Source organism: Streptomyces sp. Ag109_O5-1 (assembly GCF_003814875.1).
GTDB lineage: Bacteria > Actinomycetota > Actinomycetes > Streptomycetales > Streptomycetaceae > Streptomyces > Streptomyces sasae.
On record NZ_RKQF01000001.1, the window covers coordinates 2,512,393 to 2,624,148 of the forward strand.

A 111,756-nucleotide genomic window follows, 5' to 3' on the forward strand; every position below is an offset into this window, starting at 1 on the left:
GCAGGAGTCTGCGCTCTGCTCGCCGCCCTGGCGTCCGGGATCGCGTTCCCCGGCCAAGCGGTCGCCGACGAGACCGACGACCAGGCCGCTCCCAAGGTGGAGCTCGTGCTGGACGTCAGCGGTTCCATGCGGACGGCGGACATTGACGGCGGGACGCGGATGGCCGCGGCCAAGCAGGCGTTCAACGAGGTGCTGGACGCGACACCCGAGGGGGTCCAGCTCGGCATCCGCACGCTCGGTGCCAACTACCACGGCAACGACCGCAAGGTGGGCTGCAAGGACACCGCGCAGCTCTACCCGGTCAGCACCCTGGACCGCACCGAGGCGAAGACCGCCGTCGCCACGCTCCAGCCGACCGGGTGGACCCCGATCGGCCCTGCGCTGCTGAAGGCGGCCGACGATCTCCAGGGCGGTGACGGGACCCGCCGTATCGTCCTGATCAGCGACGGCGAGGACACCTGCCAGCCGCTCGACCCGTGCGAGGTGGCCCGCGAGATCGCCGCCAAGGGCGTGGGGCTGACCATCGACACGCTCGGCCTGGTGCCGGACGCCAAGACCCGCGACCAGCTGAGCTGCATCGCGGACGCGACCGGAGGTACCTACACCTCCGTTCAGCACAAGGAGGAACTGACCGATCGTGTCGGCCAGTTGGTGCACCGTGCTGCGGACCCCGTGGTGACGCCGGTGGCGACCGAGGGCACGGACCAGTGCTCCTCGGCGCCCGCGCTCAAGTCCGGTCTGTACACCGACCGTGAGGAGTTCGGGCAGCAGCGCTGGTACAAGGTGGACGTCAACCCCGGCCAGGAGCTGCGCGCTTCGGTGAGTGTCGCCGCCGACCGGGCCGTCAACCCCGACTACGGCGTGCTGCTGCGCGCGGTGACGGCGACCGGACGCGAGATCGTACGCGGTGAGGCGTCCGGCACGGGCCGTACGGACGTCATCTCGACCGGCCTGCGGTACCCGAAGGCCGAGAGCGACGACGAGAACACCGCCGCCGAGACCGTCTGCGTCCAGGTGACCAACTCCTTCTCGGCCGCGTCCGGGGTGAAGACCAGTCCCGGTCTGCCCATCGAGCTGACGGTCGACGTGGTGGACGGGCCGTCGAAGGCGAGCGACGTCGCCTCCTTCGGTCTCGGCCGTGGCTGGTGGCTGCTCGGCGCGCTGGTGCTGACCGGCTTCCTCGCGGGTGTGTTGTGGGGCTGGCTGTCGCGCTGGCGGGTCGCGGTCTGGAGGACCAACTGATGAGAATCACGCATGTGCTGAGTGCCGCGCTGCTGGCGGTGGGTCTGGCCGCGGGTCCGGCGGCCGCCGACGACGCCTCGCCCTCGCCCAGCACCTCCGAGGACAGCGGCGCGCCCACCCAGGCGGGCACGTCCTTCCGTACGGCGACCGAGATCGACCAGGGCCAGCAGGCGACGGCCAGCGGATCGACGGGCGACTACCTGTACTGGTCGTTCCCCGCCGACGCCGGCCAGCGTCCCGACGTCAGGGCGACGGTGAAGCTGCCCGGCTCGCACGCGGCGCAGACCTGGCAGATCGACGTGTACGACGGGCTGCGGCGCCGGCAGGCCTGCCAGTACGGCGCACAGACCCGCACGGCCGCGCAGGGCGCCACGTCGGTGGAGCTGGCCTGTGTGATGCGTACGGTGCGGGCGTGGTCGGAGCCGTGGGCCGACGACCCGTTGCCGGGCACGTACTACATCCGGCTGACCGTGGTGAACCTGGGCTCGGCGGACCTCGGGCAGCCGATGAGCGCCGAGGTCCGGGTGGACTCCGAGGACATCGGCGGCTCGGCGGCGGTGGACGGTTCGCTGGCGAAGCCGCTGGTGCCGGGGATCGCGGTCAAGTCCGAGTCGGACGACAGCAGTTCCTCGTCCTCGAAGTCGGCCAAGTCGGCGGTGCTGTCCAGCATCGAGCCCGACGACGGGTGGTCCTCCGGCTGGTGGACCGACCGCTGGGTGTGGACCGGGATCGGCGGGGTACTGGCCGCGCTGGCGGGCATCGGCGGGTATGCGCTGACCCGGGGGACGGGGCGGCCGTCGCGGGTGCCGCCGGGCGCCTGACCCCGTTGCTCACCCACCCACCCGACTCGGTCACCTGAAAAGTCGAAGTCCGGGGTGGCGGCCAGTTGCCACGCCACCCCGGACTCGCCCGGCCGTCACACCTCCCGCAGCTCCTTGGCCAGGGACCCGTCCCCGGTCACCGTCACCCGCCCCGCCCGCACCACGTCCGACAGCGTCAGCTCGCCGCGGGCCAGGGCCGTACAGGTCTCCGTGTCGAGCAGCAGCCGCACGTCGGGCTCGGCGGGGGCCGGACCGTCGCCGTACACCGGGCCGTCCTCCGCGCCCACGTGGACATGGAAGTCCCCCTCCTCCAGCCGGACTTCGACCAGCCCCTCACCCTCCAGGGACCGCAGCAGCGGCAGCGCGAACCAGTGGGCGCGCACCGCGTCCGTGGGCCGGCGTTCGCCCAGTTCCGGCTCCCCCCACTTGCCCAGTGCCTGCAGCACCGGCAGCAACTCGCGCCCTCGCCCGGTGAGTTCGTAGACATACGCCGCGCCCGGCGGAGGCAGCCGCCGCCTGGTCGTGAGCCCGTCCCGCTCCATGTCCTTCAGCCGGGAGGCGAGGACGTCCGTGCTGACCCCGGGCAGATCCGCGTGCAGGTCCGTGTAGCGGCGGGGACCGGCGAGCAGTTCGCGGACGATCAGCAGGGTCCAGCGGTCGCCGACGACGTCGAGCGCGCGGGCTGCGGAACAGTACTGGTCGTAGCTTCGGCGAGGTGACATGCGACGCAGTCTAGACAAGATGTTGGACTTTCCAAGCTCCTACTTGGTAAAACCAAGCAACACGAGTTTCCGGAGGGGCGCATGGAGTTCCGGCAGTCCAACAAGCTCAGCGAGGTCTGTTACGAGATCCGCGGACCGGTGATCGAGCACGCCAACGCGCTGGAGGAGGCGGGCCACAGCGTGCTGCGCCTGAACACCGGCAACCCCGCGCTGTTCGGCTTCGAGGCGCCGGAGGAGATCCTCCAGGACATGATCCGGATGCTCCCGCAGGCGCACGGCTACACGGACTCGCGTGGCATCCTCTCCGCCCGCCGGGCCGTGGCGGGGCGCTACCAGACGCTGGGCCTGGAGGTCGGCGTCGACGACGTCTTCCTCGGCAACGGCGTCTCGGAGCTGGTCTCCATGGCCGTACAGGCGCTGGTGGAGGACGGGGACGAGATCCTGATCCCGGCCCCGGACTTCCCCCTCTGGACCGCCGTGACGACCCTCGCCGGCGGCAAGGCGGTGCACTACCTCTGCGACGAGCAGTCCGAGTGGTACCCGGACCTGGCCGACATGGAGTCGAAGATCACGGACCGCACCAAGGCCGTGGTCATCATCAACCCCAACAACCCGACCGGCGCCGTCTACCCGAAGGAGATCGTGGAGGGCATCCTCGACCTGGCCCGCCGGCACGGCCTGATGGTCTTCGCGGACGAGATCTACGACCAGATCCTGTACGACGACGCCGTCCACCACTCGACCGCCGCCCTCGCCCCCGACCTGGTCGTCCTCACCTTCTGCGGCCTGTCCAAGACCTACCGCGTGGCCGGCTTCCGCTCGGGCTGGCTGGTCGTCACCGGCCCGAAGCAGCACGCGAAGGACTACCTGGAGGGCCTCACCATGCTGGCCTCCATGCGGCTGTGCGCCAACGCGCCCGCCCAGTACGCGATCCAGGCCGCGCTCGGCGGCCGCCAGTCCATCCGCGAACTCACCGCCCCCGGCGGCCGGTTGTACGACCAGCGCACGGTGGCCTGGGAGAAGCTCAACGAGATCCCGGGCGTCTCCTGCGTCAAGCCGAAGGGCGCCCTCTACGCGTTCCCGCGCATCGACCCCAAGGTCCACCCGATCCACGACGACGAGAAGTTCGTCCTGGACCTGCTGCTGCAGGAGAAGATCCAGGTCGTCCAGGGCACCGGCTTCAACTGGCCCACCACCGACCACTTCCGGATCCTCACCCTCCCCCACGCGGAGGACCTGGAGACGGCGATCGGCCGGATCGGGCGGTTCCTGAGCGGCTATCGGCAGTAGCGGCCGGCTCCCCCGGCACGCATGCCCGGGCGTGAGGGCGCGGGCGGGGCCCGCGGGCAGGGCGGAGTTCGGGCGGGCGCCCTGGGATCACGGGACCGGGAGCGGGCCGAATGTGCCGTGCCAGGTGCGACGGCCCCGCTCCCCCGGGTAACCCGTCCCCATGACCCAGCGTCCGCTGCTCCTCCTCGACGTCGACGGCCCCCTCAACCCGTTCCGGGCCAGGTTCCTGTGGCACCGCGGGTATGTGACCCGCAGGCAGCACCCCGCCAACTGGTCCTCCCGTCAGAAGCCCGGCTCCCGGAAGCTGCGCAGGGGGCTGCGGGTGCGGCTGCACCCGGGGCACGGGGCCCGGCTGCTCGCGCTGCCGTACGAGCTCGCCTGGGCCACCACCTGGATGCATCAGGCCAACGAGATGATCGGGCCGGTCATCGGGCTGCCCGAACTGCCCGTCATCGAGTGGCCGGAGCTGTTCGCCGAAGACCCGGACGGGCTGTACTGGAAGACCCGGACCGTCGTGGAGTGGACGGCGGGACGGCCGTTCGTGTGGGTGGACGACATGGTCACCGGAAGCGATGTCCGTCATGTCGCCGAGCATCACGACGGCCCGGCACTGCTCCTTCCGGTCGATCCTCGGCACGGCCTACGGGCGCGGGAGTTCGCCGAACTGGAACACTGGGCTCTTAGCCTCTGAGCCATGGGTGATCTCTTTCTCGTCCGGCACGGTGAGACCGAGTGGTCGCGGTCCGGACGGCATACCAGCTGGACCGACGTGCCGCTCACCGAGCACGGGCGGGCGGAGGCGCAGCGGCTGGTGCCGTTGATCCGCTCGCACCGCATCGGCGCCGCCTTCGTCAGCCCGCTCCAGCGGGCCCGGGAGACCGCCGAGCTGATCGGGGTGCCCGACGCGCGCGTGGACTCCGATCTGCGGGAATGGGACTACGGCGGCTACGAGGGCGTGACCACCATGGAGATCCAGCGCACCCGGCCGGGCTGGTTCCTGTTCACGGACGGGGTGGCGCCCGGTCCGCCGGAGCATCCCGGGGAGACCCCGGAGCAGGTCGGGGAGCGCGCCGACCGGATGCTGGCCAAGGTCGACGCGGCCCTCGCGAACACGGAGGGCGTCGTGCTGCTGGTGGCCCACGGCCACTTCCTGCGCGTCCTGACCGCCCGCCGCCTCGGCCTGCCCCCGTCCCAGGGGGCCCTCTTCCAGCTGGCGACCGGGACGCTGAGCCGACTGGGCACGGAACACGCACGGCCGGTGATCGCGGGGTGGAACACCCGGCCCGGCACCTAGCGGGACCCCGCTGTCAGTCCCCGGTCGTAGCCTTCGGAGAAGGGATCAGTACCGCTCGGCACCGGGAAGGAGCACGCCGTGACCCGACCACCCACCGCCGCGCAACGGCGGGTCATCGACGCCGCCGACCCGGTCACCGGGCGGCTGCGGGGTACGGAGGCACAGCTGGCGGCGCTGGTGAGGCACGGCCTCGCCTTCCGGCACCCGCGGCCGCCGCACGACCACTTCCTGACGCCCGCGGGGCACCGGACACGGGACGCGGCTCCGCAACCCCAGGCGGCGGCCCGGCCGGAGCCAAACGGGGTGTTCGCCCCGCGCGTCGGCGGTGCGGAGACGGCCGACGACGGGCCCGCCCGCGCACGTGAGGTGCACAGCGCCTGGCAGGGGCTGCTGGAGCTGCGCCGGATGACCAATCCCGACGCCGCCGTGGACCGGCCGTGCGGCTGGGAGCGTGCGCATCTGGTGCGGGCCGCCGCGCTCGCCCTGGAGGCGGCCGGGCATCCGCCCGAGGGGCCGGACCGCGCCGGCTACCGGGTCCGGGCGACCCCGCAGCCGGAGGCGGTCGCCGTGTACGAAGCGGACGGCGAGCGGTTGCGGGCGTGCGAGGCCACGCTGGAGCGGGCCGGCTGGCAGACCGGCGAGTACACGGAGCCCCGGACCAGAACGCGCTATCTGCTGGCATCGCCGCGCCGGGTGTGACGGGCGTGCCAGGATGCAGACGGAAGATCAGTGCGCCGTACACGAGAAGGGGAAGTCGTGAGCGAACCGTATTCCGTCCGCGTCACGGTCCGTGGTTACGAGACCGATGTACAGGGCCATCTGAACCAGGCGGTGTACATCAACTACGCGGAGCACGCCCGCTGGTCGCTGCTGCAGGCGGCCGGGGTCAGCCAGGCCCGGCTGATAGGCCGGGGCGTGGGCCCGGTGGCACTGGAGACGACCATCCGGTACAAGCGGGAGCTGCTCGCCGGTGACGAGGTCGATGTGACCTGTGCGTTCGAGTGGAGCGGCGGCAAGACGTTCCGGATACGCCAGACGATGACCAAGGCGGACGGCACACCGGCCGCCGAGGTCGACGCGGTCGGCGGGCTGCTGGACCTGAAGGCCCGGAAGCTGGTGGCCGATCCGCGTGAGATCTTCAAGGAACTCACTTCGGACCCGGAGCTTTTCGGGCTCTAGAACCCCGCGAACTCCGTCTACGCGTCGAGCAGTTCGGGATTGTGCTCGGCGTCGTAGACCGCCCGCGCCTGTGCGATGTACCCGCGGTTGCGCTCGGCCCAGTCCGTCAGCCGCTGCAAGGTCTCGTGCAGCTCATAGGCCACCGGAGTGAGTTCGTACTCCACCTTCGGGGGCACCGTCGGATGGACGGTGCGGGTCACCAGTCCGTCGCGCTCCAGGTTGCGCAGCGTGAGGGTGAGCATCCGACGGCTGATGCCCTCGATACCGCGCTCCAGCTCGGTGAAGCGGATGGGGCCGTGTGAGGCCGCGACCAGGATCTGGACGCTCCATTTGCCGGCCACCCTGTCAAGAACCTCGCGGACCGGGCACGCGTGCGCGTTCACGACCTGCGACGTAACACCGGTGTTCCTCAGGGACATCGACCTGCCTCCTTACGCCGGCCTCCATGGTCACCCACGATGTACTCCGTTACAAGTCGTGCACCAAGACCCCGTCGGAAACCGGCGGTTCCCCTGGAGACTACGGAAAATCGGAGGCCACGCCGCCATGACGGCCCTCACCTCGTCACGGACACGAACGCCGCACCGAACATACTCCCGCTGGGCCTCTCTGGTCGTGCTGTGCGCGGGAGCCCTCATGACGATCCTGGACGGCACCATCGTGACCGTGGCGATGCCCGCGATGCAAACGGACCTGGGCTTCTCGGGGGCGGGGCTGGCCTGGGTGGTGAACGCCTATCTGATCCCGTTCGGCGGGCTTCTGCTGCTGGCCGGCCGGCTGGGTGACCTGCTGGGCCGGAAGCGGATGTTCACGGCCGGGATCGCCGTGTTCACCGTGGCCTCCGTGCTGTGCGGGCTGGCGACGAGCCGGGCACTGCTCGTCGCGGCGCGGGCCGTCCAGGGTGTGGGCGGGGCGATGGCGTCGGCGGTGGTGCTCGGCATGCTGGTGGCCCTCTTCCCGGAGCCGCGCGAACAGGCCCGCGCCATCGCGGTGTTCAGTGCGGTCGGGGCGGGCGGGGCCACGCTGGGCACGTTCCTCGGCGGGGCGCTCACCCAGGCGCTGAGCTGGCACTGGATCTTCCTGATCAATCTGCCGATCGGCGTCGTCGCCTGGCTGGCGGCGGTCCGGGTGCTGTCCCCGGAGCCCTCCCCGGAGCCCGGCCCCGGACTCCGCGACGGCGCCGACTACCCAGGGGCGGCACTGGTCACCGGTGCGCTGATGCTCACGGTGTACGTCATCGTCGGCTCCGGTGACCGCGGCAGGACCGCGACCCTGCTGCTGGCGGCGCTCGCCCTCACCCTCTTCGTGGCGTTCGCCGTCCGCCAGACGCGTACCGAACGCCCGCTGCTGCGCCCGAGACTGTTCCGTTCCCGGCTGCTGACCGGCGCGAACGCCGTGCAGATCCTGATGATCGCGACGATGTACGGCTTCCAGTTCATCGGCGCGCTCTACATCCAACGCGTCCTGGGCTTCGACGAGTTGACCACCGGCTTTGCCTTCCTGCCGGCGCCCCTGGTGATCGGGCTCCTGATGATGACCCTGTCCGCGCGGACGGTCGGCCGCTTCGGGGCGTATCCGGTGCTGCTGACCGGGCTGGTCCTGATCGCCGGCGGCATGGCGCTGCTCAGCCGGGCCCGCGCCGACGGTTCCTACGCGGCCGACGTGCTGCCGCCCATGCTGCTCCTCGCGGCCGGGTTCGCCGCCGCGATGCCCCCGCTGACCGGTCTGGCCATGTCCGGCGCCCCCGAGGAGGACGCCGGTCTGGCCTCAGGGCTCTTCAACACCACGCAGGTGGTGGGCGGTTCACTGGGGCTCGCGGCGCTGTCCACGCTGGCGGCGAGCCGTACGGACACCCTGCTGGCCCGGGGCACGGAGCTGGTCCCGGCCACGGCGGAGGGCTACCGGCTGGCGTTCCGGGTGGCGACCGGGATCGCGGTGACGGCCCTGGCGCTTGCCGGGGCGATGCTGCGGCCGCGGAACCGGTGAAACGGGGCGTGGCCGCGCACAGGAACAGCGGTGCCGGTGCGGCGGTGCCTCAGCCCACCTCGAAGAGCCCCTTGTTGTCCTCGGCCCAGGTCCGGAAGGACCGGGCCGGCCGGCCCAGCGCCTCGGACACGTCCTCGGTGACCACCGCGTTGCCTCCGGCGCGGACGAACGCCAGGCCGTTCAGGGCGCCATCGGCCTGGCGCGCGTCCATGCCCCACGCCGTGCGGAGGAAGTCCCGGGTCTCGTCCGGGGACAGGTCCCGGGTCGGGACCGGGCGGCCCAGGACCTCGGCGAGCACGCCGGCCTGGCCGGGGACGCTGATCGCCTCGGGACCGGTCAGCGTGTACGTCCGCCCCGCGTGCCCGGCGTCGAGCAGGGCCCGCACCGCCACTTCGGCGATGTCGCGCGGATCGATGACACCCGACGCCCCGTCCCCGGTCATATTGGGCACCGCCTCGCCCGCACGGAGCGCCGGGAGCCAGGTCAGCACGTTGGAGGCGAACGACGAAGGCCGCAGCACCGTCCAGGCGAGCCCGCTGTCCCGCACGGCCCGCTCCCCGTCCACGTGCCACATCGAGGAGGGACCGGCATCCGCATCGCCGGTGGCGATGGCGGAGAGCTTCACGAGCCGCTCGACGCCCGCGGCCCGGGCCGAGGCGACCAGCGCCGCGTCCTGTCCCTCGTCGGGGCCGGGCGGACGGAGCAGGAACACGGCCGTGGCACCGGCCAGCGCGGGATCCACGGACACCGGGTCCGTATAGTCCCCGCGCACCGCCTCCACCCCGGCGGGGATCTGCGCCCTGGCCGGATCCCGAGTGAGCGCGCGCACCTTGGCACCCCGCCCGGCCAGTTGCCGTACGACTTCACTTCCGATGGTGCCCGTGGCACCCGTCACCAGAATCATGCGATCCACGGTGAGGCGGCCGGGCCGCTCGGCTCTTGGAAATTCCGGCACGGCCGGCCCGCCCCGGCGGGGGTGCCGGGCGCTTACGGTGGAAGGGTGCCGATGACCATCGCCAAGCCGCTTCAGACCCTGCCCGAGGCACTGCGCCCGTGGATCGCCGAGGTGCGGACCATGTCCTTCACCGAGCCGCCCGAAGGGACGTTCGTGCATCTGCCCGACGCGGTGACCAAGGTGGTGCTGCGAGTGGCGGGGGACGGACGGCGGGACGTGCTGGCCGTCGGGCCGCGGGTACGGGCGAGCTACCACGAGGGCAAGGGCGACCTCGCCTGCGTGGAGCTGCGCCTCGCGCCGGGAACGGCCCGGCCCCTGCTGGGAGTTCCGGCCGACGGGCTGGTCGGCCAAGTGGTGCCGCTGGACCGGCTGCCCGGCGGGGTGGCCCGCCGGTTCGCGCGTGAGGTGCGCTGGCTGGACCCCGTGGAGGCGCTGCCGCGCATGACCGAGGTACTGCCCGAGCTGCTCTCGGAACAGCTGGATCCGGCCCGGACATCGCTGCTGCGGGCGGGCGTCGAGGCGTTGTCGGTGCGGATGGACCGGGCGCCCGCCCAGGTGCGGGACGTGGCCCGGGAACTGGCCGTCAGCGAACGCCAGTTGCGCAACCTGTTTGCCGACGGGGTCGGAGTCTCCCCGAAGCACTACGCCCGTATCGACCGCGTCCGCGCGGTCGCCACCCGGGCGGGCAGCGCCGGCTGGTCCGAACTGGCCGCGGCCACGGGCTACTTCGACCAATCGCACATGACGACGGACTTCCGCACCCTGATGGGTGTCCCGCCACGCTCGTACTTCACCGGCCGGCTCCCCGCGCTCAGCCCCTGCCAGGCGACCCGGCGCCCCTGAATTCGGATGCGCACCGAGGTCCCGGCTGCCAGGATCCGGCCATGTCCGCACGACGCGTCAGGCCAAGCTGCTACATCTCGGTCGACATCGAGGCCGACGGCCCGATCCCGGGGCCGTACTCCATGCTGAGCATCGGCGCGGCCGTCGCCGGCGCGCAGGACGCCGACGGGTTCACCCCGGCAGACCCGGAAGAGCGCACCTTCTACCGGGAACTACGTCCGATCAGCGAGGACTTCGTGCCCGAGGCGCTCGCGGTGAGCGGCCTGGACCGGGCCCGGCTGGCGGTGGAGGGCGCCGAACCGGCCCTGGCGCTCGCCGAGTTCAGCGACTGGGTCGGTGAGGTGAGCGCGGGTGCGCAGCCGGTGATGTGCGGGTACCCGGCGTCGTATGACTGGACGTTCCTGTACTGGTACCTGATCCGGTTCACCGGTTCGAGCCCCTTCGGGCACTCCGGCTGCCTGGACATGAAGACGCTGTACGCGACGAAGGCGGGCCTGCCGCTGCGGGCGGTGGCGAAGCGGACCATGCCCGCGCGTCTCCTCTCCGCCCGCCGGCACACCCACCATGCCCTCGACGACGCGATCGAGCAGGCGGACCTGCTCGTCAGTCTCATGGCGTGGCCGGGTCCCGGCGGGTCGGGACCGGTACCTGGTTGAAGCCGTAGTAGAGGGCGAGCAGGCCGTGCGCGGCCAGAGTGAGCGGTGCGGAGACGAAGGCCAGGCCGAGCGTGACCGGGTAGCCGAGTGAGCCGAGGGCGAAGCGGGCCCGGGTGCGGCGGGCCGCCTCGGCGTCGACGCGGGCGTCGAAGAGGTGGCCCGTGCGGGTGAGGTGCCACCACAGGGCCTGGAACGCGGCCGCCATCAGCACCATCACCAGGCTGTAGACGGCCGCCGCCGTGTGCGAGTCGGCGTCCTCGCGGAGGTATTCGGCGAGCATCGCCGTCGGCCAGGGCACCGCGGACACCACCATCAGCACCAGCAGGTTCAGGAACATCAGGGTCCGGTCGACCCGGGCGACATAGCTGAACACCTGGTGGTGGTTGACCCACATGATCCCGATGACCAGGAAGCTCACCACATAGGCGGCGTACGACGGCCACTGCTCGCCGAGCGCCTGCCAGAGGCTGTCGCCCGCTCCGGCCTTCGGCACCTTGATGTCCAGGACGAGCAGGGTGACGGCGATGGCGAAGACCCCGTCGCTGAAGGCCTCGACCCGGCCCGACTCGTTCATGTCGTACTCCCCCGTCTGCTCACAGTGACTTCCTACCGCCACCCCACCGCTTTCCCAAGTTGCCGCGCCAGTCTCAACATCCTTTGACAGCACCCTGCTTGGGAGAACCTGTGCCGATCCTGCACGCACGAGCCGCCCGTCGCACCCTGTTCGCCGCCGTGGGCGCCGCGCTGCTGACCTCGCAACTGCCCTCGGCCGAGGCCGCGGACGCCACCGGACTGGCGGACCCCGTCAAGAAGGACATCGCGATGCGGCTGGTGAGCAGCGCGGAGAACTCGTCCCTGAACTGGAAGGCGCAGTACAAGTACATCGAGGACATCGGCGACGGGCGCGGCTACACCGGCGGGATCATCGGTTTCTGCTCCGGTACGGGCGACATGCTGACGTTGGTCGAGCTGTACACGGAGTGGGACGCGGACAACCCCCTGGCGAAGTATCTGCCTGCGCTGCGGATGGTGAACGGCACCGACAGCCACGAGGGCCTCGACCCCGGCTTCCCGGCGGCCTGGCGGAAGGCGGCGAAGACGGCGGCCTTCCACAGGGCGCAGCGTCACGAACGGGACCGCGTCTACTTCACCCCCGCCGTGGCGCGCGCCAAGAAGGACGGTCTCGGCACGCTCGGCCAGTTCGTCTACTACGACGCGATGGTCATGCACGGCCCCGGCACGGACGCCGTCAGCTTCGGCGGCATCCGCAATCGCGCCCGCAGGCACGCGGCCACCCCGGCGGACGGCGGCGGGCAGCGGAAGTACCTCAACGCCTTCCTCGACGCCCGCGTGTGGGCGATGAAGCAGGAGGCCGCCCACCGGGACGTCAGCCGGGTCGAGACGGCCCAGCGGGTCTTCCTCAAGGCGGGCAACCTCGACCTGGACACCCCGCTCAAGTGGAAGGTGTACGGGGACAGTTACGAGATCGCATGAGGTGGCGGGAGGGGTACGGCGGCCTCCGCCGTACCCCTCGCGGCCGGGCGATGCCGGCCCAGGTGGTTGAAGACGAGGTTGAGGAGTACGGCCGTCACGCAGCCCGTCGAGATGCCCGAGTCGAGGACGATCCGGGCCGTCTCCGGGAAGGCGTGGTAGAAGTCCGGAGCGGTGATCGGGACGATGCCGACGGCGAGCGAGACGGCGACGACCAGGACGTTCTCGTCCTTCTCCAGCCCGGCCCTGACCAGGGTCTGGATGCCGCCGGCCGCCACCGAGCCGAACAGGACCACGCCCGCGCCGCCGAGCACCGGGCGGGGTACGACGGCGATCAGCGCGGCGGCCGTCGGGCACAGCCCCATCAGCACCAGGAACCCGCCGCCGACCGCGACCACGAACCGGCTGCGGATCCGGGTCATCGCGACCAGGCCGATGTTCTGGGCGAAGGCGCTGCACATGAACCCGTTGAACAGCGGGCTGATCGCCGAGCCGAGGGTGTCGGCGCGCAGCCCGGCCGCGATCGTCCGCTCGCCGGCGGGGCGTTCGACGATCTCACCCAGCGCCAGCATGTCCGCGGTCGACTCGGTCATCGAGACCACCATCACCACGCACATGGACAGGATCGCGGCGATCTGGAACTGCGGGACGCCGAAGTGGAAGGGGGTAGGGAAGCCGATGACGTCCGCGTCCGCGACCGGGCCGAAGTCCGTGATCCCGAACGGGACGGCGACGACCGTGCCCGCCACCAGGCCGATCAGCACGGCGATCTGCTTCACGAAGCCGCGGGTGAAGCGGCGAACGAGCAGGACGACGAGGAGCGTTGCGGCGGCCAGGCCCAGGCACTTCGCCGAACCGTAGTCGTCGGCCGTGGGGTCGGGGCCCTGGGCCCAGCCGAAGGCGACCGGGAGCAGCGAGACCCCGATGAGGGTGATGACCGTGCCGGTGACGACGGGCGGGAAGAAGCGGACCGCCTTGCCGAAGAACGGGGCGGCGAGGAAGCCGAGAAGGCCGGCGACGATCACCGCGCCGAAGATGACCGGCAGGGCGTCCGACCTGTCGTGGGTGGAGGCGGCTATCGCGGTCATCGGGGCGACCCCGGCGAAGGTGACGCCGTTGACGAAGGGCAGCCGGGCGCCGATCTTCCAGACGCCGAGGGTCTGCAGGAAGGTGGCGAGGCCCGCGGTGAAGAGGCAGGCCCCGGTGAGGAAGGTCAGTTCGGTGCCGGGCAGGCCGATGGCCGCGCCGACGATCAGGGGTGGGGCGACCACCCCGGCGTACATGGCGGCCACGTGCTGAAGGCCCGTGGCCGCCATTTTCAGGGGCGGAAGCTTCTCGTCGACGGGATGCACTTGGTGCGCGGACACGGCGGCTCTCCTCCGGTCGGTTACACGTCGGCTCTGACGCGGGGTTCAGGGAGGTGGTGCGTGCGATCCAGGTCGTGCGGGACCCGAGGGGAGGACGGTGACCGTTCCTGGGCGCGCACGACCGTTCGCGCGCGCCCAGGTGACGGCCGCCGTGGACCCATCCCGGGGTCCACGGCTGCCGGCCGGGAGCCGTCCCTCCCGACCGGAGTTCATGTGCCGCACGGAGCAGCGGTGTTACTGGGGGGTGATACGGGCCAGTCGTTGGGCCTCGGCCCGGGTGGAGCGGGCGATCGCGTCCTCGTCGACGTGCAACAGACGGTTGTCCTCGACGATCTGACGGCCATTCACGAAGGAGGCGGTGACCGGGGCGGCCGCGCCGAAGACGAGGGCGGTCACCGGGTCGGCGATGGAGGCGTGGGCGAGGGTATCCAGCTTCCAGAGCACCAGGTCGGCGAGCTTGCCGGGTTCGAGGGAGCCGATCTGGCCTGCCCGGCCCAGGACTTGGGCGCCGCCGTAGGTGCCCAGGCGCAGCGCCTGGCGGGCGTTCAGGGCGGCTTCCCGGTGCGCGCCGAGGCGGTTGATCAGCAGCGCGTTGCGCAGTTCGGTGTGGAGTTCGCCGGATTCGTTGGACGCGGTGCCGTCGACGCCGAGGCCGACCGGGACACCGGCGGCGAGCATGTCGGGGACGCGGGCGATCCCGGCCGCGAGCCGGGCGTTGGACGACGGGCAGTGCGCCACACCGGTCCTGGTCCGGGCGAAGGCGGCGATGTCCGAGTCGTTCATATGGACGCAGTGCGCCATCCACACGTCCTCGCCGAGCCAGCCGGTGGACTCGAAGTAGTCGGTCGGGCCCATGCCGAACAGCTCGTGGCAGAACTTCTCCTCCTCGACCGTCTCCGAGCCGTGCGTGTGCAGCCGTACCCCGAGGCGGCGGGCCAACTCCGCGCCCTCGCGGAGGAGTTCGGTGGAGACGGAGAAGGGCGAGCAGGGGGCCACGGCCACCTGGGTCATCGCGTCGAAGGAGGCGTCGTGGTGTTCCTTGACGGTCGCCTCGGTGGCGGTGAGGGCGCCTTCGAGGGTCTCGACGGCGAAGTCCGGGGGCAGGCCGCCGTCCTTCTCGCTGCGGTCCATGGAACCGCGGGCGAGGGTGAAGCGGACGCCCGTCTCGCGGGCGGCGCGGATGATCGCGCCGGAGAGGTCGCCGGAGTCCTTCGGGTAGACGTAGTGGTGGTCCATCGCGGTGGTGACCCCGCCGCGGGCCATCATGGCAAGGGAGCCCTGAGCGGCCGCGTACACCATCGGCTCGTCGATGCGCGCCCAGGTCGGGTACAGCGCGACCAGCCAGTTGAAGAGGTTGTGGTCGGTGGCCAGGCCCCGGGTGATCCACTGGTAGTAGTGGTGGTGGGTGTTGACCAGGCCGGGGGTCACGAGGTGGCCGGTGGCGTCGATACGGCGCTCGATGTTCTCCAGGCCCTCGGGGGCCCCGCCCTCGCCGACCGACTCGATGCGGTTGCCGGCGATGACGACGTACCCGTTCGCGTACTCGGTGTCGTGGGCGTCGACGGTCGCGATCGAACAGTTCTCGATGACGATGCGCCGGTCTGCTGCCATGAATTCGTCCTTTTCGCTCAGTGGACTTGTGGTGAGGGCACGGCAGGACCCCGGGGATTTGAGTGCCCCGGCCGGGAGGACGGGCTCCGCGGCCGAGGGTGCCGAAAAGGTGTCGGTCAGAGGTTGGAGAGGTCGACCGGGATCTTCGCCTCGCAGCCGTCCCGGAGGACGGTCGCCTCGATCAGGCCGTAGGGCCGGTCGGCGGCGTAGTACACGGCACCGTCTTCGGTGGCGTTCTTCAGCCCGAACGGCTCCAGATCGACCAGGAAGTGGTGCTTGTTCGGGAGGGAGAAGCGGACCTCGTCGATCTCGGCGCGATTGTCGATGATGCGCGCGCCCATCTGGTAGAGCGTCTGCTGGAGCGAGAGGGAGTAGGTCTCGGCGAAGGCCTGGAGCATGTGCGTCTTCGTCTGCTCGTAGGACCTCTCCCAGTCGGGCATCTCCTGCGCGTCATCGGTCCAGTTGAACCGCCAGCGGCCGGAGACCTGGGTGGCCAGGATGCGGTCGTACGCCTCGGGAAGCGTCGTGTACTTGTCCTTGACGTAGCCCCAGAACTCGGAGTTGGTCGAGTTCATCACGACCAGGTCCTTCAGACCCGAGACGACCTCCCACGACTCACCGTCGTAGGTGATCTGGGTGAGCCGGGTCTCCTGACCCTTGCGCACGAAGGAGTGCTTGGCCTCGTCCGCGCCGCTGCGTCCGGAGTTCGCGTCGGAGGCCTCGATGCGCTCCCAAGCGTACTCCTCGATGCGGATCCGGGCCCGGTGGATCGGCTCCTGCGAGGTCACGAAGTGGCGGGCGAGGTGGATGCCGAACTGCTCGGCGGACTCGATGCCGTGCTCCTTGGCGAACGCGTACACCGTGTTCTTGGTGGTGTCGGTCGGCAGCACGTTGGCGTTGGAGCCGGAGTAGTGGACCTCTTCCATGTCGCCGGAGAGCGACACGGACACGTTGAGGTCCTTGATGTGGTGGGTGGCACCGCCCCGCGTGATCTTCACGACCCGGTTCTCGGCCTTGCCGTACTGGTTCTGTCCAAGAATCACAGGGCGGCCAGGGCGGGAATTGTCTGCCATGTAGCTAGCTCCCTCGGTAAACGGAGTAGCCGAACGGGTTGAGCAGCAGCGGCACGTGGTAGTGCTCCCCGGGGTGCACGGCGAAGGTGATCGCCACCTCCGGGAAGAACACGGATCCGCTGTCCCGATTCGCGGGGGCGTCCTGCTGCGCATCGGCTTGCTTCTTCACGGACTTCTCGAAATACGGCTCCACCGCGAAGTCGAGCCGTACATGGGTGGTTCCCTCCGGCAGCGCCGGCAGGTCCTTGCACCGGCCGTCGGCGTCGGTCGCGCTGCCGCCGAGCGCCTGCCAGTCCGCTTCCCGGCCGCTGCGGGCGGAGAGCCGGACGGCGACATCCGTGGCGGGGCGGCCGATGCTGGTGTCCAGGATGTGGGTGGACACGGAGGCGGTGGTGCTGGTGCTCATGGTGTCAGGCGTCCTCTTCGGTCTGCTTCGACTTCAGTCTGCTTCGACGAGCCGGGCCAGCCGGATACGGTTGATCTTTCCCAGCTCGGTGCGGACGATCTCGCGCTCCTGTCCGGGCGCGTTGCCGATCCGCTCCTTGACCGCGTCGCGCATCTCCTCGCCGGTCCGGCCGGTGGCGCAGATCAGGAAGACATGGCCGAACTTCTCCTGGTAGGCCAGGTTGAGTTCGAGCATTTCCGCCTTGAGCCCTTCGGCGGCGCCGGCCATACCCGACTGCTCCCGGGCCGAGGTCGGATCGCCCGGCCTGGGGCGGCCGATCGGCGGGTGCCCGGCCATGGCCTCCTCCAGGTCCGCCCCGGTCAGGTCGGCCATGGCGGCGTCACTGGCCAGGTAGAGGGACTCGGGGGTGGCGTAGGGGCGGGCGGCGAGCAGGCGCCGGGCCCATGCCGTGGAGGCACACGCCTCGTGGAGGGCGGCGAAGGCCGCGTGCTCCTCCAGATCATTGAACCGGGCCAGGCCCGGGGGCGTGGAAGTCGACGTCACGGGAGCCTCCGTGGCCGCGAGCGGCCTTCGTGCTGAACGGACTGCCGTCAGCTAACGCCCTCCGGGACCCAACGTCAACACTTTGTTGAAAATTCCGCGTAACAACCCCCGCTCGGAGGCGCCGACCGGCTCTCGCTGAGAGGCCACCGGCCTTCCGTCCCCGCGAAGCCTCCGGCCGGGCTCGCCGCGTGAGGCCCTCCGGCCCGGCCTCCCGCCGGGCTCGCCCCACCGAAGCGGTCCGGCGGGACTCTCCCCGTGAAGCCTCCGGTCAGCTCTCCTTGTCGCGGTTCAGGTAGTTGTAGACGGTGAAGCGGCTCACCCCGAGCGCGCTCGCCACAGTCTCCACACCATGGCGCACGGAGAAGGCGCCCCGCGCCTCCAGCACGCGCACGACCTCCTGCTTCGCCTTGCGGTCCAGGTCGGCCAGCGGCTTGCCCTGCTTGCGCTCCATGGCGGCCAGGATGTGGTCGAGGGAGTCGGCGAGCTGCGGCAGCCGTACGGCGACGGCGTCGACGCCCTCCCAGGCGAGGATCACATCGTCAGGGCCGGCCTCATCGGGCGGGAGCAGCTCCCCGCCCATGGCGTCGACCAGTGGCTTCACGGCCGTGATGAAGGGCTCGTCCCCGTTGCCGGTCACTTGTCGCCGCCCTCTCCCACCACGTTGACCTGGAGCGAGATCCGAGTGGCCCCGGCCTCCAGGGCCCGGCGCAGCAGCGCGTCCACGGCGGTGAGCACGGCGTCGGCGCCGCCCTCCGCGGTGTTCCCGAACGGCCCGACGTCCACCGCGTCCAGCCGCGCCCCCTCGATGACCTCACGGGCGACCAGCGCGTGTGCGGGGGCCTCGTCGAGGTCGAAGGGCTCGGTCGTGAACTCCACTTTCAATCGCATTGCATCCCCAAACACCCTCTGACCTGCACATTCACCCCGGCTCGACGGAGCCTGTCCATCCGTCACGAGGCGACCATAACCGAACGGGCCATGCCCGCGCCCGGCTCATTCCCCAGGACCTGTCGGCAACTGCCGGGCTCGCCCGGAGGGTGCGCGACGTCCCCGGCGCGAGAAGCGGCTCGGCCGGCCGGCCGGGATGAGAGCATCCGTCTCATGGATGACGCAGAGGGCCGCGCGGCCAGGTGGTGGGCCGCGCTGCGCAGGACACCGGTGGCCGTCTGGAACGACGACGTCACGGACTGGGCGGCCGCGCTGACCTATTACGCGGTCCTGGCCCTGTTCCCCGTGCTGCTGGTGATCCTCTCGATCCTGGGGCTGACCATCCCCACGGCCAAACCCGAGGTCATCGACCACATGGCGCAGGCCGCCCCGGAGGAGTCCCGCGCCCTGCTGCGCAGCACCCTGCGGCAGATGGCGGACCAGTCGTCGACGGCCTGGACCCTGATCTTCCTGGGCGGGGCCGCGGCCCTGTGGTCGGGCAGCAGCTATCTGAGCGTCTTCCGCCGGGCGCTGCACGCCATGCACCGGGTCAGTTCGCACCGGCCGGTCTGGCGCACCGCTCCGCGCATCATCGCGACGGCCCTCGTCCTGATCGCCGTCCTCCTCACCTCCACCCTCGCGTTCTTCCTGACCGGCGACCTCACCCGGCGTCTGGGCGCGGCGCTGAACCTGGGGGCCGGGCCGCAGGAGGCCTGGGGCACCCTCCGCTGGCCGGTGGTGGCCGCGGTCGCCGTCGTCCTGGTGCTCGTGCTCTACCGTTCGGGCCCCGCGCCCTCCCGTCCGGTCCGGAAGATGGCACCGGGAGGCACCCTGGCGGTCGTACTCCTGGTGGCCGTCACCGTCGGATTCGCCGTGTACACCGCTCATGCCGGCACCTATCACCGTCTGTACGGATCGCTGGCGGGCGTTGTGGTCTTCCTGATCTGGCTGTGGCTGTCCAATCTGGCCCTGCTGATCGGCGCCCAGTTCAACGCCGAGTTGGCGAAGCCCGCTCAGAGGCACTGAGCTCCCGGTCAGCGCGCGATGCGGTGGTGCCGTCCGCGACGGCTCAAGCGGAACCCACCGAGCACGAGGTCGGCGACCAGCACCAGGGCACCGATTATCAGCAGGTAGAACAGTCCGTGGGCGGCGAAACCGATGATGCCCAGGACAAGTGCCACCAGGATCAGCAGCAGAAACAGACTCATGGGTTCTCCCTACGCTTCGATGGCTCACCGCCGGGCGAGCCGGCGCTCGCCGCCGGTGCCCGGGGCGTAGTCGAGGTCGTAGTGCGCAAAGACCGCGGGTTCCCGGGAGGCCGGGAGCTCGCCGTCCGTGTCGATCGCGGGAGCCTTCCTCACCACGCCCTTGTCGAAGGCGACCCTCAGACAGCCGGGACCGACGGTCGCATTCACAAGCGGGACGAACACCAGCCGCCGACGGGTGGGCAGCCCTACCGTGACGGTGGCATACAGGGGCTTGTCGGTCGCGGTGTCGACATAGACCGATTCCAGGACGCCGATCTTGTGACCGGTCGCGTCCACCACATCGTGACCGCGCCATTCGCGGATGTCGCCGGCTTCGAGCATCACCTACCTCCGCGTATCCAGGTACCCCTGATCGGACGGTTGACGCGACGGTCGGGCCCGGTTCACCGGCCCTTGCGCAGGAAGCCGCGCAACCGCCGCTCCGGCCAGGTGTTGATCACGTCGTCCGCGGTGAGCCAGCCGCGCTGGGCGGTTCCGATGCCGTAGCGCATGTTGGCCAGGTGCGGGACGGCGTGGGCGTCGCTGTCGACGGCGAACCGCACACCGTACCGCCGGGCCCGCAGGATGTCCTCGTCGCGCAGGTCGAGCCGGTGCGGGTGGGCGTTGATCTCCAGGGCGGTGCCGGTGCGGGCGCAGGCCTCGAAGACGGCGTCCAGGTCGGCGTCGATGCCGGGCCGCTTGCCCATGAGGCGGGTGGTGGGGTGGCCGATGATGTTGACGTACGGGTTCTCGCAGGCCCGCACCAGCCGCCGGGTCAGCGCCTCGCGGCCCTGGTTGAAGTGCGAGTGGACCGAGGCCACGCACAGGTCGAACCCGGCGAGGAAGTCGTCCGGCCAGTCCACCTCACCCTCCGGGCCGATGTTCAGCTCGGTGCCGTGCAGCAGCCGCAGCCCGCCGCGCCGGCCGCGGGTGGGGTACGTGCCGTCCAGCTCGCGCGCCCGTTCCCGCTGGGCCAGCATCCGCTCGTCGGTCATGCGCTGCATGGCCAGGTCGGGCGCGTGGTCGGTGATCGCGTAGTAGGCGTAGCCGCGCGCGGCGGCGGCCTCGGCCATCTCCTCCAGCGGGGCGAGCCCGTCCGTGAGGTCGGTGTGGGTGTGCAGGTCGCCGCGGAGGTCGGACTCGGCGACCAGGTCGGGCAGTTCGTCCCGCAGCCCGGCCTCGATCTCCCCGCGGTCCTCGCGCAGCGGCGGCGGGATCCACGGCAGGCCGAGCCGGGCGTACACCTCCTCCTCGGTCCCGGAGACGATCTTGTCGCCGCTCTCTGCGTCGAAGAGCCCGTACTCGGAGAGCTTCAGCTTCTGGTGCACGGCCCGTTCGCGGGTGCGGATGTTGTGGGCCTTGGAGCCGGTGAAGTACTGGAGGGCCGCACCCCAGGAGTCCGGCGGTACGACGCGCAGGTCGACGTTGAGACCCTTGCCGGTGCGTACGGAGGTCTTCGTCTCGCCCTGCCCGATGACCTCGGTGACGTACGGCAGCCCGGTGAACGCCTTCATGATCGGCGCCGACTTCTCCGCGGCCGCGAGGATGTCGATGTCGCCGATGGTCTCCCGCATCCTGCGCAGTGAACCGGCGTACGCGCACCGCTCGCAGCCGGTCACCCCGAAGAGTGCGCCGACGATGTCCTCGGCCAGCTCCATGGCCACGTCGATCTGCACCCGCCCGCCGGCGGACCGGAGCAGTTCGATGCCGTGCAGGATGTTCTCCTCGGTCTTCGGCCCGAAGCCCCTGAGGTCGCGCAGCCGCTCGCTGCGGATGGCGTCGGCGAGTTCCTCGACCGAGGAGACGCCCAGTTCCTCGTAGACCGCCATGGCCTTCTTCGGGCCGAGGGTGGGGATGGCCGTCAGCCGCCGCACCCCGTCCGGGATCTTCGCGCGCAGCTCCTCGACGGCGGCCACGCTGCCGCTGTCGAAGTACTCACGGACCTTCTGGGCGATGGACTTCCCGACGTTCGGGATCTCCTGGAGCCCCTTGAGGTCGAGGGTGGAGACGTCGGCGTGATGGCCGCCCACCGCGCGTGCGGCCTTCTCGTAGACGCGCGCCTTGAACGCGTCTCCGCCGGTGATCGAGATGAGGTCGGCGTACTCCTGGAGCAGCGCGGCGACCTCGTCGTTGGACCGGGCCACCCCCTCAGAGTACTTGACAGCCTTCCCTCACCACGGGCAGTCTTCCGTTAAGCAGAAACAAACTTCCGCAATACGGAATCACTGGAAACGGAAGGGAGCGCCGGCCCCCATGGGATTCGCAGAGCAGCGCTTCAACGTCAACCTGTCGATCCTCTTCACGGAACTCCCGCTCCTGGAACGCCCCGCGGCCGCCGCCGCGGCCGGCTTCGGCGCGGTCGAGCTGTGGTGGCCCTGGGTCGGCTCCCCCACCCCCGAGCGGTCCGAGCTCGACGCGCTGAAGAGGGCGATCGAGGACGCGGGCGTCCGGTTGAACGGCCTGAACTTCTACGCCGGACGGCTGCCCGGCCCCGACCGGGGCGCCCTGTCGGTCCCGGGCGAGGAGTCGGAGAGGTTCCGCGCCAACATCGACGTGGCCGCCGACTTCGCCGGATCGCTCGGCTGCGGGGCCCTCAACGCCCTGTACGGCAACCGTGTCGACGGCGTGGATCCGGCCGAGCAGGACGCCCTGGCGCTGCAGAACCTGGTCCTCGCGGCGCGGGCGGCCCACCGGATCGGCGCGGTGCTGCTGATCGAGGCACTGAACAAACCGGAGTCACCGCTGTATCCGCTGGTGTCGGCGCCGGCCGCGGTCGGGATCGTCGACAGGGTGAACGAGGCGACGGGACTCGGCAACGCGCGCTTCCTCATGGACCTCTACCACCTGTCGATGAACGGCGAGGACCTGCCGTCGGTGATCGAGCGGTACGCGTCGAGGACCGGCCATGTGCAGATCGCCGACAGCCCGGGCCGCGGCGCCCCTGGCACGGGCTCGCTCCCGCTGGAGGAGCTCCTCGACCTGCTGAGGAAGGCCGGTTACGACGGCTGGGTGGGCCTGGAGTACAAGCCCGGCGACCGGCCCAGCTCCGAGTCCTTCGAGTGGCTCCCGCGCGCAGCGCGCTGAACTCCCCGACCCTGCCGAGCAGTCAGAGAGGCACCCCCGACATGAGCAACCTCGCAGATTCCTCCCGCCCGGCCCGCCCGGCGATCGCCTGGATAGGCCTCGGCATCATGGGCTCCCCCATGTCCGAGAACCTGCTCAAGGCGGGTTACGACGTCACCGGGTTCACCCTGGAGCGGGACAAGCTGGACCGGCTGACCGCCGCCGGCGGCACCGCCGCCTCCTCGATCGCCGAGGCGGTCCGGGACGCCGACGTGATCATCACGATGGTGCCCGCGTCACCCCAGGTCGAGGCCGTCGCGTACGGTCCCGACGGCATCCTCGACAACGCCCGGTCCGGCGCGCTCCTCATCGACATGTCGTCCATCACCCCGCAGACCTCGGTCGACCTGGCGAAGGCGGCGGCGGCCAGGGGCATCCGCGTCCTGGACGCGCCCGTGTCCGGCGGTGAGGCCGGCGCCGTCGAGGCCGTGCTCTCCATCATGGTCGGCGGCGGGAAGGCCGACTTCGACGCCGCGAAGCCGGTCTTCGAGGCGCTGGGCAGGACCATCGTGCTGTGCGGTCCGCACGGCTCCGGCCAGACCGTGAAGGCCGCCAACCAGCTGATCGTCGCCGTGAACATCCAGGCGTGCGCCGAGGCCGTGGTCTTCCTGGAGAAGTCCGGCGTGGACCTGACGGCCGCGCTGGACGTCCTGGGCGGCGGCCTGGCCGGTTCGACCGTGCTGGCGCGGAAGAAGGACAACTTCCTCAGCCGGGACTTCAAGCCGGGCTTCCGGATCGACCTGCACCACAAGGACATGGGCATCGTGACCGACGCGGCCCGCAACGTCGGCGCCGCACTGCCCGTCGGTGCCGTGGTGGCGCAGCTGGTCGCGTCCCTGCGCGCGCAGGGCGACGGCGGCCTGGACCACTCCGCGCTGCTGCGCGCGGTCGAGCGCCTGTCCGGCGCCCGGGTCTGACCCGGCGAACCCCCCGCGCTTCCGGGCGGCGCCGCCGCCGACAACTGTCCTGTCGCGCCCAGGCGTCGGCGCCGCCCGGAAACCACTTCGACAGACCGCCGAGAGGAACAACCCAGCCGGTTTCCACGCCGCCGGCCGGGAGTACGGCGAACGCGTGGAGGAATCGGTCCGCGCCCTGGGCGCGGACCGACCCGAACGGCCCGCGCGCCGACGGACGGCCCGAATGAGGGGTGGCCGGCCGGATGTGCGCGGGCGCGGCAAGGACCGCGGCGGTGTGCGAGCCAGTGCGGTGGTGGAGGAACGGTGCGCCCGTCTCGACGAGAGGGACGGACGCCCCGGCTCCGTCGCACCCGCCGCGGTCCCAGCCGTCCCTCTCCCCCGGAACCCCGTCCGGCGGCGCGAACGACCTGTCGCGCCCAGCCTCGCGCCGTCGGACGGCCACCACCGAGGAGAGCCCCATGGATGCCCCGAGCGCCGGATGCGGAAACCGTCCGCATCCGGCGCTTCGGCGTGCACATCCGCCCTCGCCGCAGGAGGCTGAAGGCATGACAGCACACCCACCGACAGAGTTCCCCCGCATCGTCGTGCACGCACCGGCCCTGGACGGCTCCCGGCGGGTCACCGAGGGGGACGTGACCCTGGGGATCGCCTCACACCTCGACGACGTGGTCGAGATCCTGCGGATGGCGGATCTGGACCGCATCGAGGTCGAGGAGAGCGACCTCATCGAGTGGCAGGGCGGCGGGCCGGACGACTGGCCCGGGCTGAGCGAGCATCTTGAGAGCTGACCGAAAGCCGACGAACCGGAGCGAAGGGGGTGGCGAAACCTCAAATAAAGCTCTGAACGGTGTTCAGGATGCTTCAACCGCCCCAGCCAGGGGGCATATTCACGGCACACGGTGCCTGCCGGCACGGGGGCGGCGGGCACCGTGTCATCCACAGCGCGAAGCGGGCGGCCCGTCCCCCGGGACGGGCCGCCCGCTCTCGTCCGCGCCGGCTCAGACCTTCAGCGTCCTGATCGACGTCGGCGCATGGCCGGGCTCGGTCGCGATCTCCTCGAACTCCACGACGTTCGAGATGTCGTTGGTGGTCGACATGGAGATGTTCGTGACCCGCTCCAGGATCGCCTCGACGACCACCGGCACCCGGTGCTCCGCCGCCAGCTTCTTGGCCTGCTCGAAGGCCGCGCCCAGCTCCGCCGGGTCGGTCACCCGGATCGCCTTGCAGCCCAGCCCCTCGGCCACCTTGACGTGGTCGACGCCGTAGACGCCCAGCTCGGGCGAGTTGATGTTCTCGAACTCCAGCTTGACCTGGAAGTCGATGTCGAACGCCCGCTGCGCCTGACGGATCAGGCCCAGGTAGGAGTTGTTGACGAGGACATGGACGTACGGGATCTTGTGCTGCGCGCCGACGGCCAGCTCCTCGATCATGAACTGGAAGTCGTAGTCACCGGAGAGCGCGACCACGGACGCCTCCGGGTCGGCCTTCGCCACGCCCAGCGCGGCCGGGACCGTCCAGCCGAGGGGACCCGCCTGGCCGCAGTTGATCCAGTGCCGGGGCTTGAAGACATGCAGCATCTGGGCGCCGGCGATCTGCGAGAGGCCGATGGTGGAGACGTACCGGGTCTCCGGACCGAAGACCTTGTTCATCTCCTCATAGACGCGCTGCGGCTTGATGGGGACGTCATCGAAGTGCGTACGGCGCTGGAGCGTCGCCCTCTTCTCCTGAGCCGCGACCGCCCACCGCGAGCGGTCGGGGAGGCCGCCCTCGGCCTTCAACTCCCTTGCCGCTTGCACGAACAGCTCCAGAGCCGCCTTCGCGTCGGATGCGATGCCGTAGTCCGGGGCGAAGATCCGGCCGATCTGGGTCGGCTCGATGTCGACGTGGACGAACGTCCGGCCCGCCGTGTAGACGTCCAGCCTGCCGGTGTGCCGGTTGGCCCAGCGGTTGCCGATGCCGAGCACGAAGTCGGACTCCAGGAAGGTCGCGTTGCCGTAGCGGTGCGAGGTCTGCAGGCCCACCAGGCCGGCGTTCAGTTCGTGGTCGTCGGGGAGGACGCCCCAGCCCATCAGCGTCGGGACGACCGGAACACCCGTCAACTCGGCGAACTCGGCCAGGAGTTCGGCAGCGTCCGCGTTGATGACCCCGCCGCCCGCGACGATCAGCGGGCGCTCGGACGCGTTCAGCATCCCGATCGCCTTCTCGATCTGGGCGCGGGTCGCGACGGGCTTGTAGACCGGGAGCGGCTCGTAGGTCTCCGGGTCGAACTCGATCTCGGTGAGCTGGACGTCGATCGGCAGGTCGATCAGGACGGGGCCGGGCCGGCCGGAGCGCATCAGATGGAAGGCCTGCTGGAAGACGCCCGGGACCTGGGCGGCCTCCAGCACGGTGACCGCCATCTTCGTCACCGGCTTGGCGATGGCGGCGATGTCGACGGCCTGGAAGTCCTCCTTGTGGATCACCGCGGTCGGGGCCTGGCCGGTGATGCAGAGGATCGGGACGGAGTCGCCGGTGGCCGAGTACAGGCCGGTGATCATGTCGGTGCCTGCGGGGCCGGACGTGCCGATACAGACGCCGATGTTGCCGGGGTGGGTACGGGTGTATCCCTCGGCCATGTGGGAGGCACCCTCGACATGGCGGGCGAGGGTGTGGTGGATGCCGCCGGAGGCCTTGAGCGCCGCGTAGAAGGGGTTGATCGCCGCGCCGGGCACACCGAACGCGTCGGTGACGCCCTCGCGCTTGAGGATCTCAACTGCCGCGCGGGCAGCGGTCATTCGAGCCATCGAGAACTCCTGCTTTCGACTGTCGGATGCCTGCTCCCGGCGCGCCCCGCGGTGAGCACGATTCCGTATTGATTCAGTTACTTATTCCGTATTGCGGAAACTAACTTCTACGATCTGAAATCAATGTAGGTGTGGGGGCGAACGTCGTCAAGGGACGGACAACCGGGGCGCGGCAGGAGCACGATGGGACCGCCGAACCGTCGCGACGCCTGAGGTGGCCATGTCCGAGAGCGTGCCGGTGCACTGTCCGGCCTGCCGGCGCGAGCACGTCTACTCCGCGCCGTCGTATCCCTGCGCCTGCGGCGCCCCGGTCACCCCGTGCCTCGACGACGCGGCCGAGCCGACCCCGGTGGCGCACCGCGCCTGGGACGAGGACTGGGTGACCGTGAGCTGCGGCGCCTGCGGTCGCCGGGACCAGTGGCCGCAACCGGAACTGGGCTGCCCGTGCGGGGCGGTGCTACGCGTCCCGGTCGCCGGCACCGGGTCCGCGCCCCCGTCGGACCCCGAGCCGCGGCCCGCCTTCCGTCCCGTCACGATCCGTACCGCCCGGGACGCAGTCACCGCGGCCGCGCTCTATCTGCGCTGGCTCGGCTACCGGGACATCCGCCGCGCGGGCGAGCGGCCGCCGTCCGGCATCGGCCTGGCCGCGCGCGGGCTGGTGGCCCACGTGGACCCGACCGTGCGGCCGGCCTCGCGGCGGGACGTGGAGTGCCTGTGGCTGACGGCGATGACGGAGGACTCCGGTTGTGTGTACTTCTCCCTTGCGGGGTACGCCGAGGACGCCCGCGAGTGCGCTGAAGCGCTGGGGATACCGCTGTTCGTGCTGGACCTCACGGGGGCGCCGCAGGCGGTGAACCCCCTTGCCGATGAAATGGACGCCGAGGGCGCGTGAGCAACTGCGGGCCGGTGGGGGCCGGTCGCGCCCACGCGGCGGTAGCCGCATATCGAATACAGCCCCGCGCCCCTTACGGGGCGCTGTACGCCTCCCTCAGCTCGATCTTCCGTACCTTCCCCGACACCGTCATCGGGAAGTCCTCCAGGATCTGGATCCTGCTCGGCACCTTGTAGTGCGCCAGTCGGCCCTCGCAGAACGCCCGCAGTTCCTCCAGGGTGAGCGGGTCGGCCGGGTCGTGCGGGATGACGCAGGCCAGGACCTCCTCGCCGTACCTCTCGTGCGGCACGCCGACCACCTGGACGTCACGGATCTTGGGGTGGGCGTAGAGGAACTCCTCGATCTCGCGCGGGTAGATGTTCTCGCCACCCCGGATGATCATGTCCTTGATCCGGCCGACGATCTCGACGTACCCGTCCTCGCGCATCGTCGCGAGGTCACCGGTGTGCATCCAGCGCCCGGGGTCGACCGCCTCCGCGGTCTTCTCGGGCTCGTTCCAGTAGCCGAGCATCACGCTGTAGCCCCGGGTGCACAACTCGCCTGCCGTGCCGCAGGGTTGGGTCACCCCGGTGGCCGGGTCGACGACCTTGACCTCCAGGTGCGGGAGCACCCGGCCGACCGTGCCCGTGCGGTGCTCCAGGTCGTCGTCGACCCGGGTCTGGAGCGAGACCGGGCTCGTCTCGGTCATGCCGTAGCAGATGGAGACCTCCGCCATGTGCATCTCGGCGACCACCCGCTTCATCACCTCGACCGGACAGGGCGAGCCCGCCATGATCCCGGTGCGCAGCGACGAGAGGTCGTACGACGCGAAGTCGGGGAGGTTCAGCTCCGCGATGAACATGGTCGGGACGCCGTACAGCGAGGTGCACCGCTCCTGCTGGACGGCCTCCAGGGTGGCCCGCGGTTCGAAGGACGGGGCCGGGATCACCATGCAGGCGCCGTGCGAAGTGGCGGCGAGATTCCCCATCACCATGCCGAAGCAGTGGTAGAAGGGCACCGGGATGCAGATCCGGTCCTGCTCCGTGTAAGAGATCAACTCCCCGACGAAGTAGCCGTTGTTGAGGATGTTGTGGTGGGAGAGGGTGGCACCCTTCGGGAAGCCGGTCGTTCCCGAGGTGTACTGGATGTTGATGGGGTCGTCGCAGGACAGCTCGCTCTTGCGGACCCAGAACTCCTCGTACAGGTCGGGCGTCCCGCGCCGGAGCAGCACGTCCCAGCTCGGGTCGCCGATGTACACGGTCTCCCGCAACTCCGGGCAGTTGCCCCGCACTTCCTCAACCATCGCCTGGTAGTCGCTGCTCTTGTGGCTGAGGGAGGCGAACAGCAGGGAGATCCCGGCCTGGTTCAGGACGTACTCGACCTCGTGGGTGCGGTAGGCGGGGTTGATGTTGACCATGATCGCGCCGATCCGGGCGGTGGCGTACTGCACCAGCACCCACTCGGCGCAGTTGACCGCCCAGATGCCCACCCGGTCGCCCTTGGCGACCCCGCTGGCGAGCAGCGCGTACGCCAACCGGTCCACGTCGGCCGAGAATTCGGCGTAGGTCCAGCGCCGCCCGGAGGGCACGTCCACGAGCGCCTCGCGGTCCGGCCAGGCCGCGACGGCCCGGTCCAGGTTGGCGCCGATCGTGTCACCGAGCAGGACGGTGCCGCTGGTGCCGTGTGTGTACGAGAGTTCGGCGGTCACCGGAAGTCCTCCTCGCGGTACTCCTCGGCCGAGCCCGCCGCCGTGGCCTCGCGCAGCTCGATCCGCCGGATCTTGCCGGACACGGTCTTCGGCAGCGGGGCGAACTCCAGGCGCCGGACCCGCTTGTAGGGCGCGAGGACCTGGCGGGAGTGCTCGAACAGCACCTTCGCCGTGTCCGGGCCCGGCTCCCAGCCCGCCGCAAGGACGACGTACGCCTTGGGCACGGCCAGCCGCAGCTCGTCGGGCGCCGGTACGACGGCCGCCTCGGCCACCGCCTCGTGCTCCAGGAGCGCGCTCTCCAGCTCGAACGGGCTGATCTTGTAGTCAGACGCCTTGAACACGTCGTCGGCCCTGCCCACGTAGGTGATGTAGCCGTCCTCGTCCCGCGAACCGATGTCCCCGGTGCGGTAGTAGCCGCCGGCCATCGCCTCCGCCGTACGGTCCGCGTCCCCGTGGTAGCCGGTCATCAGGCCCACCGGCCGCGCCGACAGGTCGAGGGCGATCTCGCCCTCCTCGGCCCCCGGCGCGCCCGACACCGGGTCGAGCAGCTCCACGCGGTAGCCCGGGCTCGGGCGGCCCATGGAACCCGTCTTCAGCGTCTGCCCCGGGCTGTTGGAGACCTGCACGGCCGTCTCGGTCTGCCCGAACCCGTCCCGGATGGTCACGCCCCAGGCCCGCCGCACCTGCTCGATCACCTCGGGGTTGAGCGGCTCGCCCGCCGCCACCACCTCACGGGGCGGGGTCCCCAACTGGCCCAGATCGGCCTGGATGAGCATCCGCCACACCGTCGGCGGGGCGCAGAAGGAGGTCACCCCGTGCCGGTCCATCTCGGCCATCAGGCGGGCCGCGTCGAAGCGCGTGTAGTTGTGGATGAAGACGGTCGCCTCGGCGTTCCACGGGGCGAACAGGTTCGACCAGGCGTGCTTGGCCCAGCCCGGCGAGGAGATGTTGAGGTGCACGTCACCGGGCTGGAGGCCGATCCAGTACATGGTGGCCAGATGCCCGATCGGGTACGAGGTGTGGGTGTGCTCGACCAGCTTGGGGCGGGCGGTGGTGCCCGAGGTGAAGTAGAGCATCAGCGGGTCGTCGGCCAGCGTGGGCCCGTCCGGCACGAAGCCGGCCGAGGCGGCGTACCCGTCCTCGTACGCCTCCCAGCCCGCCACCGGCACCCCGCCCACCGCGATCCGGGTGTACGTCCCCGGCACGTCGTCGAACTTGGCGGTGTCCTCGGCGCGCACGAGCACGTGCTTCACCCGGCCCCGGTCGACGCGGTCGCGCAGGTCGGCCGGGCCGAGCAGCGGGGTGGCCGGGATGACGACGGCGCGCAGCTTCATCGCGGCCAGCGCGGTCTCCCACAGTTCGGCCTGGTTGCCGAGCATGACGAGGATGCGGTCCTCGGGCTCGACGCCCCGCGCGCGCAGATGGTTCGCGACCCGGTCGGAGCGCTCGGACAGCTCCGCGAAGGACAGCTTCGTCTCGGTACCGTCCTCCTCGACGATGTGCAGGGCGGTACGGTCGTTGCCCTCGGCGATGACGTCGAACCAGTCGAGCGCCCAGTTGAAGTGGTCCGGACGCGGCCACTCGAAGCCCTCGTAGGCGGTGGCGTAGTCCGCGCGGTGTTCCAGCAGGAAGTCCCGTGCCCTGCGGAAGTCCTCCGTCGCCCTTGTCATCAGCGTCCTCCTCAGTACCGGACCATTGCCGGGCGGCTCTCTGGCATCGTGTAATCCGTGATGCAGGTCTCACTACCCCCGAACGGGGGTGTGGACAGCACAGGGCCGGGGTCGAAGGGGCAATACAGGTGGCAGCAGAGGTCGCGGGGGCGGTGGAGATACGCGGTGCGCTGGCCAGACTCCGGCGCACCACCGGGCTCCCCATCGCGTTCGGCGGGCTGGTCGAGGCGGGCCGGCCGCAGATGCGGATCAGCGAACTCAGCGGCACCAACACGATGTCTCTGCGCTCGCTCGCGGTGACCTCGGGGAACGGGCTGGGCGGCAAGGCGGTCGCGCTGGCCCGCCCGTGCGCGGTCACCGACTACTCCGTCTCCCGGCAGATCAGCCACGAGTACGACATCCCGGTGGCGGTCGAGGGCATCCGCTCGGTCCTCGCGGTGCCGGTGGTGGTACGGCGCCGGGTGCGGGGCGTGCTGTACGGCGCGCTGCGCACCGCCCAGCCGCTGGGCGACCGCACGCTGGGCGCGGCGGTGGCGGCGGCCCGGGACGTGGAGCAGGCGCTGGTCGTGCAGGACGAGGCGCGGGGGCTGCTGGTGGCGGCCCGGCCGGAGCCCGCCGTCGTACCGGATCCGGGAGCCGCCTGGGAGCAGGTGCGGGAGGCGCATGCCGCGCTGCGGGCGCTGGCGCCGCGGCTCGCCGACCCCGGGCTGCGGGCCGAACTGCTCGCCGCCTGCGGGCTGTTGACCGCGCCGGTCCCGGCGGCCGAGACGGTCCTGGCACCGCGTGAACTGGACGTTCTGTCCTGGGTGGCGGCCGGTGCGACCAACGCGGCGGTGGCCGAGCGGCTGGGGCTGCGGCCCGAGACGGTCAAGGGCTATCTGCGCTCGGCGATGCGGAAGCTGGGCGCCCACACCCGGGGGGAGGCGGTGTCGGCGGCTCGTCGGACGGGACTGTTGCCGTAGCTCGGACGGGGGTTGTTGCCGTAGCGGAGGGGACCCATTCCATTCATGCGGACACGCTTTGAATTTCCGGCTGCCGAGGCGCTGTTATTTCCCTCACCACGCCGTTCGGCCGAATTTCAGGGTTCATTGCCTAGAATTTGGCTGGGACACGACACACGAGGGGAGCGGTGACCGTGCGACGGGACTTCCAGGAGCCTGCCAGATGCCGCCCCGATCTGGTCATCGGCCGGACGGAGCTGGTCGCGGCGGCCCGGGAACAGCTCGCCTCGGGCGGCAGCGTGCTCCTGCACGGGCCCGCCGGAATAGGTAAATCGACCGTCCTGCGGGCACTGGAGACGGAATACGCCGGCGCCGCCCGTACGGTGTTGCGCTGCTCCGCCACCGAGTCCGAATCCCACCTTCCCTTCCTCGCGCTCGCCGACCTCTTCGGGCTCGTCCTCGACGAGGTCGCGCCCCACCTGCCCGGCGCCCAGCGCACCGCCCTGGAGTCGGCGCTCACCGGCCGCGGCGAGTCCACCCTCCAGCGCGACGGCCTCGCCCTGCGTCTCGCCGTGCTCTCCGCACTGCGCGCGCTGGCCGCCGAAGGCCCGGTACTGATCGTCGCCGACGACCTGCAGTGGCTGGATCCGGCCAGCGCCGAACTCCTCGGCTTCGCCGCCCGCCGGCTCGGCGGCACCCCGGTCCAACTGCTGTGCGCGGTCCGCACGGAGGGCCAGGAGTACGACCGTCACCTGCGCGCATCGCCGCCGGACACCGTCGCCGTACGCCTCGGCCCGCTCAACCGCAAGCAGGTCTCCGAACTGCTCGACCACCGCGGGCACGCCGGGCTGACCCGTTCCACCGTCCGGGAGATCCACCGCACCAGCGGCGGCAACCCGCTGTTCGCCCTGGAACTCGGCCGCGCCCTCGCCGAGAACGCGACCCCGCCCCGCCCCGGCGAGCCCCTGCCGGTGCCGACCTCGCTGCGCGCCCTGGTGCTCACCCGCCTCGACATGCTCTCCGTAGAGGCCCGCCGCACCCTCCTCGTGGCCAGCGCCGGGGCGAGACCCACCCAGGCGCTGCTGCACGCGGCAGGCCGGGAGAACGCCGAGGCGGAGTGCGCCCAGGCGGCCGAACTCGGGCTGCTGGCCACCGAGCCGGAGGGCCCGGCCGTACGCTTCGCGCATCCCCTCATCTCCGCCGCGCTGTACGCCGAGGCGCCCGCCCAGGAGCGCCGGGCCGCGCACGCGGCGCTGTCGACGGCCGCCTCCGACCCGATCGAGCGGGCCCGCCATCTGGCCCTGGCCACCACCGGCACCGACCCCGAGGTCGCCGCGCGGCTCGCCGAGGCGGCGACCCAGGCCCGGGACCGGGGCGCGCCCTCGGTGGCCGCGCAGATCGGGCTGCTCGCCGCCCGGCACACCCCCGGCGACAACGTGCCCGGCCCGGACGAGCGCCGGCTGCAGGCGGCCGAGGACGCGACCAGCGCGGGCGAGGTCGACCTCGCCCAGGACATCGCCCGCGAGGTGCTCAACCACGCCACCCGTCCGGCGGACCGGGTACGGGCCTGGATCCTCGTGATCGACTCGGCCGGCCACACCATGACCGAGGTCGACGCGGCCTTCCCGCACGCCCTCGCCGACGCCGGCGACGACCCCCGGCTGCTCGGCCTGGTCCACTACCAGCTGGCCTGGCGGTCGCTGATCGTGGAGGGCGACTTCACCGAGGCCCGGCAGGCGGCCGCGCACTCCGCCGACCTCGCGGCGCGCGGCGACGACCGGCGCACCGAGCTCCTCGCGCTGTCCCTGCAGGCCCAGGTCGAGACCCTGATGGGCCATCCGGCCGCACCCGCCACCATCAAGCGGGCGCTGAAGGAGCCCCAGGACCCGAACGTGTCGTGCCATCACAACGGGGCGGGCAGCGCCCGGTTCCGCTGGCTGGTGATGGGCGACCAGCTGGCCGAGGCGCGGGCCACGGTCACCGCGCTGCTGCGCGAGGTGCGCCGGCGCGGCCAGGTGGAGAGCGAGGTCCACTTCCTGCGCGGGCTCGCCGAGACCGAACTGCGCTCCGGGCACTGCGGACGGGCCCTCGACCTGGCCCGGGAGGGCCTGCGCCTGGCCCATGACTGCGGGATCGGCGAGACCGCCTCCGCGATGCTCACCTCACTGGCCGAGGCCTCCGGCGGAGACGTGGACCGGGGCCTGGCCCTGGCCCGGGAGGCGGTGGAGCACGCCGAGCAGGACGGCGACACCGTGTACCTCTCACGGGCCCTGGGCGCACTCGGATACGCCCAGTTGGTGGCCGGCGACCCGGCGGGCACCGTCCGCTCGCTGCGCCGGGTGCGGGAGCTGGAGCAGAGCCTCGGCATCACCGACCCGGCCCGCGGCCGCTGGCAGGGCGACCTGGCGGAGGCACTCGTCCGGGTGGGTGAGACCGCCGAGGCGCAGGACGTCATCGACGTCACCCGGGAGCACGCGCTCAGACTCGGCCGGGAGAGTGTGCTCGCCGTGCTCGACCGGGCGGAGGCGCTCGTCCGGGCGGCGCGCGGGGAGCACGACGCGGCCGTGGCCCAGCTGACCTCGGCCCAGGACCGGTTCGCCAAACTGGGCTACGGCCTGGAGGAGGCACGGGCCGCGTTCGCGCTGGCCTCGCTGCGCGACCGGCGCTCCCCCACCGCGTTCGACGAGGCCACCCGGCTGTTCCGGCGCTGCCGGGCGCTGCCCTGGCTGCGCCAGGTGGACGAGGCCGTCTCGGCACCCGAACCCGCCGTCGAGGCGCCGGCCGAGCCGGCCGTCCTGGAGGGGCTGGCCGCGATGGAGCGTCAGGTCGCCGCGCTGGTCATGGAGGGCGCCACCAACCGGGAGATCGCCGCTCGCCTGTTCATCAGCGTCAAGACGGTGGAGGCGACGCTCACCCGCGTCTACCGCAAGCTGGGCATCCGATCGCGCGTGGACATAGTCCGTTTGGCGGCGGGGCGACGCGCGAAGTGAGAGCGCTCCCGGTTAAGTGAGGGGGACCGAGGGTTTTCCCTCCCCCATCCCCCTAGGGGGTTCCCTCATTGGGAGGGTGGGGTTCCGGGTCCTAGCTTATGGATGTGCCGCTCGCCCGGGCATACGGGGGTCGGTCCCGCGACCCCCGTGCTGCACCCCCCACACCCGCGCGACCCCCACCGGCAACCCCCACTGAGGAGACTCATGTTCGGGCCAAACCGCGCAAGAAAGACCGCCGCCACGCTCGTGGCGACGGCCGCCGCCGCAGCGACGGCGCTGATCGCGTCCCCCACCGCGTCAGCCGCCCCCCAGCCGATCGTCGGCGGCACCACGACCACCACCACCGCGTACCCGTTCATGATGCAGATCACGGACGCCTCGGGCAGCCAGTTCTGCGGCGGCACCCTGGTGTCGGCGACGAAGGTGGTGACCGCCGCGCACTGTATGGAGGGCGAGTCCACCAGCAGTGTCCGAGTGGTCGGCGGCCGCACGTACCTGAACGGCACCAACGGCACGGTCAGCAAGGTCAGCAAGATCTGGATCAACCCGGACTACACGGACGCCACCAACGGCGACGACGTGGCCGTCCTGACCCTGGCGACGTCGATGTCGTACACCCCGGCGTCGTACGTCTCCGCCTCGGACACGAGCGTGTACGCGGCCGGCACCACGGCCCGCATCCTCGGCTGGGGCACCACCTCGGAGAACGGCAGCTCCTCCAACCAGCTGCGGACCGCGACCGTCCCGATCGTGTCCGACTCGAGCTGCAAGAGCTCCTACGGTTCGGACTTCGTCCAGACCGACATGGTTTGCGCCGGATACACGTCCGGCGGCACAGACACCTGCCAGGGCGACAGCGGCGGTCCCCTGCTCATCGGGGGCGTCCTGGCAGGGATCACTTCCTGGGGAGAGGGGTGCGCGGAGGCCGGTTACCCGGGTGTCTACACCCGGCTGACCACCTTCTCGGACCTGGTGACCACGCAGGTCAACTCGTGACCCAGAAGATCTCCTGAGTACAGCTCAGGTGAGAAACCGGGGGGCGTTGCGGGCTTCCACGAGCAGCCCGCAGCGCCCCCTATCCATGCGTGCGCCTACTTGTCGGCGGTGAGCGTCCCGGCGGCGCCCCAACTGTCCGCCGGGACCTCGTGGATCCAGACCTGAACGGTCTCGGCCGGGATCTTGTACGCGTCGACGAAGGCGTCGGTGACCCGCCTGACGAGGTCCCGCTTGAGCTCGGTGTCGCGGGGACCCTGCTGGATGGTGACGATCGGCATCGCTGAACTCCTCCGAGTGCGTTTCCTGTTCGGTGGATCCAGTCCATCGCAGGGTACGTCCGCGACCAAGAAGCAGATCGCGACGGCAGCGATCAGCTTTGGTGATCGATGCTCCTGGCCGGCTTTCGCGATCGGCCTTCCCGGTCAGCTTTCGTGATCGCCGCAGGCCAGCAGGAGGGCGTCCAGGTGCGCGGACGCTCCGGCGGCGGGCACGGCGAGGCCGGTCGCCAGGGCCAGGCCCGGTGCGCGGAACGGCACGAAGGCCACCCGGGGGCTGTGCAGCACGCGCGCGTGGGACGCGTACACCACCGTCCACAGCGGGCGGGTGCCGATGCTGGCGAGGGTGTCCTGGAGGGAGCCGGGCGACGGTCCGGGCAGCGGCTCGAAGCCGGCCTCGCGGCAGGCGCCGACGACCAGATCGACGAGGGCGGGGTTGGTACGGCGCTCGGTGAGCGCGAGCGGCAGCCCGGCCAGCTCGTCGACGCCGATCTCCGGGCGGGCGGCAAGGGGGTGCGAGGCGGGGATGGCGGCCACCAGGGGGTCGGGCCACAGGGGATGCACCCGTACGCCGGGCACGGGTTCGACGGCCCGTACGAACGCGGCGTCCAGCTGCCCGCCCGCCACCCGGGCCAGCCGCTCGGCCGCCGGCAGCGAGTACAGCTCGACGGGCACGTCCGGCGCACGGCGCGCGAACGCGGCCAGCACGCGGTCCAGGTGCGTGCCGAGCCCCGTGCTGGTGCCGAGCCTGAGCCCGGCCGGCGGGGCGACGGCGGCCCTGGCCTTCTCCGCCGCCGCCAGCACGGCCCGCGCCTCGGGCAGCAGCCGCTCCCCCGCGCCGGTGAGCCGGACCCGGCGCGGCGAACGGTCGAACAGCTCGGCGCCCAGCTCCCGCTCCAGCCGCTGTATCTGCATGCTCACCGCGGACTGCACGATGTGCAGCCGTTCGGCCGCCCTGCCGAAGTGCAGCTCCTCGGCGACGGCGACGAAATAGGTGAGTTGCCGCAGTTCCATGGCCCGACTCTAGTAGGACTCCGTTAGGTTGCTCTGGCTCTCAGGTTTGGGCTGGTGGTGGATGTTCTGGGCAGGGGGCGGTGGCAGGTGGTGCAGGTGCCGGTCCAGCAGTTCAGCAGGTCCTGGATGGCGTCGAGGATCTGGTAGAGGGTGAGTCCGGTGTATCGGCTTTTGGGGCCAGGCGCTGTTCGGTGAGGAACGCGTGGGCTGCGGTGACCAGGGTGACGTGGTGATGCCATCCGTTCCAGGAGCGGCCCTCGAAGTGGTCCAGGCCGAGGCCGTGCTTGAGTTCCCGGTAGTCGTGCTCGATGCGCCAGCGGATCTTGGCCAGGCGGACCAGTTCAGCCGGCGGGGTGTTGGCGGGCAGGTTGGACAGCCAGTAGTCGGTGGGTGCTTCGGCGCCGTCTGGCCATTCGACCAGCAGTGTGACCTCGGTCAGGACACCGTCCCAGTGGCCGTGTTCGGCGGTGGCGGCGGCCTGGGCCAGGCGACGGGCCCTGACCCCGGCCGGCCGCACCCGGAGCGTCAGGAAATGCGAGCGCATCGGCCCGCGGGAGCCTTCACGCCAGGTCACCTCGGTGAACGCCTGCCGCCCATGGCCGGCCGCGAGCGCGGCCACCGCAGACGGCTTGTCCCGGTAGCGGGGCTGCGGCTTGCGGCCGTTGCCCGACCAGGCCGGGGCGGTGGGCTGCGCGTCGTGCGGGTGGACGGTCACGTCCGAACGGATGGCCACGACATAGCCGATGCCCCGCTCGCTCAGGCCGTCGCGGAAGTCGGCGTTCTGCCCGTAGCCGGCGTCGGCCACCACCACCGGCGGCACCAGGCCCCACCCGGCCAGCTCGTCGATGGTGTCCAGGGCCAGGCGCCACTTCTCCCGGTGCCCCACCTCCTGCGGTATCCCGGTCTTCTGCCGCCGTACCGGATCGTCCGCCCACTCCTCGGGCACGAACAACCGCCACTGCAGCGGACAGGACGCGGCATCGGAGACCGCGTGCACGCTCACCGCGACCTGGCAGTTGGCCCGCTTGCCCAAAGCGCCGCAGTACTGGCGCGCGACCGCCACCGACATCCGGCCGTCCTTGGGGAACGACACATCATCGACCGCCCAGGCAGCCGGGCCAATCTGCGGCACCATCCGCTGCGCGATCCGCCGCCGCACCGGCACCGGATCCCAGGTCGACTGGTTCACGAACTGCTGCAGGTTCTGCTCATTGCCGTCCGGCAGCCGTTCCGCCATCGGCTGGATCGACTTCCGCCGCCCGTCCAGCATCAGTCCCCGCAGATAGCAGTCGCCCTTCGCCCGCTGATCCTTGCGCGGCACCGACGCGAACACATCAGCTACGAATAACGCCAACTTCGCCCGAGCACGGTTCACTTCATGTGCGTCCACACCCTCACCATGCCCCCAAACAGCACCGCGAGACAGACCTAACGGAGCACTACTAGAGGCCCTGTTTGAATGTGCTCCGAACGGGCGGCTGTGTTCCGAAGGGCGGCGCGGGAGGAATGATGCAGATGGTGTCCACGGACCGGATCCTGGCCTTTGCCGCGATGTCGCTCCTGGTCATCGCGATCCCCGGGCCGAGTGTGCTGTTCGTGATCGGCCGGGCGCTGGCCCACGGCCGCCGTACCGCCGTGGCCACCGCGGTCGGCAATGTCTTCGGCTCGTATCTGCTGGTGGTGGCGGTCGCGTTCGGCATCGGCTCGCTGGTGGAGCGCTCGGTGACGGTGTATCTGGCGGTCAAGCTGCTCGGCGCGGCCTACCTGGTCCACCTCGGTGTCCAGGCCTTCCGGCACCGCAAGGAGCTCAAGGCCTCGGCGATCCGGCGGGTCCCGGCGGGCGTACCGCGCGGCGATCTGCGCACGCTCCTGGACGGCGCCCTGGTGGGTGCCACGAACCCCAAGGGCGTGGTCTTCTTCGCCGCGGTCCTTCCCCAGTTCGTCGACCACACGGCCGGCCGGGTCCCCGGTCAGATGCTGCTGCTCGGCCTGGTCCCCATCTCGATCGGCCTGGTCACGGACACCCTGTGGGGCCTGACCGCGTCGGCGGCCCGCACCTGGTTCGCCCGCTCGGACCGGCGGCTGTCACTCGTCGGCGGCGCGGGCGGCATGGCGATGATCGGCCTGGGTGTGACGGTGGCGGTGACGGGTCGGGCGGACTGACTGACTGACTGAGGTATCACTGGGCTGCTACGACCGTCCCGAACCGGATGTCGTACGGCGTCCCCGGGTGCATGACGGCCAGCATCCGCTCCCCCTCCTCCTTGATGCCGTCCTGCTCGGCCCGGCTCGGTCGCCCGAAGGTCTCGACGACCAGCGCGTCCTCCTCCAGCTTCCACACGCCCGCCAGAAAGCCGTCGACGAGGAGGGTGCGGAAGGGCTGGTTGCCCCGCCAGGCGCGGCCCCAGTACTCGGGCGGTACGACGCGGGTGCGGTCGGCGTGCGAGAGGAGGAGGTTGTCGAACTCGGGGAGGAAACGGGGTGGCGCCGGCGTCTCCGGGTCCGGGCGGGGCGCGTCGGGCAGATCGAAGAGTTCGGCTCCGCTGTCGTCCCGGAAGGCGAGCAGCCGGGGCCGGAGCCGTTCGAAGACATCCCGGAGCCGGGTCAGTCCGGCCCAGGTCTGCATGTCCTTGACGGAGGCGGGACCGAAGGCGGCGAGGTAGCGCAGGACGGTGGCGTCCGGGGTGGGCGCGGGCTCGGCGGGGCGGCCCAGCCAGTGCTCGGCGGTGGTGAGAGCGACCTGGCCGCTGCGCCCCCACAGCCCGCGCGGGGTGACCTGGACGAGCGGCAGCCTGCAGCGGGCGGCGACGGCGAGGGACTGCGGATCGGCGTCCGGCCACTCGGCGCGCAGCGCCTGTCTCAGCTCGGCCATGGTGCGGGGCTCGGCCTCGACCAGGTCCCGGGCGAGCCCGGCGAGCCGGTCCAGGTCGACGCCGGCCAGCCCCGTGCGGAAGTAGGTCAGCTCCCGGTCCCGGGCAGGCTGCACGAGCGGGCGCAGGGTGAGAGCGTCGGCGGCGGTGTGGGTGTGGATGGTCGACCGCATGGTGACGATCCGGACCGCCTCCCGGTCGGCCATGGGTCGCGCGAGGTGCTCCGGGGCGAAGCCGTCGAGACGGGCGGCGAGGGCGTAGTACGGCGGCTTGACGTTCTGCGCCTGGAGGCCGACGAGGTGCGCCACGGCGTCCTGCGCCGACCGGGGAGAGCGGCGCAGCAGGAGCTGGCGGTCGAGGGTGGCGCGATTGAGGGCGCGGGTGCCGAGAACCGGGCCGGACGGCTTCTTCGTCATGCGGGCACGCTAACGCCGAACTAGGACAGATCCTGACCGCATCCCGCCCCGGTTCCCTCCCTGATTCCCTCCGCCGGACCCGTATGCCCCGTATATCCTGCACCAGGACTCACTGATCAAGCGTGATCCCTCGAACCGCGCTTGATCGCACGGTTCACACGGCTCACGCGGATCACACCGATGCAGACTCCACCGAGAGGCGGCCGCGATGTCGGAGCGACGCCCCAGCCCGGTCTCGAAGAACGCGGGGAACGGCCGGAGCGCCAGAAGGTCCGTCTGGCGCCGCGCCCTGCCACCGGAGCAGGACACGGCCGAACTGCCGGAGCCCGGGGCCGCGTCGGCCGTGGAGTCCGCCGAGCAGCCGAGCGTCGTGGAGGCGGCGCTGTACCGCGACGGGGTGCGCGTCTCGACGCCGGCGACCCTCGCGGAGACGTACCGCGAACTGCGCGACCAGCCCTCGGGCATGGCGTGGATCGGCCTGGCCCGCCCGACCTCCGGCGAACTCCTCTCGCTGGCCGCCGAATTCGACCTGCACCCACTCGCCGTCGAGGACGCGATGGAGGCCCACCAGCGCCCGAAGCTGGAGCGGTACGGCGACACGCTCTTCGTCGTCCTGCGCGCCGCCCGCTATCTGGACGCGCCGGAGGAGGTCGACTTCGCGGAGCTGCACGTGTTCGTGGGCCCGGACTTCGTGATCACGGTCCGCCACGGCGCGGCCCCCGACCTCTCGGCGGTCCGCAGCCGTATGGAGGACTCCCCCGACCTCCTCAAACTCGGCCCCGAGGCGGTCCTGTACGCCATACTCGACGCGGTGGTGGACGGTTACGCCCCCGTCGTCGCCGGCGTCCAGAACGACATCGACGAGATCGAGACGGAGGTCTTCCGAGGCGAACCGGAAGTATCCCGCCGTATCTACGAACTCTCCCGCGAGATGGTCGAGTTCCAGCGCGCCACCCGCCCCCTGGTCGGCATGCTGCACGGCCTGATGGCCGGCTTCACCAAGTACGAGACCGAAGAGGAACTCCAGCGCTACCTCCGCGACGTGGCCGACCACGTCACCCACATCAGCGAACGCGTGGACGGCTTCCGCCAGGCCCTCACAGAAATCCTCACGGTCAACGCGACCCTGGTCACCCAACAACAGAACGCAGAGATGCGGGCGTTGGCGGAAGCAGGCTTCGAACAGAACGAGGAGATCAAAAAGATCTCTTCTTGGGCGGCGATTCTGTTCGCTCCGACGCTGGTCGGAACGATCTACGGCATGAACTTCAGAGAGATGCCAGAGTTGCACTGGGTACTCGGATACCCCTTCGCCATCGTCCTGATGGCAGTCGTATGCACCAGTTTGTACTTCATCTTCAAGCGGAAGGACTGGCTCTGAGTAACCGATCGACGGGGGCCTGCGCCAGGGCCTCGCGGGAGCCGAGGCAGTCGCCAGAAGGACCGCCCAAGGCCGCTGGGGAGAATCTGGGGAGAATGAGATGTGCTCCGCGTCGGCCGGTTCTCCCCGCCGCGGGCCAACGGTCTCGCCGAACCTTGGGGCGTCAGCACTAACAGCGGATGCCGAACATCACGCAGGGTAATCGCACCTCCGGACCGGAACGCCGAAGAGGGGCGCAGCAAGTGCTGCGCCCCTCTTCTCGCAGGCGTCCAAGTAGCGTGCCCGCTACCCGGCCTGGACGGCCCGGGCGCTTCGGTTGAGGAGTGCGTCGATGGCACCGCGCCCCTTCCCGCCGGCCTCGGGCATGAAGTGGGCGTAGAAGTCGAGGGTGATGGTGGGGGTCGAGTGGCCAAGCGACCGAGCGAGCGTGACCACGGACTCGCCCGCTTCCAGAATGACCGAAGCGTAGGTGTGCCGCAGCACGTGGAAGCCGTCCTTGCGAGACGCCGTCCAGCGTTCCCCCGCATTCCGCACCGGGATGACGCCGGCCGCGGCGAGAGCGGGCTTCCACACCTCGACATTGAAGATGTTCGCCCGGATGGCGTTGCCGTACGTCGTGGTGAGAATAAGCGGGAACTTCTTCCTCTCCCGGTCACCCTCCGGACCGCCCCAGGGCAGCTCCACCTCGACGGCAGGGTACTCAAGGAAATACTCGGCCAGCGCCGAGGCAACCGAGGGAGGCATGTCGACGACGCGCGTCTTGCCGCCCTTCGGCAGTGTGAAGTACAAGCGCCCATGCAGGAGCTGCACCTGCCGGCGGATACGCAGCGCCCCTCGGGCGAAATCGACATCCTCCGGTGACAGCCCGAAGACCTCCCCCTGCCGCAGCCCACAGCCCAGCGCGACCACCGCAGCGATGCGGTAACGCGGGCCGATCGCGTCCCGAACCCGCAACGCTGTCTCCAACGGCCAGGCTTCCCGCTGGTCCTCCGGCGCCTTCGGCCAGCGCACCGACTTGGCCCGCATCGGATTACGCACGAGACGCTTGTCATCGATAGCCGTCTCGAAGATGTTCGAGAGCGACGTGAGGATCTGCCGTGCGTAGCGCGGCGCGCACTCGCCCTCCAGCGCGGCGACGTACCCCCGCAAGACCGCCGGCGTGATGTCGCGCAGGGGAACCATGCCAAGATGCGGTCGGATGTGCAGGCGGACCCGCTCGTCGATGCGCTTGACCGTACCTGGCGCGCCACGGACTCCCGTCTGCCAGAAGCGGGTCTGTGTAGCAAACGGTGGAACTCGGTCGGTTTTGTTCAGCGGCGTCCGGCGGTGAGCCGGCCGTCGAAGGTGATGTCGAAGGCTTGGAGTGCTCCCTTCCAGCGCATGGTCCAGCGTTTGCGTCCGGTGCCGGTCGGGTCCAGGCTCATGACGGCCAGGTAGAGGCATTTGAGGGCGGCCTGGTCGGTGGGGAATTGTCCCCTGGCCCGGACGGCCTTGCGGATCCGCGCGTTGATGCTCTCGATCGCGTTGGTGGTGCAGACGATCTTGCGGATCTCGACGTCGAACTGGAGGAAGGGAACGAACTCCGCCCAGGCCGCCTCCCAGAAGACATCGCATAGTGCCCCTCTTCATGGTGTTTCTGAGGACACTTTGCTGGTCACGCATCCGTTCCATCCATTGTCGGGGCGCCGGTTGCGGGTGTGCCGCATGGTGCGTCGCTCCAGCGGTCTGGTGTTCATCTGCACCGCCGTTGACGGAGTGACGGTGACGCTTCCGCAGGGGTGGACAGACCGCGGCCCCGCTCCGGACGGGCACCGGCTTGCGACGACCGGGCTCGGTGCGCTGTCTGCGCTGGTGGAAGCCCTCATGAGCCGTGGCGTCGGGCCGGGAGACGGAGGATCGTCGTGAAGGGCGCCCTCCGTATTGCGGCCTTGGGTGCCCGAGCAGCGGTGACGGGTGGTGACCACGTTGGAGGACTGGAGCCGGAGCGTCGTGCTGCTGGTGGCGAACATGGTCGAGTCGTGCTTGCGCGGACAGGCGGGTGTCGATGAGCGGACTGCAGAAGATCACGTCCTCGCACCGGTCGAGACTGGCGCTGATCTATGTGCGCCAGTCGACCCTGCTGCAGGTGCGGGAGAACACCGAGTCGACCGCCCGCCAGTACGGACTGGCCGACCGGGCACGGGAGTTGGGCTGGGCACGGTCCGACATCGGCGTCGTCGACGCCGACCTGGGCACCTCGGGCCGGTTCTCCGGGCTGCGGGCCGGATTCCAGCAACTGGTGGCCCGGGTCTGCCTCGGCGAGGTCGGCGCGGTCTTCGGGCTTGAGGTCTCCCGGCTGGCCCGCTCCTCGGCCGAGTTCGGACGGCTGCTGGAGTTCGCGCGCCTGACCGACACCCTCCTGATCGACGCTGACGGCGTCTATGACCTGGCCGATTTCAACGACCGTCTCGTCCTTGGTCTGAAGTCCACGATGAGCGAGGCCGAGCTGCATATCCTGGCCGGACGCCTGCACGGCGCCCGCAAGGCCGCCGCCGAACGCGGTGAACTACGCCTGCCACTGCCCGTCGGCATGGTCTATGCCGACGACGGCACCATCACCGTGGACCCCGACGAAGAAGTACGGACGGCGGTCGCGGACGTCTTCACCCTGTTCGACCAGCACGGCTCCGCCCTCAGGGCGGTCCGCGCCTTCGCCGGACGCCGCTTCCCGCGCCGTGACACCGGGGTGTGGGACGGCCGGCTGGGCTGGGGACGCCTCACCCATGGCCGGGCCGCCGACGTGCTGAAGAACCCGGTCTATGCCGGGGCATACGTTTTCGGCCGATCAACCAGCATCCGCAAGGTGCGGCCCGATGGCACCGTGGTCACCTCAGTCAGCCGCCGCCCTCGCGATCAGTGGGCCGTCCTGATCCCCGACCACCACGACGGCTATATCTCCTGGCAGCGCTATCTGCAGATCGAAGCGAAGCTGGCCGCCAACCGCACCCGCACCAAAGCAAGGCCGCCGCGCGAGGGGGTGCCGGTGTGTCAGGGCATCATCTTCTGCGGCTCGTGCGGCTTCCCGATGAACACCCGCTACCGGCGTGCGGACGGCACCGCCGACTACGTGTGCACCCGCGCCCGCAGCGACGCACTCCAGACCCCCGGATGCCACTCCATCGCCACTCCATCGCCGCCGCGCGGTCGACCCGCAAGTGGTCGACCTGCTGCTGGCCGCCCTCACCCCCGAGCAGGTTCACCTCGCCCTGGCCGCGGCCGATGAGGTCCACCACCGCCACCAGCGCTCGCACCGGGCCGCCGAACTCGCCGTGGAGCGGGCCCGATATGAAGCGGAGCGGGCCGAACGCGCCTTCAGCCAGGTCGAACCGGAAAACCGCCTGGTGGCCCGCTCGCTGGAGAGCCGCTGGGAGGCGAAACTTGCCGCGCTGGCCCAGGCCGAGACCGCGCTGGCCGGCCTGATCGCAGCCGAGCCGGCCCTGCCCGAGGCCGCGCGGCTGCGTGAGCTCGCCCGTGACCTGCCGGCCCTGTGGCAGGCGCCGACCACCACAGCCAAGGATCGCAAGCGTCTGCTGCGGACACTGATCGCGGACGTGACCGTGCGGCATGTCGATGACGCCCGTGCTCACATCGGGGTGCGCTGGCATACCGGTGCCGTCGACGAGATCACCTGCGACCGGCGTACCAACCGTAACCCCGCCCAGGCCGTCGACATCGTCCGTGAGCTGCTGGACGCCCGCACCGACGCCGAGATCGCCGAACACCTCAATAATCTCGGATTCACCACCGGCAACTGCCGCCCTTTCACCGTGAACTCGATCCGGCGCATCCGGGCCAAGTACGCGATCGGCTCCAGGCGCAACAACCCCACCGAACCCGGGGAGATCACCGTGCCGCAAGCCGCCCGGATCCTCGGCATCCACGAAGCCGCGATCTACCCCTGGATCCGCGGCGGCGAGATGGCCGCCCGCCAGGCACGACACCGCCGCTGGTGCATCGCCTGGGACAGCGACATTGAGGCGTACTGGAAACAGCGCGTGGCGACCTCCTCCCACCTCAAGCGGCAAGCGAACACCAACTACGAGACAGGACAGGCAGTATGAAGCCGACTTCCCAGAGCCGGACGATCGCCGGATACTTCCCGCCCCAGGCGTCGGTGAACTCCACGAACCGCTCCAGCGCGGCCTCCTCGGTCGGCGCGGTGTAGACGGGCCTGAGCGCCTTCGCGATCTTCTCCCAGTCCCGCCGGGCCGCGTAACGAAAGCTGTTCCGCAGCAGGTGAACGACACAGGTCTGGACGATCGTCGCAGGCCAGACGGTGTTCACGGCGTCCGGGAGCCCGGCCAGGCCGTCGCAGACCAGCATCAGGACATCGGCCGCGCCGCGGTTCTTGATCTCGGTCAGGACCTGGAGCCAGTACTTTGCGCCCTCCCCGCCGTCGCCGATCCACAGGCCCAGGATGTCCCGGTGTCCCTCGGCGGTGACCGCCACCGCCATGTAGACGGGACGGTTGGCGACCTGCCCGTCCCTGACCTTTACGTTCACACAGTCGATGAAGACGACCGGGTAGACGCTGTCCAGCGGGCGGTTCTGCCATTCCGTCATGCCGGCCATCACACTGTCGGTGATCGTGGAGATCGTGGACTTGGAGATTTCCGTGCCGTACACCTCGGCGAGATGCGCGGAGATCTCCCCATGCGTCAGCCCTTTCGCCGACAGCGACAGGACCATCTCGTCCACCCCGCCCAGACGCCGCTGCCGCTTCTTGACCAGCTTGGGCTCGAAGGACCCGGCCCGGTCCCGCGGCACCGCGATCTCGACCGGCCCCGACTCGGTGATCACGGTCTTGGACCGGTGCCCGTTGCGGTAGTTGTCCCGACCGCCCTCGGCCCGCTCACCGGGCTGGTGCCCCAGATGATCAGTGAGCTCGCCCTCCAAGGCGGACTCCAGCACCCGCTTGGTCAGCTGCTGCAGCAGGCCGCCCTCCCCGGTGAGCTTCACCCCACCGGCCTGAGCCCGGGCAACCAGCTCGGCGACCAGCCCGTCATCCATGGCGCTCGTCCCACTCACAGGGGCCTGCAGGGCCTCGGTGTCACTCGTCACGTCAGTCATCAACTGTCGCTTCCAGCTCGGGAGTTACACCGATCACCGTACAGACCCGTGCCACGGTCGGCATGGCGGGCTTGTGCGAGGACAGGTAGTCGGTCGCGGCCGATGAGGCAATGGCAGTCAGCAGCTCCGTGCTGATCGAGCCACCGACCTACTGGCCGGGCTCAGTCCCGTCAGCCGCCCAGCCGCAAGGACCCGCGGTCCTACTGCACGGAACGGCCGTCATGAAACTGCCGGCAGGGCGCCTGGTGGGCGCAGGGACTCACTCCCCCGGCTGCTCCCCCCGTCCGCACGCACGGCGGTCATGGCGACGATGGTTCGCGTCCTCCTGGGCCAGGCGCCGCAGAAGCCGGACGACGGGCTCGAACAGCGCGGTGAGGACAACCGCCCGCTCAGCCAGGGCGATACGGTCCTCGATCCCTTCGAACTGCGCGAAGTCGAGGTCCGCAGTGGCGGTGGCGAGCCGCGCATAGGGGATGAGGTCGGCGGCCGTGTAGTCGGTGCCGAGGCGGCTCAGCGCCGCGAGGCTCTCGGCGAGTGCAGGGCGGTGCGGTGACGCGTCGGAGATCTGCCAGCCCATGTTCTCGATCAGGGCCTCGACCCTCGCGCCGGCTCCGCCGGACACCCCTTCGGCGGCAACGCCCTCCCGTTCCCCGCCCTTCTTGTCATTCGTCTCCGCGGAAGGCACGGGCAGGGCGTGATGAACGACGCCCAGAGTCTCGAACGCGTCCAGCGGACGGTCGACGGCTTCGAGCACCTCGCGGGTGCGTGCGACGGACAGCCCGCCGAGCTGGATGAGGGAACGGATCAGACGGAGCCGCTGGATGTGCTCCTCGTCGTACTCGACCGTGGTGGGGTTCAGCGCGCGCCCCTCGGGGAGCAACCCCTCCCGTCGGTAGTACTTGATGGTCGCCACCGGCACCCCGGACCGCAGGCTGAGCTCTGAAATCCTCATGCGCTCCCTCACGCTCAACTGTCCCTCCAGTATCGCGTTACCAGGGGTTGCCCCGCCGAGCTCGATAGTGCCACTATCAGGCACTCGATAGTGGAGCTATCGAGCCCGTTCCGGTGTGTCCTTTTCCGCACCCGGGCCTCTTACCTCGCACGCCTCGACAACGGAGGGCCACGCATGTCCCAGCGCATCGGCAAGACCCACTGGAAGCGTTTCGCCATCGGTGCGGTGCCGACGGTGGCCGCCACGGCGGCGGTCGCCGTCTCCATGGCCCAAGGCGCGCTGGCCGCTTCGTTCAGCATCTCCGGTTCCGACTTCAAGGTCTCGGCCGGCTCCCTGAGCGGCAGCGGATTCGCCAACTACGCCACAGTGGACGTCGCCAAGAACGGCAAGCACATACCCGTCTCCGTCTCGGCCCTCGAGAACGCGAAGATCACCGACATGTGCCAGTCCGTGCCGGTGGACATTCCCGTCCTCGGCACCTACACCATGACGCTCGAGGCGGGCGGATCGGGTACGGCGGTCAAGGCCAAGGACCTCTACATCGACATGACCGACCTCCAGGCCACGTCCGGCACCTTCCACAACGTCGACATCGGCGTCGCCACCGGTTCCATCACCAAGGGCCAGGTCAACCCCAAGGACCACGTCGACCCCGACGGCTACGCACAGCAGGCGGACTCGATCGAGATCATCGACGCCCACCAGAAGGTCTGGGCCACCTCCGCCGGGACGTTCGAACTGGCCGGCCTGCACATGAACATCGCGGCCGGCCGCCACGACTGCTTCTGAGCCTCGCTCCCGCCCTCCCCACCCGTCCACGATCCGGGAGCTTCCCCATGACCAGTGCCGGCGCACCCGCGCACCCCCACAGTGACAACGGCTTCGCCAGCGCCCGCCGGGCCTTCCGGACCTGGCGGCGCACCCGCCCCTTCTGGGCGGGCCTGCTGGTGCTCCTGGCCGCCGCGCCGATCATCTACTTCCCGTACTTCAACCTCTCCCTGGGCGCCCTGTCCGTGGCGATGTCCACCACCGCGGGCGCGGGATCGCTGATCATCGGCCTGACGCTGATCGTCCTCGGCGGGCTCCTGTGGTTCCAGCCGATCATCAGGTTCTTCGCCGGATGCGTCGCCGTCTTCCTCGGTGTGCTGTCGCTCCCCATCTCCAACTTCGGCGGATTCTTCGCCGGCACCCTGCTTGCGGCCACGGGTGGACTCCTGGCTCTGGCGTGGGGCCCGGTGGATGCGCACACACCCCACGATGCCGTCCGCCCGGAGGGAGAGCCCGGGAATGGCTGATAAATCACCCGACATCCGCGAGGAGGCGCCAGAAGTCCGCTTCGTGCGGCCGTCGAAGAGCCGACATGCCGTTCCTCGGACGTCCACGCTGACCCGCCTGCGCCTGCCGCTCGGGAAGGCTCTCGCACTCACCGCGCTGCCTACCGCTCTCGTCCTGGGAAGTCAGCGTCCGGCCGCCGTCGACACGAGCGCCACCGCAGCGCATTCCGTTCCCGAGGAGGGGGCCGGCGGCGGCGTCGACTGCGCCCGTCGCGACGAGCCGTCACCCCGTGCCGCGGCGCCGACTCCGACCACCACTCCGAGCTCCCCCACGAGCGGCACATCCGTCGCACCGCCGGATCACATCGACGACCAGGAAACGAGCCCCGCCACGGCTCTACCCCCCTCGCAGAGCGCGAGCGCCGCCCCCAGCGGCCTCGTGGGCCTCCTCGGCTCCCTCCTCGGCGGCGACACCGAGCAGAGGAATCCGGCACCCGACGTCATCCCGTCACCGAAGTCGGCCGCTCCGACGCCGGCGGTGGCCCCAGAGCGGTCGGCCCCACCGTCCGCGCCCCACGCATCGCCCTCCCCCGACCACCGGGCCACCGATGCGCCGTCCCGGCCAGGACCCACCACCGGGGCCACCAGCACCTGCGACATCAGAGGTCTCAAGGCCCCCGAGGACACGAGCGCCGGTCGATTCGCCTCCGAGGCATGGAACATGAAGGGCAGCCGCCTCCGGCTGCGGGACGTCGTCTTCGGCGGCGTGGTCAGCGTGGACACGGCCGCCGGTCCCAAGCGAGTGCTCAAGTTCTCCGCGGCCGGTGTGACGATCCGCGACCTGAGGATGTCCGTACCCGTCGGCCCGCAGATCCAGCACATCGACGGAGCACCCGGCTCGACGTCCACGCTGCGTGGCGACCGCATCACGATGTACGTCGAGAGCCTGACGGGCACCCTCTCCGGCGCCGAGGGAATTCCCCTGCCTGCCGTCCTCCGCCTTCATCTCACGCCCGACACCGTTCCGGAGTGGCTCTACGACACGGTCGGGAAGCTCGGCCTCAAACTCCAACTCGACCTGGACGAGGCCGACATCGACCAGGCCGGACAGACGGGGGGAGAGCTCACCATCCCTGGGATCCACGGGTACGGCACGCCACGGTGAAGCCGAGGCCGTGCTGGGCTTGCGCCTCGAAACCGATCGGTTTACCGTGAAGGAAACCGATCGGTTTCCGATTCTGTGGAGGCAGTCATGACCGCTCTGAAGGGCGCAAACGTCTTCGTCACCGGCGGCAGCCGGGGCATCGGCAAGGCGCTGGTGGAGGAGCTGTATGTGCGCGGTGCGGCCAAGGTCTACGCCACGGCCCGCGACCCGCGCACCGTGACGCACCCCGACGCCGTCCCGGTGGCGCTGGAGGTCACCGACCCGGCCTCCGTCGCGGCGGCCGCCGCACAGGCACAGGATGTCACCGTGCTGATCAACAACGCCGGCGCCTCGGTGGGCGCGTCCTTCCTCGACTCCCCGGTCGACGACGTACGCCGGGAGTTCGAGACCAACTTCTACGGCCCGCTCCTGGTCGCCCGGGCCTTCGTGCCGGTCATCGAGCACAACGGCGGTGGCCACCTCCTCAACGTGCACTCCGTGCTGTCGTGGATCGCGCTCGGCGGCTCCTACAGCGCCTCCAAGGCCGCCCTGTGGTCGCAGACCAACTCCCTGCGCCTGGAGCTGCAGCCGCGCGGCATCGCCGTCACCGGACTGCACGTCGGCTACGTCGACACCGACCTGACGACAGGCGTCGACGCCCCCAAGTCGGACCCCCGTGACGTGGCCGCACTCGCCCTCGACGGCATCGAGGCCGACGCCCACGAGGTCCTCGCCGACGACATCTCGCGGCAGGTCAAGGCGGGCCTGGCCGGCGACCTCGCAGCACTGTATCCCCAGCTGGCCGAGTAAGCCCTTACACAAGAGGAGACGGCGGCATGCCCGCCCAGGACTCGCGTCCCACGATCCACATCCCGGGGACCACCAGCCACGCCCTCGCCCGGCATGTGGGGCACAACGGCGGGGGAACCCTGCGCTAACTCAAGGCGGGCAGCGGCGCCCTTCTGGTCCTGCTGCACACTGTGCGCACTCAGGCGAGCACTTCCGCCACCTCATTCCGCTGATCGCGGACCGGTACACCGTGTCCGCCCTCGATTCTGCCGGGGACGGCTGCTCCTAGATCGCCCCCGGGGGCGTCGTACGACGGGCCGGCCATTCGCGCGGGCGTCAAGCGGCTCCTCACCGGACTCGACCTCCACCACGTGACGTTGATGGCGCGTCCATGGGGACGGTGCTCGCCCTGCCCACCACGGCCGACCTCCCGGAGCGCGTCCGGCGGGTCGTCGCGGTGAACACGTATGAGTTACGACCCCAGGAACCCATTGCCTGCCACCGGCGGAGCCCTGCTGCTGACCGACGACTCCGGCCCGGTCCGCTCGACCAGACTGCCGTGAGGGCGCGCCTCCAGGTCACCTGCAGCAACTTCCCGCGCCAAGACCGCAACCTCAACACGGGCGAGCCCGAGGAAAGCGCGATGTCGGCCCGAGTGGCTCACCAGCAGGTCTTCCACGGCCCCGCCCGGCCCTCCCGCCTCGTTCTGCCCGTGGTGGCTGCGGCCTGACAAGAGGGAGCGTGGGCCATGGTGAGTCTGGACACCTTCACCCTGGTCGGCATCACGGTCGAGGGGCCCGCACTGCCCGTGGCCCGGGCTCTCGCGGAACTGTGGGAGACCGATCTGGTGGTGCAGACGACCGGCATGTTCGGCATCATCGCGGAACTCGTCTGCCGAAACGATCGTGAACTCCTGCGCTCACTCATGGACAGCGGGGGCCCAGCGAGTCGGCCGGTGCCGATGCTCTGGAACATCTCGACGAGGGTGACAACGCCCTGGTCGCGTGCTCCAGAAGGATGGTAGGACACCCTTCAAGCAACTGGTGTACGGCCACGGTGTCCAAGCCGCGGGCTCCGGCCCGCGGCTTGACCGCCCTTCACCTCTCGAGTACGACGGCGAGGCCTTGGCCGACGCCGATGCAAATTGCCACGACTGCGATGCCGCTGCCCCGGCGGGCGAGTTCGTGGGCCGCGCGGCCGATGATGCGTCCCCCGGACGCTCCGAGCGGATGCCCCATCGCGATCGCGCCTCCGTACAGGTTCACCTTCTGTGGGTCGAGGTCTCTCCACAGCCGCAGACAGGCGAGCGACTGCGCTGCGAATGCTTCGTTCAGCTCGACCAGGTCGACGTCGGCCCATGTGCGTCCGGAACGGGCGAGGGCGCGGTTGGCCGCCTCGACGGGTGCGACTCCGAAGACGTCGGGGTCGTTGCCGAACGCCGCGCGGGCTGCGATGCGGGCGAGGGGTTCGCCGTCGAGCACGCCTTCGCGGGCGACGAGCACGGCGGAGGCGCCGTCGTTGATGGGTGACGAGTTCCCGGCGGTCACCGTGCCGTTGGCGGCGAACGCCGGGCGCAAGCCGGCGAGTACTTCGACGGTCGATTCGTCGCGGATGCTTTCGTCGCGGGCGAGGTGGTGGCCGTCGACCTGGACGATCTCGTGGTCGAAAACGCCGTCCGCCCATGCGCGGGCGGCCAGGCGATGGCTGCGCGCCGCGAACGCGTCCTGCTCCTCACGTGAGATCCGGTGGATTCCGGCAAGCTTTTCGGCGGTCTCGCCGTTGGAGATCGTCCATTCCTTCGGCAGGCGAGGGTTGACCATGCGCCATCCGATCGACGTGTTCCGCATCGTCTGGTTGCCTGCGGGAAAGGGCCGGGTGCTTTTCTCGACGACGTACGGCGCGCGACTCATGGACTCCACGCCGCCCGCGAGCACGATGTCGGCGTCTCCTGCCTCGACGGCTCGTGACGCCTGGATGACGGCCTCGACCGAGGACCCGCACAGGCGGTTGACGGTGACTCCCGGGACCGAGGTGGGGAATCCGGCGAGCAGCGCGCCGAAGCGTGCTACGTCGCGGTTGTCCTCGCCGGCCTGGTTCGCGTCGCCGAATATCACGTCGTCGATGCGCGCGGGATCAAGGCCGGTGCGCTCGACGGTGGCGCGCATGACGATGGCGGCGAGGTCGTCGGGGCGTACGTCGGCGAGGGCTTTGCCGTGCCGTCCGAAGGGGGTGCGCACGGCGTCGTACACGAAGCTCGCGGGCATGTCAGTTACCTCTCAAGGGTGCCGCGGCGTCGGTGACGTCGGCGAGGTTGAGTCCGGTCAGGGCGGCCAGGGAGTCCACCGTGTTGTCGCCGAACGTCTCGCGCACGCGCAGTCCGTCGGGCGTGACGTCGAACACCGCGTGATCGGTGTAGATGCGGGTCACGCAGCGCACTCCGGTCAGCGGGTAGGTGCAGGTGGCGACGAGTTTCGGCGTGCCCTGCTTGGTGAGCAGGTCGGTCATCACGTAGACCGACTTCGCGCCGATGGCGAGGTCCATCGCTCCGCCGACGGCGGGAATCGCGCCGGGCTCGCCCGTCGACCAGTTCGCGAGATCGCCGGTTTCTGACACCTGGAACGCGCCGAGTACACACACGTCCAGGTGGCCGCCGCGCATCATCGCGAAGGAGTCGGCGTGGTGGAAGTACGCCGAGCCGGGCAGCGCGGTCACCGGCTGCTTGCCGGCGTTGATCAGGTCGGGGTCGACGGTGCCGGGCTCGGGTGCGGGCCCCATGCCGAGCATCCCGTTCTCGGTGTGCAGGACGACCTCCGTGTCGGCCGGCAGGTAGTTGGCGACAAGGGTGGGGGCGCCGATGCCAAGGTTCACGACCGATCCCTCGGGGATGTCGGCCGCGATGCGGCGGGCGAGGCCGATGCGGCTGATGCGCGTGGTCATCGGCTCTCCTCCTGTGCCAGCGGGCTCCCCTCGATGTCGACGCCGCCGACGAACACGCCTTCGTCGAGCCAGCGGCGTTCTCCCACCGCGACGACGTGGTCGATGAAGATGCCGGGCGTCACGACTGTCTCGGGGTCGATGTCGCCGAGCGGCACGATCTGGTCGACCTGGGCGATGGTGGTGGCCGCCGCGGCCGCCATGATCGGGCCGAAGTTGCGGGCGGTCTCGCGGTAGACAAGGTTGCCCCAGCGGTCGGCCCGCAGGGCGCTGATCAAGGCGACATCAGCTCGGATCGGGTATTCGAGCACATAGTCGCGGCCGTCGATCGTGCGCACCTCCTTGCCTTCCGCGAGCTGTGTGCCGACGCCTGTCGGCGAGAAGAACGCGCCGATACCCGCGCCCGCAGCGCGGATGCGTTCGGCGAGATTCCTCTGCGGGACGAGCTCCAGCTCGATGTCTCCCGCGGTAGAGGCCGTCGAACACCCACGAGTCGCTTTGTCTCGGGAACGAGCAGATGATCTTCCGTACCCTTCGCGCCGCAAGAAGCGCGGCAAGACCCGTGTCGCCGTTGCCCGCGTTGTTGTTGACGACGGTCAGGTCGCGTGCTCCGTGGGCGATGAGTGCGTCGATCAGCTCCACCGGCTGGCCCGCGCGTCCGAAGCCACCGATCATCACGGTGGCGCCGTTACGGATCCCTGAGACGGCGGCCGCGGTGTCCTCGACAGTCTTGTCGATCACTGTTCCTCCACCCGTTCGGGCATCGCGCGACCTCTCCAGCGATTTCACATGGCCGGCCCGCGTGGTGACAGTGCGCGACGACAACACCATCTGACTTAGGCATAGCATCTATGCTTATGTCACATCACGCCGTGAGCGTCTTGGGCAGGGTCGATGAGCGTGAGGTGCAGCGCCCTCCGTTTGACGCTCACCGCGATGCCGCGCACTCACCGGTGCGTCGAACGCACGGCGTCGCCGTTAGGGTCCTTTCGGCGGCGATCCCGCTCTCCTCGCCAATGAAGACTGGAGCTAATAAGCTATGCCTATGTCTGAACTCGCGAGCGAACGCTACACCGACCGCATCGCCACCGGACCGCTCATCCTCGTCCAGGAGGTCCTGAACACCCGCGCCGCCGGCAAGCCCGCGCTCGAGGACCTGCTCTCGACGCCGGAATCTGCGACGTCATGGCTCTCCGGCGCGCTGGACGAATGGAGTCGACGTACCGGGGCGGAGGCGCCGGCGATCGAGGTCGATGAACCGGGGCTGGTGCGGCTTCAGCAGCTACGCGCGTCGCTGCAGATGACGGTGTCGGGTGCGGTGCGCGACGCTCCGGTCCGATCCGCGCCGAAGGGGGTGAGCGGCGCGCTCGAGGTGCGGATCGACGCCGATGGCGTCTTTTCGCTGGCGCCGCGCGGCAAGGACGTCGGCTGGGCCGTGGCGGCCGTGCTCAACGAGATCACGAACGCCCAACTGACGGGTACCTGGCGTCGTCTGAAGATGTGCCGTAACCGGGTCTGCTCGGTTGCGTTCTATGACGGCACGAACCCCAACAACGGGGTCTGGCACGACGTGCGTGTGTGCGGTAACGCCGTGAACCTTCGGGCCTCGCGGCAGCGTCGGGCGGCCGCGCGCGCGTAGCGCGCCGCGGGCCGCCCGGCCGGCTCGCCGACCGCTCAGCCCTTCGCGGCCCGGCAGGAGCCCCACAGTGCACCGGGATTGATACGCGACGGGTGACGGTCGAGCATGTACTCGTAGAGCTCGAGGGTGCTGCCGGTGCGACGCACCCCGCTGTTGAAATCAAGGATGTAGCGGCGGGTCTCCTCGATGTGACGGGGATCGTCATCCGCGGTCTGATCCTTGTGGCCCGCGACGATCGCGGCCGGCGCCAACGCCTCGACCGTGTCGAGAGCCCTCAGCCACTCGGCTCGCCCTTCCGCGTCCGATGCCGCGAGCATGAGGTGCACGTTGTTGTAGATCACGTCGCCTGCGACGACCAGCTCCAGGTCGGGCACGTGCAGGCAGGTGGTGTTGTCGCTGTCGGTGTGCCCCAGGCGGACCGGGCGGACCTCCGCCCCTCCGACGGTCAGGACCTCGTCCTCGAGAGGTTCGGCGAGTACCAGTCGCTCAGCGATCTGCTCGGGGAACCAGGCGCGCCAGACCGCCTTGAGGACCTCGGGCGAGGACTGGTAGGCCATGTCCTCGACGACCTCGGGCAGCGCGAAGGCGCGCGCGCCCGGGTACTGCTGCAGCACGGCTCCGAGACCGAACCAGTGGTCCCCGTGGCCGTGCGTGACGTACACGCTCGTCACGGGGGCCGCATGCTCGCTGAGCCAGCGCAGCAGGCCCTCCGACTGCGCGATCGTGAAGAGCGGATCCACCAGCAGCGCCTCCCCCTCGTTCGAGATGAGGATGCTCGACGTCGGCGACCAGGAACGCTCGCTCTGATCGGGTGGCACGTCGGAGTTGGTGGTCGGCATGCCGTCCGCGACGTGCACGGCGTAGGTGAGGGCGTTCGACGTCATTGGTGGACTCCTCGGATTCTCGGGTGGTCGCTCCCACTCCGGCCGGAACGTGGAGGGAGCCGGAAGGCCGGTCCTCGTTCCGTCGCTCACGGAGCGATGACATTGACGCAAGCATAGACCCTATGCTTACGTCATAGAGCTCGCGTCGGCCGGGAATCCCGAGAGCCACCGGCTCCGATTCGTCGCCGCAAGAGAGCGATCGTCAAAGGAGACACGAGATGAACAGCCCAGCGACGAAGGCGCCGACCGCGGTGCTCGTCCACGGATACCTGGACGACGGCGCCATCTGGAACAGCGTCCGCACCGTCCTCGACGAGCGGTCGGTCCCCTCGATCGCCTTCGAGCTCGCCGGCATGGGTGCACGCGCCTCGGATCAAGGGCCGTTCACACTCGTTCGCTGGGCCCACGACCTCGAGAGCGTCGTGCGCACGACGGAGGGCCCCGTCGTACTCGTCGGCCACAGCATGGGGAGCCAGATCGCCGAGCTCGTCGCCGCCCGCCTGGCCCACCAGGTGCGCTCGCTCGTCTTGATCAACCCGATCCCGCTGGCGGGCACTCACCTGCCCCCGGAGCAGATCGCTCCCTTCCAGGCGCCGGATCTCGGACTCGACGCGCAGCGTGCCTTCCGCGGTGCGCTCGCCACCGCGTTCCCGGACGAGGAGAATGACCGGCTCGCCCAAGTGACGCTGCACGTCGCCCCCTCGACGATCTCCGACACGGCGACGGCATGGAACAACGGCCACCCGGACGGACACCAGCCCAGCAAGTACCGCGGGAGCGTCACCGTCCTGCGCGGCGAGAACGACCCCTTCGTCACGGAAGAGATCGTCTCCGCGTATGTCGCGCCCCGCTTCCCCGGCGCCACCTCGCAGACCATCGCCGGGGCAGGCCACTGGGCGCACGCCGAGAACCCGGCGGCGGTCGCCGCTGTCATCACGGCGGTCGCCGAGGAGACCGCGTCAAACTCCGCCGACGGCCGCCCGGCCAAGGCCTGGACGGCCGCGTTCGAGCAGCGCACCCAGGACTCCTTCGCGGCGGCGCTCTCGCCGAACGTGCGGATGGAGGCCAGCGCGCTCGCCAAGCCGCTGGAGCGCAAGGAGCAGGTCGAGGCCCTCATGGCCGCGGTGAGCTCCGCGTACGAGCGGCTCGAGTTCGTCCGGAAGGTGCAGGACGGACCGCGGACGTATCTGGAGTGGGAGGCCAGCGCGTTCGGCGGCTTCGAGATGAAGGGGATCACGATCCTCACGCGTGATGACGAAGGGTTCATCACGGAGATCGCCATCCACCACCGCCCCCTCGGCGCCGTGGTGCAGATCAACGCGAAGGTCGGGGCAGCCCTGACCGCGGCCGGCGTCATCCCCGCCGAGTACTTCAACTTCACAGAAGGCGAATGACCATGACGGAACGCATCGACGTAGAGTTCACGGCGGACGGGGGCGTGACGCTGCGCGGCTGGCTCTACCTGCCGGACGCCGAGGGTCCGCGCCCCGCGATCACGATGGCGCACGGATTCGGCGGCAACCGCGAGATGGGCCTCGACCCGTACGCACGCAAGTTCGCCGATGCCGGGTTCGTGGTGCTCGTCCACGATCACCGCACGTTCGGCGCCAGCGACGGCGAGCCCCGCAACGACGTCGACCCGTGGCGTCAGATCGCGGACTGGCGCCGCGCAATCAGCTTCCTGGAGGCCCGGCCGGAGGTCGACGCGGACCGCATCGGGGTGTGGGGCACGAGCTTCGCGGGCGGTCACGCGATCGTGCTCGGCGCGACCGACGTGCGGATCAAGTGCGTGGTGTCGCAGGTGCCCACCATCAGCGGATTCGAGCAGTGGCAGCGCAGGGTCCCGCCGGAGCGCATCGCCGCCTTCGAGCTCGCCCAGGCCGACGACGAACGCGCCCAGGCCGCCGGCGGCGAACTGCGGTACCAGACCTCCATCGGCGACGATCCGGCCGACCCGGCCCTGTACACCAGCCCGGACGCGCTGCGCTTCTACCGTGACCTGGTTCCGCCGGGCCGCGAGAACAACACGGTGACGATGCGCTCCAGCCGGGCCGCGCGGCTCTACGAGCCGGGCGTATGGATCACCCGGGTCTCGCCCAAGCCGCTCATGATGATCGTCGGGACCGGTGAGACGGTGATCCCGGCCGACATCCAGCTGGCCGCCTTCGAGCGGGCGCTGGCCCCGAAGAAGCTGGTGCTGCTGCCGGGCGGGCACTTCGACGCCTACAAGGTGCACTTCGAGGAATCCAGCGGCGCCGCGCTGTCGTGGTTCCGAACTCACCTGGACCCGGTCCCGGCCTCAACCGGCTCGTGAGACGGAGGCGGTTCCGGCCACTGCTGGAACCGCCTCCCCAGCGGGTAACTGCCGCCACCTCTCTCTCCCCGGCGGCGCGCTTCCGGAACGTGGCAGCCACGGTCACGCGCCACCTGGCACGGTCGTCCATGACATGCGCCTCGCCGAGTGCCGTGCCGACCCGTTCCCGCCGCCGTGTGTGTACCGGCGCGGACATGCGGAGGACCGTCGCAGGCAGCGGCTGTAGCGCTTGGGGCAGTGCAGGTTGGAGTGCTCTCGCCGGCATCTGAGGAGCGCCCGCGGCGATCGCAGCCGGCGAGCGTACGCAGGACAGCCGGTTGGCGAGCGGAGAGTGCCACACCGCCGTCCTGCGACTCCTGCTGTCCGTGTTGGTGCTCCGGCCGGGTGGGCGTCCCAGCACTACGGAAAACAGCGACACTTTCCGCCGGTTCCGCGAGGCGGTCGAGCGTGACTTCACCAAGACCCGTGAGGTCGCTGACTACGGGGGTACTCCCCGCGCACGCTCACGAGGGCAACCGCATCCGCGGTCGGTACCAGCGCCAAGGGGTTCATCGGGGTTCATCGACGAACGAGTCATGCTGGAGGCCAAGCACCGCCTCGCCCACAGCGACGAGCCCACCGTGCGTATTGCCGAACACATCCGCTTCAGCAGTGCCACCAACTTCAGCACGTACTTCCAGTCCCGAGCCGGACAGAGCCCGATCCAGTTCTGGAACGCGTCCCGCCAGGTCTCACGTCCGCAAGGTGAGCCCTGACGCTGCGGACGGCCAGAGGTGTTCTCGAGGGCTTCGCGTGGGAGGATGCGGCAGTCGACCAGCACGCCGAGGCTCTTGCGCAGGGCGGCCAAGTCGCGGATCCGGGCCGCGGGCAGCATCGGACAAGCGTTGAAGTCGAACTCCTCCACGACGGCCAGGGGCACGCCGATGGGAGGCGGCGCCAACGGGGCGGGCACGGCGCCGGTGCTCCCCGTCAGACCGCCGACTGCGGACGTGCATCACCGACCTGGCGGACTGCTTCCAGTCGTCGGCCCCTGCGGTGAGCTCCGTCCGCGTGTCCGGGTGAGGTCGCCGGGGCACACGGACGGAACGATGGGCGGCCCGCTGCGGGCCGTCCCGACCCGTGTGCCGCAGCGGCCGTAATCCGGCGTGGTGAAAGCGAGATCCCACCCGCCCGGCGAGGAACCCACTGGGACGCAAAGGGGCGTTCTGTTTTCGTGAACGCCCCTCAGATCAGAACATCGTGTTGTCGTTGGCGGAGGTGGCCGGCACGTCCTGAAGCACGTCCCAGTGCTCGACGATCTTCCCGCCCTGTACCCGGAACAGGTCCACGACGGCCTGCCCGCGCTCGCCGGGCGCGTTCACGTAGTGACTGTGGACGGCGACCAGATCTCCCTCGGCGACAACGCGCTTTCGGGAGACGGTCAGCTCCGGGAACGCCTGGAAGTACGCCCCAAGCCCCTCCCGTGCACCGGCCACACCATCCGCGATGCCGGGATTGTGCTGGTGGTACCCGGCGCTCCAGTACAGGTCGAGCGCGGACAGATCCTTGTCGACGATGAGCCGGTCGAATGCCTCGGTGACGAGCTTCTTGTTGGAGGCGGTGAGCCACCGTGGACCAGGTTGCCCGGTCTGCGGCCGGCTGACGGTGGAGAACATGTCGTTGCCGTTGACACTGCTGTCGGGGACGTTCTGCAGGGTGTCCCAATGCTCGGCGATCTTGCCGCCCTGGAACCGGAATATGTCGAATACGGCCGAGCCTCGACTTCCCGGCGTCAGTACGAGGTTGGAGTGCACCACGACGAGGTCGTCCTCGGAGATGACCCGCTTGACGTCGTACTTGGCGTCGGGGAACTGCTGATGCAACCCGGCAGCGAAGTTCTTCAACGCCTCGGGGCCGTCGGGCGCGAGGGGGTTGTGCTGGATGTAGTCGGCCCGCACGAACCTGTCCACGACCGCGGTGTCACCCCGCTCGAACGCCGCCTTGAGGACGCGTACGGCGACGGTCTTCTGGTAGTCGAGCCGGGTGCCGCCGTCGACGTGCCCGTAGGCGTGACTCGCGTTGACGGGGGGCGAGGCGAAGGCGGGTACGGTCGCGGCGCCCAGCAGGGCGGACGTGGCGACCGTGGCGACGAGGATGCGACGGGTGGCCATGCGCCTGCTGGACATGTGGGAAGTCACGATGTTCTCTCTCTCGGGACTTGGGCGGTTTTCTGGAAGGTCGGAGCGGACTCAGTTCTTGGGGCCGAACATGTAGGCGTTGGCGACGTCGATGAGGGCTGCGCCCTGGTAGGAGGGGTAGCGCTCGGTGATGGCCTTCTTGTAGGCGTCGCCGTCGTCACCGAGCAGCTCCCGGCTGGCGTTGACGTAGTCGGTGAGCTCGGCCCAGATGGCCGGGGTGGTCGGCTCGCCGTGGCCGGGCAGGATGGTGTCGTACTCGGTCTCGGCTGCGAAGCGGTCGATGTTGGCCTGCCAGCCGTCGAAGTCCTTGTCCAGGAGCCACAGGTGGGTGCGGTTGTAGACCACGTCCTGAGCGACCAGGACGCCCTCCTCGGGCAGCTTGATCACGAGGGTGGTGTGGATCTCGCCGCCGGTGACCTTCTCGAACACGAACGGGATGCCGTCGATGACCTCGGTGCCCGGGGTGATCTCCACGGTCGGAGTCATGTCGGCGAGCGGGATCGGGGCGCCGGTGGGCAGATCCGTCTTGGCACCCATGGCGACGATCTCCGCGGTGGTCTCCGGCAGCGCGTGCACGGGGACGCCGAAGCGGGCCGCGCCCTGGTAGTGGTCCGGATGCGCATGGCTGACGACGAGGCGGTCGAGCGGCTTGCCAAGGCTCTTGGCGTAGGCGACGACCTCGTCGGCGTAGGCCAGGACGAACTGCGCGTCGACGGCGATGATCCGCGACGGCGTCTCGATCAGCTGGGTGGTGACGCCCAGGCCGTCCTCGGGTGCGCCGTAGCTGTGGATGCGGACCGAACCCTTGTCGATGACCGTGAGGGTGCCGTGCATGACTGTGCTCCTGTCGGAATGCGGATGAGCGGTGATGAGGGGACGCGGGAAGGGGCGGATCGTTGATGGCCGACTCATGGCCGGCCATCGGCCGCATCGGACACGGCCGGCTTTCCATCCCCACGGGCCCGCGCCCCTGGAACAACTCCATACTGGGACGGAACCGGAGGTCCAGCGAGGTACGCTGCGGTCTCGTGATGGTCCACAGGCGACAAGCGCGGCGGAAGCCCGGCCGGCGGGAGACGGGCCTGCCGAAGGTGGTTTTCCATCCTCCGGCCGGAACCCCGGCGGGCATGGAGGTCATGACCCTGACCGACTTCCGCGACCGCATCCGGGACTGGCCCTGGCACATCGCCACCCCGCACCGGCAGGACTTCCACGCCCTGATGCTGGTCACCGCCGGCACCCTGCGCCACCGCGTCGACTTCACCGGGTACGTACTGCCGCCCGGTTCCTGGCTGTGGATCCGGCCCGGCCAGGTGCACCAGTGGCAGAACCCTGACCAGGCCGAGGCCATCCTGGTCTTCTTCCAGGAGGACTTCGTCGCGCCCGAGACCGCGGAACTGGCCGGACTCGGCACCGGCACCGCCGCGATGCCCTTGTACAGCCCCGATCCTTCGGAGGCCCCCGTGCTGGCAGCTGCGGCCGAGCAACTGGCCGCGGAGTTCTCCCAGTGGGACCGCCATCCGCTGCCGGTGCACACCGCCCTGCTGCACCGCCTGCTCGACGTCGTACTCCTGCGCCTGGCCCACCTGCAGCAGCACGGCCAGGCTGCGGAGTCCGCCCCCGAGCCCTTCCTGCGCTTTCGCGACGCTGTCGAACGAGGTTTCTCCCGCACCCATCGCATCGACGACTACGCCCGCGAACTCGGCTACTCCACCCGCACCCTCACCCGCGCCACCCAGACCGCCGCGGGCCTCAGCGCCAAGGACTACCTCGACCAGCGCCTCACCCTGGAGGCCAAGCGACTCCTCGCCCACGGCACCGAACCCGCCTCCACCATCGCAGCCCACCTCGGCTTCACCAGCGCCACCCACTTCGGCAAGTTCTTCCAACGCCACACCGGCCAGACCCCCCTGGCCTTCCGCGCCTCCCAACGTGCGTCGCCGCCTGCGTAGCCGCCCCACGCCACCTGACTGCGTGAACGAGTTCGGCGAGGGCTGCTTTGGGCGCCGGCCCGTTGGAATCACGAGCAACAGACTCCATCCCTTGGGCCAAAAGCCTGAAGTACTCACCAGCGCACAACTCACCGCGTGTTTCGGACGCCAGATCGAGGTCGCTCGGCATGCCGCCCGCTGGACTGCCCGCTCGGCACCGAGAAGGTGACGGTCGGTGCCGCACGCCTCCCCTTCTCGGCATCGACCGCGTCCGCTGACGATCCTCCAAGCCGCCGCGCCCCGGCTCGAAGGTCATCGCGTCCGCCCCTCCCTGGGAGGCCAGGGCACCGCCGTCCGTCGTTCCGTGGCCGCCATGAGGTCACGGCGCGGAGGGCAGCCGCTGTTGCGCGGTGTGGCGGGTTGCCCCACCGTCCGCTGAGCCGGGCGACGAGAAGCAGACCGCGTCCGCCCTCGTTGCGCAGTGCTCGGCGCCGATCGCGCCGAAGCGCTACGGAGCCCCGCTCGCGGTCCAGGTGCTCTCAGCCGACGGGTTCTTGCCTGGGGCGGAATCGTCCATGTCGGTGATCAGGGATCGAGGTTCGGCGAATGGGCGATGAAGGGTGACCGCGTCTCGACGCGGCATCGGCTCACCTGTGCAGGGACGCCGCGGGTCGAACCACGTACTGGCGCAGGTACAGGTCACGGTAGGTGACGGGGCCGCGGGGGCCGGGGACGCGGTCGATGTTGATGCCGGTTTCCGGCAGGCGCAGGAGCTTGAAGCCGTCGAGGAGCCGTGTGGTGGAGTTCCAGAAGACGCCTGAGCCACCGTAGGCGTCCATGAACTGGGCTGCGGTGTCCGGGTCGTGGGTGGCGATGGCGGCGGCCAGCCCGGAGGTCTCCTCGTTCGCGATCCGTGCTGCGTGGACCGGGCCGTCCGCCTCGTCGATCGTCACTGTTGCCGCACGCTCGGAGTCCAGGGACCACTCGTAACCGCGCGCGTGGGGGTGCGGCGGCAGCGACGCAGCGATGCCCAGGTCTTCGAGCGTCTTCAGAATGCCCGGCAGCAGCTTGTCGCGGACAGCCCGGTCGATGAGGAGCAGATTGAGCCGGTTGCAGACGCCCAGCCGGTCCAGGCTGCTGGTGACCAGCTCGTGCACCAGCTTCTCGTCGGCGTCCGGGGCCACGTAGAGCACTCCGCCGCCGTCCGCGTGGGCCAGCGTGCGCACACCGTGGCGGGCGGCCTCTCGGCCGAGCTCCCGGGTGCTGTCGCCGCTGCCGCGCAGGATGACCAGAGGGATGGTCTCGGGCAGCGACACCAGCGCGTACGCAGCCGCCCGATCCTCGCTCGGCACCAGCTGGACGGCGTCCGGGTTCAGTCCCGCCCCGGTGAGAGCGGGCGTGATCACGTGGGTGACCAGGGCCTGGGAGGAGCGCAGGGCCGCCGAACCGGTGCGCAGTACGCCGCCGTTGCGGGACTTGAGGAACTGGGACGCGACGTCGAGCGTCACATTGGGACGCGCCTCGAAGTTCGCTCCGATGACCCCCACCGGGCGGCGGCGCTCCAGCAGGACCAGGCCGTCGGGACGCTCCTCGAGGACGCTGTCCCGCGGCTCGTGCGGCACGTCCGCCAGCGTACGCAGCGCCGCGGCCATTTCCTCGAGCCGCGGGCCGGTCAGCCGGAGGCGATCCTGCAGTGCCGCCGACATCCCGCTCGATACGGCCGCTTGCAGGTCGGCCTGATTCGCCGCCGTCAGCACGTCGCGCGCCGTGTGCAGCCGCTCCGCCATGGCCCGCAGGGCGGTGTCGATCTCCACGTCCGACGCCCGGGCCAAGGCCGCCGAGCCCTGCGTCGCCCGGACCGCGCAGGCGTGAACCGCCTCCCGAACGGAGTTGGGCACGCTTATCTCGTTCCTGCTCACATCGGTCCCTTCATGGTCCAGGCGCACTACGCGTCGGGTGACAGGAGGATCGTTCAACAATCCCCGGGCAGTGTCACCGTAAACCGCCCGGTTTCCGCCGGGCAAGGGAAGAGTGCCGTTCCTGTCCCGTGCCGGGTGCTCAAAAAGTGACCACCGGCTTGAGCGTGACCCCGCTCTGGCTGTCCTCGAAGGCCTGGTTGATGTCCTCGAAGTCGTAGTGCTTGATGAGTCCGTCGAACGGGAACCTGCCGGCCTCGTAGAGAGCGATCAGCTGCGGAATCAGCACCTGAGGCACGGCGTCGCCCTCAAGGACGAAGGTCACGCTGGCACCGGAGAGCATCGAGCTGCCGATGTCGACGGGCGACTCGGTACCGGGCTTTGCCAAGCCCACGATCGCGGCGTGGCCGAGCAGGCCCATCGAGTCGATCATCTGGCGGAAGACGACCTGGCTGTTCCTTGGCGGTCGCGATGGCGGCCTTCACCTTCATGGCGGCTTCTTTCTGTGCATGATTCCCCTACGGATCGACTCGGTGACGGGCACGGCGAGCCATGGGCAGGGGAGTGGGTGGGCTCCGTGTTCGCAGGGGCCGGTGCCGTCGCGAAGCTCGGGCGTGTCAGTGGCCGGGCCCACTCGAGCGCATCTGCCACTGGGTCAGCGCACCGAAGGCCAGGACGTTGGCTCGGCGGGTGGTGAAGCGCGAGGTCAGGGTGGTCACCCAATTGAAGGTGCCGGAGACGACGCTGGGCGGAGGGTTGCGCCGGTCCAGCGTGCGCAGTGCGGTGGTGACCACCTGGCGCGGGGTCTGCATCCGGACACCGCGGGCCATGTCGTCGGAGCCGAGCGCGTCGAAGAACTCGGTGCGGGTCGGGCCCGGAGAGAGGGCGAGCACGCGCAGGCCGGTCCCTCGCGATTCCTGCCACAGCGCCTCGGTGAAGCTCAGCACGAAGGCCTTGGTCGCCCCGTAGACGGCGGCGTTCGGCCACGGCTGGTATCCGAGGGAGCTGGCGACGTTGACCAGGAAACCGGTCAGCTGGCCGATGAACGCCCTGGTGACGTCGACCAGGCTGGCCACGTTCAGGCCGATCTCCTGCTGGACGCGTTCCGCGTCCTCCTGGCGGAAGGGGGCGTGGGTGCCGAAGCCGGCGTTGTTGACGAGGCTCGTGACGGTGATCCCGCGCCGGGCCACCTCCTTGGCCAGTGCTTCGCCGGCGGCCGGCACGGTGAGGTCGAAGGGCACCGCCGTGACGGTGACCCGGTACTTCGCGGACAGCTCGTCGGCCAGGGCCTCCAGCCGGTCCGCGCGGCGGGCGACCAGCACGAGGTCCGAGCCGCGCTCGGCGAGCAGGCGGGCGAACTCCGCGCCGAGTCCGGCGCTCGCCCCGGTGATCAGTGTGGTCTGGGTACGGTAGTCGATCTTGTTCATGGCGGTCGGGGACACGGCGCCCTTGCGGGTTACCTGTTCCCCTTCCCCTTTCCATCCTTGCGGCGGTCGGCGACCGTCATCTGGTGCCAGGCGGGCCCGGAGGCCCGCCTCGGCGATGGTCGTGACGTTTGAGGGCGTCAGCCCTGGCTGCGGGGCGGTGACCACGTCGGCCCCGCCCTCCTGCTCGGCGTCGATCCGGCTCACGTGATGCGTCGCAGGATGCGGTCCTTGCCGCGGGTGTAGGGCGGGGTGGCCACGCCCAGCGTGTCCGGCTTGAGCGGCTTGTCGAGGACGGACTTGAGGTGACTGAAGGTGTCCAGGGAGTACGAGCCGTGGTAGTGGCCCATGCCGCTCTCACCGACGCCACCGAAGGGCAGGGCGAGCGCGCCGAGCTGGAGGAGCGAGAGGCCGAAGGCCAGGCCACCGGAGGACGTCTCCGCGGTCAGGCGCCGCTTGGAGCGCTTGGACGCGGTGAAGGCGTACAGGGCCAGCGGCTTGTCCCTTCCGGTGATGAAGGCGATGGCAGCGTCCAGGTCGGGGACGCGTACGACGGGCAGGATGGGGCCGAAGATCTCGTCGCGCATCACCGGGGAGTCGGGGTCGACGTCGGCCAGCACGGTCGGGGCGATGTAGCGGGCGTCGCGGTCGTGGTCACCGCCCACGACGGTCCGGCCGTCGTTCAGCAGGCCGGCCAGCCGGTCGAAGTGGCGCTCGTTGACAATACGGCCGTAGTCGTTGCTGCGAGCCGGATCGGCGCCGTACATCTCGCGGACCGCCTGCGTCAGGTGCGCCTCCATCTCGGCGGCCGCCTCACCTATCGCCAGCACGTAGTCGGGTGCGACACAGGTCTGGCCCGCGTTCATGAACTTGCCCAGGGCGATGCGGCGGGCGGCCGTCGCGAGGTCGGTGCCGGGTTCGACGACGGCGGGGCTCTTGCCGCCCAGCTCCAGGGTGACGGGGGTGAGGTGACGGGCCGCGGCGGTCATCACGATGCGCCCGACCATGCCGTTGCCGGTGTAGAAGATGTGGTCGAAGCGCTGTTCCAGCAGGGCGGTCGTCTCCGGCACGCCGCCCTCGACGACGGCCACGGCCTGCGGGTCCAGGACCCGGGGCAGCCAGTGGGCGAGCACGGCCGAGGTCGCGGGGGCGACCTCGCTGGGCTTGAGGACGACGGCGTTGCCGGCGGCCACGGCACCGATGACCGGCGCGAGCGCCAGATTGAGCGGATAGTTCCAGGGGGCGATGACCAGCACGACGCCCAGCGGCTCACGCACGGTCCAGGCCCGGGACGGCATGAGCGACAGGGGCACGGAGGCTCTCTTCGGACGCAGCCACCGGTCGAGATGACTCAGGGTGTGGTCGATCTCCCTGACCAGGAAGCCGATCTCCATCATGCGCGACTCGGTCGCGCTCTTGCCGAGGTCGGTCTGCAGCGCCTGGACGAACACGTCCTCATGCTCCGTCAGCAGACGTCTCAGCGCCTGCAGTTGCTGCTTGCGCCAGGCGACGGGCTTGGTGCGGCCGGTGTTGAACGTGGTCCGCAGTCGCGCGACGGTCTCCGCCCCTGGGGTCGCGGTAACGGCGATGTCCGGCTGGCCGCCGGTGGGTGCGTTGGTGGTCATGCCCAGAAGCATATACGAAACGAAAGCCTTTCGTTTCGTTTGCCCTGTACACTTGGTCGTGTGACCTGTCCCACCCTTACTCGACGTTCCGCGCGGCAGCCCGGCCGGCCAGTGCGCTCCGCCGCCCATACCTTCCTCCGGATCCCTTCGGGAGCCGCCCGATGACCGGGGAGCAGCCACGCCGGGGGCGCCCCCGCGATGCCTCCCGCGACCGCGCACTGCTGGAGGCGACCATGGCCGTCCTGACCGAGAGCGGCTACCGCGCGCTCACCACCGCCGCCGTCGCGTCCCGCGCCGGAGTGTCCACCGCCACTCTCTACCGCCGCTGGCCGTCCAAGGAGGTCATGGTCGTCGACGCTGCCGCCGCCTACGCCCAGGAACTCACGACACACACCGACACCGGCACACTCGAAGGCGACCTCCGCGCCCTGCTCCGGGACAAGGCGGCTTCCCTGACCGGGAAGGAAGGAGGGGTGTTGCAGACATTGATCGGGGAGGCCCGGCACAACACCCCGCTGGCCGAGGCCCTCACGAACACGTTCGTGCTGCCCGTGCGCCGGCGCATGGAGGAGATCACGAAGCGTGCGGCGGAGCGGGGCGAGATCCCACCGGTGGAGCATGCCGACCTGCTCGGCGACCTGGTCCTCGGTCCCATGGTCAGCAGGTTCTTCCTCACCCCGCTGCCGCCGGACGAGGTGGACGCGGCAACCGCGACGGAGACCGCCGACCGCCTCCTGCCCTTCCTCCTGCGGGCCGTCGGGCACAAAGGGCACGCCTGAGCGAAGGCGGCCCCTGAACGCGTCCGAAAAGGCAAGTTCACCGGGCCGCCTTTCGCGCAGCGACGCCGCCGGCGGCGGACCGTGACCCGGAAGACGGCCCGGGGCCACCAAGATCGGTGTCCGACTGCGCCGCGCATCTCGGAGCGTCGGGCGTCGGGCGTCGGTCGGGGCAAGGGACCTTGTCGCTGCCCACGACTGACGGCTGCGCTCAAAGCTCCGATTCACGTGGCCTCGCAGAGCAGCACGGGCACGAGGAAGAGGACGAGACAGTGCCCTCTGACCGGCCGGGGGCGGGGGTCAGCTGTTCAGGAAGCCCAGGATGTGGTCGGCGACGGTCTCGGGCTGCTCGAGGTGCAGGAAGTGCCCTGCGCCGGGTACGACGATGCGTTGCAAGCCGCTCGTGAACACGGCCTCCATGCCGTCGCTCAACTCGACGGACATGCAGTTGTCGTCGGCCCCGTGGAGGTAGAGGGACGGGACGGTGATGGCACCGCTCGCCCGGGCTTCCGCGGCCTGGGTCCCCTCGTCGGCGGGAGGCGTGAACAACTGGCGGTAATAGCCCAGGGTCTCGGTCAGGACTCCTGGCGCACGGAGGGTCTCCTTGAGCGCGGCCCGCTCCGCGTCCGGCAGCTCGTAGCCGGGCGACCATTCCCGCCAGAGCCGGTCGATGAAGGCGAAGTCGTCGAACTCGACGGCCGCCTCCGCCATGGCCGTCTGGAAGAAGAACATGTACCAGCTGCGTCGCTGCTGGTCGCCGTCGACGACCCATGCGGTGCGCAGTTGAGGGCCGTAGGGAACCGCCATGCCGACAAGCTTGCGGACACGCGTCGCGTCGAGGCTGGCTGCCGCGTACGCCGCCCGGGCACCGAGGTCGTGACCGATGAGATCCGCCTGCTCGCGCCCGAGCGCTTCGATCAGGGTGAGGACGTCCTGGCCGGTCGCGGACGCGCGATAGGAGCCGTCGGGTGCCGCGCCACCGGGCCAGTATCCGCGCTGTGCGGGTGCTACCACCCAATACCCTTCCTGTGCGAGGCGGTCGAGAAGTCCTGCCCAGCTGGCGGCGTGGTCGGGAAACCCGTGGAGGCACAGAACGAGTGGACCGCTGCCGGCCTCAAGGATCGGAACCTCCAGCCCACCGGCCTGAACCGTCCGATGACGGACTCGATCGGCCGCGTGGGACGTTCCGGCCGAGGAGCCCTCGACAAGCGGCGGTCGCCGGGTCACCTGTGTCATGCGTTCGACCTCCAAGCGGCCCTGGCGGCATCGCGGTCCCGCAGGCCCGGACCGAGTAGTGGGTTGCGTGTTCTGCTCCAGCCGAAAGAGCGGCTGTCCCGCGATCGAGGGTCTGCACTGGATGCAATGAGCGTAAGTCTTTTGATTACGTTGCTCAAGTAGCTCTTGAGATGAGCAAATAGATCACAGTTGTTTCAACGGGCATCCGGACGTCGGCCGACTCCCGCTGGACCGGACACGAACGGGGCCTTGTCGCGGCCCGCCACCGCGAGCAGTCCACCACCCTGCTCCTCGCGCGGGTCACGGTGATGTATGAGGGGTCATGATCCTTGACGCCCTGGCGGGATCGCCTCCGCGGAACCGCTAGAGGGACAACAGGCAGATCACAAATCCCGCTCCATGGCACCGCTGCCTTGACGAAGGCCTCCTACCCGGCGGTCCGCACGCGCTGACGCGCCCGGTGGGCTCGCAGGTTCTCCGGGTTGCCGCAGGTCTTGGTGGAGTGCCATACGCCGCTGTTGTTGCGGGAGCGGTCGAAGAAGGCCGTCGTGCAACGGGCGTTGCGGCAGATCTTGAGCCGGCGCCAGGTGTCCGCCTGCTGGGCCTGGAACATCTCGAGGAGCACCAGGGCGGCCACATACCGCCAGCCTTGTCCGCGCGGCTCCAGGACGACCCGCCCGCTGCGGTCCATCCGCAAGGCCGCCGCCGCGACGTGAACGGCGGGCGCCACGTCAGCGTCATCGCCGCTTGGGCCGTCGCCGTCCGGTGCGGCGAGAAGCCGCCGCAACTCGGCACGAAGGCCGCGGAGTTCTTCGAGATCGTTCTCGGTGAGCCGCACCTGCGCGGCGGCCTGCGCCGCCTCCTGGGCCCAGCACTCCAGTGCCTGGTCGGCCCATGCCTGCGCGTCGGCGAGGTCGTCCAGAAGATCCGCTGCCCGGGGGCGGCCGGCGGAGATGGTGTTGAGCAGGTCGTGCACCAGCGCCAGCCCGAGGGGGGCGGGCTCGACTTCGTACCGCGTGGATGCGGACCACGCCATGGTCCTGCCCCCTTCACTCCTCGTCATGGCCGACATGACTGTGGCCATGTGGCCACTGCCTCAGAGTACGGCACCCCTGCCACCTTGAAATGAAATGAGCTATCGGCGTACAGTCCTTTCTGTTGGATCGGCAACGCAGCCGCACGAAGGGTGTCGCTCATGAGCTCGCCAGCCTCCACAGCGCCCGGGACGCTCTTGGCCCTCCGGAGCGGGAGAACCGTGGCGGCACCGCTGTCGCGCCGCCGATAACCCCCGCATCACCGCGGAATGTGTCGGCCCCGTCGTGGCATCACGCCTCCCTACCGCCCGCACTGCCGTCGTCGACGGAGCAGCCACGCGCTTGGAGCGGCTCGGCGCGATCGCCGCACACCTCGACGCGTTCTTGACCTGGTATCGCTGACGGGCCCGCGCCGACGCGCCGCGGACAGGCCCTGAAACCCGGCCGGCTGACACTCATCGACGGCGGAGGCCAGATCGCCCCGCACAGCACCCCCACCGTCGCGCAATCCGCCCCCAACCGGTTTTGCGACCGCCTCACCCGATGGGCCGCGAGCCCGCCCGTACTGTCCAGAGCCAAGGAAATGTCATGCCCGTTCTCACCCACTCCATCGATGGCGATGTCGCCACGATCGTCCTCGACAATCCTCCGCAGAACCGCTTCGCGCCCGAGTTCACCCAGGAGCTCAGCGAGATCGTCGACGCCCTCACGCGCAGCCAGGCCCGCGCCGTCGTACTGCGGGCCGAGGGACCCGACTTCAGCTACGGTGGCGACTTCCGGCCCTGGGTCGACGCCGACCGCCCGAGCCTGCGGGCCGACTTCGACCACGCTCTGTCCGTGATCAACCGGTTCGAGCAGCTCCCGATCCCGGTCGTGGCCGCGGTCCAGGGGCTGTGCTACGGCGGCGGCTTCGAACTCGCGCTGCGGGCCGACATCATCCTCGCCGCCGAGAGCGCCCGCTTCGGCCATCCCGAGCAGTCGCTCGGCATCATCACCCTCCTCGGCGGGATCCACCGCGTGGCCGAACGGGCTGGCCGGGCCCGCGCCTTCGAATGGGCACTGACCTCCGAGCAGGTACCCGCCGCGGTCATGGCCGAGGCCGGGGTCATCAACCGCGTCGTCCCCGACGACGAACTGCGCACCGAAGCCGAGGCCTTCGCTCAGAAGATCGCCCAGGGCCCCACTCGGGCACACCTCGTGCACAAGGCGTTGTTGCGCGCCTGGGCCACAGGCGGCATCCCCGCCGCCGACCAGCAGCTGTTCGATCTGGCCGTCCCTCTCTTCGAGACCGAGGACGTCAAGGACGGCCTGGCCTCCGCCGCCAAGGCCCTCAAGGAGGGCCGCCCCCGGCCCGTCCTGCCCTTCAAGGGCCGCTGATCCCCCTCTCCCCCACTCGCCGCCAGCCAGAGGACACCACATGATCATCGATTCTGCGGACCTGGACGCCAAGTCCGCCTACAAGCTGCTCATCGGCAGCGTCATCCCTCGCCCCATCGCCTGGGTGAGCACCCTGTCCACCGAAGGCGTGGGCAACCTGGCTCCCATCTCCTTCTTCACGGTCGTCGGGCGCAAACCGCCCCGGATCTCGCTGTCGTTCCAGCCGCGCTCGGACGGCGCCACGCTCAAGGACAGCTTCGTCAACATCCGGGACACCGGCGAGTTCGTCACCAACATGGCCACCCTGCCGCAGATCGAGGGGCTGAACCGAAGCGCCTTCGAGTTCGAGCCCGACGTCGACGAGTTCGACGCGGTCGGGCTGGAGAAGGTGCCGTCCGAGGCTGTTCGCCCGCCCCGTATCAAGGGAGCGCCCATCGCGTTCGAGTGCACCGTCGAGCACATCTTCTCGGCGCCCGACGGACTCAACAACGCCGTCTGGGGCAATGTGGTGCGCTTCTACATCCGAGATGACCTCTATGTGGGTGGCCGGATCGACTTCGGTGCCATCGCTCCGGTGGGACGACTCGCCGCCGAATACACCCTCGTGAACAACGCGTTCGAGACGCCGCTCGACCCCCAGGTGATCAAGGAGTACTCCGAACGCCGGATGGAGCGCCTGGACCAGAAGGACACGTACTACTCGCCGATCGACACACCCCACTGGTCGCCGTCCGGGTCCACCACGAGCCTCGACTGACAGGCCTCACGGAAATCCAGCGCATCCATCCGCCGCGCAGCGTCGTGGTGCTGGCCGGAGCGGGCGTGGGCGGCGCCGCTCGCAGCGCGCGGTGGACGCCGGAGCGGTGATGACGTGCCAGCGACAGCAAACGCGGCATCCCGTCACATGAGGACCGCTCACGTGGCCCATGACAACTTGCATAGGCTTGTAAAGGGGCGCCCCTCCCACCTACGGGTGTACCTCTCGGCTGCCCCTCCACCGACCTCTCGCCGGAGCGCGATCATGCCAGATCCCGCAACTCTGTCCAGGGCGCAAGCCCTGGCAGGCTGGGCGCGCCAGCAGTCTCCGCAGCACGTGGCGCCCAGGGGCGTGCGCATCACGAGCTGCAGCGCTCGACCTGCCCATACAGGTACCGGTTCCAGCCCAGGCCCGCCCCCAGACCACAACACCGCGACGCAGCACAGCGTCGCCGTGACCCGATACCCGGACTCTTACCGCGATCTCAACAAGACCGCCCCGCGCGTCGCGGAATCGGAACAGACACTGCTCGGCCGATCAGACGGCGACGACGACTTCCTCTGCGTCCGCGATGCCGAACCACGGCACCGCCTGTCTCCGGGACAACCCGATGCCCTCACACATGCCCTCCCACGCCCGTTGGCTCACCGGCGGTTCCTGGATCACGGTGCGCGGCCGCGGAGGCCGGCACCGCCTGTTCGTCCGACAGGACGGCCCCGAAGACGGCCGTCCCGTCACGCTCCTACACGGCTTCCCCACCTCGTCACACGACTGGTCGCTCATCCTGCCCCACCTCACTGACCTGGGCCTCCGCGTCACGTCCTTCGACCTGCTCGGGTTCGGCGCGAGCGACAAGCCACGCCGCCACACCTACTCGGTGATGGAGCAGGCCGACCTGGCCGAAGGCGTATGGACCCACCTCGACATCGGCGACACCGCCATGGTCGCTCACGACTACGGCGTCACCGTGGCCCAAGAGCTCCTGGCCCGGAACCCCCGCCGCGTCACCCGCATGGTATGGCTCAACGGCGGCCTTTACCCCGATCTGCACCGCCCACTGCGCATTCAGCGTCTCCTGCACGGCCCCTTCGGCCCCCTGCTCAGCCACGGCATCAACCAGAAGACATTCGCCAGATCGATGCGCCGTCTCATGGCACGTCCCGCTTCCGACCAGAACCTGCACGAGATGTGGAATGGCATGGCCCTGCACCAGGGACACCTGCTGGCGCCACGTCTGCTGCGCTACATCGACGAACGCCGCGCCCACGAAACACGATGGGTCACGGCCCTCGAAGACTTCAACGCCCCGACCCTCTTCGTCTGGGGACCCCGTGACCCCATCAGCGGTGCCCACGTCGCCCAGAGAATCCGTCAGCGCTTCCCTCACGCACGCCTGCAGGAACTCGACGACCCCTTCCCGGTCGGCCACTACCCACAGATCGAGGCCCCTGACGAAGTCGGCTCTCTGATCGGGAAATTCCTCAGCTCGCCTCCCGGGCTCGTGTGCGACTAACCTGCCGGCGCCGGCCCTTCCCCGAATGCCTTGCAAAGGCCGAGGGCCGGGTCCGGCCAGGCGGACGCGACGATCGCTGACGAGGCCGGACAAGAAGACGCAGCCGGCTCCTGACCTGATCGGCCGCGGCGTCCACTCCAACCCCACCCCGGCGCGAAGCAAGTCGGGGACAAGACCTACCTCCCGACAGCCGGGAGCTGGTTCCACCTCGCCTGCCGGCAGGACCTGGCCACCCGTGAGGTGTTCGGTCACGCGGCAACCCGGCTGCCTCACGCATGGGGACCGCGGAGAGTCTTGCTCCCTGCTCAAACGGGTTCTCGGCGCGGACACGGCCCGACCGGGCTCCGTCCGCGCCCAGATCCTCGCGTTCCCCGAGACGTTCCACAACCGCCGCCCTCTGCGCAAGCACAGGGTTCTCGGCAGCTACGCGGCTTGTGCCGGCCACGTCGAAACCCGCTGCGACCAGCGCGAGCGCGGTTTCCTTCCCGATACCGGATGACGCGCCTGTCACGAGTGCCAACGACCGATTCTTCGTCGTCACAACTCCGCGCCCACCGAGAAACCGACCGCTTTCCCCTTGCAGGGCTCAAGCGGGCAGATGGCGGCATGGACAGGATCAGCGTGCGGGACAGGCGCGAGAGCGCCATCCGCGCGGCGATCGCCGAGTTCGCGATCACCGGTTACTACGGCACCTCTACCGCGGCGATCGCCAAGCGAGCAGGCGTCTCGCAGCCGTACCTCTTCCGGCTCTTCCCCGACAAAAAGGCGATCTTCGTCGCCGCATTGGCGCGGAGCGCGGAAGACACACGCCTGGCCTTCGAGATGGCGGCCAACGGGGTGGAGAGGGGCGCGCCGGCCTTTCGCGCCATGGCGAACGCTTACACGCGGCTGATCTCGATGCGCCCCGAAACACTTCTGATGCAGATGCAGGGATACGCCGTCGTGACGGCCACTGGGCCACAGGGCGACGACCTGATCGGCCGCGACGTCCGGGCGGCCTGGATGAGGATCTGGGAAGCCGTGCATCTGGCGCTGGGTGCCGATGCCGACCGGACTGCACGTTTCTTTGCCTGCGGCATGCTCGGTAACACGCTCACCGCCATCGGCCTCCCCCCGGGCGCGGGAAAGTAGCCAGGAGGCCAGGATGCCTTCCGGAAGGACGAGGCGTCAGCGCACGCCTGCCGCATCCAGCAGGGTGACCACCGTGGGGGCGACGAGTCCCGTCAGGGTGTCGGCTCCGATCCCGGCGCGGGCGCCGGCGCCATCGAAGACCAGGATCAGCTGCCGGGCCAGCAGATCGGGGTCGCTCGCGCCGCCACGCTCGGCCTCTGTGCGGAAGAAGGCGGCCAGTTTCGCCTTGATCCGGTGTGCCACCCGGCTCGCAGGGTGATTATGGTCCTTGAGCTCGATCTGCACAGCCAGGTACCGGCAGCCTCGGAAGGCGGGCGCGCGCGCCTGCGACTCCAGTTGCCCGAAGACGTGCAGGATCCGCTCGCGGGAGGAGCGGCCGTCGTCCGCCGGGGGCAGGATAGGGGCCACGAAGGGGGCAGTGCGCTCCTCCAGGCTTGCTGCCAGCAGGTCGTCCTTGCTGTGGAACAGCTGGTACATGGAGCGCTTCGACACGCCCGCCGCCTTGCACAGCGCGTCGACGCCGATATTGACGCCGTCCTGGTAAGTGAGGGTGGCCGCCGCCTCCAACAGGCGCTCTCTGGAAGTTGACTTCGCTTCGGTGGTCATGTCGTGAGGTTAACTCGAATCGGACGAATTGGAAACCGATCGGTTTTCAGTGCTGCCGGGAGGCGACCGGCGCCTTCCGGGCACTGAAGTCCGCTCAGAGGCTCGGCGACGGTCTCGGGGGAGAAAGACCGTCGCCGAGCCCTGATGGTGTGCACGCCCCTCGTCCCCACGGGGGCGACACACACGGGGCCACTCCGCACAACGGCCCCGTCCTGGGAGGCGGAAGGAATTCCGCTACACCGGGGTGGCGCTCTTCTCGGGGTCCGTCGCGGCAGGGATGCGGTGCAGCCCCTTGCGGTCGTACCACCCCAGCACGCCGAAGCCGAACAGAGCGGCCGCCACGAGGCCGACGGCCATCATGACCCAGCCCCGGGTCAGCCCCGCGTCGCCCTGCGCGCCGTAGTAGAGGATGGAGCGTACTCCGCCGGCGATCTGCCGCAGGGGCTCGAACTCCGCAAGGATGCGGTAGAAGCCGGGCAGCGCCTGGATCGGCGTGGTGGCGTTGGCCGTTGGCACCGCCATGCCGATGAACACCAGCGTGGCCACCAGCATGCCGGGGGTGCCGAACACCGCGAGGAGGGTGAGCGCACCGATCCCGGAGACCGCGATGGCGCACACCGAGTACAGCCACAACAACGGCAGGTGGGAGGCGTCCATGCCCATGATGCCGACCGCCCCGACCATGACCAGGGTGCCCATCAGCAGGGACAGGGCCGCCATGAGGGTGCTGCTGATGGCGAGGGTCTGCACCCGGGTCGCCCGGATCAGCGGGCGGTGCAGGCGCAGCGGACCCAGGTCGTTGTGGGTGTAGCCGAGGGTGTGGTCCACCTGTCCGCTGATGACGTTGGCGGAGAGCATGCCGACGACCACGAGGGCGAGCGCGTAGTAGAACGCGGTGAGGCCCAGGCCGCTGTGCGAGTCGAGGGGATGGCCGTCCTTCACTGTGACGGCGGCCGGGTCGGCGAGCAGGACGCGTGCCGCGGCGGGCAGCTTCTTGTGCGCGGTTCCGATCCGGGCGGTCAGTTCCTTGCCAATGTGGAGCGAGGCGTTCTCGGCGGCCTGCGTCGTCGCGACCCGCGCCAGACTGGAGCCGAGGCTGCCGGCGGACTGGTTCGTCAGCACCGTCAGCGCCGGGCGGCTCGGGGTTTCGGCGGCCGTGGTGCCGGTGCCGGTCAGGGCGGCGACCGAGGACGTGAAGCCGGCGGGCACGACAAGCGCACCGTACAGCTTGCCCTTGCCGAGCTCCTCCTTCACCTCCCGCTCGTCCATCACCTTCCAGTCGACCTTGTCCCCTCCCGCGGTGGACTTCTTGATCGAGCCGGTGATCTGCGCTCCCAGGTTCACCTGCTTGCCGCCGACCGTGGCCCCCTCGTCGGCGTTGACCAGGCCGACGGGCAGGTTCCTCATGTGGCCGGCCGGGTCGATGTTGGCGCCGACGTACAGCACGGCGAACAGCAGCGCGAGAACGCCGGTGATCACACCGCTGGCGATCCACAGGGGTTTCGCGCGCAGCACGCGGAAGGGGTGAATTCCGTTCATGACTTACTCCGGCCTGGACAACACAGCTACATCAGGAGAAGACCGGACGGCACCATCGCCGGACCGGGAACCTGCAGACTCAAAACCCTTCGGCACACGAAGGCAACCGTGGATCACGGTCTCGGCCGCCCTCCACGAGGAAACCGACCGGTTTCCCGTTAATAGTAAACCGATCGTTTTCGTTATTCAAATCGACCACCGCCGTCCCCGGGAAGGCCCCGTCCTGATCACGGGCTGTCGGCATCGAGGCGGCCACGCCGGTCCGGACCGGGCTCAGGGTGTTCTGGTGCCCCTGACCGTCGGCTCGCGGTCGCGTCACGCGGCCACCCGCGCCGATCGCCGCCGGCCTGCGCTCTTCAGTGGCGTGGTGGATCGGTGTGTGTGAGTCGCTCAGGGGCAGCCCTGTGCCGCCGTAGCGGGCGGCGACGATCTCGGCGGCGATGGACAGGGCGGTCTCCTCGGGTGTGCGGGCGCCGAGATCGAGGCCGATGGGTGAGTGCAGGCGGGTCAGTTCGGCTTCGGTCAGGCCGATGTCGCGGAGCCTGCGGTCGCGGTCCTCGTGGGTGCGGCGGGAGCCCATCGCGCCGATGTAGGAGGCCGGCAGTCGCAGAGCCGCTTCCAGGAGGGGCACGTCGAACTTGGCGTCGTGGGTGAGGACGCACACCACCGTGCGCTCGTCGGTCCGGGTGCGGTGTAGGTAGCGGTGTGGCCAGTCGACCACGATGTCGTCGGCCTCGGGGAAGCGTGTCCGGGTGGCGAAGACGGGCCGGGCGTCGCACACCGTGACGTGGTAGCCGAGGAACTTGCCCACGCGTACCAGGGCCGCGGCGAAGTCGATGGCGCCGAAGACCAGCATGCGGGGCGGCGGGACGCTTGATTCGACGAACACCGTCAGGTCGGGATCGCAGTGGGTTCCGTCCTGCGCGATGTCGAAGGTGCCGGTGCGCCCTGCCTGCAACAGGGAACGGGTCTCGTCGACGACGGCGCGGTCCAGGTCGGGACGTCCGCCGAGTCCGCCGTCGTGGGATCCGCCCTCACGGACCGTCAGCGCCCGTCCGAGGAGTTCTGCCGGGCCGCGGACCACGCGGGCCAGCGCCGCCGCCTCGCCCCGGGTGGCGGCCGACAGCGCCGTCTGGAATGTTCTCCGGCCGGGCGCGTCGGCGGGTACGGGCGTGACCAGGATGTCGAGGACACCGCCGCAGGTCAGGCCGACGGCGAAGGCGTCCTCGTCGCTGTAGCCGAACCGCTCGCGCACCGCCTGGCCGTCCTTGAGCGCCTGGGTGCACAGGTCGTAGACCGCGCCTTCGACACAGCCGCCGGAGACCGAGCCGATGGCCGCTCCGTCGGCGTCGACGGCGAGCGCGGCGCCCGGCCCTCGCGGGGCGCTGCCGCTGACGGCCACGACGGTGGCGACGGCGAAGCCCCGGCCTTCCTCGAGCCACCGGGTCAGCTCGTCCGCGATGTCCATCATGGGAGCCACTCTCTTGTCTGCGCAGATCGGGCCGTCGTCAGAGCAGCTTGTCCAGCGTGATCGGCAGGTCCCGGATCCGCTTGCCGGTCGCGTGATGGACGGCGTTCGCGACCGCGGCCGCCACGCCGGTCATGCCGACCTCGCCCAGGCCGATGATGCCCAGGGGCATCGTCTTGTCCGGTTCGTCGAGCCAGTCGACGTCGATCGGGGGGATGTCGGCGTGCACGGGCACGTAGTAGGAGTCGAGCCCGGCACTCATGGTGCGCCCGTTGCGGGGATCGATCAGGCTCTGCTCCGACAGCGCCATGCCGATGCCCATGACCACGGCCCCGCGGAGCTGGCTGGCCGCGGTCTTGGGGTTGATGACGCGGCCGACGTCGAACATGCCGAGCCAGCGCGAGATCCGCAGTTCGCCGGTGTCGGCGTTCACCCGCACCTCACAGAACTGCGCGCCGCGGGCGGCCTTGGACCAGCGCTGGTCCTTGAGGAAGGTGGTCAGGAAGCGGCTCTGACTGCCCAGCGCGCCGAACCTGGTGGCCGACCCGACCGACGCCTCGATGAACGGGCGCCGCGCCGCACGCAGGGCGGCCGCCGGTTCCTGACCGGTCGTGCCCGTACGCCGGGCCAGGGCACTCACCTTCCGGGTCAGCTCGGCGCACGCGGCGAGGACGCTGGTGGCCACCGTCGCCGTCTGGTTGGAGTTGCCGGCCATCGGTCCGGACGGCAGGGCCGAATCGCCGTACTCGACACGGACCTTCTCGTAGGCGATGCCGAGGGCGTCCGCGGCGATCTGTGCCTGTACGGTCGCGGCGCCCATGCCCATCTCGTGGAAACCGCACTGCACGAGGGCGCTGCCGTCGTCGCTCAGCCGTACCTTGACGTCGGCGACCAGGCGCACGACCGGGTGGTAGGCGGTGGCCGTGCCCATGCCGACGAGCCACTCGCCATCCCGCATGGAGCGGGGTTCGGGGTTGCGGTCCGCCCAACCGAAGCGTTCGGCGCCCCTCTCGAAGGCTTCACGCTGCATGCGCTGGGAGAACTTCTTGCCACCCGTCGGATCCGTTGCGGGCTCGTTGCGCAGCCGCAGGGCGATCGGGTCCATGGACAGCTCGTAGGCGAGTTCGTCCATCGCCGATTCCAGTACGAAGCTGCCGATCGCCTCGCCGGGGGCGCGCAGCCAGGTGTTGGGCATCAGATCCATCGGTACGAGGTTCTGCCGGGTCAGCATGTTCTGGGCGCCGTAAAGGTGTCGGGCCGGCGAGGTAGTCGCCTCGAGCAGGCCTCCGGCCGAGCCGGTGCGGGTGACGCTGTCCTGGATCAGAGAGGTGAGCCGGCCGTCGCGGGTCGCGCCGAGCGCGATCCGGTTGGTGGAGGCGGTACGCCCACCGGTGGCGCGGCTGACGGCCCTGCGGCTCAGTGCCAGGCGTACGGGCCGTCCGACGGCCTTGGCCGCCATCGCAGCGATGACCGTGCCGGGCCAGACGGCGAACTTCGCGCCGAAGGCGCCCCCCACGAACTCGGCGTGGACGCGGACGCGGGACGCGGGCACACCGAACCGCCAGGCCAGATAGCGGCCGGTCTGGTTGATGGACTGGGTGGTGTCGTGCACCGTGAGGTGATCACCGTCCCAGACGGCGACCGTGGCGTGCGGCTCGATCGCGTTGTGCTGCAGCCCGGGCGTGGTGTAGCGCAGGTCGACCGAGACTTCCGCGGCGGCCAGCGCCTTCTCGGCGTCACCCTTCTTCGTGCGGCCGGCGAAGGTGAGGTCGCCCTTCGCCGGGGTGGCGTTCGTCTGCTCGGCGGCGAAGTCCACCCGGGCGGGCAGCGGGTCGTAGGTCACTTCGACAAGCGGGGCGGCCTCGTTCGCCGCGGCAGAGGTCTCGGCGACCACGACGGCGATCGGCTGGCCGTCCCAGAAGACCTGGTCGGTGTTGAGGTAGTCGAGACTGGTCCCCGACACGCTCGGTCCCAGGTCCCGCACGATGTTGTGGTTGCGTACCGGCCGGATCCTCGGCGCGTTGAGGTGGGTGAGGACCGCAACGACGCCGGGCACCGCGGCCGCCGCGGTCGTGTCAATGCGGGTGATCGTGCCCCGGGCGACGGTGGCGTGGACCAGCATCGCGTACGTGAGGTTGGGGTAGTGGTGCTCGGCGGAGAACCGGACGGCCCCGGTCACCTTCGCGTTGCCGTCCCGGCGGTCCACCGGCCGTCCGACCGCGCCCCCGACGGGTACGGAAGCGTCCACGCCGGGCTCGGAGCCTGTCCTGGTGTGTGTGGTCACGATGCGCTCCGCTCAGCGTTGAGTTTCCGCAGCACGGCCACGACCGTCCGCTGGGCCAGGTCGATCTTGAAGGTGTTGTCGGACTGAGGCAGGGCGGGGGCGAGTTCGGCGGCGGCGGCCCTGGCGAAGTTCTCGTCGGTGGCTTCGGCGCCGAGCAGCAGCTCTTCCGCGATGTGTGCCCGCCACGGCTTGGTCGCGACGCCGCCGAGCGCGAGGCGGACCTCGGTGATCCGGCCGTCCTCGACGGCCAGCGCGGCGGCGACGGAGACGAGGGCGAAGGCGTACGACGCGCGGTCGCGGACCTTGCGGTAGCTCGAGTGCGCCGCGGCCGGCACGGGCGGCAGCTCGATGGCCGTGATCAGCTCGTCGGCGGCCAGCGCCGTCTCGATGTGGGGGGTGTCGCCGGGCACGCGGTGGAACTCGGCGATCGGGACGTGCCGGATACCGTGCACGCTCTCGACCTCTACGACCGCGTCGAGCATCACCAGCGCCACCGCCATGTCCGAGGGATGCGTCGCGATGCAGTGCTCGCTGGCCCCCAGCACGGCACTGCCGCGGGAGAACCCGCCGATCGCGTCGCAGCCGCTGCCGGGCGCGCGTTTGTTGCACGCCGAGGCCTCGTCGTAGAAGTACATGCAACGGGTGCGCTGCAGCAGGTTCCCGCCCACGGTCGCCATGTTCCGCAGCTGGGCCGAGGCCCCCAGCAGGATCGCCTTGGCCAGCACCGGATAGCGGGTCCTGATGAGCGGGTCCGCCGCGAGGCGGCTGTTGGTCACCAGTGCGCCGACGCGGATGGTGCCGTCCGGGAGTTCCTCGATCCCGGTCAGCGGCAGGCGGGTGATGTCGATGACCGTCGCCGGGTGCTCGATGCCCTCCCGCATCAGGTCGACGAGGTTCGTCCCGCCCGCGAGGAACTTCACGTCCTCGCTGTCCGCGATCGTGCGCAGCGCCGTGGCCGTGTCCGGTGCGCTGAGGTAGGAGAACGGCTTCACTTCGCGACCTCCTTGATCGCCGAGACGATGCCGTTGTACGCGCCGCAACGGCACAGGTTGCCGCTCATCCGCTCCCGGATCTCCGTCTCGTCCAGCTCTCCGCCGGTGTCGGCGAGGTGCTCGGTCGCCGCGCTGGGCGCGCCTTCCTTGTGCTCGGCGAGCATGCCGATCGCCGAGCAGATCTGGCCCGGAGTGCAGTAGCCGCACTGGAACCCGTCCGCACGGACGAACGCCTCCTGCAGCGGATGGTCGACCCCCTCGATGGTCGTGATCTCGCGGCCCTGGTACTGCACCGCCAGTGCGAGGCAGGCGTTGATCCGCCGGCCGTCGGCCAGCACCGTGCAGGCGCCGCACGCGCCCTGGTCACATCCCTTCTTGGTGCCGGTCAGGCCCAGATACTCGCGCAGCGCGTCGAGCAGGCTCACCTGAGGCGCGACGTCCAGCTTCTGGGCGGACCCGTTGATCCGCAGCTCGATCTCCACCGTTGTCATTCCTCCGGTTCGCCCGTGGGCTCTTGAGGGGGCGCCATCAGGCACATAGGCCAGGACCAGAGGGACTCCGCTCCGCGGACTTCAGAAACCGCCGACCGGGGAGCCGAATCATGAGAGGAGGTCCATGATCTAAAACAGGAACGTAGCAGTTAGGCCGATTAATCGCATCACCCTTGTCGCAACTTTACATTCCCACGCAACAACGTTGATGCAAATCAGTACAAATCCGCAGGTCAGGCGTATGGTCTTCGGTGCATCACGAATCAACAACGGGAGTGGATAGGTCATGGGCCGACCCCTGCGGGCCGATGCCGCGCGCAGTGTGCGCGCGATCCTGGAGGCGGCCGAGCAGGTCCTGGCAGAAGACCCCAGCGCCTCCATGGAGCAGATCGCCGAGCAGGCGGGCGTGGCCAGGACGACGGTGCACCGGCGGTTCGCCAACCGCCAGGCCCTCATCGAGGCCCTCGGCGCCTCGGCGAAGCGGCAGCTCATGGAGTGCGTGGACGACGCCCACATGGACACCGCCCCACCACTGGTGGCACTGCACCGCGTCACGGCGAACGTACTGCGGATCAAGAGCGTCTGGCGGTTCACCCTCGGCCACCCGCTCGCCGACACCCCCCTCACGGCGGAGATCTGGTCCGAGATCAACGCCGGCGCCCTCGAGTTCTTCGCCCGGGCCCAGCGTGAAGGGCTCCTCGCCCCGGACACGGACCTCATGTGGGCGCGGCGGGTCTACTACGCCCTCGTCGACGAGGCCCAGCACGGAGGCGGCGCGGATCGCGACCCGGACCAGGTCCGGCAGAACGCGGACGCACTGGCCACACTCGTCGTCGACACGTTCCTGCGCGGCGTGGGACCCCACGGCTGAACCGCCTGGCCGGCAGCCCCGTCTCGTCTTGCCCTCCGCCGCCGGCCGGACGATCGTGGACAGTGCCCCGACACGAGGCAGGAGGGCCAGGTGCGCCATGCCTCGCACCGACGGGCCGCCCGGCCGACGCGCACGGCAGCCGGACAAGGCCCACGCCGACGAGTCCGTGACCATAGCGGTGACGGACGGGGACGCGCGCGTGGCCTACTGGAGTCGCGAGGCCCAGGAGCTTCTGGGATACACCTCTGTGGAGATCATCGGTCGGCCCTTGGACGATCTGCTCGGCGCCGACGGTGCGACGCTGCGGCATCGCGACGGCAGTGTTCTGGAAGCGAAGGCCCACCTGAGCCCGTTGCTCGGGGCCGCACAGCAGCACTTCCTCGTCACGACCGTTCCGTCACCGGGGACGGGGAATCTACAGGACCTCATGTGGTGGCTGCTGGAACAGCAATCCCCGTCTCTGTCGATCTATGACCGTGATGCGCGGCTGCTGTGGGTTCACGATCCTCGGTAAGCGCCAGGCAGCAGACGTGGCTGACGACATCGCCGGTGACAAGCTCCAGGTCGTGCACAGCACCGAGCTCGCGAACCGTGCATTCTGTGCTCGACCGCCCTCCGGAAGATCTGCTCCAGCAGCCGGCCCAGTCTCCAGACTTCGTCGGACGCCGCCGAGTCGGTCGTGCCGAGTATTCCAGGTGGGCAATTCGGTCTGGATCGGTGATCGGCGCGGGCACCGGGCGCAGTGGGACCTGCTGACGCTTGCCCTGGCGGGCACGATGGGAGTTGGAGAACTTCTCGTACTCGCGCAGGGCATGGCGCAGAACCGCACAGTCGCTGGTCAGGCATGGTCTTGCGGAGCCGTCGGTGGCCGGGAAGAGATCGGCCACGCAGTTCGCTTCGGCACGCAGACGTCTTTGGGCCTCCGGCTCTCCAGCCCGAAACACCCCAGCTCAGCCACCACCCCACACACCAACAAGCCCCCCCTCCCAGCGTCATCAGGAGCAGGAGCAGGTCACCGGAGATCGAGCGCCGCCGGTCCACCGCGCACAGCGGGCGAAGGCGCTCGCGAACCCGGCATCGGGCATCGCCCCATTGGCGTTCTTCACGAAGGGCAGGAACGCAACGACAACGGCTTCGTCGTTTTCTCGTCAGGCGGAGCCATTCGTCCCCTGGTCTACTGCGATCGCGGTAGAGACAAGTGTCTGCGAACGCCCAATGACGAGAGACCGCAGCGATGCGAACGTGAGAGCGGGCCGGGATCGTCGGCCCGCTCACGTGGCGTATCCCTGGAAAGGCTCGTCGATGTCCCCTCTCGCCCGCTGGTGCCACCGGCACCGGCTCGCCGTCGTCCTGGTCTGGGTGGGCCTGTTGATCGGTCTGGGCGCCGGGGTCGGTGCGGCCGGCAGCGCCTTCGGCAACAGCCCGACCTCTCAGAACACCGACTCGGCCAAGGCCACGGCCCTGTTGCAGCACGCCTCCAACAGCGCGGCGGGCAAGAGCGGCCGGGTCGTCTGGCAGCTGAAGGACGGCAAGGTCACCGAGCCCGCGGCCGAGCGGGCGATGACCGGCGCGCTGGGACGCATCGCCCACGCGCCGGGTGTCGCTTCCGTGACCAGCCCCTACACGCCGAGCGGCAAGGCGCAGGTCAGCAAGGACGGGAAGACGGCCTACGCCACGGTCGCATTCGACCTTGACGTGGCCGACGCCCAGATCGACCACGTCAAGGAACTCGCGACCGCCCCGGAGGCGAAGAGCCTGCACATCGCGCTGAACGGGCAGGCGTTCACGGTCAACCCCGCCCCGAACCCGGTCGCCGACGCCATGGGCATCGTGCTCGCCTTCGTCGTGCTGCTGTTCGTCTTCCGGGCGGTGTGGGTGGCGGTGCTGCCCATCCTCACGGCCATCGTCGGCGTCGGCACCTCCGCGGTCGCCGTGATCCTGCTCAGCCACGTCATCACGCTGTCCGACACCACCCTGACCCTCGGCTCGCTGATCGGTCTCGGCGTGGGCATCGACTACGCCCTGTTCATCGTCAACCGGCACCGCGCCAACCTGAAGGCGGGCATGGATACGGCCGAGTCGGTCGCCAAGGCCCTCAACACCTCAGGCCGGGCGGTGGTGTTCGCCGGGCTGACCGTCGTCGTCGCGCTGCTCGGCATGCTCACCCTGAACGTCGGCATCATCAACGGAATGGCCATCGGCGCGGCCGTCACCGTCGTCCTCACCGTGCTGGCCGCCATCACCCTGCTGCCGGCGATGCTCGGCATGATCGGACCCCGGGTCCTCAGCCGCCGCGAGCGCAGCGCCCCCGTCGCCGGCACGAGCGGGACCGATCTGTGGGGCCGGTGGGCCACACGGGTCCAGACCCACCCCAAGGCCCTCGGTGCCATCGTGCTCGCCGTGCTGGCGGCGCTCGCGCTCCCGACCCTGACGCTGCGCCTGGGCGCGGCCGACGACGGCAACCTGCCCACGACGTCGACGAACCGCCAGGCGTACGACATGATCGCGGACGGTTTCGGGCCCGGCTTCAACGGCCCGCTCGTCCTCGCCGTCCAGGCCCCCACCGCCGCCGACAAGGCGGCCGCGGCGAAGCTGGTCACCGCCCTTCAGCAGGTCGACGGGATCGCCAGTGCCGGCGCCGCTCCGATGAAGGAAGGGCAGACGGCCGGCGTGATCTCCGTCGTGCCGACGACCTCCCCGCAGGCGGCGGCCACCTCCAACCTGATCGGCCACCTGCGCGACGACGTCATCCCGTCGGCAGAGCGGGGCACGTCGATGAAGGTCTACGTGGGTGGTCTCACCGCGAGCAACGACGACTTCGCGTCGGTGCTGCTGGGCAAGCTGCCGGTGTTCGTGCTGGTGATCGCCGCGCTCGGGTTCCTGCTGCTGACCGTCGCCTTCCGCAGCCTGCTCATCCCCGCCGTGGGCGCCGTCCTCAACATCCTCAGCATCGGGGTGGCCTTCGGCGCGATCGTCATCGTCTTCCAGTACGGCTACGGCGCCTCGCTCCTCGGACTCGGCGCCGCCGGACCGATCGAGTCGTTCGTACCGATCCTGGTCGTCGGCATCATGTTCGGCCTGTCCATGGACTACCAGGTCTTCCTGGTCAGCCGGATGCGCGAGGAGTGGGCCCACACCGGCGACAGCCACCGGGCCGTGCGGGTCGGACAGGCCGAGACCGGCAAGGTGGTCGTCGTCGCCGCCACCATCATGTTCTGCGTCTTCGGCTCCTTCGTGTTCGGCGGCATGCGGGTGATCTCCGAGTTCGGCGTGAGCCTCGCCGTGGCCGTCGCCGTGGACGCGCTGCTGATCCGGATGATCCTCGTCCCGGCACTCATGCACCTGTGCGGACGGGCGAACTGGTGGCTGCCGCGTCGGCTGGACAAGGCACTGCCGCGGGTGTCCGTGGAGGGACCGCCGGACGAACCGGAGCGGCAGCCGCACCCGGTGCGGGAGCCGCAGCCCGTCGGTCCGGCCGACTGAGACCGCCGTACTCGCGGGTCGGCGACAGGCTGGGGTGACCCGCCCGTCGTCGGCCCGCGCTTCGTACATTGAGGAAATGCAGGTGACAGTGATGAGGCGGTGGCTGGCACACCATGCCCGGATCAGGGACGCACTGCCCGCGGTGCCGGTGGTCCTCGTCGCCGTGGCCGCCACGGCCGCGGGAACGTCCGGCTGGCACGCTCCCCGGGCAACGTGGGTGGCGTGGACGGCACTGTCCTGCGTCCCCCTGGTGTTCCGGAGCCGCTGGCCGCTGCCCGTCGTCGTACTCACCCTGGCGGTCGATCTGACCGGCATGGCCCTGGCCCCGGACCACGCCTTCACTCCGGCGGCGAGCCTCGTCGCCCTGTACACACTCGCCACCCGCAGCGACCGGCGCACCGCCTGGATCACCGGCGTCACCGCCTCGGTCGCGATCACGGGGGTCTACGCCGCCACCCACCACGAACCGCTCCTGGTGGGTACGAGTCTGCTGCGGTTCGACTTCGCCATCGCGGCGACCGCCCTGGGCGACGCCGTCCGCAGCCGCCGCCGGCACCTCGCACAGGTCGAAGCGCGCGCGGAAAGCGCCGAGCGCACCAGGGAGGAGGAGGCCCGGCGCCGCGTCACCGAGGAACGCGTGCGCATCGCCCGCGAACTCCACGATGTCGTCGCCCACCACATCACCCTGGTCAACGCCCAGGCAGGCGTGGCCCATCACCTCATGCGCACCGACCCGGACCGGGCTTACGAGGCGCTGGCCCACATCAAGGACAACAGTCGGGCCGCCCTCGACGAACTGCGGGCCACCGTCGGCCTGCTGCGCCAGTCCGACGACGCACCCGGCTCCCGGGCCCCCATTCCCCGCCTGGCCGACCTCGACGCCCTGGTCAGCGGTGTCCGCAGCGGAGGTCTGTACGTGTCGCTGTCACGCACGGGTGTCCCCAGGCCGCTGGCACCCTCCACCGAACTGACGGCCTACCGCATCATCCAGGAAGCCCTCACCAACACCCACAAACACGCCCGCGCGGCACACGCCGAGGTGGCCCTGGAGTACGGTGTCACGGCCCTGCGCGTCACCATCACGGACGACGGTCCGCCGCACGCGCCCAAGAGGCTCGGCACCGGTCACGGCCTGATCGGCATGCGCGAACGTGCCACCGCCGTCGGCGGCACCGTCACCACCGGACCACGGCCCGAGGGCGGCTTCCGGGTCGTCGCCGAACTGCCCCTCTCCCTCACCCCTGGGCCCGCGTGACCGGCCTCAAGAACTCAAGGAAACACCGCCCATGACGATTCGCGTCCTGCTCGCCGACGACCAGGCCCTCCTGCGCGGCACCTTCCGGCTGCTCATCGACGCGCAACCCGACATGGAGGTCGTCGCGGAGGCGTCCAACGGCCACGAAGCCGTACAACTGGCCCGTTCCGAGCGGGCCGACATCGTGGTGATGGACATCCGCATGCCCGAGGTCGACGGCATCGAGGCCACCCGGCTCATCGGGCAGGACGAGGACCTGGCGGGCGTGAAAGTGCTCGTCCTCACCACCTTCGAGGTCGACGAGTTCGTCGTCGAAGCACTCCGGGCAGGTGCGAGCGGCTTCCTCGGCAAGGGCATCGAACCCGCCCGACTCCTCGACGCCATCCGGCTGGTCGCGGCGGACGAGGCACTGCTCTCCCCCGTCGCGACGAAGAAACTGATCGCCCGGTTCCTCACCCAGCCATCCCCCGGCTCGCTCGCCGACCCCCACCGCCTGGCCACCCTCACACCGCGGGAGCGCGAGGTGATGACCCTCATCGCCACGGGCCTGTCCAACGGCGAGATCGCCGAACGCCTCTTCGTCACCCCCGTCACCGTCAAGACGCACGCCAACCGCGCCATGGCCAAACTCGGCGCCCGCGACCGCGCCCAACTCGTCGTCATTGCCTATGAAAGCGGCCTGGTCCGCGCCGGAGAGACCCAACCCTGAACCGGGTTCGATGCTCGGCGCCCGCTCTGCGGGGCGTCGGTGACGCCTTCGACGGCGTCCTGGACCGGGTCCTCGTTCTCGATGTCGACCGATGCCGACGTCAGCATCGCTGCCAGCTCGCGCCGGGCAGGGTGGCGCCGATCGCGTTGACCAGGCCCGTGTGGGCGTCGGAGATGACCAGTTGGACGCCGGACAGGCCGCGGGCGATCAGGGAGCGCAGGAAGGCGAGCCAGCCGGCGCCGTCCTCGGCGGTGGCCACGTCTAGGCCGAGGATCTCGCGGTGGCCATCGGCGTTGACGCCGACCGCGATCAGCGCGTGGACGTGCAGGCCGTCGGCGGGATCCTCGGCAGTCTGCCTGCCACAGCGCGCCGGGAGCGGCACGTCGGCGGACTCGGCCGCCTCTTGGGGCCGCAGGGGCGCGTTCCCACAACGCCGGTGCTGCCGGACAGCGGCACCCAGTTCCGCCTGTTCGAGCAGACTGTCGCGCTCGTAGGCCGGGTGTCAGTGGGCCGGCCGGTGGTGCTCGTCGTCGACGACCTGGGACTCCCGCATTCCGGGTTCTGGAGGGGGAAATCCCGCCAAGCATGATGCAATACGATCGAAATCCGGAGCCGTACCGCCCGGTTAACAGGGCGACAAACCGCAGGGAAAGAAACCGCGGGCGATCATGCCCAGCGCCCCCCACGCGCGACACTTCCGGAAAACCTGTGCCACACAGCACGTCTCGGCCAAATATCGTGGCGATGGCGAGGAATACTGCGCTCCACGACGGAACATAGAATTCCGAATCATTGATCGAGCGCGGGAGAGCGTTTCCCTCAGTGTTCCTGACGGGTGAGCTCCGCGGTCGCCAGCCAGCAGGCCGAAAGCGGAGCCACCGTACGCCCGTGGCCGATGCGCGCGTCGTCGCCCGCGTACACCCGGACCCGCCAGCCGTGGCCGCCGAGCCATTCCGCCAGGTCGTCGCGGGCGGAGAGCCACTTGGCGCCCTGCTCCTCGACGCGTTCGCGCACGGGCCTGCCCTCCTCCTCCAGCATGGCCGCCTTGAGGTGCTCCAGCATGAGCCGGCTGCCCGGCGCGGACAGTTCGGTGAGGCCGGCGACGAGCGCCTCCCCGGCCGCGTCGGTCAGGTACATGAGCAGGCCCTCGACCAGCCAGACCGTGGGCAGTTCGGGACCCGCAGCTCGCAGGGCCGACTGCCAGTCCTCGCGCAGATCGGCCGCGACCCCGACGCGCTCACAGGCCGGCGGCAGCCCGGAGCCCTCGACGAGAGCGTCCTTGAACCTGGTCATCTCGGGCAGCTCGACCTCGAACCAGCGGGTCCCGGCCGGCAGGTCCAGCCGTACGGTACGCCCGTCCACACCGGCGGCCAGCGTGACGACCTGATGGACGCCACTCCGAACCCCGGCGAGGATCTCGTCGTCGAAGAACCTCGTGCGTACCGCGAAGTACGTGGGGAAACCGCGAGCGCTGTGGTGCGTCTGCTTGATCACCTCGGCCACGTCGGCCAGGACCCGATCCTCTGAGAGTGCCGAAAGCATCGCGGCCGCGAGCGGGTCCCGGAACAGTGCATCCGGACGCTCGCTTTCCAGTTGCCGCATCCACGCGATGAAGAGTGCGGTCTGCCCGACTCCGCCGGAGGGTGCCTTCACCTGCACCATAAAATCCTCCCCAAGACGAGTTCGATTCAACGAAAAGGAGCGAGGCTGCACAGGTTGATCGCCGGCCGTGAAACACCCCGTCGAAATCAGCGAATACTGCCTGGCAACTGAGGCGGTAAAGAGAGCCCTTGAGAGGGCCTGTCCGTTCGCCGTGCGTGCTCCGCTACACCCGGGCATCTACGGCCCGAGCGGTGAACTGACGGAATTCTGCGGGGCCTTGGGGCTGCGATGGTAGCGTGCTCTGCGCTATCTTCAAGTTTATTCCACGGAGCAGGTCCCCATTGAAGGATGTGTGCATGCTGGACGACCTGGACCGTGCCCTGATCCACGCTCTGCACATCGACGGCCGCGCACCTTTCAGCCAGATCGCCACCGCCCTCGACGTCTCGCCGCAGACCGTCGCCCGGCGCTACCGCCGGCTGCGCACCGAGGCGTCCTTACGGGTCGTCGGACTGCCTGATCCCCACCAGGCGGGCCAGACGCAGTGGCTCGTCCGGCTGACCGCGGCGGCGAGTTCGGCGCAGGACCTTGCCTACGCGCTGGTGCGCCGGCAGGACACCTCGTGGGTGAAACTCACCTCGGGCGGCACCGAGATCGTCGCGATCATCCACACACCGACCGACGCAGGCGCGCACAACTCCCTGTTGCTGCGGGACATTCCGCGGACCAGCAACATCACCGCGGTGTCCGCGCACTGCATCCTGCACACCTACCTCGGCGGACCGACGAACTGGCGCCGCAGTGCGAACGCGCTGGACGACGAGCAGCAGCGCGTCCTGCGCGAGAACGAGGCGGCCGACACCTCATACGTACCCGTGCCGCGTCAACTCACCGAGGGCGACACCGACTTGCTGATGGCCCTGCAGAAGGACGGACGGGCCACCCACGCGGAGCTTGCCCGGGCGACCGGCTGGTCTCCGGTCACGGTGGCGCGCAGGCTGGCAGATCTGCAGGCGGGCGGCGCCATCTTCTTCGACGTCGAGGTCGACACCGGGCGCTTCGGCGCCAACACAAGGGCATTGCTGTGGATGTCGGTGAGCCCGGCGCACATCGAGAACGTGGCCGCGACCCTGGCCGGCCACGACGAGCTGGCCTACGTCGCCGCGACCACGGGCCCCACCAATCTGGTGGCCCAGGCCCTCTGCCGCGACCCTGCCGACCTGCACCGCTACCTGGCCCGGCGGCTGGGCTCCCTGGACGCGATCCACGGCCTGGAGACCAGCCCGGTCCTGCAGAACCTCAAGGCGGCAAGCCCCATCATCACGGATCTGGCCCGCACCAGAATGCCGCCCGCCCCGGCTCGCGCCCGGAGCTGAGGGACTGAGGGGCTGAGGGGTTGAGGAGTTGAGGGGCTGTGGCCCGGAGGGCACAGGCACGCCGAAGCGGCGGCCCGGAGGCCGCCGCACACGCCATGACGGAAACGGTTCGGCTAGTGCCCCGCCCCGGCCCCGGCCCCGGCCCCGGCCCCGGCCGGAGCATTCTTGTCGATCATCATCCGGCTGGTCGCGAAGCTGACCACGACGAGCGCCACGGCGACCCAGAACGCGAGTTGGACGGCGTGCAGGGCCGCCGACGCGCCACCGTCACGCGCGCTGCCCAGGTACACGCTGCCGAGGACCGCCACCCCGAGCGTCGCACCCAGCTGCTGGACCGCATTCAGCAGACCCGCGGCCGAGCCGATCTCCTGCGGCTGAAGCGGCTTGAGCGCAATGGTGAAAAACGCTGGGCTGAACAGACCGACCCCGAGTCCGACGACCCCGAGTGCGAACAGCAACGGCGTCGGGTACGTGTCCGGGTCCGCCGCGTGATAGACGGCGATGGCGGCGAGCGCACCGACCAGCAGGACGGCGAGCCCGAGGGACATCATGCGGTGCCCGTAGCGCTTGACCAGGTGCGCACCGGCCACCCAGGAGGCGACGGCCAGCCCCACCGACCACGGGGCGAGGGTCAGACCGGCCTTCAACACGTCGGTGCCCAGACCGAGTTGGAGCTGGAGCACGATGACCATCATCAGACCGTTGGTGACGGCGAAGAAGGCCGTCGACGTCACCAGGGCGGCCGGGAAGCCGCGGTCGGCGAACAGGCTCGGCTCCACCAGCGGGCTGCGCCCGGCTGCGGCCACTGCGCGCTGGTGCACCGCGAACCCGGCCATCAGGCACAGCCCTGCCGCGATGGCCGCCCAGCTCCACCCCGACAGGGCGGTCAGGTCGGCGCCGATCAGCGGATGGACGACGAGCCCGATCCCGGCCATGCCCAGCAACGTACCCGTCAGGTCGAGAGTGGGCCGCTTGGGAGCACGGTTCTCCATCAGCCTGGGCGAGATCGCGAGGACGACCAGCGACACGGGGACGTTCACCAGGAACGCCGCGCGCCACGAGGAGCCGAACAGGTCGGCGTGGGTGAGCACGCCGCCGAGCACCGGCCCGCACACGGCGGCCAGGCCCATCACGGGACCGATGCTGCCCAGCGCCTTGGACATCTCGGGACCGGCGAACATCGTCTTGATCAGGCCGATGGTCTGAGGGATGATCACCGCCGCCGCGGCTCCCTGCACCACGCGGAAGGCGATCAGGAGCCCCACCGTGGGCGCCGCGGCACAGGCGGCGGACGCGATCATGAATCCGGTGACACCGATCACGAACAGCCGCTTGCGGCCGGCGATGTCACCGAGCCGGCCACCGGTGATCAGTAGCACCGCGAACGGCAGGGTGTAGGCGGTGGTGAACCACTGGATGTCGGACACCGACCCGCCCAGGTCGGCGTGGATCTTCGGTGCGGCGACCTGCACGATGGTCGCGTCCAGCAGGTTCATCGCCTCACCGAGCAGCAGGGCGGTGAGCGCCGGCCACCGCCATCGGTACGCCGTGGGAGTCGGCGTCAGCACACGCTCAGCAGTCATCGGGGGTTCCTCTCCACCGTTGTCGACACGCCGGCCCGGCCCCGGTCGGCGGGGCGTCGGGGCCGACCACGACTCAGCGTGGGGGCGGGAGAACGAGGCACTCCAGCCAGGGCCGGGAGATGGTGGATTCCTTCCATCGGTACCGCCCCTGGTGTCGATTTCGCACATCCCTGGCGGGTGCGTGCCCGTGGTCACCGACACCGTCGTGCGCACGTGAGGCCACGCCCTTGGTGTGAGGTTCCTTCAACAGGGCGCCCCGGATGGAAGAAATGCTCCAGTCCGCCGTCGCCACTGGAGCGGCCGGGCGTGATCACCGCACGCTGGAGTTCCCCGGCCACCGTCGGTGTCCTGGGGCTCAACTCCCTTACGTTCATCCTGTTCAGGAGCGTGCATGGCAGTTCTGCCCGCCCCCCAGAGAGAAGTCCGCCTTCTGACCAAGCCGACCGGGCTGCCCCAGCCGGAGCACTTCGGCGTGGTCGAGACCCCCGTCGTACCGCCCCGAGAGGGCGAGGTGCTGGCGGAGCAGGCAGGTACTCGGCCCTCCACCGTTCGTGGCCCCTCTCAGTGGCCAGAGCCGCACGTGGTCTGCGGGGCGGTGTGAAGACGTAGAGGCCGAGGATGTCGGGGCAGGGGGCGACGCCGGGCCCGCCGGCCCGCACCCAGGCGGTGATGTCGTCGGTGGCGTCGGGGTCGTTGACGAGGCCGAGCCAGACCTGGCGGGCTCCTGCGGCGCGGGCGGCGGCGGAGGGCTGGACGACGATCACGTTGGCGTGTTCGCACACGTGGGGACGCGCCGTGGGCTGATCACCCACCTGCATCAGGCTGTGCCGGATGGATCCGGAAGGCATCCGGGAATGTCACCGACAGTCGTCCCCGCATGACAATGGTCGGCCTTCGCGCAGGTCATCAGATGACGGACAGGCCGGTTCTTTTGCCCGCATATCACGCTTCCAGGGGCTTGGGAGGTGAGACCGCGCGGTGTCTCGCGAGCCCCGACTCGGTGGCTGGGCGATCCGGGACAGCGGTGGGGCCCACTGGGTGTGAGCGTCTATTCGAGGTGGTGCCCCGAGCGTGCGGTGGGGGCACGGTTGAGGGCGATAAGGGCGACGTCGCCGCCGAGGCGTCCGCCGGTATGAGTGATCAGGTCTCGCCTGGCGTGATGGAGCAGCGCCTCAGGGTCACAGCCGGCCCACACCGGGCACGAGGGCGGCTTCGCCGACCGCGGGCAGGCCCTTGCCCCGCACGTCGCCGATCATCAGGCGGACCGCGCCCTCGGTGCGCGCGGCCGCATACAGGTCGCCGCCGATCTCGGCCTCGTCCTCGGCGGCCAGACTGAGACAGGCGAGCCGCAGAGTACCCAGCCGGTTCGGCAAGGGCCACAGCAGCACGTGTTGAGCGGCCTCGGCAACCGACCGCACCGGCGCCAGCTGGCGACCCCGCCGCTCTCGCACCGCGCACATGACCACGATCAGTGCGCTGAGCACCGCGAGGGCGATGATCTGCACGATCACGTTCCGCGAGAAGAGCAGGCCGGACCGCCAGCCGACGAATGCCTGGGCCGCCACAGCCAGGACTCCGGTGCCGGCCGTCGTCCAGGGGCCCTCGAACCACGCGGTGAGCGCGGGCGCGATCACCGGCAGGGGGCCGAGGACGATGTCCGTGGGGGTCACGGTGTCCCCGGCCGTGATCAGGACGATGAGCACGACCGGAATCAGCAGGCCCATGTGACGTGACTGTCACGTCCGCCCGAGGTCCGAAGAGCGTTGCTGCCAGGAGCCCACGGCTTCCAGAGTGCACCGCTGGGCAGCGATCTGCGAGCGCGGCCAGGTCGGCGGGGACCTTTACCCCGACGTTCAGCGATGCCACTGCCGGCACAGGTGTCGCGGCCGGTGCGGTGGAGGGCGTGCTTGCCGAAGGCGATGGTCGTTGCCGGGATGAGCCCGTTGACGTCCTCGACAGCGCTGGTGAGGTCGGTCCGGCGCGATCACGCACGGGGCGACGCGGTCGCCCGGCCCAGCCACATCCGACCACACTTCACCCGTTCGGCCTACACGGACCCTGTGCCCAGGTGCGGCATCACCCGTTCGGTCGCACGGTGAACGTGGCCTGCTTGCCGTCAAGTGACAGTCGTGATCGCCAGCTTCGTGTGGAGGCGCCGTGATCGTGATAGCTCTGCTCGCCCTGGTGGTGCCGGTTCTTCTGCTGTTCGGGCTGCCTGCTCTGGAAGATCGTCTGTTCCCGCCGTCACCGCCTCCGCAGGAACAGGCGGCCCCGGAACAGGCCGAATGTGACTGATGCTCCTGCCCTGGAACGGGCACGATCTACGGTCCGGATCTCGTCCGCGCCATAGGGGTCTCCGGGAGTCACAGCTGCCCGGGAGCCGCGGGAAGCCGGGCCCGCGCGTCATGCTCACCCCGGGAGCTGTGCCGGCCGGCGCGGCGCCGAGAAGACACGTATCCCGGTGCTTGAGAATGTCACTGCTCCCTCCCACCCCTGTGTTGCGCCTCTGTCTCCGGGGTGTACCGCTGGCGGTGACGGGTCAGCCGCTTGTTCAGCGGGCGAGCATGACAGTGACAGGCAGAATGCGATCTGGCAGGTTGGACGAAGCCGCCGCAGCCCTCGACCGGGCGGGCTCGGCCCTCGGCACACACGGCCGGCGCTACGCCGAGGGCCTGCTGCTCCTGCTACGGGCGCGGGTGCTACAGGCCCGCGGTGAACCCGCCGCCACCACCCGGGGCCACCGCCGAACGAGCCCTGGCACTGTCCACCGAACGCGCGGCCCACCTCTTCGCCCACCGCGCGAAAGCACTGCTGACCTGCATGAAGCCGGGAAATGGGACGACTCGCTCTCCATAGCTCGGGATCGCCGGTCGGACAACCCGGCAGCCCCTCGCGTCATTGACAGTCGACCGCCGCTCCCTGCCCAGCATGGCGTGATGCACTCCGTCGCCTTGCGAGCGGCAGTCGCGAAGGCTCATCCAGCTCGGCTGGACTCCCGACGGGCGTCAGTTGAGGACGACGTTGTACGAGGGGACGTAGTGGGCGCAGTGGCTGGCCTTTGCGTAGTCGATCGACCCGGGATACCGCTTGATGTGCTCGAGCACGACCTCGCCCGTGTTCTTGCCGAAGATCCCGTCGACCGCCAGCAAGGTGGTGGCCCAGTGGTAGTTGGAGTACTTCTGGAGCTGCTTGACCCCGTTCTCGGTCTGGGGGCCGAACTTGCCGTCCACCAGGAGGTGCAGGTCGAGGTAGTTGTTCACGAAGAACTGGACGCAGCGGACCGACTCGGCGTTGTTGGCGTACCCGTAGCCGACGTCCGGGATTCCAGGGTCCGCATGGGCCGTCGTCGTGCCGAGTCCCATCGGGACGACCGCAGCCAGGATCACCGTGGCGCGGCGGAGTGCGCGGGCATGCCTCATCAGGCCTCTTTACGTGTGTAGGTAGGCGCGGGCGCCGGGATTCTCTCGGATGGCATGAACCCCCCTGTCGTATCCGTGGGTTGGATCACCATGCCAACCGTCTCCACGGGCTGCCCCTGGTCGCTGCTGCGCCTTCGCCGGATCACTCTGACGCCGGTCTTCACCATGAACCAACCCCGCCCGGGTAACCCGGGGACAAAACCTGCCGGGACTGGTGATGGATCGATGGGAGGCGGACATCCGAACTCACCGAGCACCGAGCGGCGGCGGCTTCGCCCGTACCCGGGCCTGCACCGCTCGGTCGCTCGGTGAGTTCGGATGTCCGGTGGCCTGTCGGCGACGGGCGCGGTCACACCTCGATGTGGGAGCCCATGATGACCGTGCGGTCGCCGGGGAGGCCGAAGTACTCGGCGGCGTCGGCCGTGATGTAGGACGTGGCGATGAAGAGGCGCTTGCGCCAAGGGGCCATCGTCGGGGCCTTGCCTCGGCGGAGCTCGATCTTCGAGAGGAAGTAGGACGCCTGGTCGAGGTCCAACGGCCCTTCGGTGTCGGCGGGTTCGAGCATCGCCAGGGTGGCGGGCACGTCCGGTGTCTCCATGTAGCCGAAGCGGGCGGTGACATGCACTATCCCGTCGTCGGTGAAGCCGAGGCCGTCCACGGCAAGGCGCTGGTCGGCCGGGACCCGGGGCACCGGCTCGGTCTCGATGGAGAGGATCACGACCTGCTCGTGCCGTACGTGGTTGTGCTCGACGTTGGCCCGCAGGGCGAGCGGCGCGGTCTCCTTGCCGCGGTTGAGGAAGACGGCCGTGCCGGGGACCGTGCGTGTCGGCTCCGTCCCGGTGCGCAGGGCGGCGATGAACTCGGGCAGGGAGCCCTCGTGCCGGGCCCGTTCCTCGGTGACGATGCTGCGGCCGCGCTGCCAGGTCGTCATGACGGTGAACGTGGTCAGGCCGATCAGCAGCGGCAGCCACGCGCCGTGGACCAGCTTGGTCAGGTTGGCCGCCACGAACAGCAGGTCCACGAAGAGCAGCACGCCGGCACCGATGCCGATGAGCCACTTGGGCGCACCCCACTTCGCGCGGGCGACGTAGAAGAACAGCAGTGTGGTGATGGTGATGGTGCCGGTGACCGCCATACCGAACGCGAAGGCCAGCGCCGCGGAGCTGCGGAAGGCGAAGACCAGGGTGAGGACCGAGACCATCAGCAGCCAGTTGATCCAGGGGACGTAGATCTGGCCGATGGTGGATTCGGAGGTGTGCGCGATCCGCAGTCTCGGGAGGTAGCCGAGCTGGGCGGCCTGGGAGGTCACCGAGTACGCGCCGGTGATCACCGCCTGGGAGGCGATCACCGTGGCCGCCGTCGCGAGCAGGATCATCGGCCACCTGCCCCAGTCGGGCACCAGCAGGAAGAAGGGGCTGCTGATGTTCTTCGGGTCGTCGAGGATCAGCGCGCCCTGGCCCAGGTAGCTCAGGATGCAGGCCGGGAAGACGAGGAGCAGCCAGGCGCGGGTGATGGCCCGGCGGCCGAAGTGCCCCATGTCGGCGTAGAGCGCCTCGGCGCCGGTGACCGCGAGCACGACCGCAGCCAGCGAGAAGAAGGCGGTCCCGAAGTGGCCGAACAGGAAGCTCAGGGCGTAACTCGGCCACAGCGCCCGGAGGATGTCCGGGTGCTCGGTGATGCCGACGACGCCGCACGCGCCGATGGCAAGGAACCAGGCGATCATGACCGGGCCGAACACCCGGCCGACCGCCGCGGTGCCCCGGCGCTGCACCAGGAACAGGATCACGATGATCACCGCGGTGATGGGGACGACCGCGCTGTCCAGGGACGGCTCGACGACCTTGAGCCCCTCGACCGCGGAGAGCACCGAGATCGCCGGGGTGATCATGCTGTCGCCGAAGAACAGCGACGCGCCGAAGATGCCCAGCGCGGCCAGGACGGTGGCGGCCCGCTTGCCCCGCTGTGAGGACCAGCGCCGCAGCAGGGTGATGAGCGCCATGATGCCGCCCTCACCGTCGTTGTCGGCGCGCATCGCCAGCAGTACGTAGGTGACCGTCACGATGATCATGACCGACCAGAACACCAGCGACACCACGCCGTAGACGTTCTGCGTGGAGACCGGGACGGGGTGCGGGTCGTCGGGGTTGAACACGGTCTGGAGGGTGTAGATCGGGCTGGTCCCGATGTCACCGAAGACCACGCCGAGGGCGCCGATCACCACCGCGAGCCGCACCGAGTCGCGCGCCAGCTGTCTGTGGGCCTCCTCAGGCCCCGCCGACGCGGTCTCCTGCCGACTGTCGGCCATGACGAACCTCCTCCTCGCGGGCCGTCGTGCGGACGGCCCGGTCCCGTGCATCAGTGCGGACATTACCGATGCAGTGGTCCGATCGCCGGTAGAGGGGGTGTCGGTTCGCGAAACGTCGGTGCCCCGGGCGGGTCGGCCGGCGTGAGGGAATGCCGACCCGCCCGGGGGTGTCTACAGCAGCCCCTCCGCCAGCGGCCCCAGGGACAGGGCCGACAGGAAGTTGAGGAGCGCCAGCATGAGGGCCGCGCCGGTGGCCAGGGCGACGAAGTTCACGCCGCGGGCCTGGAGCGTGCCGACCGTGACCACGCCCGGCTGCTGACGGGCCAGCCGGCCGGCGAGGGCGAGCAGGAACACCATCGGGACGTAACGGCCTATCAGCATCGCGGCCGTCACCAGCATGTTGTGGAACTCGGTTGCACCGTTGAAGCCCGCCATCGCGCTGCCGTTGCTGTTGACGTTGGAGGTGTACGCGTAGACCAGCTCCGTCAGCCCGTGCGGTCCGGGGTTGCCCATGGACGACTGCCCCTCCCCCAGCGCGATGGCGAGGGCGGCGCAGCCCAGGACGGCGGTCGGGGCGACCAGCGCGTACAGGACGACGTAGCGCATCTCCGGGAAGCCGATCCGCTTGCGCAGGTACTCGGGCGTGCGGCCGACCATCAGGCCGCCGACGAAGACGGCGATCATGACCGCCATGATCAGGCCGTACAGCCCGCTGCCGGTGCCGCCGGGGGCGATCTCACCTCCGGGCGAGGGCCGGGCCGTCGCTCGCCCGGAGGGGGAACAGGGCTGCGACGCGGGGCTAGAGGCCGACGTCGCGGCTGCGGATGTCCTCCAGGGACTCCCGGCGCACCAGGAGCCGGGCGTGTCCGTCGCGCACGGCGGCTACGGGCGGGCGGCCGACCAGGTTGTACCCGGAGGCCATGGACAGGTGGTAGGCACCGGCGACCGGGACGGCGAGCAGGTCTCCGGGACGGACGTCCGCGGGGAGTTCGACGTCGGTGGCGAGCACGTCGCCGGCCTCGCAGTGCCGGCCGACGACGGTGACGGGAGCCCGGTCCGCGGTGGTGCGGCGACCGACGAGACGGGGCGCGTAGCGGACTCCGTACAGGGCGGGCCGCGGGTTGTCGCTCATGCCGCCGTCGACGGCGACGTACGTGTGCGAGCCGGTGCGTTTGACGGCGAGCACGCGGTACAGCGCGATGCCCGCAGGTCCGGCGACGGCCCGCCCCGGTTCGATGATCAGGCGGGGCACGGGCAGCCCGGCCGCCGCGCACGCCTCGGCCAGCTCGGTACGGACCTTGCGGGCCAGGGTGGTCAGGTCCAGGGCCTGCTCACCCGGGCGGTAGGCGATGCCGTGTCCGCCGCCGAGATCGAGCTCCGGCAGGAGGAGGCCGTGCTGCTCGTGCAGCCGTGCCATCAGCCCCACGATGCGCCGCACGGCGGCCAGATACGGCTTGACGCTGGTGATCTGGGAGCCCAGGTGGCAGTGCAGGCCGGTGAGTTCGAGCTGTGGCTGGTCGAGTATCCGGGCGATGGCGTGCTGGGCGTACCCGTCGGAGATGCTGAGGCCGAACTTCTGGTCCTCGGTACCGGTCCGGATCTTCTCGTGGCCGCCCGCGCTGATCCCGGGCACCACCCGGACCATGACCTTCTGGTGGCCGTGCGGGCCGACGGCGGCGGCCAGCCGGGCGATCTCCGACGGACTGTCGATGACGATACGGCCCACGCCCAGACGCAGCGCCGACTCCAGGTCGCGCGGGGACTTGGCGTTGCCGTGCAGCACGATCCGCTCGGCGGGGAAGCCCGTGGTGACGGCCAGCTCCAGTTCGCCGGCCGAGCAGACGTCGAGCCCGAGGCCCTCCTCCTGCATCCAGTGGATCATCGCGCGGCACAGGAACGCCTTGGCCGCGTACAGGATCTCGGTGTCGGGGAAGGCGTCCCGGTAGATGCGGCACCGGTCGCGGACCTCGGACTCGTCGAGGACGTAGACGGGGGTGCCGAAGCGGTCGGCGACCTCGGCGAGCGGTACTCCGCCCACCGCCAGGTCACCCGGGCGGGGCTCGGCGGTGGACGCGGGCCAGACCGAGAGGTCACCGGCGAGGGTGGTGACGGCGGTGTCGTGAACAGAAGTCATCGTGCCCCCTCTCAGGCGACGCGCAGAGCGAGCGCGGGGACGACGGGGTGCACCGGCCGGGCGGCCCGTGCCGTGAACTGGGGATCCACCGTGACGGTGGCGATTCCGAGCGGTTCGGTCAGCGCGCGCAGCGCGGGCTCGGCGAGCCTGATCCACGCCTGCCCGGGGCCGAGCGTCGCGATCAGCCGGTTCTCGGAGGTGAAGCCGACGGCCGTACGGTCGCCGAGAGGGGTGCGGAAGACACGCGTCACACACCCCGAGGGTCCCGACCGGACGGGGACGAACAGAGGTCCGGCCGGGAACCGTTCAGAAGGTTCCGGGTCCTCGCCGCACAGGATGTCTTGCATGGGTTACCTCCGGAGACCGGGACCCGAGCGAGTTCGGGTGGGGTCGGGTCGAGTGGCTTGACGGCCCCGGACGCGAGGAGGCGGAAGGGGGCTCACCGATGACGCTATGCCCGCCCGGTGCGGTGATCCGCCCGCTCATGACGCAACGCTGACGGGCATCGGGCGAACGCTGACGCAGCGCTGACACCAGCGCCGATCCGGCTTCGCGGGTGCCGTCAGAATCACGCCAAGAACCGGCCGGCGGGCTGTTCGAAGGCCTCGGCGCGGAGGTGGGATGGACGTGGTTTCCATAAGGTTCGCCGACGCGGGACGGCCCGTCGGCGTGTGAGGACGGGTCCGCCCGTCGGCGTGTGAGGAACGGTGAAGCGATGTCCGAGTCCGACGCACCCTCAACCGCGCGACGAGTCCTGGTCGGAGTGAGCGGTTCGCCGGGAAGTCTGACCGCCCTGTGTCGGGCCGTGGGTGAGGCCCGGCGCCGGGGTGCCGAGCTGTGGCCGGTGCTGGCCTGGGAGCCGCCCGGCGGAGATCCCCTCGCACGCCGCTCACCGGCCGCGTCCCAGCTGATCCCGGAGTGGGAGAGACGGGCACGGGAACGGCTCCTCGCGGCGCTGTGCAACGTATTCGGCAGCGCCGACACGGGACTTGCGGGGCAGGCTCTCGTCGCTCGGGGTGCCCCGGGTCGGGCGCTGGTCGGGTTCGCCGACCGCGACGACGATCTCCTCGTCGTCGGCACCGGGCGCCGTCGTCTCCTGCGCCGCGCGCTGCGGCCGTCGGTCGGCCGCTACTGCCTCGCGCACGCCGCCTGTTCCGTCCTCGCCGTGCCGCCGTCGCCGCTGGAGGCCGCGCTGGCCGCCGCACACCGCCGGAACACCTGGCGGCTGCGGCTGGACACCCGTCACCTGGAGATGGAGTGCGAGACCATGCCGCCTGAGATCCGACGACCTCCTGAGATCTGACGTCCTCAGGCCCGCCGGTCAGGAGGTGGCCGCGGCCGGCAGGTCCGGCTGCTCCGTCCGGCGCTGCGGTGCCGTCGGCACGCTGAGCACCATCGTGAGACCGCCGCCGGGGGTGTCCTCGGCGCTCAGGGTGCCGCCCACGGCCTCCGCGAAGCCGCGGGCGACCGCGAGGCCGAGGCCGACGCCGTTGCCGCGCGGAGAGTCGCCGTAGCGCTGGAAGGGCTCGAAGATGCGGTCCTTGGCGTCGTCGGGGACGCCGGGTCCACGGTCCACGACCCGCACCTCGACCCGGTCCGCGATGGCGCTGGCCGAGACCAGGACCTTCTCCCCCGGCGGGCTGTACTTGACCGCGTTCTCGACGACGTTGGCGACGGCCCGCTCCAGCAGCCCCCGGTCCACGCGCACCATGGGCAGCGTCTCCGGGATGTCCAGCTCCACGCTGTCCTCGGGCACCCCGCCGAGTGCCATCGGGACGACCTCGTCGAGGTCGGTCTCGCGGAGGATCGGCGTGACGGTACCGGTCTGGAGCCGGGACATGTCGAGGAGGTTGCCCACGAGATGGTCGAGCCGGTCCGCCCCCTCCTCTATGGCCTCCAGCAGCTCCGCCCGGTCCTCCTCGGACCACTCCACGTCGTCCGAACGCAACGAGGTGACCGCCGCCTTGATCCCGGCCAACGGGGTGCGCAGGTCGTGGCTCACGGCGGCCAGCAACGCGGTGCGGATCCGGTTGCCCTCGGCCAGTTCCCTGGCCTGGCCGGCCTCCTGCTGGAGCCGCTGCCGGTCCAGTACGACGGCGGCCTGGGCGGCGAACGCGGCGAGCACCCGGCGGTCGGCGGCCGGCAGCACGCGTCCTGACAGCGCCAGGGACATGTGGTCGCCGACCGGCACGTCGACATCGGCGTCGTCGGGGTCCTGGCAGGGGCAAGGGCCCACGCTGCCCGCGCAGGTCCACGGATCCGTCTCGCCGGCCCGCTCCAGCAGAGCGGCCGACTCCATGCCGAAGGTCTCCCGGACCCGCTCCAGCAGCTCCTCCAGACTGGTCTCGCCGCGCAGGACGTTGCCCGCGAGGAAGGACAGGATCTCGGACTCGGCGCGCAGCCGGGCCGCCTGGTGGGTGCGCCGGGCGGCGAGGTCCACCACCGAGGCCACGGACACGGCGACGCCCACGAAGATGGCTATGGCGACGATGTTCTTCGGGTCGGCGATCGTCAGGGTGTGGACGGGCGGGGTGAAGTACCAGTTGAGCAGCAGGGAGCCCACGACCGCGGACGCCAGCGCCGGGGCGAGACCGCCCACCAGGGCCGCCGCCACCGTCAGGGTGAGGTACAGCAGCATGTCGTTGGCGAGGCCGACGCTCGGGGTGGCGCTGGTGAGCAGCCAGGTCAGCAGGACCGGACCGAGCACACCGACGAGCCAGCCCCAGACGACACGGTTCCGCCCCAGACGCGCTCCGCGCGCCACCGGCAGTCCGCGGCCCTTGCCCGCCTCGTCATGCGTGATCAGATGGACGTCCAGATCCGGACCCGACTCCCGGGCGACTGTGGCGCCGACGCCCGGCCCGAAGACGTACTGCCAGCTGCGGCGCCGGGAGACGCCGAGGACGATCTGGGTGGCGTTCACCCCGCGTGCGAAGTCCAGCAGCGCGACGGAGACATCGTCGCCGACGACCTGGTGGAAGGTACCGCCGAGATCCTCCACCAGCGTGCGCTGGACGGCGAGTTCCTTCGGGGAGGCGGAGGTCAGCCCGTCGCTGCGCGATATGTAGACGGCCAGCACCTCACCGCCGGCGCCCTTCTCGGCCAGCCGCGCCGCCCGGCGGATGAGGGTGCTTCCCTCGGGACCGCCGGTCAGACCGACCACGATCCGCTCCCGTGAGCCCCAGATCGTCGAGACATGGTGCGCGCTGCGGTACTCGGTCAGATACGCGTCCACCCGGTCAGCCACCCAGAGCAGGGCGAGTTCGCGCAGGGCGGTCAGGTTTCCGGGCCGGAAGTAGTTGGACAGGGCCGCGTCGACCTTGTCGGGCTTGTAGATGTTGCCGTGCGCCATACGACGGCGCAGGGCCTCCGGGGACATGTCGACGAGCTCGATCTGATCCGCGCGCCGGACGACCTCGTCCGGGACGGTCTCGCGCTGCCGCACTCCCGTGATGGACTCCACGACGTCGCCGAGGGACTCCAGGTGCTGGATGTTGACGGTCGAGACGACGTCGATGCCGGCCGCGAGCAACTCCTCCACGTCCTGCCAGCGCTTGGCGTTGCGCGAGCCGGGAATGTTCGTGTGGGCGAGCTCGTCCACGAGGGCGACGGCGGGAGCGCGCCGCAGGACGACGTCCACGTCCATCTCGGTGAAGGTGCTGTCGCGGTACTCGATCTCCTTCCGCGGGATCTCCTCCAGACCGTGCAGCATCACTTCGGTACGAGGCCGGTGGTGGTGCTCCACGAACGCGACGACGCAGTCGGTGCCCCGTTCGACCCTGCGGTGGGCCTCGGAGAGCATGGCGTAGGTCTTGCCGACGCCGGGTGCGGCGCCGAGGTAGATCCGGAGCTTTCCGCGTGCCATGTCATCCTTCGAAGCGGTAGCCCATGCCGGGCTCGGTGATCAGATAACGGGGGTGGGCGGGGTCCGTCTCCAGCTTGCGGCGCAACTGGGCCATGTATACCCGCAGGTAGTTGGTCTTGTTGCTCTGTGAAACGCCCCAGACCTCCTGCAGGAGGTACTTCTGCGTGATCAGCCGGCCCGGGTTGGTCACCAGGATCTCCAGCAGATGCCATTCGGTCGGGGTCAGCCGTACGTCCCGTCCGCCCCGTACGACCTTCTTGGCGAGCAGGTCGATGCTGAATTCCCCGGTCTCGACCAGTGTCGTCTCCGGAACCAGCGGAGCGTCCTCGTTACGACGGACGGCCGCGCGCAGCCGGGCGAGGAGTTCGTCCATGCTGAACGGCTTGGTGATGTAGTCGTCGGCGCCCGCGTCGAGCGCGGCGACCTTCTCGTCGGACGCCTGACGGGCGGACAGGACGAGGACCGGCACCCGGGTCCAGCCGCGCAGCGCCTTGATGACGTCGATGCCGTCCATGTCGGGCAGACCGAGGTCGAGCATCACCACGTCGGGCTGGCGGGCAGCGGCGAGCCGCAGGGCGGTGGCGCCGTCCGGGGCGGCGTCGACGCCGTACTTGCGTGCCTGCAGGTTGATGACGAGGGCCCGTACGAGCTGCGGGTCGTCCTCCACCACGAGCACCCGGGTCATGGGTGTGTGCCCTTCCTTTCGTACGTCGGGCCGAAGGGCGCCGAACGCGAGGCAACCGACTGTGCGGGGACGGGAGTCGGCGGGTCCAGGAACGCTCCCGGCCGCCAACTCCCGTGTGTGTCACGTCATCCCATCAGTGCTTCGCCAGAAGGTCCTTGAGCGCGATGTTGAGTTCGAGGACGTTCACCCGGGGCTCGCCGATGAAGCCGAGGGTGCGGCCGTCGGTGTGGTCCTTCACCAGCTTCTCCACCTGGGCCACGGAGAGGTTGTTCATCGCGGCGACCCGGTGGACCTGGAGCTCGGCGTAGGCCGGGGAGATGTCCGGGTCCAGGCCGGAGCCGGAGGAGGTGACGGCGTCGGCCGGCACCTGGGAGGGCTTGACCGTGTAGCCGGGTACCGAGTTGTCCTTGACGACGGCGGCCTTGGCGTCCTTGACCTGCTGGATCAGCACCTTGCTGTCGGCGGAGAGGTTGGTCGCACCCGAGAGGATCAGCTTGTACTGGGTGTTGACGCTGTTGCTGCCGAGCCCGTTGGCCGGACGGCCCTGGAACCACTGCAGGTCCGCGTCCGGCGTCTGCTGCCCCTTCTTCAGCGGCAGGTCGTACGACTGCCCGATCAGGGACGAACCGGCCACCTTCCCCTCCGACTTGATCTCGGAGCCGTTCGCCTTGTCGTGGAACGCGGCCTGGGCGATGCCGGTGACGACCAGCGGGTAGATGACACCGGTCACCAGGGTCAGCACGAGCAGCGCCCGCAGGCCCGCACCCAGCAACCGGGCTGTGTTCGTAACGGAGTTGTTCATGGCGATCAGCCGATTCCGGGGATGAGGGAGATGAGCAGGTCGATGATCTTGATGCCGATGAACGGGGCGATCAGTCCGCCGATGCCGTAGATCGTCAGGTTCCGGCGCAGCATCTTGTCGGCGCTGACCGGCCGGTACTGCACGCCCTTGAGGGAGAGCGGCACCAGCGCGACGATGATCAGCGCGTTGAAGATGACGGCCGACAGGATCGCGGAGTCGGGTGAGGACAGGCCCATGATGTTGAGCTTGTCCAGGCCCGGGTAGACGGCCGCGAACAGCGCCGGGATGATCGCGAAGTACTTCGCGACGTCGTTGGCGATGGAGAACGTGGTCAGCGCACCCCGGGTGATGAGGAGCTGCTTGCCGATCTCGACGATCTCGATGAGCTTGGTCGGGTTGGAGTCGAGGTCGACCATGTTGCCGGCCTCCTTGGCGGCCGACGTGCCCGTGTTCATCGCCACGCCGACGTCCGCCTGCGCGAGGGCGGGGGCGTCGTTGGTGCCGTCGCCGGTCATCGCGACCAGCTTGCCGCCCGCCTGCTCCCGCTTGATGAGGGCCATCTTGTCCTCGGGGGTGGCCTCGGCGAGGAAGTCGTCGACACCCGCCTCCTCGGCGATCGCCCTGGCGGTCAGCGGGTTGTCACCCGTGATCATCACGGTCTTGATGCCCATCCGGCGCAGCTCGTCGAACCGCTCCCGCATGCCGTCCTTGACGACGTCCTTGAGATGGATGACACCCAGGATCCGGGCGCCCTCGGCGTCCTCGACCGCGACGAGGAGCGGGGTGCCGCCCGCCTGCGAGATGGCGGCCGCGAGCGTGTCCGCGTCCTCGGCGACGGTGCCGCCCTGCTCCTGGACCCAGGCGATGACCGATCCGGCCGCGCCCTTGCGGATCTTGCGGCCGTCGACGTCCACGCCCGACATCCGGGTCTGGGCGGTGAAGGCGATCCACTCGGCGTGCGCCAGCTCGCCCTGGTGCCGCTCCCGCAGCCCGTACTTCTCCTTCGCCAGTACGACGATGGAGCGGCCCTCGGGGGTCTCGTCGGCCAGCGAGGAGAGCTGGGCGGCATCGGCCACCTCGGCCTCCGTCGTACCGCTGACCGGCACGAACTCGGAGGCCTGCCGGTTGCCGAGGGTGATGGTGCCGGTCTTGTCGAGCAGCAGCGTGGAGACGTCACCGGCGGCCTCGACCGCACGGCCCGACATCGCCAGGACGTTGCGCTGCACCAGCCGGTCCATACCCGCGATACCGATCGCCGACAGCAGCGCGCCGATCGTCGTCGGGATGAGGCAGACCAGGAGGGCGACCAGCACGACCATCGTCAGATGGGTGCCCGCGAAGTCCGCGAACGGCGGCAGGGTGGCGACGGCCAGCAGGAAGACGATCGTCAAGGACGCCAACAGGATGTTGAGGGCGATCTCGTTCGGGGTCTTCTGCCGGGCCGCGCCCTCGACCAGGCTGATCATCCGGTCGATGAAGGTCTCGCCCGGCTTCGTCGTGATCTTGATGACGATCCGGTCGGAGAGGACCTTCGTACCACCCGTCACCGCGGAGCGGTCGCCGCCGGACTCGCGGATGACGGGAGCCGACTCACCGGTGATCGCCGACTCGTCGACCGAGGCGACGCCCTCGATGACGTCACCGTCACCGGGGATGATGTCACCGGCCTCGCAGACGACCAGGTCACCGATCCTCAGCTCGGTCCCCGGCACCTGCTCCTCGCTGTCACCCACCAGGCGGCGGGCGACGGTGTCGGTCTTGGCCTTGCGCAGGGTGTCGGCCTGGGCCTTGCCGCGTCCCTCGGCGACCGCCTCCGCGAGGTTCGCGAAGATCACCGTCAGCCACAGCCAGGCACTGATCGCCCAGCCGAACCAGTCGCCCGGGTCCTTGAAGGAGAAGACGGTGGTCAGGATCGAGCCGACCCACACCACGAACATCACGGGCGACTTGACCATCACCCGCGGGTCCAGCTTGCGGCAGGCCTCGGGAAGGGACCTGACCAGCTGCTTGGGATCGAACAGGCCCGCGCCGACACGGCCTTCGGCCGGCTTGTGCCCGGTGGGCGCGTCCTGGTGGGGCGCAAGGGTGGGAGTGGACATGGTGTCCTCGTGGGCTTCCGTTCGGGTGGTCATGACGCCAGCCCCTCGGCCAGCGGGCCCAGCGCCAGCGCCGGGAAGTAGGTCAGACCGGTGATGATCAGGACCGCGCCGACCAGCAGGCCGGTGAACAGCGGCTTCTCGGTGCGCAGGGTGCCGGCCGTGGCCGGGACGGGCCGCTGCTCGGCGAGCGAGCCGGCCAGCGCCAGCACGAACACCATCGGCAGGAAGCGGCCGAACAGCATCGCGAGTCCGGTCATGGTGTTGTACCAGTCGGTGTTCGCGTTCAGACCGGCGAACGCCGAGCCGTTGTTGTTCGCCGCCGAGGTGAAGGCGTACAGCACCTCGGAGAACCCGTGCGCACCCGAGTTCAGCATCGAGTGCGGCGGGGTCGGCAGGGCCATCGACGCGGCCGCGAAGACGAGCGCGAGCGCCGGGGTGATCAGGATGTAGATCGCCGACAGCTTGATCTCACGCGCACCGATCTTCTTGCCCAGGTACTCGGGCGTACGGCCCACCATCAGACCGGCGATGAACACCGCGATGACCGCCATGATCAGGATGCCGTAGAGGCCGGAGCCGGTACCGCCGGGCGCGATCTCGCCCAGCATCATGCTGAGCAGCGTGATCCCGCCGCCGAGGCCGGTGAAGGAGGAGTGGAAGGAGTCCACCGCACCCGTCGACGTCAAGGTGGTCGACACCGCGAAGATCGACGAGCCGCCGATACCGAAGCGGACCTCCTTGCCCTCGTACGCGCCGCCCGCGAGCTGGAGCGCCGGGCCGTGGTGGGCGAACTCCGTCCACATCATCAGCGCCACGAAGCCCAGCCAGATGGCGCCCATGGCGGCGAGGATCGCGTAGCCCTGCTTCACCGAGCCGACCATCACACCGAAGGTCCGGGTCAACGCGAACGGAATCAGCAGGATCAGGAAGATCTCGAACAGGTTCGTGAACGGGGTGGGGTTCTCGAAGGGGTGGGCGGAGTTGGCGTTGAAGTAACCGCCGCCGTTCGTACCGAACTCCTTGATCGCCTCCTGCGAGGCGACCGCCCCGCCGTTCCACTGCTGCGAGCCGCCCATGAACTGGCCGACCTCGTGGATCCCGGAGAAGTTCTGGATCGCACCACAGGCCACCAGGACGATCGCGGCGACGGCGGCGAACGGCACCAGGATACGGATCGTGCCGCGCACCAGGTCGGACCAGAAGTTGCCGATCTCACCGGTGCGCGAGCGCGCGAACCCGCGCACGAGCGCGACCGCGACCGCGATACCGACGGCGGCGGAGACGAAGTTCTGCACGGCCAGACCGGCGGTCTGCACGACGTGACCCATGGTCTGCTCGCCGTAGTACGACTGCCAGTTCGTGTTCGTCACGAACGAGACGGCCGTGTTGAACGACTGCGCCGGATTGACCGAGGAGAAGCCGAGCGAGCCGGGCAGCACGCCCTGCAGCCGCTGCAGGAGATAGAGGAAGAGGACACCGACGAACGAGAAGGCGAGCACTCCGCGCAGATAGGCGGGCCAGCGCATCTCCGTGTCGGGATCGGCGCCGATGCCCCTGTAGATCCACCTCTCGACGCGCCAGTGCTTGTCGGAGGAGTAGACCTTGGCCATGTAGTTGCCGAAGGGTATGTAGCAGAGCGCCAGCGCGCCTATGAGCGCGGCGAGCTGGAGCACGGCGGCGGTTACGGGACCCATGACGTGTCTCAGAACCTCTCCGGGAAGATCAGGGCGAGGACGAGATAGCCCAGCAGGGCGACGGCCACGACCAGGCCGACGATGTTCTCGGCGGTCACAGCTTCGTCACCCCCTTGGCGACGAGAGCCACCAGCGCGAAGCCCGCGAGCACGGTGACGACGAAGGCCAGATCGGCCATCGTGAACTCCTGGAGTGAGGTTCGAAACGGACTCGGACGGTTAGAGCAAACCGCCTCCCTGGCCGGAATCGACCGCCGTTGACGGCTCCCTTACGGCGACCCACACGGCTTTGACGGGACTCTTACGGCGGGACGATCACGCAGGTCGCAGCCGGTGCCGGAATCAGAACAGGTGGAACCGCAGCCGGCAGATCACCGCGTCGGTCTCCCGGCGCACGGCATGCGCGACCACCGCGCCCCGCTGGTTCTGCAGCAGCCGCTGCCACAGCCGCCCGGGCTCCGCCTCAGGGATCAGCACGGTCACCCGGGTGGCCGGCTCGGTGGCGGCCGTCTCACGGACGTACGCGGCGATGGGGCGGCCCAGCGTGCGCCGCGCACAGCTCAGCCGTACCAGCGGCACCCCGGGGTCCCACTCCGCCCAGGCGCGCTCCAGGGCGTGTATCTGGGCCCGGTCCTCGGGATCGGGGTAGCAGACGGTCACCGCGCGGACCTCGTCACCGAGGGAGGCGGCCGCGGTCAGGGCCTCCGATGTCAGACGGGAGATCGACGAGACGGGGACGATCACCAGCGAGCGCTCGCGGTACGGGGTCTCGGGTATGCGGCCGAGGCCCAGGCGCTCGCTGATCCTGCCGTAGGCCCGGTGGACGGTCTCGAAGGCGACGACGAGCAGCGGGAGCGTGATCACGATCAGCCATGCGCCCTCTTCGAATTTCGACGCGGCGACGACGACGGTCGCCACGCCGGTGAGAAGGGCACCGGAGCCGTTGAGCAG

At 70.1% G+C, this 111,756-nt stretch carries 103 protein-coding genes and 7 pseudogenes (2 of these 110 cut by a window edge); 49 read left to right on the plus strand and 61 right to left on the minus strand.

Features of this window, described 5'->3' with window-relative positions; all coding sequences use genetic code 11:
• Both EDD90_RS11200 and EDD90_RS11205 read left to right on the plus strand, forming a co-directional pair.
• Positions 1–1,242, plus strand: partial view of a VWA domain-containing protein gene (locus EDD90_RS11200; RefSeq protein ID WP_123972870.1) — the 3' portion only. It extends 24 nt beyond the left edge of the window; only the last 1,242 of its 1,266 coding nucleotides appear in the window; its start codon lies beyond the left edge, outside the window; the stop codon is at positions 1,240–1,242.
• Positions 1,242–2,063, plus strand: a complete 822-nt coding sequence (locus EDD90_RS11205) for a hypothetical protein (protein ID WP_123972871.1) — start codon at positions 1,242–1,244, stop codon at positions 2,061–2,063. The genes EDD90_RS11200 and EDD90_RS11205 overlap by 1 nt, the downstream gene beginning before the upstream one ends.
• A 95-nt stretch (positions 2,064–2,158) precedes the next feature.
• On the opposite strand, the gene EDD90_RS11210 is transcribed toward EDD90_RS11205, so the two are convergent.
• Positions 2,159–2,785, minus strand: coding sequence for a winged helix-turn-helix transcriptional regulator (locus tag EDD90_RS11210; protein ID WP_123972872.1), 627 nt, complete (start codon positions 2,783–2,785; stop codon positions 2,159–2,161).
• Between the two features lie 81 nt (positions 2,786–2,866).
• On the opposite strand from EDD90_RS11210, the gene EDD90_RS11215 reads away from it, so the two are divergent.
• The 5 genes from EDD90_RS11215 (at position 2,867) to EDD90_RS11235 (ending at position 6,548) form a co-directional block, all read left to right on the plus strand.
• On the plus strand, positions 2,867–4,075 hold the full coding sequence (locus EDD90_RS11215; protein WP_123972873.1) for a pyridoxal phosphate-dependent aminotransferase: 1,209 nt from the start codon (positions 2,867–2,869) through the stop codon (positions 4,073–4,075).
• 160 nt (positions 4,076–4,235) lie between these two features.
• Complete coding sequence (locus EDD90_RS11220; protein WP_123972874.1) at positions 4,236–4,766, plus strand: hypothetical protein; 531 nt, start codon at positions 4,236–4,238, stop codon at positions 4,764–4,766.
• 3 nt (positions 4,767–4,769) lie between these two features.
• A complete protein-coding gene (locus tag EDD90_RS11225) occupies positions 4,770–5,369 on the plus strand; it encodes a histidine phosphatase family protein (protein ID WP_123972875.1) in 600 nt (199 codons plus the stop codon).
• A gap of 78 nt (positions 5,370–5,447) precedes the next feature.
• Positions 5,448–6,068 (plus strand): hypothetical protein, encoded by a 621-nt coding sequence (locus tag EDD90_RS11230; RefSeq protein WP_123972876.1) that lies wholly within the window; start codon positions 5,448–5,450, stop codon positions 6,066–6,068.
• 57 nt (positions 6,069–6,125) lie between these two features.
• Positions 6,126–6,548: a thioesterase family protein gene (locus EDD90_RS11235; protein WP_123972877.1), complete on the plus strand. Its 423-nt coding sequence runs from the start codon at positions 6,126–6,128 to the stop codon at positions 6,546–6,548.
• A 17-nt stretch (positions 6,549–6,565) separates the two neighbouring features.
• Here EDD90_RS11235 and EDD90_RS11240 read toward each other — a convergent pair whose 3' ends face one another.
• Positions 6,566–6,967, minus strand: a complete 402-nt coding sequence (locus tag EDD90_RS11240) for a helix-turn-helix domain-containing protein (RefSeq protein ID WP_185149039.1) — start codon at positions 6,965–6,967, stop codon at positions 6,566–6,568.
• 127 nt (positions 6,968–7,094) lie between these two features.
• Here EDD90_RS11240 and EDD90_RS11245 point away from each other — a divergent pair, with 127 nt between their 5' ends.
• Entirely contained in the window at positions 7,095–8,534 is a 1,440-nt protein-coding gene (locus EDD90_RS11245; protein WP_123972878.1) for an MFS transporter, read from the plus strand.
• A 49-nt stretch (positions 8,535–8,583) separates the two neighbouring features.
• On the opposite strand, the gene EDD90_RS11250 is transcribed toward EDD90_RS11245, so the two are convergent.
• On the minus strand, positions 8,584–9,447 hold the full coding sequence (locus tag EDD90_RS11250; protein WP_123972879.1) for an NAD(P)H-binding protein: 864 nt from the start codon (positions 9,445–9,447) through the stop codon (positions 8,584–8,586).
• A 93-nt stretch (positions 9,448–9,540) separates the two neighbouring features.
• Here EDD90_RS11250 and EDD90_RS11255 point away from each other — a divergent pair, with 93 nt between their 5' ends.
• The gene (locus EDD90_RS11255; protein WP_123981148.1) at positions 9,541–10,332 is read left to right on the plus strand and encodes an AraC family transcriptional regulator; all 792 of its coding nucleotides are present in this window, start codon (positions 9,541–9,543) and stop codon (positions 10,330–10,332) included.
• Positions 10,333–10,373: 41 nt separating this feature from the next.
• Positions 10,374–10,988: a 3'-5' exoribonuclease gene (locus tag EDD90_RS11260; protein ID WP_123972880.1), complete on the plus strand. Its 615-nt coding sequence runs from the start codon at positions 10,374–10,376 to the stop codon at positions 10,986–10,988.
• Here EDD90_RS11260 and EDD90_RS11265 read toward each other — a convergent pair.
• Positions 10,942–11,562, minus strand: a complete 621-nt coding sequence (locus EDD90_RS11265) for a TMEM175 family protein (protein WP_123972881.1) — start codon at positions 11,560–11,562, stop codon at positions 10,942–10,944. The two genes, EDD90_RS11260 and EDD90_RS11265, sit on opposite strands and share 47 nt — an antisense overlap.
• A 110-nt stretch (positions 11,563–11,672) precedes the next feature.
• On the opposite strand from EDD90_RS11265, the gene EDD90_RS11270 reads away from it, so the two are divergent.
• The gene (locus EDD90_RS11270; protein WP_260327805.1) at positions 11,673–12,482 is read left to right on the plus strand and encodes a chitosanase; all 810 of its coding nucleotides are present in this window, start codon (positions 11,673–11,675) and stop codon (positions 12,480–12,482) included.
• Here the strand turns inward: EDD90_RS11270 and EDD90_RS11275 are convergent.
• The 7 genes from EDD90_RS11275 to EDD90_RS11305 all read right to left on the minus strand — a co-directional run bounded on the left by EDD90_RS11275 (position 12,467) and on the right by EDD90_RS11305 (position 18,367).
• Positions 12,467–13,795 carry a nucleobase:cation symporter-2 family protein gene (locus tag EDD90_RS11275; protein WP_123981150.1) on the minus strand — a complete coding sequence of 443 codons (1,329 nt, stop codon included), beginning with the start codon at positions 13,793–13,795 and terminating at the stop codon, positions 12,467–12,469. The genes EDD90_RS11270 and EDD90_RS11275 overlap by 16 nt on opposite strands.
• 285 nt (positions 13,796–14,080) lie before the next feature.
• Complete coding sequence (locus tag EDD90_RS11280) at positions 14,081–15,457, minus strand: 8-oxoguanine deaminase (protein ID WP_123972883.1); 1,377 nt, start codon at positions 15,455–15,457, stop codon at positions 14,081–14,083.
• A 116-nt stretch (positions 15,458–15,573) separates the two neighbouring features.
• On the minus strand, positions 15,574–16,530 hold the full coding sequence (pucL, locus tag EDD90_RS11285) for a factor-independent urate hydroxylase (protein ID WP_123972884.1): 957 nt from the start codon (positions 16,528–16,530) through the stop codon (positions 15,574–15,576).
• Between the two features lie 4 nt (positions 16,531–16,534).
• Complete coding sequence (gene uraH / locus EDD90_RS11290; protein WP_123972885.1) at positions 16,535–16,936, minus strand: hydroxyisourate hydrolase; 402 nt, start codon at positions 16,934–16,936, stop codon at positions 16,535–16,537.
• 33 nt (positions 16,937–16,969) lie between these two features.
• A complete protein-coding gene (gene uraD, locus EDD90_RS11295) occupies positions 16,970–17,479 on the minus strand; it encodes a 2-oxo-4-hydroxy-4-carboxy-5-ureidoimidazoline decarboxylase (RefSeq protein ID WP_123972886.1) in 510 nt (169 codons plus the stop codon).
• Positions 17,480–17,747: 268 nt separating this feature from the next.
• Positions 17,748–18,116 (minus strand): helix-turn-helix domain-containing protein, encoded by a 369-nt coding sequence (locus tag EDD90_RS11300; RefSeq protein ID WP_123972887.1) that lies wholly within the window; start codon positions 18,114–18,116, stop codon positions 17,748–17,750.
• Entirely contained in the window at positions 18,113–18,367 is a 255-nt protein-coding gene (locus EDD90_RS11305) for a hypothetical protein (protein WP_123972888.1), read from the minus strand. Before EDD90_RS11305 ends, EDD90_RS11300 begins: the two co-directional genes overlap by 4 nt.
• Before the next feature lie 213 nt (positions 18,368–18,580).
• Between EDD90_RS11305 and EDD90_RS11310 the strand changes: the two genes are divergently transcribed.
• Positions 18,581–19,432 (plus strand): YihY/virulence factor BrkB family protein, encoded by an 852-nt coding sequence (locus tag EDD90_RS11310; RefSeq protein ID WP_123972889.1) that lies wholly within the window; start codon positions 18,581–18,583, stop codon positions 19,430–19,432.
• Between the two features lie 8 nt (positions 19,433–19,440).
• On the opposite strand, the gene EDD90_RS55300 is transcribed toward EDD90_RS11310, so the two are convergent.
• The 3 genes from EDD90_RS55300 to polX form a co-directional block, all read right to left on the minus strand.
• On the minus strand, positions 19,441–19,614 hold the full coding sequence (locus tag EDD90_RS55300) for a hypothetical protein (protein WP_185149040.1): 174 nt from the start codon (positions 19,612–19,614) through the stop codon (positions 19,441–19,443).
• Positions 19,615–19,638: 24 nt separating this feature from the next.
• Positions 19,639–19,995 (minus strand): PRC-barrel domain-containing protein, encoded by a 357-nt coding sequence (locus tag EDD90_RS11315; protein ID WP_123972890.1) that lies wholly within the window; start codon positions 19,993–19,995, stop codon positions 19,639–19,641.
• A gap of 62 nt (positions 19,996–20,057) precedes the next feature.
• Positions 20,058–21,797, minus strand: a complete 1,740-nt coding sequence (gene polX / locus EDD90_RS11320; protein WP_123972891.1) for a DNA polymerase/3'-5' exonuclease PolX — start codon at positions 21,795–21,797, stop codon at positions 20,058–20,060.
• 109 nt (positions 21,798–21,906) lie between these two features.
• Here polX and EDD90_RS11325 point away from each other — a divergent pair, with 109 nt between their 5' ends.
• The 3 genes from EDD90_RS11325 to EDD90_RS11335 all read left to right on the plus strand — a co-directional run bounded on the left by EDD90_RS11325 (position 21,907) and on the right by EDD90_RS11335 (position 24,481).
• Positions 21,907–22,737, plus strand: coding sequence for a TIM barrel protein (locus EDD90_RS11325; protein ID WP_123972892.1), 831 nt, complete (start codon positions 21,907–21,909; stop codon positions 22,735–22,737).
• Between the two features lie 41 nt (positions 22,738–22,778).
• Positions 22,779–23,693: a 2-hydroxy-3-oxopropionate reductase gene (locus tag EDD90_RS11330; protein ID WP_123972893.1), complete on the plus strand. Its 915-nt coding sequence runs from the start codon at positions 22,779–22,781 to the stop codon at positions 23,691–23,693.
• Between the two features lie 545 nt (positions 23,694–24,238).
• A complete protein-coding gene (locus EDD90_RS11335) occupies positions 24,239–24,481 on the plus strand; it encodes a hypothetical protein (protein WP_123972894.1) in 243 nt (80 codons plus the stop codon).
• Between the two features lie 210 nt (positions 24,482–24,691).
• Here the strand turns inward: EDD90_RS11335 and gcl are convergent, their stop codons facing one another.
• Positions 24,692–26,476: a glyoxylate carboligase gene (gene gcl, locus EDD90_RS11340; RefSeq protein ID WP_123972895.1), complete on the minus strand. Its 1,785-nt coding sequence runs from the start codon at positions 26,474–26,476 to the stop codon at positions 24,692–24,694.
• A gap of 220 nt (positions 26,477–26,696) precedes the next feature.
• Here gcl and EDD90_RS11345 point away from each other — a divergent pair, with 220 nt between their 5' ends.
• Entirely contained in the window at positions 26,697–27,368 is a 672-nt protein-coding gene (locus EDD90_RS11345; RefSeq protein ID WP_123972896.1) for a hypothetical protein, read from the plus strand.
• A gap of 73 nt (positions 27,369–27,441) precedes the next feature.
• Here EDD90_RS11345 and EDD90_RS11350 read toward each other — a convergent pair whose 3' ends face one another.
• Positions 27,442–29,055 (minus strand): AMP-binding protein, encoded by a 1,614-nt coding sequence (locus EDD90_RS11350; RefSeq protein ID WP_123972897.1) that lies wholly within the window; start codon positions 29,053–29,055, stop codon positions 27,442–27,444.
• On the minus strand, positions 29,052–30,725 hold the full coding sequence (locus tag EDD90_RS11355; protein WP_123972898.1) for an AMP-binding protein: 1,674 nt from the start codon (positions 30,723–30,725) through the stop codon (positions 29,052–29,054). The genes EDD90_RS11350 and EDD90_RS11355 overlap by 4 nt, the downstream gene beginning before the upstream one ends.
• Positions 30,726–30,853: 128 nt before the next feature.
• Between EDD90_RS11355 and EDD90_RS11360 the strand changes: the two genes are divergently transcribed.
• From EDD90_RS11360 to EDD90_RS11375, 3 genes are all read left to right on the plus strand, one after another.
• Entirely contained in the window at positions 30,854–31,687 is an 834-nt protein-coding gene (locus EDD90_RS11360) for a helix-turn-helix transcriptional regulator (protein ID WP_123972899.1), read from the plus strand.
• 167 nt (positions 31,688–31,854) lie between these two features.
• A complete protein-coding gene (locus EDD90_RS11365) occupies positions 31,855–34,656 on the plus strand; it encodes a helix-turn-helix transcriptional regulator (protein WP_123972900.1) in 2,802 nt (933 codons plus the stop codon).
• 204 nt (positions 34,657–34,860) lie between these two features.
• Complete coding sequence (locus tag EDD90_RS11375; RefSeq protein ID WP_123972901.1) at positions 34,861–35,652, plus strand: trypsin-like serine protease; 792 nt, start codon at positions 34,861–34,863, stop codon at positions 35,650–35,652.
• A gap of 95 nt (positions 35,653–35,747) precedes the next feature.
• On the opposite strand, the gene dmpI is transcribed toward EDD90_RS11375, so the two are convergent.
• The 3 genes from dmpI to EDD90_RS11390 form a co-directional block, all read right to left on the minus strand.
• A complete protein-coding gene (gene dmpI, locus EDD90_RS11380; protein WP_260328720.1) occupies positions 35,748–35,972 on the minus strand; it encodes a 4-oxalocrotonate tautomerase DmpI in 225 nt (74 codons plus the stop codon).
• 102 nt (positions 35,973–36,074) lie between these two features.
• Positions 36,075–36,941 (minus strand): LysR family transcriptional regulator, encoded by an 867-nt coding sequence (locus tag EDD90_RS11385; RefSeq protein ID WP_123972903.1) that lies wholly within the window; start codon positions 36,939–36,941, stop codon positions 36,075–36,077.
• 112 nt (positions 36,942–37,053) lie between these two features.
• The gene (locus EDD90_RS11390; RefSeq protein ID WP_123972904.1) at positions 37,054–38,331 is read right to left on the minus strand and encodes an IS701 family transposase; all 1,278 of its coding nucleotides are present in this window, start codon (positions 38,329–38,331) and stop codon (positions 37,054–37,056) included.
• Between the two features lie 125 nt (positions 38,332–38,456).
• Here EDD90_RS11390 and EDD90_RS11395 point away from each other — a divergent pair, with 125 nt between their 5' ends.
• On the plus strand, positions 38,457–39,104 hold the full coding sequence (locus EDD90_RS11395; protein ID WP_123972905.1) for a LysE family translocator: 648 nt from the start codon (positions 38,457–38,459) through the stop codon (positions 39,102–39,104).
• 16 nt (positions 39,105–39,120) lie between these two features.
• Here EDD90_RS11395 and EDD90_RS11400 read toward each other — a convergent pair whose 3' ends face one another.
• Positions 39,121–40,227: a winged helix DNA-binding domain-containing protein gene (locus tag EDD90_RS11400; protein WP_123972906.1), complete on the minus strand. Its 1,107-nt coding sequence runs from the start codon at positions 40,225–40,227 to the stop codon at positions 39,121–39,123.
• 208 nt (positions 40,228–40,435) lie between these two features.
• On the opposite strand from EDD90_RS11400, the gene EDD90_RS11405 reads away from it, so the two are divergent.
• Entirely contained in the window at positions 40,436–41,608 is a 1,173-nt protein-coding gene (locus tag EDD90_RS11405) for a magnesium and cobalt transport protein CorA (RefSeq protein WP_123972907.1), read from the plus strand.
• A gap of 285 nt (positions 41,609–41,893) precedes the next feature.
• On the opposite strand, the gene EDD90_RS11410 is transcribed toward EDD90_RS11405, so the two are convergent.
• Both EDD90_RS11410 and EDD90_RS11415 read right to left on the minus strand, forming a co-directional pair.
• The gene (locus tag EDD90_RS11410; protein WP_398928506.1) at positions 41,894–42,922 is read right to left on the minus strand and encodes a tyrosine-type recombinase/integrase; all 1,029 of its coding nucleotides are present in this window, start codon (positions 42,920–42,922) and stop codon (positions 41,894–41,896) included.
• Positions 42,919–43,209, minus strand: a pseudogene (locus EDD90_RS11415) (transposase); the annotation flags it as partial. The pseudogene EDD90_RS11415 and the gene EDD90_RS11410, both read right to left, overlap by 4 nt.
• On the opposite strand from EDD90_RS11415, the gene EDD90_RS58990 reads away from it, so the two are divergent.
• The 3 genes from EDD90_RS58990 to EDD90_RS11425 all read left to right on the plus strand — a co-directional run bounded on the left by EDD90_RS58990 (position 43,118) and on the right by EDD90_RS11425 (position 45,708).
• Positions 43,118–43,513 (plus strand): DUF5372 family protein, encoded by a 396-nt coding sequence (locus tag EDD90_RS58990; RefSeq protein WP_185149041.1) that lies wholly within the window; start codon positions 43,118–43,120, stop codon positions 43,511–43,513. The pseudogene EDD90_RS11415 and the gene EDD90_RS58990 overlap by 92 nt on opposite strands.
• A gap of 139 nt (positions 43,514–43,652) precedes the next feature.
• On the plus strand, positions 43,653–44,870 hold the full coding sequence (locus tag EDD90_RS11420; RefSeq protein WP_123972908.1) for a recombinase family protein: 1,218 nt from the start codon (positions 43,653–43,655) through the stop codon (positions 44,868–44,870).
• The gene (locus tag EDD90_RS11425; RefSeq protein ID WP_123972909.1) at positions 44,803–45,708 is read left to right on the plus strand and encodes a helix-turn-helix domain-containing protein; all 906 of its coding nucleotides are present in this window, start codon (positions 44,803–44,805) and stop codon (positions 45,706–45,708) included. Before EDD90_RS11420 ends, EDD90_RS11425 begins: the two co-directional genes overlap by 68 nt.
• A gap of 7 nt (positions 45,709–45,715) precedes the next feature.
• On the opposite strand, the pseudogene EDD90_RS11430 reads toward EDD90_RS11425, so the two are convergent.
• Both EDD90_RS11430 and EDD90_RS11435 read right to left on the minus strand, forming a co-directional pair.
• Positions 45,716–46,657 (minus strand): annotated as a pseudogene (locus tag EDD90_RS11430) (IS256 family transposase); the annotation flags it as partial.
• A 319-nt stretch (positions 46,658–46,976) separates the two neighbouring features.
• Positions 46,977–47,669 (minus strand): MerR family transcriptional regulator, encoded by a 693-nt coding sequence (locus EDD90_RS11435; RefSeq protein ID WP_123972910.1) that lies wholly within the window; start codon positions 47,667–47,669, stop codon positions 46,977–46,979.
• Between the two features lie 174 nt (positions 47,670–47,843).
• Between EDD90_RS11435 and EDD90_RS11440 the strand changes: the two genes are divergently transcribed.
• The 6 genes and pseudogenes from EDD90_RS11440 to EDD90_RS11470 all read left to right on the plus strand — a co-directional run bounded on the left by EDD90_RS11440 (position 47,844) and on the right by EDD90_RS11470 (position 51,900).
• Positions 47,844–48,458, plus strand: a complete 615-nt coding sequence (locus EDD90_RS11440) for a DUF6230 family protein (RefSeq protein ID WP_123972911.1) — start codon at positions 47,844–47,846, stop codon at positions 48,456–48,458.
• Between the two features lie 47 nt (positions 48,459–48,505).
• Positions 48,506–48,964, plus strand: a complete 459-nt coding sequence (locus EDD90_RS11445; protein WP_123972912.1) for a DUF6114 domain-containing protein — start codon at positions 48,506–48,508, stop codon at positions 48,962–48,964.
• A complete protein-coding gene (locus tag EDD90_RS11450) occupies positions 48,957–50,108 on the plus strand; it encodes a hypothetical protein (RefSeq protein WP_123972913.1) in 1,152 nt (383 codons plus the stop codon). The genes EDD90_RS11445 and EDD90_RS11450 overlap by 8 nt, the downstream gene beginning before the upstream one ends.
• Before the next feature lie 87 nt (positions 50,109–50,195).
• Positions 50,196–50,897: an SDR family oxidoreductase gene (locus EDD90_RS11455; RefSeq protein WP_123972914.1), complete on the plus strand. Its 702-nt coding sequence runs from the start codon at positions 50,196–50,198 to the stop codon at positions 50,895–50,897.
• Between the two features lie 26 nt (positions 50,898–50,923).
• Positions 50,924–51,354 (plus strand): annotated as a pseudogene (locus EDD90_RS58995) (alpha/beta fold hydrolase); the annotation flags it as partial.
• 270 nt (positions 51,355–51,624) lie between these two features.
• Positions 51,625–51,900, plus strand: coding sequence for a hypothetical protein (locus tag EDD90_RS11470; protein ID WP_123972915.1), 276 nt, complete (start codon positions 51,625–51,627; stop codon positions 51,898–51,900).
• Positions 51,901–51,973: 73 nt separating this feature from the next.
• On the opposite strand, the gene EDD90_RS11475 is transcribed toward EDD90_RS11470, so the two are convergent.
• From EDD90_RS11475 to EDD90_RS11485, 3 genes and pseudogenes are all read right to left on the minus strand, one after another.
• Entirely contained in the window at positions 51,974–53,140 is a 1,167-nt protein-coding gene (locus EDD90_RS11475) for a thiolase family protein (protein WP_123972916.1), read from the minus strand.
• A 1-nt stretch (position 53,141) separates the two neighbouring features.
• Positions 53,142–53,813 (minus strand): 3-oxoacid CoA-transferase subunit B, encoded by a 672-nt coding sequence (locus EDD90_RS11480; protein WP_123972917.1) that lies wholly within the window; start codon positions 53,811–53,813, stop codon positions 53,142–53,144.
• Positions 53,810–54,551 (minus strand): annotated as a pseudogene (locus tag EDD90_RS11485) (3-oxoacid CoA-transferase subunit A). Before EDD90_RS11485 ends, EDD90_RS11480 begins: the two are co-directional and overlap by 4 nt.
• A 304-nt stretch (positions 54,552–54,855) precedes the next feature.
• Here EDD90_RS11485 and EDD90_RS11490 point away from each other — a divergent pair.
• Entirely contained in the window at positions 54,856–55,449 is a 594-nt protein-coding gene (locus EDD90_RS11490; protein ID WP_123972918.1) for a CGNR zinc finger domain-containing protein, read from the plus strand.
• Between the two features lie 35 nt (positions 55,450–55,484).
• Here the strand turns inward: EDD90_RS11490 and EDD90_RS11495 are convergent, their stop codons facing one another.
• Entirely contained in the window at positions 55,485–56,333 is an 849-nt protein-coding gene (locus EDD90_RS11495) for an MBL fold metallo-hydrolase (protein WP_123972919.1), read from the minus strand.
• 218 nt (positions 56,334–56,551) lie between these two features.
• Here EDD90_RS11495 and EDD90_RS11500 point away from each other — a divergent pair, with 218 nt between their 5' ends.
• The 3 genes from EDD90_RS11500 to EDD90_RS59000 all read left to right on the plus strand — a co-directional run bounded on the left by EDD90_RS11500 (position 56,552) and on the right by EDD90_RS59000 (position 59,402).
• Positions 56,552–57,727 carry an alpha/beta fold hydrolase gene (locus EDD90_RS11500; RefSeq protein ID WP_123972920.1) on the plus strand — a complete coding sequence of 392 codons (1,176 nt, stop codon included), beginning with the start codon at positions 56,552–56,554 and terminating at the stop codon, positions 57,725–57,727.
• A gap of 2 nt (positions 57,728–57,729) precedes the next feature.
• The gene (locus EDD90_RS11505) at positions 57,730–58,647 is read left to right on the plus strand and encodes an alpha/beta hydrolase (protein WP_123972921.1); all 918 of its coding nucleotides are present in this window, start codon (positions 57,730–57,732) and stop codon (positions 58,645–58,647) included.
• Positions 58,648–59,018: 371 nt separating this feature from the next.
• Entirely contained in the window at positions 59,019–59,402 is a 384-nt protein-coding gene (locus EDD90_RS59000) for a helix-turn-helix domain-containing protein (protein ID WP_398928509.1), read from the plus strand.
• Positions 59,403–59,876: 474 nt separating this feature from the next.
• On the opposite strand, the gene EDD90_RS11515 is transcribed toward EDD90_RS59000, so the two are convergent.
• A complete protein-coding gene (locus EDD90_RS11515; protein WP_123972922.1) occupies positions 59,877–60,812 on the minus strand; it encodes a nuclear transport factor 2 family protein in 936 nt (311 codons plus the stop codon).
• Between the two features lie 63 nt (positions 60,813–60,875).
• Complete coding sequence (locus EDD90_RS11520; RefSeq protein WP_123972923.1) at positions 60,876–61,658, minus strand: MBL fold metallo-hydrolase; 783 nt, start codon at positions 61,656–61,658, stop codon at positions 60,876–60,878.
• Positions 61,659–61,960: 302 nt separating this feature from the next.
• Between EDD90_RS11520 and EDD90_RS11525 the strand changes: the two genes are divergently transcribed.
• Positions 61,961–62,776 (plus strand): AraC family transcriptional regulator, encoded by an 816-nt coding sequence (locus EDD90_RS11525; RefSeq protein ID WP_260327808.1) that lies wholly within the window; start codon positions 61,961–61,963, stop codon positions 62,774–62,776.
• 626 nt (positions 62,777–63,402) lie between these two features.
• Here the strand turns inward: EDD90_RS11525 and EDD90_RS11530 are convergent.
• The 4 genes from EDD90_RS11530 to EDD90_RS11545 all read right to left on the minus strand — a co-directional run bounded on the left by EDD90_RS11530 (position 63,403) and on the right by EDD90_RS11545 (position 67,720).
• Complete coding sequence (locus EDD90_RS11530; protein ID WP_123972925.1) at positions 63,403–64,653, minus strand: aldehyde dehydrogenase family protein; 1,251 nt, start codon at positions 64,651–64,653, stop codon at positions 63,403–63,405.
• 160 nt (positions 64,654–64,813) lie between these two features.
• A complete protein-coding gene (locus EDD90_RS11535; protein WP_123972926.1) occupies positions 64,814–65,092 on the minus strand; it encodes a hypothetical protein in 279 nt (92 codons plus the stop codon).
• Positions 65,093–65,288: 196 nt separating this feature from the next.
• Entirely contained in the window at positions 65,289–66,098 is an 810-nt protein-coding gene (locus EDD90_RS11540; RefSeq protein WP_123972927.1) for an SDR family oxidoreductase, read from the minus strand.
• A 200-nt stretch (positions 66,099–66,298) separates the two neighbouring features.
• Complete coding sequence (locus EDD90_RS11545) at positions 66,299–67,720, minus strand: aldehyde dehydrogenase family protein (RefSeq protein WP_260327809.1); 1,422 nt, start codon at positions 67,718–67,720, stop codon at positions 66,299–66,301.
• 161 nt (positions 67,721–67,881) lie between these two features.
• On the opposite strand from EDD90_RS11545, the gene EDD90_RS11550 reads away from it, so the two are divergent.
• Positions 67,882–68,499, plus strand: coding sequence for a TetR/AcrR family transcriptional regulator (locus EDD90_RS11550; protein WP_123972929.1), 618 nt, complete (start codon positions 67,882–67,884; stop codon positions 68,497–68,499).
• Between the two features lie 297 nt (positions 68,500–68,796).
• On the opposite strand, the gene EDD90_RS11555 is transcribed toward EDD90_RS11550, so the two are convergent.
• Positions 68,797–69,732 carry an alpha/beta fold hydrolase gene (locus EDD90_RS11555; protein WP_123972930.1) on the minus strand — a complete coding sequence of 312 codons (936 nt, stop codon included), beginning with the start codon at positions 69,730–69,732 and terminating at the stop codon, positions 68,797–68,799.
• 427 nt (positions 69,733–70,159) lie between these two features.
• Complete coding sequence (locus EDD90_RS11560) at positions 70,160–70,768, minus strand: CGNR zinc finger domain-containing protein (protein WP_123972931.1); 609 nt, start codon at positions 70,766–70,768, stop codon at positions 70,160–70,162.
• Between the two features lie 586 nt (positions 70,769–71,354).
• Here EDD90_RS11560 and EDD90_RS11565 point away from each other — a divergent pair.
• The 3 genes from EDD90_RS11565 (at position 71,355) to EDD90_RS11575 (ending at position 74,413) form a co-directional block, all read left to right on the plus strand.
• Complete coding sequence (locus tag EDD90_RS11565; protein WP_123972932.1) at positions 71,355–72,143, plus strand: enoyl-CoA hydratase/isomerase family protein; 789 nt, start codon at positions 71,355–71,357, stop codon at positions 72,141–72,143.
• 40 nt (positions 72,144–72,183) lie between these two features.
• Positions 72,184–72,900, plus strand: a complete 717-nt coding sequence (locus tag EDD90_RS11570) for a flavin reductase family protein (RefSeq protein ID WP_123972933.1) — start codon at positions 72,184–72,186, stop codon at positions 72,898–72,900.
• Positions 72,901–73,522: 622 nt separating this feature from the next.
• Complete coding sequence (locus EDD90_RS11575; protein ID WP_123972934.1) at positions 73,523–74,413, plus strand: alpha/beta fold hydrolase; 891 nt, start codon at positions 73,523–73,525, stop codon at positions 74,411–74,413.
• On the opposite strand, the gene EDD90_RS59005 is transcribed toward EDD90_RS11575, so the two are convergent.
• A complete protein-coding gene (locus tag EDD90_RS59005) occupies positions 74,382–74,954 on the minus strand; it encodes an SDR family NAD(P)-dependent oxidoreductase (protein ID WP_398924349.1) in 573 nt (190 codons plus the stop codon). The genes EDD90_RS11575 and EDD90_RS59005 overlap by 32 nt on opposite strands.
• A gap of 65 nt (positions 74,955–75,019) precedes the next feature.
• Between EDD90_RS59005 and EDD90_RS11585 the strand changes: the two genes are divergently transcribed.
• A complete protein-coding gene (locus EDD90_RS11585; protein WP_185149043.1) occupies positions 75,020–75,544 on the plus strand; it encodes a TetR/AcrR family transcriptional regulator in 525 nt (174 codons plus the stop codon).
• Between the two features lie 36 nt (positions 75,545–75,580).
• Here EDD90_RS11585 and EDD90_RS11590 read toward each other — a convergent pair whose 3' ends face one another.
• From EDD90_RS11590 to EDD90_RS11615, 6 genes and pseudogenes are all read right to left on the minus strand, one after another.
• A complete protein-coding gene (locus EDD90_RS11590; RefSeq protein WP_123972935.1) occupies positions 75,581–76,150 on the minus strand; it encodes a TetR/AcrR family transcriptional regulator in 570 nt (189 codons plus the stop codon).
• Positions 76,151–76,384: 234 nt separating this feature from the next.
• The gene (locus tag EDD90_RS11595) at positions 76,385–77,689 is read right to left on the minus strand and encodes a DUF3533 domain-containing protein (RefSeq protein ID WP_123972936.1); all 1,305 of its coding nucleotides are present in this window, start codon (positions 77,687–77,689) and stop codon (positions 76,385–76,387) included.
• Between the two features lie 328 nt (positions 77,690–78,017).
• Positions 78,018–79,160 (minus strand): annotated as a pseudogene (locus EDD90_RS11600) (XdhC family protein); the annotation flags it as partial.
• 37 nt (positions 79,161–79,197) lie between these two features.
• Entirely contained in the window at positions 79,198–81,441 is a 2,244-nt protein-coding gene (locus tag EDD90_RS11605; protein ID WP_123972937.1) for a xanthine dehydrogenase family protein molybdopterin-binding subunit, read from the minus strand.
• Positions 81,438–82,433 carry a xanthine dehydrogenase family protein subunit M gene (locus tag EDD90_RS11610; protein ID WP_123972938.1) on the minus strand — a complete coding sequence of 332 codons (996 nt, stop codon included), beginning with the start codon at positions 82,431–82,433 and terminating at the stop codon, positions 81,438–81,440. Before EDD90_RS11610 ends, EDD90_RS11605 begins: the two co-directional genes overlap by 4 nt.
• Complete coding sequence (locus EDD90_RS11615) at positions 82,430–82,924, minus strand: 2Fe-2S iron-sulfur cluster-binding protein (RefSeq protein WP_123972939.1); 495 nt, start codon at positions 82,922–82,924, stop codon at positions 82,430–82,432. The genes EDD90_RS11610 and EDD90_RS11615 overlap by 4 nt, the downstream gene beginning before the upstream one ends.
• Positions 82,925–83,210: 286 nt before the next feature.
• Here EDD90_RS11615 and EDD90_RS11620 point away from each other — a divergent pair, with 286 nt between their 5' ends.
• From EDD90_RS11620 to EDD90_RS11640, 5 genes are all read left to right on the plus strand, one after another.
• Positions 83,211–83,795: a TetR/AcrR family transcriptional regulator gene (locus EDD90_RS11620; protein WP_123972940.1), complete on the plus strand. Its 585-nt coding sequence runs from the start codon at positions 83,211–83,213 to the stop codon at positions 83,793–83,795.
• A 97-nt stretch (positions 83,796–83,892) separates the two neighbouring features.
• Positions 83,893–84,309 (plus strand): PAS domain-containing protein, encoded by a 417-nt coding sequence (locus EDD90_RS11625; RefSeq protein ID WP_123972941.1) that lies wholly within the window; start codon positions 83,893–83,895, stop codon positions 84,307–84,309.
• A gap of 788 nt (positions 84,310–85,097) precedes the next feature.
• Entirely contained in the window at positions 85,098–87,278 is a 2,181-nt protein-coding gene (locus EDD90_RS11630) for an MMPL family transporter (RefSeq protein WP_123972942.1), read from the plus strand.
• Positions 87,279–87,354: 76 nt separating this feature from the next.
• A complete protein-coding gene (locus tag EDD90_RS11635) occupies positions 87,355–88,533 on the plus strand; it encodes a sensor histidine kinase (RefSeq protein WP_123972943.1) in 1,179 nt (392 codons plus the stop codon).
• 31 nt (positions 88,534–88,564) lie between these two features.
• Entirely contained in the window at positions 88,565–89,242 is a 678-nt protein-coding gene (locus EDD90_RS11640; protein ID WP_123972944.1) for a response regulator transcription factor, read from the plus strand.
• Positions 89,243–89,345: 103 nt separating this feature from the next.
• On the opposite strand, the pseudogene EDD90_RS11645 reads toward EDD90_RS11640, so the two are convergent.
• A pseudogene (locus tag EDD90_RS11645) lies at positions 89,346–89,555 on the minus strand (transposase); the annotation flags it as partial.
• A gap of 506 nt (positions 89,556–90,061) precedes the next feature.
• Entirely contained in the window at positions 90,062–90,904 is an 843-nt protein-coding gene (locus EDD90_RS11655; RefSeq protein ID WP_123972945.1) for an SAM-dependent methyltransferase, read from the minus strand.
• A gap of 296 nt (positions 90,905–91,200) precedes the next feature.
• On the opposite strand from EDD90_RS11655, the gene EDD90_RS11660 reads away from it, so the two are divergent.
• On the plus strand, positions 91,201–92,220 hold the full coding sequence (locus tag EDD90_RS11660) for an Lrp/AsnC family transcriptional regulator (protein ID WP_123972946.1): 1,020 nt from the start codon (positions 91,201–91,203) through the stop codon (positions 92,218–92,220).
• Between the two features lie 113 nt (positions 92,221–92,333).
• Here EDD90_RS11660 and EDD90_RS11665 read toward each other — a convergent pair whose 3' ends face one another.
• The gene (locus tag EDD90_RS11665) at positions 92,334–93,803 is read right to left on the minus strand and encodes an MFS transporter (protein WP_123972947.1); all 1,470 of its coding nucleotides are present in this window, start codon (positions 93,801–93,803) and stop codon (positions 92,334–92,336) included.
• Between the two features lie 391 nt (positions 93,804–94,194).
• Between EDD90_RS11665 and EDD90_RS55315 the strand changes: the two genes are divergently transcribed.
• Positions 94,195–94,404, plus strand: a complete 210-nt coding sequence (locus EDD90_RS55315) for a hypothetical protein (protein WP_185149044.1) — start codon at positions 94,195–94,197, stop codon at positions 94,402–94,404.
• Here EDD90_RS55315 and EDD90_RS57170 read toward each other — a convergent pair.
• Both EDD90_RS57170 and EDD90_RS11675 read right to left on the minus strand, forming a co-directional pair.
• Positions 94,382–94,585: pseudogene (locus EDD90_RS57170) on the minus strand ((2Fe-2S) ferredoxin domain-containing protein); the annotation flags it as partial. The gene EDD90_RS55315 and the pseudogene EDD90_RS57170 overlap by 23 nt on opposite strands.
• A gap of 396 nt (positions 94,586–94,981) precedes the next feature.
• Positions 94,982–95,527: a hypothetical protein gene (locus EDD90_RS11675; protein WP_260327814.1), complete on the minus strand. Its 546-nt coding sequence runs from the start codon at positions 95,525–95,527 to the stop codon at positions 94,982–94,984.
• Positions 95,528–95,960: 433 nt separating this feature from the next.
• Between EDD90_RS11675 and EDD90_RS55320 the strand changes: the two genes are divergently transcribed.
• On the plus strand, positions 95,961–96,098 hold the full coding sequence (locus tag EDD90_RS55320; RefSeq protein ID WP_185149045.1) for a hypothetical protein: 138 nt from the start codon (positions 95,961–95,963) through the stop codon (positions 96,096–96,098).
• A gap of 710 nt (positions 96,099–96,808) precedes the next feature.
• On the opposite strand, the gene EDD90_RS11685 is transcribed toward EDD90_RS55320, so the two are convergent.
• From EDD90_RS11685 to EDD90_RS11705, 5 genes are all read right to left on the minus strand, one after another.
• Positions 96,809–97,222, minus strand: coding sequence for a peptidoglycan-binding protein (locus EDD90_RS11685; RefSeq protein WP_123972948.1), 414 nt, complete (start codon positions 97,220–97,222; stop codon positions 96,809–96,811).
• A 349-nt stretch (positions 97,223–97,571) separates the two neighbouring features.
• The gene (locus tag EDD90_RS11690) at positions 97,572–99,527 is read right to left on the minus strand and encodes a potassium transporter Kup (RefSeq protein ID WP_123972949.1); all 1,956 of its coding nucleotides are present in this window, start codon (positions 99,525–99,527) and stop codon (positions 97,572–97,574) included.
• 171 nt (positions 99,528–99,698) lie between these two features.
• Positions 99,699–100,262, minus strand: a complete 564-nt coding sequence (locus tag EDD90_RS11695) for a potassium-transporting ATPase subunit KdpA (RefSeq protein WP_260328721.1) — start codon at positions 100,260–100,262, stop codon at positions 99,699–99,701.
• A gap of 64 nt (positions 100,263–100,326) precedes the next feature.
• Positions 100,327–101,661 (minus strand): diaminopimelate decarboxylase, encoded by a 1,335-nt coding sequence (gene lysA, locus EDD90_RS11700; protein ID WP_123972951.1) that lies wholly within the window; start codon positions 101,659–101,661, stop codon positions 100,327–100,329.
• An 11-nt stretch (positions 101,662–101,672) separates the two neighbouring features.
• Positions 101,673–102,008 carry an SAV_915 family protein gene (locus tag EDD90_RS11705; protein WP_123972952.1) on the minus strand — a complete coding sequence of 112 codons (336 nt, stop codon included), beginning with the start codon at positions 102,006–102,008 and terminating at the stop codon, positions 101,673–101,675.
• Positions 102,009–102,376: 368 nt separating this feature from the next.
• On the opposite strand from EDD90_RS11705, the gene EDD90_RS11710 reads away from it, so the two are divergent.
• Positions 102,377–102,964, plus strand: a complete 588-nt coding sequence (locus EDD90_RS11710; RefSeq protein WP_123972953.1) for a universal stress protein — start codon at positions 102,377–102,379, stop codon at positions 102,962–102,964.
• Between the two features lie 18 nt (positions 102,965–102,982).
• On the opposite strand, the gene EDD90_RS11715 is transcribed toward EDD90_RS11710, so the two are convergent.
• The 7 genes from EDD90_RS11715 to EDD90_RS11745 form a co-directional block, all read right to left on the minus strand.
• Positions 102,983–105,526 (minus strand): sensor histidine kinase KdpD, encoded by a 2,544-nt coding sequence (locus EDD90_RS11715; protein ID WP_123972954.1) that lies wholly within the window; start codon positions 105,524–105,526, stop codon positions 102,983–102,985.
• 1 nt (position 105,527) lies between these two features.
• Positions 105,528–106,211 carry a response regulator gene (locus EDD90_RS11720; RefSeq protein ID WP_123972955.1) on the minus strand — a complete coding sequence of 228 codons (684 nt, stop codon included), beginning with the start codon at positions 106,209–106,211 and terminating at the stop codon, positions 105,528–105,530.
• 133 nt (positions 106,212–106,344) lie between these two features.
• Entirely contained in the window at positions 106,345–107,013 is a 669-nt protein-coding gene (locus EDD90_RS11725; RefSeq protein ID WP_123972956.1) for a potassium-transporting ATPase subunit C, read from the minus strand.
• 5 nt (positions 107,014–107,018) lie between these two features.
• Entirely contained in the window at positions 107,019–109,145 is a 2,127-nt protein-coding gene (kdpB, locus tag EDD90_RS11730) for a potassium-transporting ATPase subunit KdpB (protein WP_185149046.1), read from the minus strand.
• The gene (kdpA, locus tag EDD90_RS11735) at positions 109,142–110,806 is read right to left on the minus strand and encodes a potassium-transporting ATPase subunit KdpA (protein ID WP_123972957.1); all 1,665 of its coding nucleotides are present in this window, start codon (positions 110,804–110,806) and stop codon (positions 109,142–109,144) included. The genes kdpB and kdpA overlap by 4 nt, the downstream gene beginning before the upstream one ends.
• An 8-nt stretch (positions 110,807–110,814) precedes the next feature.
• Positions 110,815–110,904: a K(+)-transporting ATPase subunit F gene (gene kdpF, locus EDD90_RS11740; protein WP_016434100.1), complete on the minus strand. Its 90-nt coding sequence runs from the start codon at positions 110,902–110,904 to the stop codon at positions 110,815–110,817.
• Positions 110,905–111,147: 243 nt separating this feature from the next.
• Positions 111,148–111,756, minus strand: the 3' end of a protein-coding gene (locus EDD90_RS11745) for an APC family permease (protein WP_123972958.1). It continues 1,233 nt past the right edge of the window; 609 of the gene's 1,842 nt are visible here — the last part of the coding sequence; the start codon falls outside the window, past its right edge — the gene reads right to left on this strand; it ends in the stop codon at positions 111,148–111,150.

Excerpts from the sequence above, each read along its gene's own strand:
- EDD90_RS11205 (WP_123972871.1), top strand. The coding sequence starts at position 1,242 with ATGAGAATCACGCATGTGCTGAGTGCCGCGCTGCTGGCGGTGGGTCTG.
- EDD90_RS11210 (WP_123972872.1), bottom strand. The coding sequence starts at position 2,785 with ATGTCACCTCGCCGAAGCTACGACCAGTACTGTTCCGCAGCCCGCGCG.
- EDD90_RS11215 (WP_123972873.1), top strand. The coding sequence starts at position 2,867 with ATGGAGTTCCGGCAGTCCAACAAGCTCAGCGAGGTCTGTTACGAGATC.
- EDD90_RS11220 (WP_123972874.1), top strand. The coding sequence starts at position 4,236 with ATGACCCAGCGTCCGCTGCTCCTCCTCGACGTCGACGGCCCCCTCAAC.
- EDD90_RS11225 (WP_123972875.1), top strand. The coding sequence starts at position 4,770 with ATGGGTGATCTCTTTCTCGTCCGGCACGGTGAGACCGAGTGGTCGCGG.
- EDD90_RS11240 (WP_185149039.1), bottom strand. The coding sequence starts at position 6,967 with ATGTCCCTGAGGAACACCGGTGTTACGTCGCAGGTCGTGAACGCGCAC.
- EDD90_RS11245 (WP_123972878.1), top strand. The coding sequence starts at position 7,095 with ATGACGGCCCTCACCTCGTCACGGACACGAACGCCGCACCGAACATAC.
- EDD90_RS11255 (WP_123981148.1), top strand. The coding sequence starts at position 9,541 with ATGACCATCGCCAAGCCGCTTCAGACCCTGCCCGAGGCACTGCGCCCG.
- EDD90_RS11260 (WP_123972880.1), top strand. The coding sequence starts at position 10,374 with ATGTCCGCACGACGCGTCAGGCCAAGCTGCTACATCTCGGTCGACATC.
- EDD90_RS11265 (WP_123972881.1), bottom strand. The coding sequence starts at position 11,562 with ATGAACGAGTCGGGCCGGGTCGAGGCCTTCAGCGACGGGGTCTTCGCC.
- EDD90_RS11275 (WP_123981150.1), bottom strand. The coding sequence starts at position 13,795 with ATGGCGGCCACGGGCCTTCAGCACGTGGCCGCCATGTACGCCGGGGTG.
- EDD90_RS11280 (WP_123972883.1), bottom strand. The coding sequence starts at position 15,457 with ATGGCAGCAGACCGGCGCATCGTCATCGAGAACTGTTCGATCGCGACC.
- pucL (WP_123972884.1), bottom strand. The coding sequence starts at position 16,530 with ATGGCAGACAATTCCCGCCCTGGCCGCCCTGTGATTCTTGGACAGAAC.
- uraH (WP_123972885.1), bottom strand. The coding sequence starts at position 16,936 with ATGAGCACCAGCACCACCGCCTCCGTGTCCACCCACATCCTGGACACC.
- EDD90_RS11305 (WP_123972888.1), bottom strand. The coding sequence starts at position 18,367 with ATGCGATTGAAAGTGGAGTTCACGACCGAGCCCTTCGACCTCGACGAG.
- EDD90_RS11310 (WP_123972889.1), top strand. The coding sequence starts at position 18,581 with ATGGATGACGCAGAGGGCCGCGCGGCCAGGTGGTGGGCCGCGCTGCGC.
- EDD90_RS55300 (WP_185149040.1), bottom strand. The coding sequence starts at position 19,614 with ATGAGTCTGTTTCTGCTGCTGATCCTGGTGGCACTTGTCCTGGGCATC.
- EDD90_RS11315 (WP_123972890.1), bottom strand. The coding sequence starts at position 19,995 with ATGCTCGAAGCCGGCGACATCCGCGAATGGCGCGGTCACGATGTGGTG.
- EDD90_RS11325 (WP_123972892.1), top strand. The coding sequence starts at position 21,907 with ATGGGATTCGCAGAGCAGCGCTTCAACGTCAACCTGTCGATCCTCTTC.
- EDD90_RS11330 (WP_123972893.1), top strand. The coding sequence starts at position 22,779 with ATGAGCAACCTCGCAGATTCCTCCCGCCCGGCCCGCCCGGCGATCGCC.
- EDD90_RS11335 (WP_123972894.1), top strand. The coding sequence starts at position 24,239 with ATGACAGCACACCCACCGACAGAGTTCCCCCGCATCGTCGTGCACGCA.
- gcl (WP_123972895.1), bottom strand. The coding sequence starts at position 26,476 with ATGGCTCGAATGACCGCTGCCCGCGCGGCAGTTGAGATCCTCAAGCGC.
- EDD90_RS11345 (WP_123972896.1), top strand. The coding sequence starts at position 26,697 with ATGTCCGAGAGCGTGCCGGTGCACTGTCCGGCCTGCCGGCGCGAGCAC.
- EDD90_RS11355 (WP_123972898.1), bottom strand. The coding sequence starts at position 30,725 with ATGACAAGGGCGACGGAGGACTTCCGCAGGGCACGGGACTTCCTGCTG.
- EDD90_RS11375 (WP_123972901.1), top strand. The coding sequence starts at position 34,861 with ATGTTCGGGCCAAACCGCGCAAGAAAGACCGCCGCCACGCTCGTGGCG.
- EDD90_RS11385 (WP_123972903.1), bottom strand. The coding sequence starts at position 36,941 with ATGGAACTGCGGCAACTCACCTATTTCGTCGCCGTCGCCGAGGAGCTG.
- EDD90_RS11395 (WP_123972905.1), top strand. The coding sequence starts at position 38,457 with ATGGTGTCCACGGACCGGATCCTGGCCTTTGCCGCGATGTCGCTCCTG.
- EDD90_RS11400 (WP_123972906.1), bottom strand. The coding sequence starts at position 40,227 with ATGACGAAGAAGCCGTCCGGCCCGGTTCTCGGCACCCGCGCCCTCAAT.
- EDD90_RS11405 (WP_123972907.1), top strand. The coding sequence starts at position 40,436 with ATGTCGGAGCGACGCCCCAGCCCGGTCTCGAAGAACGCGGGGAACGGC.
- EDD90_RS58990 (WP_185149041.1), top strand. The coding sequence starts at position 43,118 with ATGCTCTCGATCGCGTTGGTGGTGCAGACGATCTTGCGGATCTCGACG.
- EDD90_RS11420 (WP_123972908.1), top strand. The coding sequence starts at position 43,653 with ATGAGCGGACTGCAGAAGATCACGTCCTCGCACCGGTCGAGACTGGCG.
- EDD90_RS11435 (WP_123972910.1), bottom strand. The coding sequence starts at position 47,669 with ATGAGGATTTCAGAGCTCAGCCTGCGGTCCGGGGTGCCGGTGGCGACC.
- EDD90_RS11440 (WP_123972911.1), top strand. The coding sequence starts at position 47,844 with ATGTCCCAGCGCATCGGCAAGACCCACTGGAAGCGTTTCGCCATCGGT.
- EDD90_RS11445 (WP_123972912.1), top strand. The coding sequence starts at position 48,506 with ATGACCAGTGCCGGCGCACCCGCGCACCCCCACAGTGACAACGGCTTC.
- EDD90_RS11450 (WP_123972913.1), top strand. The coding sequence starts at position 48,957 with ATGGCTGATAAATCACCCGACATCCGCGAGGAGGCGCCAGAAGTCCGC.
- EDD90_RS11455 (WP_123972914.1), top strand. The coding sequence starts at position 50,196 with ATGACCGCTCTGAAGGGCGCAAACGTCTTCGTCACCGGCGGCAGCCGG.
- EDD90_RS11470 (WP_123972915.1), top strand. The coding sequence starts at position 51,625 with ATGGTGAGTCTGGACACCTTCACCCTGGTCGGCATCACGGTCGAGGGG.
- EDD90_RS11475 (WP_123972916.1), bottom strand. The coding sequence starts at position 53,140 with ATGCCCGCGAGCTTCGTGTACGACGCCGTGCGCACCCCCTTCGGACGG.
- EDD90_RS11480 (WP_123972917.1), bottom strand. The coding sequence starts at position 53,813 with ATGACCACGCGCATCAGCCGCATCGGCCTCGCCCGCCGCATCGCGGCC.
- EDD90_RS11490 (WP_123972918.1), top strand. The coding sequence starts at position 54,856 with ATGTCTGAACTCGCGAGCGAACGCTACACCGACCGCATCGCCACCGGA.
- EDD90_RS11495 (WP_123972919.1), bottom strand. The coding sequence starts at position 56,333 with ATGACGTCGAACGCCCTCACCTACGCCGTGCACGTCGCGGACGGCATG.
- EDD90_RS11500 (WP_123972920.1), top strand. The coding sequence starts at position 56,552 with ATGAACAGCCCAGCGACGAAGGCGCCGACCGCGGTGCTCGTCCACGGA.
- EDD90_RS11505 (WP_123972921.1), top strand. The coding sequence starts at position 57,730 with ATGACGGAACGCATCGACGTAGAGTTCACGGCGGACGGGGGCGTGACG.
- EDD90_RS11515 (WP_123972922.1), bottom strand. The coding sequence starts at position 60,812 with ATGTCCAGCAGGCGCATGGCCACCCGTCGCATCCTCGTCGCCACGGTC.
- EDD90_RS11520 (WP_123972923.1), bottom strand. The coding sequence starts at position 61,658 with ATGCACGGCACCCTCACGGTCATCGACAAGGGTTCGGTCCGCATCCAC.
- EDD90_RS11525 (WP_260327808.1), top strand. The coding sequence starts at position 61,961 with ATGACCCTGACCGACTTCCGCGACCGCATCCGGGACTGGCCCTGGCAC.
- EDD90_RS11535 (WP_123972926.1), bottom strand. The coding sequence starts at position 65,092 with ATGGGCCTGCTCGGCCACGCCGCGATCGTGGGCTTGGCAAAGCCCGGT.
- EDD90_RS11540 (WP_123972927.1), bottom strand. The coding sequence starts at position 66,098 with ATGAACAAGATCGACTACCGTACCCAGACCACACTGATCACCGGGGCG.
- EDD90_RS11545 (WP_260327809.1), bottom strand. The coding sequence starts at position 67,720 with ATGACCACCAACGCACCCACCGGCGGCCAGCCGGACATCGCCGTTACC.
- EDD90_RS11550 (WP_123972929.1), top strand. The coding sequence starts at position 67,882 with ATGACCGGGGAGCAGCCACGCCGGGGGCGCCCCCGCGATGCCTCCCGC.
- EDD90_RS11555 (WP_123972930.1), bottom strand. The coding sequence starts at position 69,732 with ATGACACAGGTGACCCGGCGACCGCCGCTTGTCGAGGGCTCCTCGGCC.
- EDD90_RS11560 (WP_123972931.1), bottom strand. The coding sequence starts at position 70,768 with ATGGCGTGGTCCGCATCCACGCGGTACGAAGTCGAGCCCGCCCCCCTC.
- EDD90_RS11565 (WP_123972932.1), top strand. The coding sequence starts at position 71,355 with ATGCCCGTTCTCACCCACTCCATCGATGGCGATGTCGCCACGATCGTC.
- EDD90_RS11570 (WP_123972933.1), top strand. The coding sequence starts at position 72,184 with ATGATCATCGATTCTGCGGACCTGGACGCCAAGTCCGCCTACAAGCTG.
- EDD90_RS11575 (WP_123972934.1), top strand. The coding sequence starts at position 73,523 with ATGCCCTCCCACGCCCGTTGGCTCACCGGCGGTTCCTGGATCACGGTG.
- EDD90_RS11585 (WP_185149043.1), top strand. The coding sequence starts at position 75,020 with ATGGACAGGATCAGCGTGCGGGACAGGCGCGAGAGCGCCATCCGCGCG.
- EDD90_RS11590 (WP_123972935.1), bottom strand. The coding sequence starts at position 76,150 with ATGACCACCGAAGCGAAGTCAACTTCCAGAGAGCGCCTGTTGGAGGCG.
- EDD90_RS11595 (WP_123972936.1), bottom strand. The coding sequence starts at position 77,689 with ATGAACGGAATTCACCCCTTCCGCGTGCTGCGCGCGAAACCCCTGTGG.
- EDD90_RS11615 (WP_123972939.1), bottom strand. The coding sequence starts at position 82,924 with ATGACAACGGTGGAGATCGAGCTGCGGATCAACGGGTCCGCCCAGAAG.
- EDD90_RS11620 (WP_123972940.1), top strand. The coding sequence starts at position 83,211 with ATGGGCCGACCCCTGCGGGCCGATGCCGCGCGCAGTGTGCGCGCGATC.
- EDD90_RS11625 (WP_123972941.1), top strand. The coding sequence starts at position 83,893 with ATGCCTCGCACCGACGGGCCGCCCGGCCGACGCGCACGGCAGCCGGAC.
- EDD90_RS11630 (WP_123972942.1), top strand. The coding sequence starts at position 85,098 with ATGTCCCCTCTCGCCCGCTGGTGCCACCGGCACCGGCTCGCCGTCGTC.
- EDD90_RS11635 (WP_123972943.1), top strand. The coding sequence starts at position 87,355 with ATGCAGGTGACAGTGATGAGGCGGTGGCTGGCACACCATGCCCGGATC.
- EDD90_RS11640 (WP_123972944.1), top strand. The coding sequence starts at position 88,565 with ATGACGATTCGCGTCCTGCTCGCCGACGACCAGGCCCTCCTGCGCGGC.
- EDD90_RS11655 (WP_123972945.1), bottom strand. The coding sequence starts at position 90,904 with ATGGTGCAGGTGAAGGCACCCTCCGGCGGAGTCGGGCAGACCGCACTC.
- EDD90_RS11660 (WP_123972946.1), top strand. The coding sequence starts at position 91,201 with ATGCTGGACGACCTGGACCGTGCCCTGATCCACGCTCTGCACATCGAC.
- EDD90_RS11665 (WP_123972947.1), bottom strand. The coding sequence starts at position 93,803 with ATGACTGCTGAGCGTGTGCTGACGCCGACTCCCACGGCGTACCGATGG.
- EDD90_RS55315 (WP_185149044.1), top strand. The coding sequence starts at position 94,195 with ATGGCAGTTCTGCCCGCCCCCCAGAGAGAAGTCCGCCTTCTGACCAAG.
- EDD90_RS11675 (WP_260327814.1), bottom strand. The coding sequence starts at position 95,527 with ATGGGCCTGCTGATTCCGGTCGTGCTCATCGTCCTGATCACGGCCGGG.
- EDD90_RS11685 (WP_123972948.1), bottom strand. The coding sequence starts at position 97,222 with ATGAGGCATGCCCGCGCACTCCGCCGCGCCACGGTGATCCTGGCTGCG.
- EDD90_RS11690 (WP_123972949.1), bottom strand. The coding sequence starts at position 99,527 with ATGGCCGACAGTCGGCAGGAGACCGCGTCGGCGGGGCCTGAGGAGGCC.
- lysA (WP_123972951.1), bottom strand. The coding sequence starts at position 101,661 with ATGACTTCTGTTCACGACACCGCCGTCACCACCCTCGCCGGTGACCTC.
- EDD90_RS11705 (WP_123972952.1), bottom strand. The coding sequence starts at position 102,008 with ATGCAAGACATCCTGTGCGGCGAGGACCCGGAACCTTCTGAACGGTTC.
- EDD90_RS11710 (WP_123972953.1), top strand. The coding sequence starts at position 102,377 with ATGTCCGAGTCCGACGCACCCTCAACCGCGCGACGAGTCCTGGTCGGA.
- EDD90_RS11715 (WP_123972954.1), bottom strand. The coding sequence starts at position 105,526 with ATGGCACGCGGAAAGCTCCGGATCTACCTCGGCGCCGCACCCGGCGTC.
- EDD90_RS11720 (WP_123972955.1), bottom strand. The coding sequence starts at position 106,211 with ATGACCCGGGTGCTCGTGGTGGAGGACGACCCGCAGCTCGTACGGGCC.
- EDD90_RS11725 (WP_123972956.1), bottom strand. The coding sequence starts at position 107,013 with ATGAACAACTCCGTTACGAACACAGCCCGGTTGCTGGGTGCGGGCCTG.
- kdpB (WP_185149046.1), bottom strand. The coding sequence starts at position 109,145 with ATGACCACCCGAACGGAAGCCCACGAGGACACCATGTCCACTCCCACC.
- kdpA (WP_123972957.1), bottom strand. The coding sequence starts at position 110,806 with ATGGGTCCCGTAACCGCCGCCGTGCTCCAGCTCGCCGCGCTCATAGGC.